102 protein-coding genes and 1 pseudogene (1 of these 103 running past the window's edge) are annotated in these 112607 nt (G+C 74.2%); 62 read left to right on the top strand and 41 right to left on the bottom strand.

What is annotated here, in order from left to right:
* Positions 1-238, bottom strand: the beginning of a protein-coding gene (locus ACZ6S5_RS11640) for an Rv0361 family membrane protein (RefSeq protein WP_465999933.1). It extends 467 nt beyond the left edge of the window; 238 of the gene's 705 nt are visible here — the first part of the coding sequence; its start codon is at positions 236-238; the stop codon falls past the left edge of the window.
* A gap of 378 nt (positions 239-616) precedes the next feature.
* On the opposite strand from ACZ6S5_RS11640, the gene ACZ6S5_RS11635 reads away from it, so the two are divergent.
* From ACZ6S5_RS11635 to ACZ6S5_RS11610, 6 genes are all read left to right on the top strand, one after another.
* Positions 617-772: a DUF4177 domain-containing protein gene (locus tag ACZ6S5_RS11635; protein ID WP_013736319.1), complete on the top strand. Its 156-nt coding sequence runs from the start codon at positions 617-619 to the stop codon at positions 770-772.
* A 5-nt stretch (positions 773-777) separates the two neighbouring features.
* Positions 778-1239 (top strand): RidA family protein, encoded by a 462-nt coding sequence (locus tag ACZ6S5_RS11630; protein ID WP_123240860.1) that lies wholly within the window; start codon positions 778-780, stop codon positions 1237-1239.
* Between the two features lie 119 nt (positions 1240-1358).
* Positions 1359-2153, top strand: a complete 795-nt coding sequence (locus ACZ6S5_RS11625) for an MBL fold metallo-hydrolase (RefSeq protein ID WP_465999932.1) — start codon at positions 1359-1361, stop codon at positions 2151-2153.
* Positions 2150-5731, top strand: a complete 3582-nt coding sequence (locus ACZ6S5_RS11620; RefSeq protein ID WP_465999931.1) for an adenylate/guanylate cyclase domain-containing protein — start codon at positions 2150-2152, stop codon at positions 5729-5731. Before ACZ6S5_RS11625 ends, ACZ6S5_RS11620 begins: the two co-directional genes overlap by 4 nt.
* 208 nt (positions 5732-5939) lie before the next feature.
* Entirely contained in the window at positions 5940-6410 is a 471-nt protein-coding gene (locus ACZ6S5_RS11615) for a hypothetical protein (protein WP_465999930.1), read from the top strand.
* 30 nt (positions 6411-6440) lie between these two features.
* Positions 6441-7961, top strand: coding sequence for a serine/threonine-protein kinase (locus ACZ6S5_RS11610; protein WP_465999929.1), 1521 nt, complete (start codon positions 6441-6443; stop codon positions 7959-7961).
* Here the strand turns inward: ACZ6S5_RS11610 and ACZ6S5_RS11605 are convergent.
* The 9 genes from ACZ6S5_RS11605 to ACZ6S5_RS11565 form a co-directional block, all read right to left on the bottom strand.
* Complete coding sequence (locus tag ACZ6S5_RS11605; protein ID WP_465999928.1) at positions 7948-8331, bottom strand: hypothetical protein; 384 nt, start codon at positions 8329-8331, stop codon at positions 7948-7950. The two genes, ACZ6S5_RS11610 and ACZ6S5_RS11605, sit on opposite strands and share 14 nt — an antisense overlap.
* 233 nt (positions 8332-8564) lie before the next feature.
* Positions 8565-9554 carry a hypothetical protein gene (locus ACZ6S5_RS11600; protein WP_465999927.1) on the bottom strand — a complete coding sequence of 330 codons (990 nt, stop codon included), beginning with the start codon at positions 9552-9554 and terminating at the stop codon, positions 8565-8567.
* A gap of 97 nt (positions 9555-9651) precedes the next feature.
* Positions 9652-10842: an acyl-CoA dehydrogenase family protein gene (locus ACZ6S5_RS11595; protein ID WP_465999926.1), complete on the bottom strand. Its 1191-nt coding sequence runs from the start codon at positions 10840-10842 to the stop codon at positions 9652-9654.
* Positions 10839-12836, bottom strand: coding sequence for an acetyl/propionyl/methylcrotonyl-CoA carboxylase subunit alpha (locus ACZ6S5_RS11590; RefSeq protein ID WP_465999925.1), 1998 nt, complete (start codon positions 12834-12836; stop codon positions 10839-10841). The genes ACZ6S5_RS11595 and ACZ6S5_RS11590 overlap by 4 nt, the downstream gene beginning before the upstream one ends.
* A gap of 11 nt (positions 12837-12847) precedes the next feature.
* Positions 12848-14449, bottom strand: a complete 1602-nt coding sequence (locus ACZ6S5_RS11585) for an acyl-CoA carboxylase subunit beta (protein WP_465999924.1) — start codon at positions 14447-14449, stop codon at positions 12848-12850.
* Positions 14446-15618, bottom strand: a complete 1173-nt coding sequence (locus tag ACZ6S5_RS11580) for an acyl-CoA dehydrogenase family protein (protein ID WP_465999923.1) — start codon at positions 15616-15618, stop codon at positions 14446-14448. Before ACZ6S5_RS11580 ends, ACZ6S5_RS11585 begins: the two co-directional genes overlap by 4 nt.
* Positions 15615-17309 (bottom strand): acyclic terpene utilization AtuA family protein, encoded by a 1695-nt coding sequence (locus ACZ6S5_RS11575; protein ID WP_465999922.1) that lies wholly within the window; start codon positions 17307-17309, stop codon positions 15615-15617. Before ACZ6S5_RS11575 ends, ACZ6S5_RS11580 begins: the two co-directional genes overlap by 4 nt.
* The gene (locus ACZ6S5_RS11570) at positions 17306-18100 is read right to left on the bottom strand and encodes a TIGR03084 family metal-binding protein (protein WP_465999921.1); all 795 of its coding nucleotides are present in this window, start codon (positions 18098-18100) and stop codon (positions 17306-17308) included. Before ACZ6S5_RS11570 ends, ACZ6S5_RS11575 begins: the two co-directional genes overlap by 4 nt.
* 15 nt (positions 18101-18115) lie before the next feature.
* Positions 18116-18760, bottom strand: coding sequence for a TetR/AcrR family transcriptional regulator (locus tag ACZ6S5_RS11565; RefSeq protein ID WP_465999920.1), 645 nt, complete (start codon positions 18758-18760; stop codon positions 18116-18118).
* 169 nt (positions 18761-18929) lie between these two features.
* On the opposite strand from ACZ6S5_RS11565, the gene ACZ6S5_RS11560 reads away from it, so the two are divergent.
* Positions 18930-20369 carry an APC family permease gene (locus ACZ6S5_RS11560; protein ID WP_465999919.1) on the top strand — a complete coding sequence of 480 codons (1440 nt, stop codon included), beginning with the start codon at positions 18930-18932 and terminating at the stop codon, positions 20367-20369.
* The gene (locus tag ACZ6S5_RS11555) at positions 20366-21382 is read left to right on the top strand and encodes an acetamidase/formamidase family protein (protein ID WP_465999918.1); all 1017 of its coding nucleotides are present in this window, start codon (positions 20366-20368) and stop codon (positions 21380-21382) included. The genes ACZ6S5_RS11560 and ACZ6S5_RS11555 overlap by 4 nt, the downstream gene beginning before the upstream one ends.
* Positions 21383-21443: 61 nt before the next feature.
* On the opposite strand, the gene ACZ6S5_RS11550 is transcribed toward ACZ6S5_RS11555, so the two are convergent.
* Positions 21444-22187 (bottom strand): metallophosphoesterase family protein, encoded by a 744-nt coding sequence (locus tag ACZ6S5_RS11550; RefSeq protein WP_465999917.1) that lies wholly within the window; start codon positions 22185-22187, stop codon positions 21444-21446.
* Between ACZ6S5_RS11550 and ACZ6S5_RS11545 the strand changes: the two genes are divergently transcribed.
* Complete coding sequence (locus tag ACZ6S5_RS11545) at positions 22072-22980, top strand: DUF3592 domain-containing protein (RefSeq protein WP_465999916.1); 909 nt, start codon at positions 22072-22074, stop codon at positions 22978-22980. The genes ACZ6S5_RS11550 and ACZ6S5_RS11545 overlap by 116 nt on opposite strands.
* A gap of 7 nt (positions 22981-22987) precedes the next feature.
* On the opposite strand, the gene ACZ6S5_RS11540 is transcribed toward ACZ6S5_RS11545, so the two are convergent.
* Positions 22988-23665 carry a Crp/Fnr family transcriptional regulator gene (locus tag ACZ6S5_RS11540; RefSeq protein ID WP_007073398.1) on the bottom strand — a complete coding sequence of 226 codons (678 nt, stop codon included), beginning with the start codon at positions 23663-23665 and terminating at the stop codon, positions 22988-22990.
* A 218-nt stretch (positions 23666-23883) separates the two neighbouring features.
* On the opposite strand from ACZ6S5_RS11540, the gene ACZ6S5_RS11535 reads away from it, so the two are divergent.
* The 6 genes from ACZ6S5_RS11535 (at position 23884) to ACZ6S5_RS11510 (ending at position 29200) form a co-directional block, all read left to right on the top strand.
* A complete protein-coding gene (locus ACZ6S5_RS11535) occupies positions 23884-24546 on the top strand; it encodes an adenosylcobinamide amidohydrolase (protein ID WP_465999915.1) in 663 nt (220 codons plus the stop codon).
* A gap of 81 nt (positions 24547-24627) precedes the next feature.
* Positions 24628-25797: a CapA family protein gene (locus ACZ6S5_RS11530; RefSeq protein ID WP_465999914.1), complete on the top strand. Its 1170-nt coding sequence runs from the start codon at positions 24628-24630 to the stop codon at positions 25795-25797.
* A 60-nt stretch (positions 25798-25857) separates the two neighbouring features.
* On the top strand, positions 25858-26637 hold the full coding sequence (gene nth / locus ACZ6S5_RS11525; RefSeq protein ID WP_465999913.1) for an endonuclease III: 780 nt from the start codon (positions 25858-25860) through the stop codon (positions 26635-26637).
* Positions 26634-27245: a TlpA family protein disulfide reductase gene (locus ACZ6S5_RS11520; RefSeq protein ID WP_465999912.1), complete on the top strand. Its 612-nt coding sequence runs from the start codon at positions 26634-26636 to the stop codon at positions 27243-27245. The genes nth and ACZ6S5_RS11520 overlap by 4 nt, the downstream gene beginning before the upstream one ends.
* Positions 27242-27934 carry an NUDIX hydrolase gene (locus tag ACZ6S5_RS11515; protein WP_465999911.1) on the top strand — a complete coding sequence of 231 codons (693 nt, stop codon included), beginning with the start codon at positions 27242-27244 and terminating at the stop codon, positions 27932-27934. The genes ACZ6S5_RS11520 and ACZ6S5_RS11515 overlap by 4 nt, the downstream gene beginning before the upstream one ends.
* Before the next feature lie 87 nt (positions 27935-28021).
* Positions 28022-29200 carry a MarP family serine protease gene (locus tag ACZ6S5_RS11510; RefSeq protein ID WP_465999910.1) on the top strand — a complete coding sequence of 393 codons (1179 nt, stop codon included), beginning with the start codon at positions 28022-28024 and terminating at the stop codon, positions 29198-29200.
* Between the two features lie 55 nt (positions 29201-29255).
* Here ACZ6S5_RS11510 and ACZ6S5_RS11505 read toward each other — a convergent pair whose 3' ends face one another.
* The 4 genes from ACZ6S5_RS11505 to eccCa all read right to left on the bottom strand — a co-directional run bounded on the left by ACZ6S5_RS11505 (position 29256) and on the right by eccCa (position 36229).
* Positions 29256-29978: a phosphatase PAP2 family protein gene (locus ACZ6S5_RS11505; RefSeq protein WP_465999909.1), complete on the bottom strand. Its 723-nt coding sequence runs from the start codon at positions 29976-29978 to the stop codon at positions 29256-29258.
* Positions 29979-30008: 30 nt separating this feature from the next.
* Positions 30009-30791, bottom strand: coding sequence for a phosphatase PAP2 family protein (locus tag ACZ6S5_RS11500; protein ID WP_465999908.1), 783 nt, complete (start codon positions 30789-30791; stop codon positions 30009-30011).
* Between the two features lie 44 nt (positions 30792-30835).
* A complete protein-coding gene (gene mycP / locus ACZ6S5_RS11495; protein WP_465999907.1) occupies positions 30836-32143 on the bottom strand; it encodes a type VII secretion-associated serine protease mycosin in 1308 nt (435 codons plus the stop codon).
* 87 nt (positions 32144-32230) lie between these two features.
* Positions 32231-36229 carry a type VII secretion protein EccCa gene (eccCa, locus tag ACZ6S5_RS11490; RefSeq protein ID WP_465999906.1) on the bottom strand — a complete coding sequence of 1333 codons (3999 nt, stop codon included), beginning with the start codon at positions 36227-36229 and terminating at the stop codon, positions 32231-32233.
* Positions 36230-36329: 100 nt separating this feature from the next.
* On the opposite strand from eccCa, the pseudogene eccD reads away from it, so the two are divergent.
* Positions 36330-37733: pseudogene (gene eccD / locus ACZ6S5_RS11485) on the top strand (type VII secretion integral membrane protein EccD).
* Between the two features lie 60 nt (positions 37734-37793).
* On the opposite strand, the gene ACZ6S5_RS11480 reads toward eccD, so the two are convergent.
* On the bottom strand, positions 37794-38300 hold the full coding sequence (locus tag ACZ6S5_RS11480; protein ID WP_465999905.1) for an inorganic diphosphatase: 507 nt from the start codon (positions 38298-38300) through the stop codon (positions 37794-37796).
* Between the two features lie 534 nt (positions 38301-38834).
* Here ACZ6S5_RS11480 and dacB point away from each other — a divergent pair.
* The 4 genes from dacB (at position 38835) to ACZ6S5_RS11460 (ending at position 44332) form a co-directional block, all read left to right on the top strand.
* Entirely contained in the window at positions 38835-40337 is a 1503-nt protein-coding gene (gene dacB / locus ACZ6S5_RS11475) for a D-alanyl-D-alanine carboxypeptidase/D-alanyl-D-alanine endopeptidase (RefSeq protein ID WP_465999987.1), read from the top strand.
* A gap of 59 nt (positions 40338-40396) precedes the next feature.
* Positions 40397-41464: a zinc-dependent metalloprotease gene (locus tag ACZ6S5_RS11470; protein WP_465999904.1), complete on the top strand. Its 1068-nt coding sequence runs from the start codon at positions 40397-40399 to the stop codon at positions 41462-41464.
* A 15-nt stretch (positions 41465-41479) separates the two neighbouring features.
* Positions 41480-42520, top strand: a complete 1041-nt coding sequence (gene tilS, locus ACZ6S5_RS11465; RefSeq protein WP_465999903.1) for a tRNA lysidine(34) synthetase TilS — start codon at positions 41480-41482, stop codon at positions 42518-42520.
* 183 nt (positions 42521-42703) lie between these two features.
* The gene (locus ACZ6S5_RS11460) at positions 42704-44332 is read left to right on the top strand and encodes a gamma-glutamyltransferase family protein (RefSeq protein ID WP_465999902.1); all 1629 of its coding nucleotides are present in this window, start codon (positions 42704-42706) and stop codon (positions 44330-44332) included.
* On the opposite strand, the gene ACZ6S5_RS11455 is transcribed toward ACZ6S5_RS11460, so the two are convergent.
* Complete coding sequence (locus ACZ6S5_RS11455; protein ID WP_465999901.1) at positions 44333-45292, bottom strand: GlxA family transcriptional regulator; 960 nt, start codon at positions 45290-45292, stop codon at positions 44333-44335. It abuts the gene before it with no gap.
* A gap of 150 nt (positions 45293-45442) precedes the next feature.
* On the opposite strand from ACZ6S5_RS11455, the gene ACZ6S5_RS11450 reads away from it, so the two are divergent.
* The 4 genes from ACZ6S5_RS11450 (at position 45443) to folE (ending at position 49342) form a co-directional block, all read left to right on the top strand.
* On the top strand, positions 45443-45580 hold the full coding sequence (locus ACZ6S5_RS11450; protein ID WP_465999900.1) for a hypothetical protein: 138 nt from the start codon (positions 45443-45445) through the stop codon (positions 45578-45580).
* A 99-nt stretch (positions 45581-45679) separates the two neighbouring features.
* The gene (gene hpt / locus ACZ6S5_RS11445) at positions 45680-46255 is read left to right on the top strand and encodes a hypoxanthine phosphoribosyltransferase (protein ID WP_465999899.1); all 576 of its coding nucleotides are present in this window, start codon (positions 45680-45682) and stop codon (positions 46253-46255) included.
* Positions 46256-46628: 373 nt separating this feature from the next.
* Positions 46629-48644 (top strand): ATP-dependent zinc metalloprotease FtsH, encoded by a 2016-nt coding sequence (ftsH, locus tag ACZ6S5_RS11440; protein ID WP_465999898.1) that lies wholly within the window; start codon positions 46629-46631, stop codon positions 48642-48644.
* Positions 48645-48679: 35 nt separating this feature from the next.
* Positions 48680-49342 (top strand): GTP cyclohydrolase I FolE, encoded by a 663-nt coding sequence (gene folE, locus ACZ6S5_RS11435; protein WP_465999986.1) that lies wholly within the window; start codon positions 48680-48682, stop codon positions 49340-49342.
* Between the two features lie 56 nt (positions 49343-49398).
* Here the strand turns inward: folE and ACZ6S5_RS11430 are convergent, their stop codons facing one another.
* From ACZ6S5_RS11430 to ACZ6S5_RS11420, 3 genes are all read right to left on the bottom strand, one after another.
* Positions 49399-50100: a hypothetical protein gene (locus ACZ6S5_RS11430; RefSeq protein WP_465999897.1), complete on the bottom strand. Its 702-nt coding sequence runs from the start codon at positions 50098-50100 to the stop codon at positions 49399-49401.
* The gene (locus tag ACZ6S5_RS11425; protein ID WP_465999896.1) at positions 50097-52616 is read right to left on the bottom strand and encodes an FtsK/SpoIIIE domain-containing protein; all 2520 of its coding nucleotides are present in this window, start codon (positions 52614-52616) and stop codon (positions 50097-50099) included. The genes ACZ6S5_RS11430 and ACZ6S5_RS11425 overlap by 4 nt, the downstream gene beginning before the upstream one ends.
* 94 nt (positions 52617-52710) lie before the next feature.
* Positions 52711-53100 carry a hypothetical protein gene (locus ACZ6S5_RS11420; RefSeq protein WP_465999895.1) on the bottom strand — a complete coding sequence of 130 codons (390 nt, stop codon included), beginning with the start codon at positions 53098-53100 and terminating at the stop codon, positions 52711-52713.
* Between ACZ6S5_RS11420 and ACZ6S5_RS11415 the strand changes: the two genes are divergently transcribed.
* Together ACZ6S5_RS11415 and ACZ6S5_RS11410 are read left to right on the top strand one after the other, a co-directional pair.
* The gene (locus ACZ6S5_RS11415) at positions 53081-53902 is read left to right on the top strand and encodes a hypothetical protein (protein WP_465999894.1); all 822 of its coding nucleotides are present in this window, start codon (positions 53081-53083) and stop codon (positions 53900-53902) included. The two genes, ACZ6S5_RS11420 and ACZ6S5_RS11415, sit on opposite strands and share 20 nt — an antisense overlap.
* A gap of 198 nt (positions 53903-54100) precedes the next feature.
* Entirely contained in the window at positions 54101-54658 is a 558-nt protein-coding gene (locus ACZ6S5_RS11410) for a hypothetical protein (protein WP_465999985.1), read from the top strand.
* Between the two features lie 7 nt (positions 54659-54665).
* Here the strand turns inward: ACZ6S5_RS11410 and ACZ6S5_RS11405 are convergent, their stop codons facing one another.
* The 7 genes from ACZ6S5_RS11405 to ACZ6S5_RS11375 are packed head-to-tail and all read right to left on the bottom strand — an operon-like array spanning position 54666 to position 63123.
* Positions 54666-55265 (bottom strand): hypothetical protein, encoded by a 600-nt coding sequence (locus ACZ6S5_RS11405; RefSeq protein ID WP_465999893.1) that lies wholly within the window; start codon positions 55263-55265, stop codon positions 54666-54668.
* A gap of 12 nt (positions 55266-55277) precedes the next feature.
* Positions 55278-56447: a M23 family metallopeptidase gene (locus ACZ6S5_RS11400; protein WP_465999892.1), complete on the bottom strand. Its 1170-nt coding sequence runs from the start codon at positions 56445-56447 to the stop codon at positions 55278-55280.
* Entirely contained in the window at positions 56444-56995 is a 552-nt protein-coding gene (locus tag ACZ6S5_RS11395; RefSeq protein WP_465999891.1) for a hypothetical protein, read from the bottom strand. Before ACZ6S5_RS11395 ends, ACZ6S5_RS11400 begins: the two co-directional genes overlap by 4 nt.
* Before the next feature lie 6 nt (positions 56996-57001).
* The gene (locus ACZ6S5_RS11390; protein WP_465999890.1) at positions 57002-58936 is read right to left on the bottom strand and encodes an MFS transporter; all 1935 of its coding nucleotides are present in this window, start codon (positions 58934-58936) and stop codon (positions 57002-57004) included.
* 1 nt (position 58937) lies between these two features.
* A complete protein-coding gene (locus ACZ6S5_RS11385; protein WP_465999889.1) occupies positions 58938-62384 on the bottom strand; it encodes an ATP-binding protein in 3447 nt (1148 codons plus the stop codon).
* A gap of 49 nt (positions 62385-62433) precedes the next feature.
* Positions 62434-62796 carry a hypothetical protein gene (locus ACZ6S5_RS11380; protein WP_091317037.1) on the bottom strand — a complete coding sequence of 121 codons (363 nt, stop codon included), beginning with the start codon at positions 62794-62796 and terminating at the stop codon, positions 62434-62436.
* 12 nt (positions 62797-62808) lie between these two features.
* A complete protein-coding gene (locus ACZ6S5_RS11375) occupies positions 62809-63123 on the bottom strand; it encodes a hypothetical protein (protein ID WP_465999888.1) in 315 nt (104 codons plus the stop codon).
* Positions 63124-63476: 353 nt separating this feature from the next.
* Between ACZ6S5_RS11375 and folP the strand changes: the two genes are divergently transcribed.
* From folP to ACZ6S5_RS11340, 7 genes are all read left to right on the top strand, one after another.
* Positions 63477-64400, top strand: a complete 924-nt coding sequence (gene folP, locus ACZ6S5_RS11370) for a dihydropteroate synthase (protein ID WP_465999887.1) — start codon at positions 63477-63479, stop codon at positions 64398-64400.
* Entirely contained in the window at positions 64397-64756 is a 360-nt protein-coding gene (folB, locus tag ACZ6S5_RS11365) for a dihydroneopterin aldolase (RefSeq protein WP_465999886.1), read from the top strand. Before folP ends, folB begins: the two co-directional genes overlap by 4 nt.
* Positions 64753-65280: a 2-amino-4-hydroxy-6-hydroxymethyldihydropteridine diphosphokinase gene (gene folK, locus ACZ6S5_RS11360; protein ID WP_465999885.1), complete on the top strand. Its 528-nt coding sequence runs from the start codon at positions 64753-64755 to the stop codon at positions 65278-65280. Before folB ends, folK begins: the two co-directional genes overlap by 4 nt.
* Positions 65281-65341: 61 nt before the next feature.
* Positions 65342-65830 (top strand): DUF3180 domain-containing protein, encoded by a 489-nt coding sequence (locus ACZ6S5_RS11355; RefSeq protein WP_465999984.1) that lies wholly within the window; start codon positions 65342-65344, stop codon positions 65828-65830.
* A gap of 118 nt (positions 65831-65948) precedes the next feature.
* Complete coding sequence (locus ACZ6S5_RS11350; protein WP_465999884.1) at positions 65949-67166, top strand: ABC transporter permease; 1218 nt, start codon at positions 65949-65951, stop codon at positions 67164-67166.
* Positions 67167-67224: 58 nt separating this feature from the next.
* Entirely contained in the window at positions 67225-67527 is a 303-nt protein-coding gene (locus tag ACZ6S5_RS11345) for a hypothetical protein (RefSeq protein ID WP_465999883.1), read from the top strand.
* Positions 67528-67611: 84 nt separating this feature from the next.
* On the top strand, positions 67612-68109 hold the full coding sequence (locus ACZ6S5_RS11340; protein WP_465999882.1) for a hypothetical protein: 498 nt from the start codon (positions 67612-67614) through the stop codon (positions 68107-68109).
* Between the two features lie 5 nt (positions 68110-68114).
* Here ACZ6S5_RS11340 and ACZ6S5_RS11335 read toward each other — a convergent pair whose 3' ends face one another.
* On the bottom strand, positions 68115-69107 hold the full coding sequence (locus tag ACZ6S5_RS11335) for an ABC transporter ATP-binding protein (protein WP_465999881.1): 993 nt from the start codon (positions 69105-69107) through the stop codon (positions 68115-68117).
* Positions 69108-69109: 2 nt separating this feature from the next.
* Here ACZ6S5_RS11335 and ACZ6S5_RS11330 point away from each other — a divergent pair, with 2 nt between their 5' ends.
* The 4 genes from ACZ6S5_RS11330 to ACZ6S5_RS11315 all read left to right on the top strand — a co-directional run bounded on the left by ACZ6S5_RS11330 (position 69110) and on the right by ACZ6S5_RS11315 (position 73789).
* On the top strand, positions 69110-69796 hold the full coding sequence (locus tag ACZ6S5_RS11330) for an ABC transporter permease (protein WP_465999880.1): 687 nt from the start codon (positions 69110-69112) through the stop codon (positions 69794-69796).
* A complete protein-coding gene (locus ACZ6S5_RS11325; protein WP_465999879.1) occupies positions 69793-70515 on the top strand; it encodes an ABC transporter permease in 723 nt (240 codons plus the stop codon). Before ACZ6S5_RS11330 ends, ACZ6S5_RS11325 begins: the two co-directional genes overlap by 4 nt.
* Positions 70516-70681: 166 nt before the next feature.
* Positions 70682-71686 (top strand): glycine betaine ABC transporter substrate-binding protein, encoded by a 1005-nt coding sequence (locus tag ACZ6S5_RS11320; protein ID WP_465999878.1) that lies wholly within the window; start codon positions 70682-70684, stop codon positions 71684-71686.
* 189 nt (positions 71687-71875) lie between these two features.
* Positions 71876-73789, top strand: a complete 1914-nt coding sequence (locus ACZ6S5_RS11315) for a hypothetical protein (protein WP_465999877.1) — start codon at positions 71876-71878, stop codon at positions 73787-73789.
* A 204-nt stretch (positions 73790-73993) separates the two neighbouring features.
* On the opposite strand, the gene ACZ6S5_RS11310 is transcribed toward ACZ6S5_RS11315, so the two are convergent.
* Together ACZ6S5_RS11310 and ACZ6S5_RS11305 are read right to left on the bottom strand one after the other, a co-directional pair.
* Entirely contained in the window at positions 73994-75163 is a 1170-nt protein-coding gene (locus ACZ6S5_RS11310; RefSeq protein ID WP_465999876.1) for an NADH-quinone oxidoreductase subunit D, read from the bottom strand.
* A complete protein-coding gene (locus ACZ6S5_RS11305; RefSeq protein WP_465999983.1) occupies positions 75160-76170 on the bottom strand; it encodes an SAM-dependent methyltransferase in 1011 nt (336 codons plus the stop codon). The genes ACZ6S5_RS11310 and ACZ6S5_RS11305 overlap by 4 nt, the downstream gene beginning before the upstream one ends.
* 207 nt (positions 76171-76377) lie before the next feature.
* Between ACZ6S5_RS11305 and ACZ6S5_RS11300 the strand changes: the two genes are divergently transcribed.
* From ACZ6S5_RS11300 to nadC, 6 genes are all read left to right on the top strand, one after another.
* Positions 76378-77325, top strand: coding sequence for a Rossmann-like and DUF2520 domain-containing protein (locus ACZ6S5_RS11300; protein WP_465999875.1), 948 nt, complete (start codon positions 76378-76380; stop codon positions 77323-77325).
* Positions 77325-78173 carry a pantoate--beta-alanine ligase gene (panC, locus tag ACZ6S5_RS11295; protein ID WP_465999874.1) on the top strand — a complete coding sequence of 283 codons (849 nt, stop codon included), beginning with the start codon at positions 77325-77327 and terminating at the stop codon, positions 78171-78173. Before ACZ6S5_RS11300 ends, panC begins: the two co-directional genes overlap by 1 nt.
* A gap of 33 nt (positions 78174-78206) precedes the next feature.
* Positions 78207-78635 carry an aspartate 1-decarboxylase gene (panD, locus tag ACZ6S5_RS11290; protein WP_465999873.1) on the top strand — a complete coding sequence of 143 codons (429 nt, stop codon included), beginning with the start codon at positions 78207-78209 and terminating at the stop codon, positions 78633-78635.
* 203 nt (positions 78636-78838) lie between these two features.
* On the top strand, positions 78839-79729 hold the full coding sequence (locus ACZ6S5_RS11285; RefSeq protein WP_465999872.1) for a septum formation family protein: 891 nt from the start codon (positions 78839-78841) through the stop codon (positions 79727-79729).
* A gap of 61 nt (positions 79730-79790) precedes the next feature.
* Complete coding sequence (locus ACZ6S5_RS11280) at positions 79791-81479, top strand: L-aspartate oxidase (protein ID WP_465999871.1); 1689 nt, start codon at positions 79791-79793, stop codon at positions 81477-81479.
* Complete coding sequence (gene nadC / locus ACZ6S5_RS11275) at positions 81476-82372, top strand: carboxylating nicotinate-nucleotide diphosphorylase (RefSeq protein ID WP_465999870.1); 897 nt, start codon at positions 81476-81478, stop codon at positions 82370-82372. The genes ACZ6S5_RS11280 and nadC overlap by 4 nt, the downstream gene beginning before the upstream one ends.
* A gap of 6 nt (positions 82373-82378) precedes the next feature.
* Here nadC and ACZ6S5_RS11270 read toward each other — a convergent pair whose 3' ends face one another.
* Positions 82379-83479, bottom strand: coding sequence for a hypothetical protein (locus tag ACZ6S5_RS11270; protein WP_465999869.1), 1101 nt, complete (start codon positions 83477-83479; stop codon positions 82379-82381).
* A gap of 118 nt (positions 83480-83597) precedes the next feature.
* On the opposite strand from ACZ6S5_RS11270, the gene ACZ6S5_RS11265 reads away from it, so the two are divergent.
* Entirely contained in the window at positions 83598-84356 is a 759-nt protein-coding gene (locus tag ACZ6S5_RS11265; protein ID WP_465999868.1) for a type III pantothenate kinase, read from the top strand.
* A gap of 17 nt (positions 84357-84373) precedes the next feature.
* On the opposite strand, the gene ACZ6S5_RS11260 is transcribed toward ACZ6S5_RS11265, so the two are convergent.
* A complete protein-coding gene (locus ACZ6S5_RS11260) occupies positions 84374-85114 on the bottom strand; it encodes a class I SAM-dependent methyltransferase (protein ID WP_465999867.1) in 741 nt (246 codons plus the stop codon).
* Positions 85115-85207: 93 nt separating this feature from the next.
* Here ACZ6S5_RS11260 and lysS point away from each other — a divergent pair, with 93 nt between their 5' ends.
* From lysS to ACZ6S5_RS11245, 3 genes are all read left to right on the top strand, one after another.
* On the top strand, positions 85208-86716 hold the full coding sequence (gene lysS / locus ACZ6S5_RS11255) for a lysine--tRNA ligase (RefSeq protein WP_465999866.1): 1509 nt from the start codon (positions 85208-85210) through the stop codon (positions 86714-86716).
* A 112-nt stretch (positions 86717-86828) separates the two neighbouring features.
* The gene (locus ACZ6S5_RS11250) at positions 86829-87179 is read left to right on the top strand and encodes a histone-like nucleoid-structuring protein Lsr2 (protein WP_091267630.1); all 351 of its coding nucleotides are present in this window, start codon (positions 86829-86831) and stop codon (positions 87177-87179) included.
* A gap of 515 nt (positions 87180-87694) precedes the next feature.
* Positions 87695-90232, top strand: a complete 2538-nt coding sequence (locus ACZ6S5_RS11245; RefSeq protein ID WP_355636192.1) for an ATP-dependent Clp protease ATP-binding subunit — start codon at positions 87695-87697, stop codon at positions 90230-90232.
* A gap of 323 nt (positions 90233-90555) precedes the next feature.
* Here ACZ6S5_RS11245 and ACZ6S5_RS11240 read toward each other — a convergent pair whose 3' ends face one another.
* The gene (locus tag ACZ6S5_RS11240; protein ID WP_465999865.1) at positions 90556-91461 is read right to left on the bottom strand and encodes an HhH-GPD family protein; all 906 of its coding nucleotides are present in this window, start codon (positions 91459-91461) and stop codon (positions 90556-90558) included.
* 95 nt (positions 91462-91556) lie between these two features.
* On the opposite strand from ACZ6S5_RS11240, the gene ACZ6S5_RS11235 reads away from it, so the two are divergent.
* The 3 genes from ACZ6S5_RS11235 to ACZ6S5_RS11225 all read left to right on the top strand — a co-directional run bounded on the left by ACZ6S5_RS11235 (position 91557) and on the right by ACZ6S5_RS11225 (position 93490).
* Entirely contained in the window at positions 91557-92069 is a 513-nt protein-coding gene (locus ACZ6S5_RS11235) for a glycine cleavage system transcriptional repressor (RefSeq protein WP_465999864.1), read from the top strand.
* On the top strand, positions 92066-92626 hold the full coding sequence (locus ACZ6S5_RS11230) for a peptide deformylase (protein ID WP_465999863.1): 561 nt from the start codon (positions 92066-92068) through the stop codon (positions 92624-92626). Before ACZ6S5_RS11235 ends, ACZ6S5_RS11230 begins: the two co-directional genes overlap by 4 nt.
* Positions 92627-92755: 129 nt before the next feature.
* Positions 92756-93490 carry a hypothetical protein gene (locus ACZ6S5_RS11225; RefSeq protein ID WP_465999862.1) on the top strand — a complete coding sequence of 245 codons (735 nt, stop codon included), beginning with the start codon at positions 92756-92758 and terminating at the stop codon, positions 93488-93490.
* Between the two features lie 15 nt (positions 93491-93505).
* Here ACZ6S5_RS11225 and disA read toward each other — a convergent pair whose 3' ends face one another.
* The 4 genes from disA to ACZ6S5_RS11205 form a co-directional block, all read right to left on the bottom strand.
* Positions 93506-94687 carry a DNA integrity scanning diadenylate cyclase DisA gene (gene disA, locus ACZ6S5_RS11220; protein ID WP_465999861.1) on the bottom strand — a complete coding sequence of 394 codons (1182 nt, stop codon included), beginning with the start codon at positions 94685-94687 and terminating at the stop codon, positions 93506-93508.
* A 141-nt stretch (positions 94688-94828) separates the two neighbouring features.
* Positions 94829-96283 carry a DNA repair protein RadA gene (radA, locus tag ACZ6S5_RS11215; protein ID WP_465999860.1) on the bottom strand — a complete coding sequence of 485 codons (1455 nt, stop codon included), beginning with the start codon at positions 96281-96283 and terminating at the stop codon, positions 94829-94831.
* A 106-nt stretch (positions 96284-96389) separates the two neighbouring features.
* Positions 96390-97151, bottom strand: coding sequence for a hypothetical protein (locus tag ACZ6S5_RS11210; RefSeq protein ID WP_465999859.1), 762 nt, complete (start codon positions 97149-97151; stop codon positions 96390-96392).
* 141 nt (positions 97152-97292) lie between these two features.
* The gene (locus ACZ6S5_RS11205; RefSeq protein WP_465999858.1) at positions 97293-98132 is read right to left on the bottom strand and encodes a UbiA family prenyltransferase; all 840 of its coding nucleotides are present in this window, start codon (positions 98130-98132) and stop codon (positions 97293-97295) included.
* 45 nt (positions 98133-98177) lie between these two features.
* On the opposite strand from ACZ6S5_RS11205, the gene ACZ6S5_RS11200 reads away from it, so the two are divergent.
* The 4 genes from ACZ6S5_RS11200 to ACZ6S5_RS11185 all read left to right on the top strand — a co-directional run bounded on the left by ACZ6S5_RS11200 (position 98178) and on the right by ACZ6S5_RS11185 (position 101906).
* On the top strand, positions 98178-98954 hold the full coding sequence (locus ACZ6S5_RS11200; RefSeq protein ID WP_465999857.1) for a methyltransferase domain-containing protein: 777 nt from the start codon (positions 98178-98180) through the stop codon (positions 98952-98954).
* Between the two features lie 42 nt (positions 98955-98996).
* Positions 98997-100163, top strand: a complete 1167-nt coding sequence (locus ACZ6S5_RS11195; protein WP_465999856.1) for an acyl-CoA dehydrogenase family protein — start codon at positions 98997-98999, stop codon at positions 100161-100163.
* 95 nt (positions 100164-100258) lie between these two features.
* Positions 100259-101308 (top strand): type III polyketide synthase, encoded by a 1050-nt coding sequence (locus tag ACZ6S5_RS11190; RefSeq protein WP_465999855.1) that lies wholly within the window; start codon positions 100259-100261, stop codon positions 101306-101308.
* Between the two features lie 40 nt (positions 101309-101348).
* Positions 101349-101906: a hypothetical protein gene (locus ACZ6S5_RS11185; RefSeq protein ID WP_465999854.1), complete on the top strand. Its 558-nt coding sequence runs from the start codon at positions 101349-101351 to the stop codon at positions 101904-101906.
* 8 nt (positions 101907-101914) lie between these two features.
* On the opposite strand, the gene ACZ6S5_RS11180 is transcribed toward ACZ6S5_RS11185, so the two are convergent.
* Positions 101915-102637: a hypothetical protein gene (locus ACZ6S5_RS11180; RefSeq protein WP_465999853.1), complete on the bottom strand. Its 723-nt coding sequence runs from the start codon at positions 102635-102637 to the stop codon at positions 101915-101917.
* A 328-nt stretch (positions 102638-102965) separates the two neighbouring features.
* Between ACZ6S5_RS11180 and ACZ6S5_RS11175 the strand changes: the two genes are divergently transcribed.
* From ACZ6S5_RS11175 to ispF, 3 genes are read left to right on the top strand one after another with little or no spacing between them, the layout of a single operon-like run.
* Positions 102966-103451, top strand: a complete 486-nt coding sequence (locus ACZ6S5_RS11175) for a CarD family transcriptional regulator (RefSeq protein WP_465999852.1) — start codon at positions 102966-102968, stop codon at positions 103449-103451.
* Positions 103452-103505: 54 nt separating this feature from the next.
* Positions 103506-104201, top strand: a complete 696-nt coding sequence (gene ispD, locus ACZ6S5_RS11170) for a 2-C-methyl-D-erythritol 4-phosphate cytidylyltransferase (RefSeq protein WP_465999851.1) — start codon at positions 103506-103508, stop codon at positions 104199-104201.
* Positions 104202-104217: 16 nt separating this feature from the next.
* On the top strand, positions 104218-104700 hold the full coding sequence (gene ispF / locus ACZ6S5_RS11165) for a 2-C-methyl-D-erythritol 2,4-cyclodiphosphate synthase (RefSeq protein WP_465999850.1): 483 nt from the start codon (positions 104218-104220) through the stop codon (positions 104698-104700).
* A 30-nt stretch (positions 104701-104730) separates the two neighbouring features.
* On the opposite strand, the gene ACZ6S5_RS11160 is transcribed toward ispF, so the two are convergent.
* Positions 104731-105258, bottom strand: coding sequence for a hypothetical protein (locus ACZ6S5_RS11160; RefSeq protein ID WP_465999849.1), 528 nt, complete (start codon positions 105256-105258; stop codon positions 104731-104733).
* A 187-nt stretch (positions 105259-105445) separates the two neighbouring features.
* Between ACZ6S5_RS11160 and ACZ6S5_RS11155 the strand changes: the two genes are divergently transcribed.
* The 3 genes from ACZ6S5_RS11155 (at position 105446) to ACZ6S5_RS11145 (ending at position 109130) form a co-directional block, all read left to right on the top strand.
* Entirely contained in the window at positions 105446-106801 is a 1356-nt protein-coding gene (locus tag ACZ6S5_RS11155; protein WP_465999848.1) for a BTAD domain-containing putative transcriptional regulator, read from the top strand.
* Positions 106802-106905: 104 nt separating this feature from the next.
* Positions 106906-107925, top strand: coding sequence for a tetratricopeptide repeat protein (locus ACZ6S5_RS11150; protein ID WP_465999847.1), 1020 nt, complete (start codon positions 106906-106908; stop codon positions 107923-107925).
* Between the two features lie 164 nt (positions 107926-108089).
* On the top strand, positions 108090-109130 hold the full coding sequence (locus ACZ6S5_RS11145; RefSeq protein ID WP_465999846.1) for an NAD(P)-dependent alcohol dehydrogenase: 1041 nt from the start codon (positions 108090-108092) through the stop codon (positions 109128-109130).
* Positions 109131-109176: 46 nt separating this feature from the next.
* Here the strand turns inward: ACZ6S5_RS11145 and ACZ6S5_RS11140 are convergent, their stop codons facing one another.
* Positions 109177-110343: a homogentisate 1,2-dioxygenase domain-containing protein gene (locus ACZ6S5_RS11140; protein ID WP_465999845.1), complete on the bottom strand. Its 1167-nt coding sequence runs from the start codon at positions 110341-110343 to the stop codon at positions 109177-109179.
* 94 nt (positions 110344-110437) lie between these two features.
* On the opposite strand from ACZ6S5_RS11140, the gene ACZ6S5_RS11135 reads away from it, so the two are divergent.
* Both ACZ6S5_RS11135 and fahA read left to right on the top strand, forming a co-directional pair.
* On the top strand, positions 110438-111295 hold the full coding sequence (locus ACZ6S5_RS11135; protein WP_465999844.1) for a hypothetical protein: 858 nt from the start codon (positions 110438-110440) through the stop codon (positions 111293-111295).
* The gene (gene fahA / locus ACZ6S5_RS11130; RefSeq protein WP_465999843.1) at positions 111292-112491 is read left to right on the top strand and encodes a fumarylacetoacetase; all 1200 of its coding nucleotides are present in this window, start codon (positions 111292-111294) and stop codon (positions 112489-112491) included. The genes ACZ6S5_RS11135 and fahA overlap by 4 nt, the downstream gene beginning before the upstream one ends.
* Positions 112492-112607 lie beyond the last annotated feature (116 nt).

Below are 112607 nucleotides of genomic sequence, written 5' to 3'. Positions count from 1 at the left end.
GCGGATGACCGGGTGTGGGCGGCGGATAGGCGGCCCCGGGAGGCGGCGGCGGATAGGCCCCGGGAGGCGGCGGGTACGCCCCGGGCGTCGGCGGCGGGTACGCCCCGGGAGGCGGCGGAGGGTACGTCCCGGGAGGCGGCGGCGGATACGCCCCGGGCGTCGGCGTGGCGCCGAAGGGCGGCTGCTCGGGCGACGGGCCACCGGGCGCGGCGGCGCCGCCGATGGGCGGTTGGGTCATGTCTTCCCCCGGGGTGCGGCGTCGCCGCCGCCCCAGGCGACGGACGCGTGATCGAGCGTGGCGGGCGAGCGGGGTCGCCCGTCCAGACCGGAAGGGTAGCGGTCGATGGGCGACTTGCCAGCCCCGCGTGCCCGGAGCCCGGCTCCATCCGGCGGGAACGTGAGAACGGTGTCGCGTTGCCGGCGGGGGATGTGTCGCATTTGTGACTGCGACCTGCTGCTGCCCGACCGCACCCGGTTCGCCCAGCGGTACGACCACGAGGGGGCCCTGCGGCGAACCGCCCGCGACCCCGGAGCAGCGTCCCGCGTCCCGGCAGTTCCGCCGGATCGTAGGCTGTGCCTGACCGAAGTTCATGCCAGGCAAGGGAGCCTCAACCCGATGCAGAAGTGGGAATACGCCACGGTCCCGCTGCTGGTCCACGCGACCAAGCAGATCCTCGACAACTGGGGCGAGGACGGCTGGGAGCTGGTCTCCGTGGTTCCCGGCCCGAACCCGGAGCAGCTCGTCGCCTACCTCAAGCGGCCGAAGGCGTGACCGGCATGAGCAACGGACCGCACGCGAAGCTCGCCGAGCTGGGCCTGACCCTGCCCGAGGTGGTGCCGCCGGTCGCCAGCTACGTGCCGGCCGTCCAGTCCGGGCAGCACGTCTACGTCTCCGGCCAGCTCCCCATGGCGGAGGGCAAGTTGCTCGCCACCGGCAAGGTCGGCAACGGCGTCTCCGCCGAGCAGGCGAAGGACCTGGCGCAGCGCTGCGCGCTGAACGCCCTCGCCGCGATCGACGCGCTGGTCGGGCTGGAGAACGTGGTCAAGGTGGTCAAGCTGACCGGCTTCGTGGCCAGCGCGCCGGGCTTCACCGGCCAGCCGGGCGTGATCAACGGTGCTTCCGACCTGTTCGGCGCCGTCTTCGGCGAGGCCGGCCGGCACGCCCGCAGCGCCGTCGGGGTGGCCGAGCTCCCCCTCGACGCCCCCGTCGAGGTCGAGGTCATCGTCGAGGTCGCCTGATCCGCCGCCACCCGCGATCTTGCGGTTGTGGTGCCGGCAGATGGCCCGCAAGGGGACATAACACCAGCCGAAACTGCAAGATCGCGGGGAGTGGCGGGCGGGGTCGTACGATCGCTGCCATGGGCGGGCATGTGACGGGAGCCGCAGGTGCCCTGGCGGACGAGCTGCCGGGCTGGGTGACGCTGCTGCGTGCGCCGAATCCGGGGCCGATGACGCTCGACGGCACCAACACCTGGGTGCTGCGCGCCCCCGGCGCGGACCACTCGGTCGTCGTCGACCCGGGCCCGGCCGACGAGGCGCACCTGGCCGCCGTCGCCGCGTACGGGCCGGTCGGGTTCGTGCTGATCACCCACGGGCACCCCGACCACACCGAGGGCGCGCCCCGGCTGAGCGAGCTGCTTGGCGGGGCGCCGGTGCTCGCCGCCGACCCGGCGCACACCATCGGCGGTGCGCCGCTGACGCCGGCCGCCGCGCTGGACGCCGGCCTGGAGATCCGCCTGCTGAGCACCCCCGGGCACACCGCCGACTCGGTCTGCTTCCTGGCCGGGCACGGCGACGAGCGGGTGGTGCTGACCGGCGACACCATCCTGGGCCGGGGCACCACCGTGGTCGCCCACCCGGACGGGCACCTCGGGGACTACCTGTCGAGCCTGGAACTGCTCTCCACGTACCGGGGGGTCCCGGCGCTGCCGGGGCACGGCCCGGCGCTGGCCGACTGCGGCGCGGCGGCCGAGTTCTACCTGGCCCACCGGCGGGCCCGCCTCGACCAGGTGCGGGCGGCGATGGCCGCGGGGGCGACCACCGCGCCCGAGGTGGTCGCCACCGTCTACGCCGACGTCGACCGGTCGCTCTGGTGGGCGGCCGAGTGGTCGGTCCGCGCCCAGCTCGAGTACCTCGGAGTGGAGCAGCCGTGACCTGCCCGGTCTGCGGCACGCTCGCCGTCCCCGGGGCGAAGTTCTGCCACAACTGCGGGGCGGCGCTGCCCGCCGCCGCCACCCTGCCCACCGCCGAGCGGCGGGTGGTCACCGTGCTCTTCGGCGACCTCTCCGACTTCACCTCCTGGTCGGAGGACCTCGACCCGGAGCGGGTCGGCGCGGTCACCGACCGGGTGCTGGCCGCCCTCGCCGGCGCGGTCAAGACCTTCGGCGGGCACGTCGACAAGCTGACCGGCGACGGGATCATGGCGGTCTTCGGGGCGCCGGTGGCGCACGAGGACGACGCCGAGCGGGCGGTCCGGGCGGCGCTGTCCATGCAGCGGGCCGTCCGCCGGGTGCTCGACGACGAGCGGGGCGGCGGTGCGCCGCTCGGCCTGCGGGTCGGGTTGAACACCGGCGACGTCATCGCCGGCATCCAGGCCGCGATCGAGTACACGGTCATCGGCGACACGGTCAACACCGCGGCCCGGCTCGCCGACGCCGCCGCCGTCGGTGCGGTCTACGCGGGGGCGCGGACCGCCGCCGCCACCCGGCACGTCGCCTCCTGGCGGGCGCTGCGGCCGCTGCGGCTCAAGGGCAAGCGCGAGCCGGTCGAGGCGTACGAGCTGCTGGGCCTCCTCGACGCCCCGGGCACCCGGTCCGGCCTCGGCGACGAGGCGCCCTTCGTGGGTCGGGAGACCGAGATCGGCCGGCTCGCCGGCCGGCTCGCCGAGGTGATCGACCGCAGCGAGCCCCGGGTGCTCCTGATGACCGCGGAGGCCGGGATTGGCAAGTCCCGGTTCGCGGCCGAGGTGGAACGCCTCGCCGCCGGCTACGACGTGGGCGCCGGCCGGTTCGCCGCACACACCGGCGCCCGGGTGCTCTCCGTACGCTGCGCCGCGTTCGGCGAGCGGCGCCGGCTCGCCCCCCTCGCCGACCTGGTCCGGGCGGCGGTCGGCCTGCCCAACGACCCGGCCACGGCGCTCACCCGGCCGGCGGTCGAGGAGCGGCTGCGCCGGCTCGGCCAGCGTCTCGGCCGGCTCTCCGCCGACCTTCCCCCGATCGCCGTCGACCAGCTCCTGGCCCTCCTCGGTTACGCGGAACTCCCCGCCGCCGGGGAGAGCGGCGAGTGGAACGCCGCCTCTCCGCCGCCGGACGCCGAGGCGGTGCCGAACGCGGTCGCCGACCTGCTCAGCGCGCTCGCCGTGGAGGCGCCGCTGGCCATCGTCGTGGACGACCTGCACGACGCCACCGCCGAGACCGTCAACGCGCTCGGGCTGACCCTCAACCGGCTCAGCGGACCGGTGCTGGTGCTGCTGCTCGGCCGTCCCGAGCTGGTGCGCACCGCGGGTGCGCTGACCCGGGTCGCGGACGCCGAGGTGCACGCGCTGCCTCCGCTGCGCGGCGCGGACGCCTCCCGGCTGCTCACCAGCTACCTGGGTGGCGGCAAGCTGTCGCAGGCCGACGCGGACCGGCTGCTCGCCACCGCGCAGGGCAACCCGTTCTACCTGGCGGAGCTGGTCACCCTGCTGATGGAGCGCGGCGCGCTGACCGCCGGCCCGGGGCGGGGCGCCAACGTCGGCTGGCGGCTCGCCCCCGGCTCGCTGGGTAGCCGGCTGCTCTCCCGCGACCTGGCCGCCGTACTCGCCGCGCGTATCGACGCGCTGCCGCCGGACGCCCGCTCGGTGCTGAGAGACGCGGCGGTGGTCGGCGACACCGTGCCCACTGGCACCCTCGAAGCACTCCGCGAGCAGCGCGTGGGCCTGGCCGGCCGGCCCTCGGCGGTGGCCGCGGTCGAGCTGGACCGGGCGGTGGAGGAGCTGCTGCAACGGCGCATGCTGCACCGCACCCGGACCGGCTTCGCCTTCGCCACCCCGCTGATGCGGGAGGCCGCGTACGCCGGGGTGAGCAAGGCCGAGCTGGCCGAGCGGCACGCGGCGCTGGCCCGCTGGGCCGCCCCGGAGAGCGCCGACGGCGCCGCCGTGCTGCCCGGCGGGTTCACCGAGGCCGCCCGGGACGACTTCGTCGCCGAGCACGTCGAGCGGGCCACCACGCTCGCCGACGCGGTGAAGCTCCGCCCGGACGCGCCGGCCCGTGCGGTCGCCCCGCTCGGCGTCGCCGCGCTCGGGCGGGCGGCTCGGCGGGCGCTGCGCTCCGGCGAGCCGGCCCTGGCCGTCGAGTACGCCGAACGCGCCGCCGAGCTGGCCCGGGACGGGCTGCCGCTGGCCGACCGGGTGGTGCACGCGCGGGCGCTGCTCCAGATCGGCCGGCCGACCGACGCGCTCGCCTTCGCCGAGAAGATCGCCGCCAACGCCGGGGACGCGGCGGCCACCCGGGCCAGCGCCCTGCTGCTGGCCGGGCAGGCCCACCAGACCCTCGGCGACGCCGACCGGGCGGAGCGCTGCTGGCAGGAGGCGTTGCAGGTGGCCACTGCGGCGGAGCTGCCGACGATGCGCGCCTCGGCGATGCGCCGGCTCGGCATGGCCGATTTCATCGCCGGCCGGCTGGGCCAGGCGAGCAGCCGGCTCGCCTCCTCCTACCAGGTGAGCCTCGCGGCGAGGGACCCGCGCGGGCAGGCCTGGTCGTTGCAGAACCTGGCCTGGGTGACCACCACCCGGGGTGACTTCGCCGGCACCGATGCGGTGCTCGGCCGGGCCGCCCGGCTCTTCGCCGAGCTGAAGGACCCGTACGGGCGGGCCTGGTTGCGCGGCACCACCGCGTTCGCCCGGCTGCTCGCCGGCCGGCTCGGGGAGGCGTGCCGGATGGCGCAGGTCTTCCTGCCGTTCGGCGAGCGGGTCGGCGAGGCGTGGGCGGTCGGCACGCTCCGCGCGGTCGAGGCGTACGCCACCGCCGAGCTGGGCGAGCTGGCCGAGGCGGACCGGGGGGCGCGCCGCGCGTACCGGGAGTTCGCCGAGGTCGGTGACGACTGGGGACAGGGCTTCGCGCTGGTCGTCCGCGGGGTGGTGGCGCGTGGGCTGGGCGAGCCGGAGCACGCCGCCGACCTGCTCACCGACGCCCTCGCGTACGCGGGCCGGACCTCGCATCCGCTGCTCACCGGGATGGCCGGCACGCTGCGCGGCTTCGTGGCGCTGGACATGGGCGACCACGAGACCGCCGAGCGGGACGCCCGCGCGGTGCTGACCACCGTGGAGCCGCACAACCCGCAGGCCCCCGCCCAGGTGGCGCCCCGGGTGCTGCTCGCCATGGCCCGGCTCGCCGCCGGCGACCCCGCCACCGCGGTGGGGCTGCTCGCCCCGGTGGCCACCACCGCCGCCAACACCCCGTCGCTGCTCTTCTCCCGCCGCCAGACCATGGCCCGGTACGCGACGGCGCTGCTCGCCCACGGGCAGCGCGAGCAGGCCCTGGACTGGGCGCAGCGGGCCATGCGCGCGCCGGCCGAGGACGTCCGGAGCCAGGTCATCGCGGCGATGGTGCTGGCCGAGACGCTGGACGCCTGCGGCCGCCGGGCCGAGGCGCTGGCCAGCGCCGAGGAGGCCGTCCGGTTGGCGTACGCCACCGAGCAGCGCAGCGAGCGGGCCGTCGCCGAAGCCCTCCGCACCCGCCTCGCCGCACCCTGACCCCCTTGATCCGCACTGATTCACGGGAAGAGTGGCTGTCCGCCGGCCGCAGCGCACTCTTTCCGTGAATCAGCGCGCACGCTGCGCGCATGGTGCGTGCGGCGGTGTGCAGGTTTGGCGATTCCGGGGATGTGCGCGTCGGGGGTGGCGGTTAGCGTGTGGGGTCGAGGAGACCGCCCACGGCGGCGGTCGCGGGTGGGGAGGACGGATGAGGCTGCCGCGCTCGGGCGCCGGCTGGACGATCGCGGTCTTCGGGGCCCTGGCGGTGGTGCTGGGCGCGCTCGGGCTGATCTGGCCGGAGGCACAGCTGCGCATGCTCGGTTTCGAGGTGCCGGCCGAACGGGCCGCCGGTGACTACACCGGCACGTTCCTCACCGCGTCCTCGATGGCCTCCTTCAACATGGGGGTCTACTACCTGCTCGCCGCCGCCACCGAGTGGCGGGTCTTCTACCGGTTCACGGTCTGGTTCCGGCTGGTGACGTTCACCGTCTTCAGCATCACCGTGCTCTCCGATGTGGCCCCCGACCGGTTCTTCGGCGTCGCCGCCTGGGAGGGGTTGGGCGCGGTCGCCACCGCCGTCGGCCTGTGGTGGGACGCCCGTCGCGCGGGTCCCGCCGGGGCGGCCGGGGAGCAGACCGTCGGGTCCGGAGCGGTGCCGGCGACCGACGCGGTGTCCTGAGCGACGCGGACCGTTGGGTATTTTCGAGCCGTGACCGAGACCCCGCCCGGTGCCCTCCGGCTGCCCATCGTGCCCGGTCTGACCGACCTGGAGGTCTTCGCCCGGGGCGGCTATGCCACCGTCTACCGGGCCACTCAGATCTCGGTGGGGCGCGAGGTCGCGGTCAAGGTGGAGAACCGCACCCTGGACAGCGAGCGGGACCAGGCCCGGTTCCTCCGCGAGGCGCGGGCGGCCGGAAAGATGTCCTCCCACCCGCACGTGGTGGACCTCTTCGACGTCGGGGTCACCGTCGACCAGCACCCCTACCTGATCATGGAGCTCTGCGACGGCTCGTACGCCGAGCGGATGCGTACCTCGCCGCTGGGTGCGGTGGAGGCCCGTGACCTGGGCGTGAAGATCGCCGACGCGCTGGCCCACTCGCACGCGGCCGGGGTGCTGCACCGGGACGTCAAGCCGGCCAACATCCTCTACTCGCACTTCAACCCGGCGGTGCTGGCCGACTTCGGGCTGGCGGTGCTGGCCGAGGTGCGGGACGCCTCGGTCACCCTGGAGGTGCTCACCCCGGCGTACGCGCCGCCGGAGATGTTCAGCCACAGCCCGCCCTCGCCGGCGGTCGACGTGTACGCGCTCTGCGCCACCCTCTACGCGGTGATGCACGGCCGGCCGCCGCGCTGGCAGTCCGAGCGCAACCCGAGCCTGGTCACCGTGCTGGAGATGTTCCACCAGCCGATCCCCGGCCTGCCCGGGGTGCCCGAGGAACTGCTCGACGTGCTCCGGCTCGGCATGGCCAACGACCCGGACGAGCGGCCGTCCGCCGTGGAGCTGCGCGGGATGCTCGCCGCCCTCCCGCTCGACGGCGCCGCCCCGGTCAGTGGCGCCCCGGTCTCCGGCGCGCCGGTCAGCGGCGGCCCGTCCACCGGCGGGCCGTACACGCTGGGCCGGACCGGGCAGCCGGGCCCGCGGCCGCCCGCGGAGGCGGAGCACCCGACCGTGCCGGTGCCCGGCCGGCGGTGGCGGCGGCGCTGGTTCCTCGGCGGCGCGGGAGTGGTCGCGCTGGCCGCCTCGGCCGGTGCGGGGGCGTGGCTGGCCGGCGGCGCGCCGCCGGTGGTGTCGCCGACACCGGTGGCCACTGGGGTGGCCGACCCGAGCGCGGCCAGGGTGCTGCCCGGCTGCGCGGCCGGCGGCGTACGCCTGCCGGAGGGCGCCCGGTGCGCGCCCGAGCTGGAGTGTTTCGGCCCGGTGCGGCTGCGCCGGGACCGGGCGGAGGCGGTCCGCGTGCCGTGCGACGGCCGGCACACCTGGGAGACCTACGCCGAGGGCGTCCTGCCGGCGGCCCTGACCGGGGCCGGCCACGACGCGGTGGTCGCCGACGCGACCATCCAGCAGGTCTGCAACGTCAGCACGTTTCGGCTGGCCAGCGGCATCCGGCAGACGGCCGGCTGGAACCTGGAGGTGCTGCCGCCCGAGGGCGACACGGCCGACCGCACCTACCGCTGCCTGGCCGGGCGGGGCGTGGACGCGCTCGCCGTGCCGACCCTCACCGGTCGCTGAGCCCCTCGGGCACCCGCCGGCTCTCCTGGACCTCCCGCGGGTCGAGCGCCTCCAGGGTGTCGGCGTCGACCTCGTGCCCGGCCGCCGCGGGATCCCGGAGCGCGTGCGGATCGAACGACTCGAGGGTGTCGGCGTCCACTTCGTACCCGCCGGGATCCGCCCAGCCCGCCGCCGGGGCGTCGTCGGCGACCGCCCGGGCGGCGCTCACCGCCACCCCGGCGATCACCCCGAGTAGCACGCAGAGCAGGGCCAGGGCCACCGCCAGGACGCCGGCCGGGCGCCACAGCAGCAGCGTGACCAGTGCCGCCACCGCCGCCAGCGCCGCGAGGACGGCCCGCACTCGCGCATCGGGCCGGGGGAACGAATTCACCAGTCCAGGATCGCCCAGGCCGTCCGCCTGTCAACCGACCGATCCGCGCGGCCCGCCCCGGCCGTACGGTCCGATGTCGCCCCCCGCCCGGGTTCGGCCGGCCGGCCGGGGCGAGCCGAAGCCGCTCCCGCCGGTCGTCGCGCCGCTGCCGGCGGCCGGCACGCCGACCGTCCGCTGGGAAACGCCGGGGTACGGCGGATGATCGGGCACCCGCCGTACCCCGGGTCCACCGGTCAGGCGAACGCGGTGGTGTAGTAACGCACCCGGTAGAAGCGGGCGCCGCTCTTGCTGTGGTTGCCGGAGCTGAAGTGGATGGTCCTGCTCCACTCGCCCTCACCGGCACCGGGGACCACCCAGGTCCGCACCCCGTTCGGGAGCCGGGTGTACGCCTTCACGTGGTCGGCGGTGCTCACCAGGCTGGAGGTGAACTGCCAGCTGTTGCCGGCGTACACCAGGTTGAGCGCGCGCACGTTGTAGGACGAGGTGAAGAAGTAGCCGCTGCCCTTGTGGTCGGGCAGGATGTCGTGGCCGGTCTTCGCCTTGCCCGCGCCGTCGCTGAAGGTGAGCTTGGTGCGGTACTTCAGCCGGGTGGCCGAGCCGTCGCCGGTCATCGAGTAGAGCCGGACCTCGCCGCTGCCGACCGCGATCACGAAGCCGTTCTGGTTGTAGATCACCCCGTGCGCGCCCGGGAAGCTGATGAACTGCGCGGCCCGGGTACCCGGCGTTCCGCCGTTGGTGCTGGGGGCGAAGAGGTGCAGCCCGCCGCCGGTGGACGAGCCGGTCGGCCCCTTCGAGGTGGCCACCACGATCGCCCCGCGGCCTTCGATCCGCTCGATCGAGTGCGGGTTGCCGTCGACGGTCGCCTGCCAGACGATCCCACCGGTGTGCGACGAGCTGATCCGGCTCTCGTCGATCATCGCGGCCCGGCCCAGGTAGTCACCCGCGCCGGACGAGGTGACCAGCATGACGTTGCCCCACTTCGCGGTGCCCCGCCGCTTGACGTCGGACAGGTTGGTCCAGGTGCCGGTCCGGCTCGGGGCCTGCCACAGCGTCGTGCCGCCACTCCAGGCCGCCGGGTTGAAGCGCAGGATCCGCCCGCTGGCCTGCTCGGTCGCCATCACGTAGTACGTCGCCGCCTCGGCCGGCGACGGTCCGAGCAGGCCGGCCGCCGGCGCCGCGACCGCCGCCCCGGCGATTCCCTTGAGAAGCGCTCTTCTGTCCATCGCACCCTCCTGTGTGGTCAGTCGGGTCCGATCCTGACAGCGCGACGGCGACGACACACGGTGTCGATTCGGCCACCCTTTCCGCCCCCGCAGGGGGTCAGTACGACTTGTCCTGGCCGAGGACGTGCTGGGCGACGAAGTTGAGGATCATCTCGCGGCTGACCGGGGCGATCCGGCCGGCCCGGACCGCGCCGAGCAGGGTGGCCACCCCGTACTCGGTGGTCATGCCGGCCCCGCCGAGTGCCTGCACGGCGGTGTCCACGGCGAGCGCGGCGGCCTCGCCGGCCGCGTACTTGGCCATGTTGCCGGCGACGCCGGCCTCCAGGTCGCGGCCGGCGTCGTACAGGGTGGCCGCCTTGTGGATCATCAGCCGGGCCAGTTCCACCTGCACCGCGGCGTGTGCGAGCGGGTGGGCGACGCCCTGGTGGGAGCCGATGCTCCGGCGGCCCCACACCGTCCGGGTGGCGGTGTACCCGCTGGCCCGCTCGATGGCGTACCGGCCGGTGCCGGCGCCCATCGCGGCGACGGTGATCCGTTCCGGGTTCAGCCCGGCGAAGAGCGCCGGCAGCCCGGCGTCCAGCGACTCGCCGACCAGCGCGTCGGCCGGCAGCCGGACGTCGTCCAGGTAGAGCAGGAACTGGTTCTCCGGGGAGAGGATCTCCATGTCCAGCTTGGACCGCTCCAACCCGGGCGCGTCGGTCGGCACGATGAACAGCGCCGGCTTCAGCTTCTGCGGAGACGCGTCCGCTGAGCCGGCCGGGCCGTCTCCGACGGCGACGCGCGCCACCACCAGCACGTGCTGCGCCTCGTCGACCCCCGAGATGTAGCACTTGCGGCCGGAGAGCAGCCAGTCGTCGCCGTCCCGGCGGGCCACCGTGCCGAGCCGGTGGAAGTTCGAGCCGGCCTCCGGCTCGGTGATCGCGAAGACGATCTTCTGGGAGCCGTCGGCCAGGCCGGGCAGGTGCCGCTTGCGTTGTTCCTCGGTGCCGTGCTTGGTGATCACGGTGGCGGCGATGGCGGGGGAGACCACGAGCAGCAGCAGCGGGCAGCCGGCGGCGGCCAGCTCCTCGCAGACGAGGGCCAGTTCGGTGATGCCACCGCCCCCGCCGCCGTACTCGGCCGGGATGTTGACCCCGAGGTAGCCGAGCCGGCCGGCCTCGTGCCACAGCTCGGTGGTGTGCTCGCCGGCCTTGGCCTTCCGCACGAAGTAGTCGTGGCCGTATTTGCGGCCCAGCGTCCGGACGGCGTCGCGGAGCTGGTCCTGCTCGGGGGTGAGGTCGAAGTTCATCGCGGGTCCTCCTCAGCATTGACCACGGCCAGCACGGCCCCGGTGTCGACCTGGCCGCCCGCCGGGACGGGCAGCTCGGCGACCACGCCGTCGGCCGGGGCGAGCACGGGATGTTCGAGCTTCATCGCTTCCAGGGTCAGCAACAGGTCACCGGCGGCGACCCGCTGGCCGACCTCGACGTGCACCCGGGTCACCGCGCCCGGCAGCGGCGCCAGCAGCGACCCGGCCGCCAGCTCCGCGGTGGGCAGCGGGAAACGCGGCAGCTCGGTGAGGCTGGCCGCCCCGTCCGGGCCGTCCACGAAGACCGCCGACCCCACCCGGTGTACGCGGAAATCCTGCCGGACGCCGTCGACGTCGAGGGCCACCCGGTCCGGCGCGGCCTCGACCAGCGTCACGGCCGGCGGCTTACCGGCGGCAGGAGCGTCGGGGTCCCCCGCCGCCGAGGTCGACCAGTCGGCGAGCGCGCCGGTGCGGTCCAGCCGATACCGCACCTCGATCTCGCCGTCGGGCCCGGTGAAACGGGTGACCTGCGGGAACGCCGGCACGTTCCGCCAGCCCGAGGGCAGCCCGGCCAGCACGGGGGCGGACGCCCGGTGCCCGGCGGCGCCCGCCAGCGCGGCGGCCAGGGCTGTCAGCGGGAGCCGGTCGGCGGGGAGCAGCGGGTCGAAGACCTCCGGGTGCCGCTCCAGGAAACCGGTGTCGATCTCCACCGCGCCGAACTCCCGGCTGCGCAGCACCCGGACCAGCAGGTCCCGGTTGGTGGCCACGCCGTGCAGCTCGGCCCGGGCCAGCGCGCCCGCCAGGGCCCGGGCCGCCTCCGTCCGGGTGGGCGCCCAGGCGACCAGCTTGGCCAGCATCGAGTCGTAGTGCACGCGCACCGTCGTGCCGTCGGTGACCCCGGAGTCGAGCCGCAGCCCGCGCAGCGGGGTGAACGCGCCGGCCACCCCGGGGATCGCGAACCGGTGCAGGACCCCGGTCGCCGGGCGGAAGCCCTGGGCCGGCTCCTCCGCGCAGAGGCGTACCTCGATCGCGTGGCCCTCGGCCGGCGGGGTGGCCGCCAGCGGCAGGGGCGCACCCTCGGCGACCAGCAGTTGCAGCCGGACCAGGTCCAGCCCGGTGACCGCCTCGGTGACCGGATGCTCGACCTGGAGGCGGGTGTTCATCTCCAGGAAGAAGAAGTCCCCGTCCGGCCCGAGCAGGAACTCGACGGTCCCGGCGCCGACGTAGTCGACGGCCCGGCCGGCGGCCACCGCCGCCGTGTGCAGCCGTTCCCGCAGCTCCGGAGCGAGAATCGCCGGGGCCTCCTCGACGATCTTCTGGTGCCGCCGCTGGATGGAGCAGTCCCGCTCGCCGAGGGCCACCACGGTGCCGTGGGTGTCCCCGAAGATCTGCACCTCGACGTGCCGGCCGCGCTCGACGTACCGCTCGATGAAGACCGTGCCGTCGCCGAACGCCGCGGCCGCCTCGCGGCGCGCGGAGGCGACGGCCTCGGCGAGCCCGGCCCGGTCACGGACCACCCGCATGCCGCGCCCGCCGCCGCCCGCGGCGGCCTTGACCAGCACCGGGAAGCCGGTGACCTGGTCGTCGTCGGTCCACGTCGGCAGCATCGGCACGCCGACGTCGGCGAGCAGCGCCTTGGCCGCCATCTTGTCGCCCATCGCGGCGATCGCCTTGGCCGGCGGCCCCACCCAGGTCAGCCCCGCGTCGGTCATCGCCGCGGCGAACTCGGCGTTCTCGGCGAGGAATCCGTAGCCCGGGTGCACGGCGTCCGCGCCCGCCCGGCGGGCCGCGTCCAGGATCAGGTCGATCCGTAGGTACGTCTCGGCCGGCGTGTTCCCGGGCAGCCGGACGGCCTGGTCGGCCTCGGCGACGAAGGGCGCGTCGGTGTCCGCGTCGGAGTGCACGGCGACGGTCTGCACACCGAGCGCGCGGCAGGTGGCGAAGAGCCGGCGGGCGATCTCCCCCCGGTTGGCGACCAGCAGTCGGTTGATCATGAGCGGTCCCCTCACATCCGGAAGACGCCGAAGCCGTCGGCGCCCCTGACCGGTCCGTTGTGGATCGCCGACAGGCAGAGCCCGAGGACGGTACGGGTGTCCCGGGGGTCGATCACCCCGTCGTCGTAGAGCCGGCCGGAGAGGAAGAGTGCCCCCGACTGGGACTCGATCTGCTGCTCGACCATCATCCGCATCGCGGCGTCCGAGTCCTCGTCGTAGTCGCGTCCCCGGGCGGCGGCGGCCTGCCGGGCCACGATCGACAGCACCCCGGCCAACTGCGCCGGCCCCATCACCGCCGACTTGGCGTTCGGCCAGGTGAACAGGAACCTCGGCTCGTACGCCCGGCCGCACATGCCGTAGTTGCCGGCGCCGTAGGAGGCACCCAGGTTGACCGTGAGGTGCGGAACCTTCGAGTTCGACACCGCGTTGATCATCAGGGCGCCGTGCTTGATGATGCCGCGCTGCTCGTACTCGGTGCCGACCATGTAGCCGGTGGTGTTCTGCAGGAAGACCAGCGGGGTGTCGGCCGCGTTGGCGAGTTGGATGAACTGCGCCGCCTTCTGCGCCTCCTCGCTGAACAGCACGCCCCGGGCGTTGGCCAGCACGCCCACCGGATAGCCGTGCAACTCGCCCCAGCCGGTCACCAGCGCCGTGCCGTAGGCCGGCTTGAACTCGTCGAACTCGCTGCCGTCCAGCACCCGGGCGAGCACCTCGCGCGGATCGAACGGCACCTTGAGGTCGGCGCTGGCGATGCCGAGCAGCTCCTCCGGGTCGTACCGGGGCGGTCGTGGGACCGGGTTGCGCGGCGGTGGTCCCTGCTTGCGCCAGTTGAGCCGGCGTACGCACTGCCGGGCCAGCCGGATGCCGTCCCGCTCGTCCTCGGCCAGGAAGTCGGCCAGGCCGGACCGCGTGGCGTGCATGGCCGCCCCGCCCAGCGACTCGTCGTCGGTGACCTCGCCGGTGGCCATCTTCACCAGCGGCGGCCCGGCCAGGTACACCTGCGACCGGTCCCGGATCATGATGGTGAAGTCGGACATCCCCGGGACGTACGCCCCGCCGGCGGTGGCGTTGCCGAAGACCACGCTGACCGTGGGGATCTTGGCCGCGGAGAGCCGGGTCAGGTCGCGGAACACCCGACCGCCCGGGATGAAGATCTCCGCCTGGGTGGGCAGGTCCGCGCCGGCCGACTCGACCAGGTTGACCATCGGCAGCCGGTTGGCCAGGGCGATCTCGCCGGCCCGCCGGGTCTTCGCCAGGCCCCACGGGTTCACCGCGCCGCCGCGTACCGTCGGATCATTGGCCACGATCAGGCACTCCACGCCCTCGACCACGCCGATGCCGGTAACCGTGCTGGCCCCGACCGGGAAGTCGGTGCCGTAGGCGGCCACCGGCGACAGCTCCAGAAACGGGCTGTCCGGGTCGAGCAGCAGCTCGATGCGCTCCCGGGGGAGCAGCTTGCCGCGCTGGTGGTGCCGGGTCACGTACTTCTCACCGCCACCGGCCCGGGCCTGGTCGAGCGCGGCCTCCAGCTCGGCGAGGCGGTCCAGCAGCGCCTCGCGGTTGGCCCGGTGGGCCGGCGAGGCAGGGTCGAGCGCGCTGTCCAGAGTGGTCACAGGCCCATGCCCTTCGCGATGATCTCGTTCATGATCTCGGTGGTGCCGCCGCCGATGCCGAGGATCCGGGCGTCCCGGTAGTGCCGCTCCACCTCGGCGTCGCGCAGATAGCCGAAGCCGCCGTGCAGTTGCAGCGCCTGGTCGACCACCCAGTCGCAGGCCGCGACGGCCACGTTCTTCGCCATCGCCACCTCGGTCACCACCGGCTGTCCCGCCGCCACCCGCTCCGCCACGTCGTGCACGTACGCCCGGGCGGCCTCGGCCCGCGTGTGCATCTCGGCCAGCCGGTGCCGGACCAGCTGCCGGCTGGCCAGCGGCCGGCCGAACGTGGATCGGTCCCGGCACCACTGCCCGGCCAGATCCACGCAGCGCTGCGCGGTCGCGTACGCGCTCGTGGCCAGGGAGAGCCGCTCGGTGGCGAACTGCTGCATGATCGCCAGGAAGCCGGTGTCCTCTGGGCCGACCCGGTTCGCCACCGGCACCCGCACGTCCACGAAGGACAGCTCGGCGGTGTCCGAGCAGTGCCAGCCCAGTTTCTCCAGCCGCCGGCCCACGGTGAACCCGGGCGTGCCCTTCTCGATCACCAGCAGGCTGAGCGCGCCGGAGCCCGGCAGGACGGTGGCGACGGCGGTGGTCACGAAGTCGGCCCGGAGCCCGCTGGTGATGTACGTCTTCGACCCGTTCACCACGTAGTGGTCGCCGTCGCGCCGGGCGAAGGTGCGGATGCCCGCCACGTCGGAGCCGCCATCCGGCTCGGTGATCGCCAGCGCGCCGATCATCGTCCCGGCCAGGGTCGGCCGGACGTACCGGTCGATGAGATGCTGCGGACCGGCGTCGCTCGAGCCTGCCTTGTCGCCGCCGCAGGCGGCGATGATGTGCGGGAGCGCGATGCCGTGCGTGAACAGCGCCGCCACCAGCCCGGACGAGCCACCCGAACGGATGATCTCCTCGGTGACCACGATCGAGTCGAGCAGGTCGCCGCCGCTGCCGCCGACCTTCTCGGGGAAGCCGATGCCGAGCAGCCCGATCTTCGCGGCGGTCTCGTGCAGCGACCGGGGCACCTCGCCGGCCCGCTCCCAGTCGGCCAGGTACGGCAGCACCTCCTTGGTCACGAAGGTCCGGGTCAGCTCGCGGAGCTGCCGCCGCTCGGGGGTGTCCACGATGGTCATGACGGCACTCCGGAGGTGAGATCGGCGGGCAGGTCGGCCAGCCGCGCGCGGAGCAGCTCGCCGAGCGCCTTGGCCTGCGGGTCGAACCGGGTGGAGGCGGCCACGCCCGGCCCCAGCAGCCCCCGGACGACGAAGTTGACCGCGCGCAGGTTCGGCAGCTCGTACCGCTCGACGGTCAGCGGGGCGATCTCCGGCAGCAGTTCGGCCAGCCGCTCGGCGGTGAGCCAGCCGCGCAGCCAGGACCAGGTCGCGTCGGTCCGGGCCCAGACGCCCAGGTTGGCGTCCCCGCCCTTGTCCCCGGACCGGGCGCCGACCACCTCCCCGAGGGCCGCCCGCCGGGTCGGACCCGGCCGCCCGGTGACCGGCGCGGCGTCGGGCGTCGTCCCTGCCGGGTGCGACGGCGTGGCCGTCGTCCGGGCCGGCGGGGCGATCGGCACCCGCGCCCCGTCGGGCAGCACGGCCACGTGCGCGACCGCGTCCTGCGGCACGGTGTCGGCGGTGAACACCCCGAAGGGCGTCGCGTCGCCGGGCAGGGTGGTCAGCGTGCAGCCCGGGTAGGAGGCCAGCGCCAGCTCCACCGCCGCCGCCGAGAAGGCCCGCCCGGCCCGCGCCTTGTCGCCGTCCCGCAGGTGTACGTGCAGCAGCGCGCTCGCCGCCTCGGTGTCGGCGGCGTCCGGGTGGTCGGTCCGGGCCAGGATGAACTCCAGCCCCTCCTTGCCGACCGCCTCCTCGAGCTGGCCCCGGACCAGGGCCGCCTTGGCCGGGATGTCCAGCCCGCAGAGCACGAACGTCATCGAGTTGCGGAAGCCGCCCAGGTTGTTGACGCCCACCTTGAGCGTGTCCGGTGGCGGCGTGCCCCGGACCCCGGAGACCCGGACCCGGTCCGGCCCGTCCTGGGTCAGCTCCACCGTGCCCAGCCGGGTCACCACGTCCGGCCCCAGGTACGCCGGCCCGTCCACCTCGTACAGCAGTTGGGCGGTGACCGTCTCTACGGTGACCGCGCCGCCGGTGCCGGGGTGCTTGGTGAGCACCGACGAACCGTCCGGGTGGATCTCGGCGATCGGGAAGCCCGGGCGGTGACCGCCGTCCGGCAGCTCGGTGAAGAAGCTGAAGTTGCCCCCGGTCACCTGGGCGCCGCACTCGATCAGGTGCCCGGCGACGGTCGCCCCGGCCAGCGCGTCCAGGTCGTCCCGGCCCCAGCCGAACCGGGCGATGGCCGGGCCGACCGCCAGCGAGGCGTCGGTGACCCGGCCGGTTACCACCACGTCCGCCCCCGCGTCGAGGCAGGCCGCGATCCCGAACGCCCCCAGGTACGCGTTCGCGGTCAGCGCGTCCGGCCGGGCGAGGGCATCGCCCTCGACGTACCCGACCCGCACGGTGAGGCCGAGCCGGTCGGCGAGCGCGCCGATCGCGGTGGCCAGTCCGGCCGGGTTGAGGCCGCCGGCGTTGGTGACCAGCGTGACCCCGCGGTCCAGCGCGGTGCCGAGGCAGCCCTCCAGTTGCCGGAGGAAGGTCTTCGCGTATCCCAGGGACGGGTCGCGCAGCCGGTCCCGGCCGAGGATCAGCATGGTCAGCTCGGCCAGGTAGTCGCCGGTCAGCACGTCCAGGTCGCCGCCGTCGAGCATCTCCCGCCAGGCGGTGAGCCGGTCGCCGTAGAAGCCGGAGGCGTTGCCGACCCGGAGCGCGGTCACGCGGTCACCCCGCTGCCGGCCGCTTCCCGCTTGGTCCCGGGCGGCCCGGCGAACGCCTGCGCCACGTCCAGCCACTCGTCGGCGACCGGCCCGGTGGCCACCAGAGCCAGGTCGGCGCGGTGCCGGCGCTGGGTCACCAGCAGGCAGAAGTCGAGCGCCGGGCCGGTGACCCGGTCGGCGGCGTCCGCCGGGCCGAAGGTCCAGGCGTCCCCGTCGGGCCCGGCCAGCTCGACCCGGACCGGTGCGGTCGGCGCCGCGCGGCCGTGCGCGGCGAAGCCGTGGCCGAGGGTACGGAAGCCCAGGTGCGCCACGTGCCGCAGCCGGCTGGTCGGGGTACGCCGGACGCCGAGCGCGTCGGCCACGTCCTCGCCGTGCGCCCAGGTCTCCATGAGCCGGGCGGTGGCCATCGAGGCGGGCGACATCCGGGTGCCGTACCAGGGCAGCTTCTCCCCGTCTGGCGCGGCGGCAAGGGCCGCGGTGAGCGCCGCGCGGCCGGCCCGCCAGCGGGTCAGCAGGGCGGCGGGCGGGGCGAGGAACGCCTCGGCGCCGTCGTCGACCAGCCGGGACGGGTCCGGCGCGGACAGGACGGAGGCGTAGAAGGCGTCGGCGTCGGTCGCGGCCAGGTGGGCCACGTGATCGGTCCAGGCCAGGTGGGCGATCTGGTGGGCGACCGTCCAGCCCGGGGCCGGTGTCGGCCGGGCCCACCCCTCCGGCGGCAGCGGCGCGACGAGGGCGTCGAGCTGCTCGGACTCGGCGGTCAGGTCGGCGAGCAGGGCGGTCAGGTCGACCATGGTGCCTCCGGAGGGTCAGTGCGGCCGCGGGCTCCCGGGCGTCGGCGGGCCGCCGTCGGGCGTGAGCAGGGTGGCGAGCTGGCGTTTCCAGGTGTGCAGCAGGGCGGTGCGTCGGGTGGAGTCGTCGCTGAGCAGGTTGGCCACCCCGAGGCCGCGGAGCAGGTCGAGGGTGGCCTGCACCGCCTCGCGTACGCCGGGGCGGCGCTCGTCCACGCCGAGCAGCTCGACGGTCAGCCGGTGCATCTCCCGGCCGACCCGGACCTCCAGGGGCAGCAGGGCGTCGCGCAGCTCGGCGTCGGTGCGGGCGGCCACCCACAGCTCCAGGGCCGCGACGAAGAGCGGCCCGGTGAAGGCGGCGCCGAGGAGGTCGACCACCCGGTCCAGCCGGCGGGGGCCGGCCGGCAGGGCGGCGGCCTCGGTGCGCAGCTCCACCGCCCGGCGCTCGGTGAGGTGGGTGACGGCGGCGGTGACCAGCGCGGCCTTGGTCGGGTAGTGGTGCAGCTGGGCGCCCCGGGAGACGCCGGCCCGGGCCGCCACCACCGTGGTGGTGGTGCCGGACCAGCCGTGCTCGACCAGGCACTCGACGGTCGCCTCCAGCAGCCGGGCCTGGGTGGCGCGGCTGCGTTCCTGTTGCGGGACGCGGGTCGGTGCGGTGGGCACGGGGACAGCGTGCCGCCGCCGAAACAAACAGTCAAGCCTGACTTTTTCTGCGCCGTGACTACGCGGCCATTGCGGCGCTTTGTCGATGTTCCCAATTCAGGTAGATGGATCTAGCTGTCCGTCCCGAGCGGGACTAACGTGCGGCCTCACCAGATCAAGGAGGCCCGCCGTGACTCAACCTCCCGACCCATCCGAGACAGCCACCCAGGTCGAACGGTTCGGCTACCGCCAGGAGCTGAGCCGGTCCCTCAGCTTCACCGACCTGCTCATCTACGGACTGATCTTCATGGTGCCGATCGCCCCCTTCGGCATCTTCGGCAGCGTGTACTCCGGCTCCGGCGGGATGGTCGCGCTGGCCTACATCATCGGCATGGTGGCGATGATGTTCACCGCCCTGTCGTACGCGCAGATGGTCCGCGCGTTCCCCATGGCCGGCTCCGTCTACAGCTACACCGGCCGGGGCATCGCCCCGCCCGTCGGCTTCCTCGCCGGCTGGGTGATCCTGCTCGACTACGTCCTCGTGCCCGGCCTGCTCTACCTCGTGGCCAGCGTGGCCATGCACTCCCTCGTGCCAGAGGTGCCGGTGTGGGCGTGGCTGGTGGCCTTCGTCGTGCTCAACACCGTCGTCAACTACTTCGGCATCCGGATGACCGCCCGGGTCAACCGGGTGATGCTCGTCGCCGAGCTGGCCATCCTCGCGATCTTCCTGGTCGTCGGCGTGGTCGCGCTGGCGCAGGGCAAGGGTGCGGGGTTCTCGCTGCGGCCACTGTTCGACGCCGACACCTTCTCCTGGCCGCTGGTCTTCGGCGCGGTGTCGATCGCCGTGCTCTCCTTCCTCGGCTTCGACGGGATCTCCATGCTGGCCGAGGAGAGCCGTGAGGAGGCCCGCCAGATCGGCCGGGCGATGGTCGGAGCGCTGCTGCTGGCCGGTGCGCTGTTCGTCGTGCAGACGTGGGTCGCGGCCCTGCTGGTGCCGGACGCGGCCGACCTGCTCGCCAACGGCGACCCCGAAGGAACCGCCTTTTACGACGCGGCCCGGGCGGCCGGCGGAGGCTGGCTGGCCGCGCTGACCGCCCTGGCCACCGCGATCGCCTGGGGCTTCGCCAACTCCCTGGTCGCCCAGGCCGCCACCTCCCGGCTGCTGTACGCGATGGCCCGCGACCGGCAGATGCCCCGCTTCCTCGCCCAGATCAACCCGAAGCACAAGGTGCCGGCCAACGCCACCCTGCTGGTCGCCGTCATCTCCCTGGCGCTCGGCCTCTACATGGCCAGCCGGGACGACGGCATCTCACTCCTGTCCACACTGGTCAACTTCGGCGCCATGACGGCGTTCCTGGCGCTGCACGTCTCCGTCGTGACCCACTACGTCGTGCGCAACGGCAGCCGGGACTGGTTGCGGCACCTGGTGGTGCCGGTGATCGGGTTCCTGATCCTGCTCTACGTCGTGATCAACGCCAAGGTCGCCGCCCAGGTGCTCGGTTTCGTCTGGTTGGGTGTCGGGCTGCTCGTCCTGCTGGCCTTCTACCTGACGGGTCGGCGTCCCGAGCTCGCCGGGCTCGTCGAAGTCGCCCACGAGAGCACCGACGAGCCGGTGAAGGAGCCGCAGTGACGCCCGACGTGGTGAAGTACCGGCCGGAGCCGGACGAGCTCTCCTACACCTTCGGCGGGCGTGAGGCGGTGCTCCGGGTGCGCCCGGGCACGATCCTCGAGCTGTACACCGAGGACTGCTTCGGCGGGCGGGTCCGGAGCGTCGACGACCTGCCCTCGCAGGTCTGCCAGTTTCCGTACCTCAACCCGGTGACCGGGCCGATCCACGTCGAGGGGGCCGAACCCGGGGACACCCTCGCCGTGCACTTCATCGCCATCGAACCGGCCCGGGACTGGGCCGTGTCCACCACCTTCCCGCACTTCGGCGCGCTCACCAGCACCCACACCACGGCGACCCTGCAACCCCCGCTCGACGAGGTGGTCTGGCGGTACGACGTCGACGTCGCCGCCGGCACGGCGACGTACCGGGCCCGCCGGGGCGACTACACCGTGGCGCTGCCGCTGGATCCGATGCACGGCACCGCCGGGGTGGCGCCGGGTGCCTTCGAGGCGCGGATGACGATCACCCCGGACGCGCACGGCGGCAACATGGACACCCCGGAGCTGCGGGCCGGAGTCACCGCGTACTTCGGCGTGAACGTGTCGGGCGCGCTGTTCGCCCTCGGCGACGGGCACTGCCGGCAGGGCCATGGCGAGGTCTGCGGCACCGGCCTCGAGGCGGCCATGAACACCACGGTCGTGGTGGACGTCATCAAGGGGGTCGGCACCCCGTGGCCGCGGCTGGAGTCGGACGACGCGCTGATGTCCACCGGCTCGGCCCGCCCGCTGGAGGACGCCTACCGGATCAGCCAGCACGACCTGGTCACCTGGACCGCCGGGCTGGTCGGGCTGGACCAGCTCGACGCGTACCAACTGGTCAGCCAGGCCGGTGAGGCGCCGGTCGGCAACGTGTGCGACACGAACTACACGATGGTGGCGAAGGTGGACAAGCGCTACCTGGGCGGGGTCGGCGGGTACGACGGGGTGCACGCCCGGTTGCGCGAGACGGCCCAGCACCACCTGGCCCACCGCTGACCGGAGCGGGACCGGCCGGGCAGCTCCCCGGCCGGTCCCGCGCAGCTCGACGGGCTGCCGGTCAGCGGCCGTCGCGCGGGCCGAAGACGCTGAGCGCATCCACGTCGGAATGGCGCGAGCGAAGGTACTCGTCGGCCCAGGCGGCGGCGTCCGGGAAGCCGGACTCGGCGGCCACCCGGGCGCAGGCGGCGTCCACGTCGTACCGGGTCCGGCGCAGCTGCACGCCCGGGCCGAGCAGCGCCCACCAGGCCCCGGCCCCGCCGTACGGCATGCCGACGCTGCCCGGGTTGACCACCAGGCGGCGGTCGACCAGCCGGGTGAACGGCATGTGGGTGTGCCCGCAGACGACGGTGCCCACCTCGGCCGGCAGGCCGGCGAAGACCTCCGCCCAGCGGTCGAGCCGCGAGTCGACCAGCACGACCTCCTCGTCGTCCCGCGGCGTCGCGTGGCAGCAGAGCACCTCGCCGAGGCCGGCGACGGGCAGCGTGACGGTCGGCGGCAGGGCGGCCAACCGAGCGACCTGATCCTCCCGGAGCTGGGCGGCGGCCCAGTTCGAGACGTCGTACGAGGCCGGGCGGCCGGCGTGGGCCGCCACCAGCTCCCGTTCGCCGTTGCCGCCGACCCAGCGCGCGCGGTCACCGAGCGCGGCGAGCCGGTCCAGCACCTCGACCGGCTGTGGGCCGTCCGCGATGTCACCGGTGAGCACGATCAGGTCGGCGGCGGCCACGTCCGGCTCGGCCAGGACGGCCTCCAGTGCCGGCAGTACGCCGTGGATGTCGGAGAGGACGGCGACACGTTCGAACATCGCCCTACCCTGGCCCCCGGCCCGCGTCGGAGTCCAGGAATTCTGCGCCGGGCAGACGCGGCCGGCTTGCCGCCGCTGCCTACCGTGGGCGTCGGCCGGGACATGCCGCTGCCCGGGCGCTGTGCGGGAGGTGGGGGTGGGCGGTCGGCGGAGCCGACGCGGGAAGGCGCGCCGTCTGCGGGGCGTCGTCCGGACGCCGCCGACCGCACCGGCCGAGCGCGAGCCGCGGCGCCGCTGGCGCCCCGGCTACTGGCTCCGGCATCCCGCCTTCTCGGCGGCCGTGTCCGTCTGCGGTCTGGTCGTTCTGCTCAACTGCGGGATCGGTGCCCTGGTCGACCGGTCGCACCTGCGGGAGCGCGGCGTCACGACCACGGCCGTTGTGGAATGGGTTTCGGTGTCCAAACGCCGGTCGTGGATGGGGGTGCGGCTGACCACGGTCGAAGGAAGAACGGTGAGCGGCACGACGATCGAGGTGCCCGACCCCCGGCCGGCCCCCGGTGACGTGCTCACTGTGCGGTACGACCCGGCGCGGCCGGAGGACGTGTACCTGCCTGGCGGCGGACCCTCGCCGGCCGGTGCCGCCTTCTTCATCACGCTCGGCGTGGTTCCCGTGGTGTACGGGTGGTACCTCTGGCGGACCTGGTCGCACTGGCGGGACCAGGCGGAGGACTGGCGGCGTCACCGGCCGGTCCCACCCCTGGGCGAACGGCGGTATCCCTGGCCGACGCGGGAGGGGCCACGAACCGGACCGGCCCGGACCGCGCGAGGGCGGGCCGGGCCGGGCAGTGCGTGAGGAGGTGTCAGACCCGCGCGCGGCGGGCCAGGCGCTCCGGGTCGAGGATGATGATGCTCTTGCCGTCCAGCCGCAGCCAGCCGCGCGAGGCGAAGTCGGCGAGCGCCTTGTTGACGGTCTCCCGGGAGGCGCCGACGAGCTGGGCGATCTCCTCCTGCGTCAGGTCGTGGGTCACCCGCAGCACGCCGCCGTCGCGGGTGCCGAACCGGCCGGCCATCTGGAGCAGGTTCTTGGCGACCCGGCCCGGCACGTCGGTGAAGATCAGGTCGGCCAGCGAGTCGTTGGTCCGGCGCAGGCGGCGGGCGAGCACCCGCAGCAGCTGCTCGGCGATCTCGGGACGGTTGTTCAGCCAGGGCCGCAGCGCCTGCTTGCGCAGCCGGACCAGCCGGGTGTCGGTCACCGCGGTGGCCGTCGCCGTACGCGGGCCGGGGTCGAAGAGCGACAGCTCGCCGACCATGTCCGACGGGCCCATCACGGCGATCAGGTTCTGCCGGCCGTCCGCCGCGCGGCGACCCACCTTGATCTTGCCGGACAGGAGGATGTAGAGACTGTCGCCGGGCTCGCCCTCGTTGAACACGACCTCGCCCTTGCGGACCTCGATCGTCTCCATCTCCTTGGCGAGCGCCTCGGCAGCCTCCGGGTCGACACCCTGGAAGATCCCGCTGCGGGCCAGTACCTCGTCCATCGCGCACCTCCGCTTGCGCGTGCCGTCCGTCGGCCGGGTCCGCCGTCCGCTGATCCCTCGCGCGCCGCCAGTCTAGGCGCACATGAGCTGGAATCAGAGGTGCACCCCTGGAATCTTGATCGTTGGGCGTAACCCTCTCGACCCGATCAAGGACTAAGATCCCGCCCCCGGTCCGGGTGGCCGCCGTCCCTTCCCACCCTGATCGTAGGGTCGGCGGCGTGCTGAACGAGCCGTTCCTGACCACCCGCCCGGAATCCGGGTGGGACATCCCGCTGCTGGTGTGGCGGGCCGAGGAGCCGCTGCTGGCGGTCGGCTCCGCCCCGTTGGGCGGCGGGATCGGCGTACGCCGGTGGGTGGTCAACGCGACCGTGCCCATGTCGTACGACCGGGACGACCCGGCCGGCCACCTGGCCGAGCTGGCCGACGGCCTGGGTCTGGACGGACCCGGCGTGGGCCTGCTGACCGGGGTCGACGTGGCCGAGGTGGTGGCCCGCGCGGACGGCGGCGTCCGGGTCTGGGCGACCGTCGGGCTGGGCACCCCGGTCTGGGCCGCCGCCCCCGCACCCGCCACCCCGGCCCAGCGCGTCGGCACGGTCAACATCGTCGGGTACGTCCCGGTCCGGCTCAGTGCGGCCGCCCTGGTCAACGCGGTGGCCACGGTCACCGAGGCGAAGGCGCAGGCGATCTGGGAGCTGGGGCTGCCCGCCACCGGCACCCCGACGGACGCGGTCACCCTCCTCTGCCCGGCCGACGGCGACCCGGCCCCGTACGGCGGGCCCCGGTCGACCTGGGGCGCACCGCTGGCCCGGGCGGTGCACGCGGCCGTCCTGGCCGGCGGCGCGGGCACGGTCGTGCCGTGGTCCGACCGGCGGGCGGGCTGAGCCCGCCACCCACGACCCGAACCAGTTTTCCGACCGATCGGACGTCGTCTGGGGCGTTCCCGGGCGGTAGCGTCGCGAACGATGTATTCTCCCGCCCTTTCCGTATCCCGCCGCTGGCGGCGGCCGGCGGCCGTCCTCGGCGCACTGCTCGCGGCACTGCTCGTCGCCGGCTGCGGCCCGCAGGCCGACGACGCGCCGGTCTGGCAGCCGGGCGTGGCGGCGAGCGGCGGCCCGGTCGAGGCCGAACAGCCGGCCGAGCCGGTGGACGAGGTGGAGAAGGCGATCTCGCTGGCCGCCACCGGGGACGTGATCATGGGCAACGCCCCGTCCCGGCTGCCGGCCGACGACGGCGCGGGCTTCTTCGACGACGTCAAGGCCGCGCTCAAGGCCGACCTGGTGATGGGCAACCTGGAGGAGCCGCTCACCGAGGACACCGGCACGGGCAAGTGCGGGCCGAGCCCGAAGAACTGCTACCAGTTCCGGGCCCCGCCGGAGTACGCGGCGCACCTCAAGGACGCCGGCTTCGAGCTGCTCAACCAGGCCAACAACCACGGCTACGACTACGGCCCGAAGGGCTACGAGAACACCCAGCGGGCGCTGGAGGAGCACGGGCTCAAGCACACCGGCGCGCCGGACCAGATCACCGTGGTCGAGGTCGAGGGCGTCAAGGTGGCGGTGGCCGGCTTCTCGTCGTACGTCTGGTCCAACAGCCTGGTCGACATCGAGTCGGCGAAGCGGGTGGTGGCGAAGGCGGCCACCATGGGCGACGTGGTCGTGGTGCAGGTGCACATGGGCGCCGAGGGCGCCGACAAGAGCCGGGTCAAGCCGGGCACCGAGCTGTTCTTCGGCGAGAACCGGGGCGACCCGATCAGGTTCTCCCACGCGATGGTGGACGCTGGCGCCGACCTGGTCGTCGGGCACGGCCCGCACGTGCTGCGCGGCATGGAGTTCTACAAGGGCCGGCTGATCGCGTACAGCCTGGGCAACTTCGCCGGCGGGGGGAAGTCGCTGAACAGCTCCGGCCGGCTCGGCTGGGGCGGGGTGCTCAAGGTCTCGCTCAAGGCGGACGGCAGCTTCGTCGGCGGCACCTTTACCTCCACCGCGATGAACGCGGTCGGCCGGCCGTCGATCGACCGGCAGCACCGCGGCCTCGGCCTGGTCAGCGACGTGAGCCGGAGCGACTTCGCGAAGTCCGGGGCCCGGTTCGACGAGGCCGGCAGGATCAGCCCGCCGGCCGGCACCGGCGCCTGACCCGGCCCGCCCGCGCATGGGCCCGCCGGGAGGTCGGCCGGGCGACGTAGGCTGGCCGGCGTGACCACGCGTACCCCCGAGACCGACCTCGGTCGCACCCGCCGGGCCCGGCGGATCGGCCGGGTGCTGACCGAGACGCACCCCGACGCGCACTGTGAACTCGACCACTCCAACGCGCTGGAGCTGGCGGTCGCCACCATCCTGTCGGCGCAGTGCACCGACAAGAAGGTCAACGAGGTCACCCCGAAGCTCTTCGCCCGCTACCGCACCGCCGCCGACTATGCCGGGGCGGACCGCGCCGAGCTGGAGGAGCTGATCCGGCCCACCGGGTTCTACCGCAACAAGACCAGCTCCCTGATCAACCTGGGCCGCGAGCTGTGCGAGCGGTACGGCGGCGAGGTCCCCGGGAAGCTGGCCGACCTGGTCACCCTCCCCGGCATCGGCCGCAAGACCGCCAACGTGATCCTCGGCAACGCCTTCGGTGTCCCCGGCATCACCGTCGACACCCACTTCCAGCGGCTGGTGCAGCGCTGGAAGCTGACCGACGAGACCGACCCGGTCAAGATCGAGCACGTCATCGGCGCGCTGTACCCGAAGCGCGACTGGACCATGCTGTCGCACCGGATCATCTTCCACGGGCGGCGGGTCTGCCACGCCCGCAAGCCAGCCTGCGGCGCCTGCACGCTGGTCACGCTCTGCCCGTCGTACGGCACCGGGCCGACCGACCCGGTGGCGGCGGCCAAGCTGCTCAAGGGCCCGCGCGCCCGGGACCTGGCGGCCGCCGTCGGCATCGACCCCGACCTGGTCCCCCGGCAGGCGGCAGCGGCGGACGTGCCGTGAACCGTCGGCTCGCGTACCTGCTCGTCCCGGCGCTGCTGACGCTGGCCGGCTGCACCGGCACCGACGGGGAGCCGGCCGGCCCGGCCCCGGCCACCCGCGCCGAACGGCCCTCGCCGTTCGCCGACTGTGGCCCGCTGACCGCCGCACCGGCCTCGGCCGCCGCCACGCCGGCCGGCGAGCCGGGCGACCCGCTGCCCGAACTGACCCTCTCCTGCTTCACCGGCGGGGCGCCGGTGGCGTTGCGCGACGTCAAGGGCCCGGCGGTGATCAACGTGTGGGCGTCCTGGTGCCCACCCTGCCGCAAGGAACTGCCCGCCTTCCAGCGGCTCAGCGAGCGGGCCGCCGGGCGGTTCCAGGTGATCGGGGTGAACAGCCGGGACAGTCGCGGCGGCGCGCAGTCCATCGGCGAGGACTTCGGCGTCCGCTTCCCGATGCTGGTCGACCAGGGCGACGCCTTCGAGCGGGGGCTCGGGCGCAACGCCTTCCCGCTGACCGTCCTCGTCGGGGCGGACGGCCGGATCCGACACACCGACTCCACCGGCGAGCTGGACGACGCCCGCCTGGCCGAACTGGTCCGCCAGCACCTCGGGGTGGAGGTCGCGGCATGACGAGGCAGCCGCCGAACTGGCTGGACCCGCTGCTCGGCCGGCTCGGCACGGCCCGGGCCGAGGACTTCACCCGGCTCACCACCCCGGAGAGCGGGGGCCGGGAGAGCGCGGTGCTGGTGCTGCTCGGCGAGGAGCCGGCGGCCGGTCCGGACGTGCTGGTCCTCCAGCGCGCCGCCACCCTGCGCAACCACGCCGGGCAGCCGGCCTTTCCCGGCGGCGCGGCCGACCCGGAGGACGCCGACGCCAGCGCCACCGCGCTGCGCGAGGCGAACGAGGAGGTCGGGCTCGACCCGGGCAGCGTCACCGTGCTGGCCGAGCTGCCGAAGCTGTGGATCCCGGTGAGCGACTTCGTGGTCACCCCGGTGCTCGCCTGGTGGCACGCGCCGCACCCGGTGCATCCGCGCGAACCGGCCGAGGTGGCGCACGTGGCCCGGCTGCCCGTCGCCGAGCTGGTCGACCCGGAGAACCGGATGCGGGTCCGCCACCCGAGCGGCTGGATCGGCCCCGCCTTCGCGGTCCGCGGCATGCTCGTCTGGGGCTTCACCGCCGGGGTGCTGAACACGCTGCTGGAGATGGGCGGCTGGGCCCGTCCGTGGCCGCGATCCCGGGTCGTGGAGCTGCCGCCCACCGCCGCCACCCCGGCGCCCTCGGCCGGCACCGACGCGGTCGACGAGACCCCGGTCCGCTGAGCCGGGACAGGTCACCGGCGCGTACCTGAGCGTCACCTTCAGCCAGCGCTCAGGGTCTTCCGGGCGCAGTACCCGTACCCTGGACGCGTGTCCGCCGTGGATCTCGTACTGCTCCTGCTCATGCTCGTGTTCGCGATCAGCGGATACCGTCAGGGCTTCGTCATCGGGGCGCTGTCGTTCTCCGGGTTCTTCCTGGGGGCGCTTGTCGGGCTGCAGGTCGGTCCGCTGGTCGCCCGGCAGTTCGCCGACAGCGGCACCCGGGTACTGATCTCGCTCGTCGCGGTCTTCGGCCTCGCCGTGCTCGGCCAGGCGCTGGCCGGCTGGCTGGGCTCGCACCTGCGCCAGACGATCACCAACGAGCTGGCCAAACGACTCGACGACATCGGCGGCGCGCTCGTCTCGGTCTTCGCGGTGATGCTGGTGGCCTGGCTGGTCGCGGTGCCGCTGGGCTCCTCGTCGCTGCCCTGGCTGGCCTCCTCGGTCCGCAACAGCGCCCTGCTGACCGTGGTCGACCGGGTCCTGCCGGACAAGGCGCAGGAACTCTCCACGGCGCTGCGGGACACCGTCGACACCAACGGCTTTCCGGACGTCTTCGGCGATCTCGCCCCGACCCGCGCCCGCCAAGTCTCCCCGCCCGACCCGGCGCTGGCCGGCTCCCAGGTGGTGCGGACCAGCCAGCGGGCGGTGGTGAAGGTGCTGGGCTCCGCGCCGAGCTGCGCCCGCCGCATCGAGGGCTCCGGCTTCGTGTACGCGGACGACCGGGTGATGACCAACGCGCATGTGGTGGCCGGCACCCGCTCGGTGGCGGTCGAGCTGCGCGGCGAGCGGTACGACGGCGAGGTGGTCGTCTACGACCCGGAGCGGGACCTGGCCGTGCTGCACGTGCCGGGGCTGCCCGGCCCGTCCCTGCGCTTCGCCGCCGGCCAGGCCGGCAGCGGGGCGGACGCCATCGTGCTGGGCTTCCCCCTCGACGGCCCGTACGACGCCCGCCCGGCCCGGATCCGGGACGTCGACCGGATCACCGGCCCGGACATCTACTCCGCCGGGGACGTGACCCGGGAGATCTACACGATCCGGGCGCTGGTCCGCAGCGGCAACTCGGGCGGCCCGCTGGTCTCCTCCAACGGGCTGGTGCTCGGGGTGATCTTCGCGGCGGCGGCGGACGACCCGAACACCGGCTTCGCGGTGACCGCCGCCGAGGCCCGGCCGGTCGCGCTGGCCGGCGCGGAGCGTACCCGGGCGGTCGGCACCGGCGACTGCACCTGAGCCCGGCGACGGCGGCCGACCGGGACGGCGGTCGTCCCGGCCGGCCGGGGCGGCGTCAGCCGGCGGACGCGCCCGCCGGGGCCACGTCGTCGCCGGAGCGGTCGACCGGCAGCTTGCCCCGACCCCAGGTGAGGGTCCGGTCGAGCACCGCACGGGCCATGATCGCGACGCACGTGCCGCCGTTCAGGAAGGACGCCACCACGTCGCTGGGGTGGTGCATGCCCCGGTACATCCGGGTGATCGCCACCCCGACCGGCACCAGGACCAGCAGGCTCCACCACGCGATTTTGGCGGGTCTGCTCTTCGCCCGCAGCGCCAGCAGCACGGCGATGCCGATGTAGAGCGCGGTCGCTGCGGAGGTGTGCCCGGAGGGGAAGCTGGAGGTCGGCGGCGAGGTGTCCATGTGCTCGACCGCCGGGCGGTGCCGGTCGATCACCATGGTGGTGAAGAGGAAGACCAGCGCCTGCGCGCTCACCGCCGCGCAGAGGAAGAGCGGCTCCCGCCAGCGGTGCAGCACCAGCCGCAGCACCAGGGCGACCAGCACGGTCACCACCACGATCATCTGGGTGCTGGCCAGCGTGCTGAACACCAGAGACACATCGTTCCACCCCGGCGTCCGGTCGGCGGCGAGTTCCCGGTTCACCGTGTCCTCGACGGTGAACGGCCAGGACTTCGCGAGCACCCGGGTGACCAGGAGGCCCAGCGCCACCATGACGGAGAAGAGCAGGGCCACCGGCAGCAGGATCCGCTTGGCGACCTTCACCACGACATCGGACATGGGCCGCCCTTTACCCCGACCGGTGCCGAACTACGCGTGCGGCCCGTCCGGGCCCGGCTCGGCCAACTCCGGCTCCACCCCTTCTCGGGTGGTCCGGACCGGCCGGCCGATCCGGGTCCGCCAGGTGGTGAACGCGGCGGCCGTGGCGGCGACCACCGCCGCGCCGAGCAGCCAGCCACCGACCACGTCGCTGGTCCAGTGCACGCCCAGCACGATCCGGCTGAGCCCGGTCACCACGGCGAGCAGCACCGCCGTGCTCCACAACCCCCAGCGCAGCCCCCGCCGATCCCGGGCGTACGGCAGGAAGACCAGCAGCAGCACGCCGGCGGCCAGGGCGGCGTTCAGCGCGTGCCCGGACGGGAAGGAGTATCCGGCCGCCCGGGCCACCGGGTCGAGCAGGTCCGGGCGGTGCCGCCCGACCAGCAGCTTGAGCAGCCCGCCGAGCAGCCCGCCCACGGTCATCGTGGTGACCACCCAGAGCGCCAGCCGCGGCGCCCGGCGGAGGAACAGCCAGCCCACCACCACGGCGGCGGCCACCCGCAGCGGGCCGGGGGCGAAGACATCGGTCCACAGGCTCATCACCCGCACCCAGGCCGGGTGCTCCAGCGCGTACCCGTGGAGCGTGTCGGTGATCGCGGCGTCGAGCCGGAACAGCGGCGGCCACGCGCCCAGCACCAGGAGCGCCAGCAGGGCGAACGGCACCAGCACCAGAAACGCCGCGACGGTGGCCAGGGTCAGGCGCAGCCCCAGCGAACGGTCCGGATTCAGCCGCGCGGCACGCCAGGACCGCCGCTCGGTGTCCACGCTGTTCATACGTCGTCCACTACCCAGCGGAAGGGCCGATCAGACCGGCCGGGTCAACGCCGGGCCTGGCGGAACCGGCGGACCACCAACGCCGCGCCGGTGACCAGGGCGACGAAGAGGGCCAGCCCGGTCCAGAGCCGCTCCGGCGCCGAGTCGGTGTACTGGCCGGCCGCCCGGGCCGACCACTTCGTCTGCTGCCGGGGCGCGGCGTAGAACGGGTCGCCGCCCTGCCCGGCGGCGGCCCAGGCGGCCCGGTCGGCACCGGGGGCCGGGCCGAAGCCGACCACGCCGGGGGAGGCGTTGTCGTCGAGCGGGTTGGCCCCCACCGACGGCACGTCGGTGGTCAGCGCGGCCACCGGGTCCACCAACCCGTAGCCGAACCGGTCGTCCCGGCCGGTCGGGCCGAGGTCCTTGGCGGTGCTGATCAGCCGGTTGACGACGTCACCGGCGGACATCCGCGGGTACCGGGACCGGATCAGCGCGGCCGTCGCCGCGACCAGTGGCGAGGCGAAGCTCGTCCCCTGCACCCGCCAGTACCCGTCGGGGCGGGCGCCGTAGAGCGCGGTCGCCGGGGCGGTGAGCACCGTCTCGTGGCCGGTGATCGAGCCGGACCAGAGGTCCTTGCCGTTGCGTTCCAGGCCGGCGACGGCGATCACGCCGGGCTCGCGGGCCGGGTACCAGACCTTGGGGCTGGTCGAGGTGGCCAGGTTGCCGGTGCAGGCGACCACCACCACGTCCCGGGCGAAGGCGTAGTCGAGGGCGGCGGCCAGGGCGGGGCTGTCCCCGCTGCCGCCGAGGGACAGGTTGATCACGCGGGCCCCGTTGTCGACCGCCCAGCGCACCCCCTTGGCGACGATCAGCGCGTCGTCGTACCGGTTCTCGTCGTCGAGCACCCGGACCGGGAGGATCTTGGCGTCCGGCGCGAGACCGACCACCCCTCGGTCGTCGTCGTTCCGCCCGGCGATCAGGCCGGCGACCGTGGTGCCGTGCCCCACCGGGTCCGGGCCGTCGGAGCCGTCGGGGGCGACCAGGTCGATGCCGGGGAGCACCTGGCCGGCCAGGTCCGGATGGGAACCGTCCACACCGGAGTCGACCACCGCGACCACCACGCCGCGCCCGGTCGAGGTCCGCCAGGCGGTCCTCGCGTTCAGCTGGTCGAGCTGCCACTGCTCCTCGCGGACCTGGTCGACCCGGGCCGGGGACTCGACCGGCGTCACCCAGGCCGGCTCCCGTACGGCGACGGCGTGCGCGGGCGGCACCCACGGACCGGCCACGGTGGCCACGGTGGCCGCCACCCCGAGCAGTGCCCGCCCGACCACGCGCCGTACCGCGCTCGGAGCCCCCTGCCGATCCCTGGTCACATTCCCCAGCCATTCATCGCGACAAGACCATGCTGCTCGGAGATTACCGGGTCTCTCCCGCGTCCCGGTGCAACTCGGTGACACCACTCACCCCGGCGGCAGGTGGGCCAGCTGCACCAACCTGACCCCCTCGCGCCGGGTGACCAACCGGCCCCGGCCCGGCGGCAACGGTCCCGCCCGCACCTGACCCACGAGCGCGCCCTCCTCCGGTGCGCCCGACATCACCAGGCCGGGCGTGGAGAGCTCCCGCAACCGCTGGATGATCGGCTCGAACGAGGTCCGACCCGATCCGGCGGCGCGGCGGGCCAGCACCAGGTGCAGCCCGACGTCCCGGGCGTGCGGCAGGTGCTCCTCCAACGCGCGCAGCGGGTTGGTCGGCCCACCGGCCACCAGGTCGTAGTCGTCCACCAGCACGAACAGTTCCGGCCCGGTCCACCACGACCGGCTGCGCAGCTCGGCCGGGGTGACCTCCGGACCGGGCAGCCGCCCCTGCAGGTAGCTCGCCGCCGACTCGAGCAGGTCGGCGGTGTGCGGCGCGGCCGTGCCGTACCCGATCAGGTGCGGCGTCTCGATCGTTCCCATCAGGCTGCGCCGGTAGTCCACCAGCATCACCCGGGCCTGCTCGGGGGTGAACCGGTTGACGATCGAGGTGGCCAGCGCCCGCAGGAACGACGACTTGCCGCACTCGGCGTCGCCGAAGACCACGAAGTTGGGCTCGACCGCGAAGTCCAGCACCAGCGGGCGCAGGTCCGCCTCGGCCACCCCGATCGCGAAGGCCAGCCCGCTGGTCGCGCTCCGGTCCAGCTCGGCGTATGGCAGCACGGGCGGAAGCAGCCGTACCGGGGGCGCGACCGGCCCGGTCCAGGCCCCGGCGACCGCCTTGACCAGGTCGGTCGTCTCGCCGCCCAGGTTGGCGACGGCGGGGGTGGCGGCGAGGAAGTGCAGCCCGGCGGCGGTGATGCCGCGTCCGGGCCGCCCCTCCAGCACGGTCGTCGCGAACTGCCGCTTGCTCACCACCGTGTCCGACGGGTCGCCGAGGCGCAGCTCCACGCGGGAGCCGAAGAGGTCGCGGATCGCCGGGCGGAAGTCCGACCAGCGCAGCGAACTGGCCACCACGTGCACCCCGTACGCGAGCCCCCGGGTGGCCAGCTCGGTGACCAGGGGTTCCAGGTCGTCGTAGTCGCTGCGCAGGATGTTCCAGCCGTCGACCACCAGGAACACGTCGCCGAACGGGTCGGTGCCCGGCGGCCCGCCGGCCGGCGCGGCGGCCCGTCGGCGCCGCCAGGCGGCCACCGACTCCACCCCCGCCTCGGCGAACCGCCGCTCCCGCTGGGCGAGCAGCCCGGCGATCTCCCCGACGGTCCGGCGGACGGCGGTGTCGTCGGTGCGCCCGGCCACCCCACCGACGTGCGGCAGATCGCGCAGCGCGCCGAGCGTCCCGCCGCCGAAGTCGAGGCAGTAGACCTGTGCCTCGGCCGGGGTGTGGGTGAGCGCCAGCGCGCAGACCAGCGTGCGCAGCAGGCTGGACCGCCCGCTGCGGGTGGTCCCCACCACCGCCACGTGCCCGGCCGCCCCGTCCAGCGCCAGCCAGAACAGGTCCCGGCGCTGCTCCAGCGGCTTGTCCACCACGGCCACCGGCACCTGGAGGGCGCCGTGCAGCTCCGGGTTCGCCACGGTCAGGCCGCGGACCGGGTCGACGCCCACCGGGCCGAGCAGCTCGTCGAGGGTGGGGGACGAGTCCAGCGGCGGCAACCAGACCTGGTGCGCCGGCGGCCCCTGCCCGGCCAGCCGCGACACGAGCAGATCGAGCAGGCTCTCGGCGACGTCCTCCGCGGCGGGGAGCGCGGCCGGGGTGGGTGGGTCCGGCATCGGCACCAGATGGGTGGAGAAGGTGAGCAGCCGGGGGACGCCGCCGCCGGCCGTGCCCGCCGTCCCGCCGTGGGGGCGGCGGACCGGGCCGGAGACGTACGCGGCCTTGAACCGGACCAGCGGGTCGGTGCCCGAGCGCAGGAAGCCGTGCCCAGGGGTGCGGGGCAGCTCGTGCGCGTCCGGCACCCCGAGCACCGTCCGGGACTCCAGCGCCGAGAAGGTGCGCAACCCGATCCGGTACGACAGGTGGGTGTCGAGCCCGCGCAGCCGTCCCTCCTCCAAGCGCTGCGACGCCAGCAGCAGGTGGACCCCGAGTGACCGGCCCACCCGGCCGATCTGGACGAACAGGTCGATGAAGTCCGGCTTGGCCGACAGCAGCTCGGCGAACTCGTCGCAGACGAGCAGCAGCGACGGCAGCGGCGCGAGCGGGGTGCCGGCGGCCCGGGCCCGCTCGTAGTCGCGCAGGCTGGCGAAGTTGCCGGCCCGGCGGAGCAACTCCTGGCGGCGGGTCAGCTCGCCGTTGATCGCGTCGACCATCCGGTCGACCAGGGGCAGCGCGTCGGCCAGGTTGGTGATCACCGCGGCGGTGTGCGGCAACCGCTCGAACGACGCGAAGGTGGCCCCGCCCTTGAAGTCGACCAGCACGAAGTTGAGCTGCTCCGAGCTGTGCGTGGCGGCCAGCCCCAGCACCAGGGTGCGGAGCAGCTCCGACTTGCCGGAACCGGTGGCCCCGATGAGCAGGCCGTGCGGGCCCATGCCGTCCTGCGCCGACTCCTTGAGGTCCAGCTCGATCGCGCCGCCGTCGGCGCCCACCCCGATCGGCACCCGCAGCCGGTCCCGGGCGGCCCGGGGCGCCCAGCCCTGCTCGGCGGTGAAGTTCTCCGGGTCGCCGATGCCGAGCAGTTCGGGCAGGCCCGGCTCGGCACCCGGCGGGGCGTCCGGCCCGCGTACCGTGCCGGCGAGCCGGAGCGGGGCGAGCCGGCGGGCGACGGCCTCGGCGTCGGCGGGTTCCAGCGTGTCGGCGATGCCGACCTCGGCGTGCCCCTCGGCGGAGTGCGAGCGCAGGCGGCCGTCGGCCAGTTCGAGCACGAGGGTGTACCGGTCGAGCAGGCGGGGCGGCGGGGTGTCCAGGTCGAGGACGGTGACCGCGTCGATGCCGCCGTCCCCGGCCAGGTCGGTCGCCCCGGTCAGGTCGCCGCCGTCGAGCAGCACCAGCACGTGCGGCCCGTCCGTGGCCGGGCCGGCCGGGCTGAACCGGGACCGGCTGGCCAGCACGTCGTCGAGGAGCCGTTCCAGCTCGGCGGCCGAGTTGGTGACCAGCCGGACCGGCCCGAGCGCGTCGGTGCGGCGCGGGTGGTGGGCGTGCGGCAGCCACTTCACCCACTCCCAGCCGGCCCGCCGCTCCGGCCCGGCGCAGACCGCGATCAGCAGCTCGTCGGGGGCGTGGAAGACGGCGAGCTGGGTGAGCACGGCCCGGGCCAGCCCCTGCGCGTCCGGCGACCCGGCGACGGCTCCAGGTCGCTGCGCGGCGTCAGACGCGCCGAGCTGGAGTTGTCGAGAGCCCCGGACGAAGACCCGGGCGAAGCTGCGCAGCGAGAGCGCCACCGGCAGGTCCGGCACCACCGAGTACGCGTCGAGGAAGCGTCGCAGCGCTCCCGCGGTCATCGGCTCCAGCTCCTCCAGTGGCCGGGTAACCGGCGGGATCAGCGGGGTGGCCAGGGTCTGCGGACCGACCCCGACCCGGACCACGGCGAAGTCGGGGTCACCCGGCCGGCGTTCCCAGACCCGGTGGCTGTCCACCGTCGACCAGAGCCGGCCGGGGTCGGGGTGCCGGTAGTAGAGCCCCGCCCGCTGCGCCCCGACGGTCTCCCGGACCCGGCGGCGCAGCGCGGCCAGGTGGCGCAGGTACTCCCGGCGGGCGGCCATCATCTCGGACCTGCGCGGGGTGCCGGCCGCGCTGCCCCAGGAGGTCACCAGCATCGCCACCGAGGAGAGGCCGAACATCCCGCCCACCACGTACGAGTAGGCCCCGCCGCCCCGGCCGAACATCATCGCCATCGCCACCGTGCCGCCCAGCATGGGCAGGACCATCAGCGCCTGCTGCCAGCGCCCTCCGGTGAGCACGGGGATCTCCGGCGGCGCCTCGACGGGCAGCTCGCCGGCCGGAATTTCCGGCGCCGGGCGGCGTGGCGGCCGCTTGATGACGACAGTGGACACGGAGCCTCCCCATGGCTCTCGGTAACCCGAGCCTGGCTCATGGTAGGTAAAGTCCTGTCATCCGTCAGTCACCCGTCCCGTTCAATATGGAGAGACCTCGATGACAATCGGGCTGGCGCGGGTCACCATCAGCGCCCCCCAGCGGCGGGTGGACGTGGCCCTGCCGGAACAGGTTCCCCTGGCCGAGCTGCTGCCCGAGGTGCTCCGGCACGCCGGGGAGGGGTTGGCCGACGACGGGGAACGGCACGGCGGCTGGGTGCTGCGCCGCACCGACGGGGCGGTGCTGGCCACCGCGCAGGCGCTGCTCCCCTAGGGGGTACGCGACGGCGAGGTGCTGCACCTCGTACCGGCCCGGGCCGAGTGGCCCGAGCTGGAGTACGACGACGTGGTCGAGACGATCGCCGACGGGGCCCGCCGCCGGGGCGCCGCCTGGTCACCGGCGGCCACCCGGACGGCCACCCTGGTCGGGGCGGGCGTGCCGCTGGCCGTGGGGCTCGTCGCCGTACTGGCCGCCGGTCCCGGGCCGCGCACCGGCTGGCCCGTCGCGGCCGCGGTGGCGCTGCTGCTCGTGCTCGCCGGCACCGCCGCCTCCCGGGCGTACGGCGACGGCCGGGCCGGCACCACCCTCGGCGGGTACGCCCTGCCCTGGGCCGCCGCGGCCGGCGCGCTGGCGGTCGGCACCGGCGACCCGGTCGGCCCGCTCGCCCCGCTGCGCTGGGTCGGCGCACCCGAGTTGCTGGCCGGCTCGGTGGCGTTGCTGCTGGTCTCGGTGCTCGGCCTGCTCGGCGTGGCCAGCCGCGGCCGGATCTTCGTGGCCGGCGGGGCCACCGGCCTGGCGGGCGCGTCCGCCGCTCTCGGCGGTCTCCTCCTCGACCCGGCCGGCACCGCGGCGGTGCTGCTGTGCGTGCTGGTCTTCGCGCTCGGCGGGCTGCCGCTGCTGTCCATCCGGCTCGGCAAGCTGCCGCTGCCGCCGATCACCCTGCCCGCCACCACCCCCACCGGCGGCCCCAGCGGCGTACGCGACCTGCCCGACAGGGGACGGGTGCACGCGGCGGTGGCCCGGACCGAGGAGGTGCTGAGCGGGCTGCTGCTCGGGCATGCCGTGCTGGCGGTGGCCGCCACGGCGGTGCTGGCCACCACGGGCGGGCCCGCCGGACGGCTGCTGGCAGCGGTCGGCTGCGCCGTGCTGCTGCTGCGCTCCCGGCTCTTCGTGGCGGTCCGCCACCGGGTGCCCCCGGTGGTCGCCGGCCTGACCGGGTACGCCCTGCTCGGCACGATCCTCGCCGGGCCCGCCGGTCCGACCGGCCGGCTCCTGCTGGCCGGCGGCGGGCTGCTGCTGGCACTGACCGCCGTGGCGGCCGGCGCCACCTACGCCCGGCGACCGCTCTCCCCGTACCTCGGCCGGCTGGCCGACCTGACCGACACCGCGCTGGTGGTCTCCGTGGTCCCGGTGGCCTGCGCGGTGCTGGACCTCTACGACCGGGCCCGGGGCCTGCTCGGCTGAGCATGCGCGCGGGCCCGGGTCGCTCGGCTGAGCGGCCCGGGCCCGTCGACGCAGGTCAGGTCAGTGCAGCGTCTCGCCGCGCTCCGCGGCCTCCTTGGCACGCTGGTACGAGGCCCGGATCTCGGCCTCGGCCTCGGTGCGGCCCACCCAGGTCGCGCCCTCCACCGACTTGCCCGGCTCCAGGTCCTTGTACACCTCGAAGAAGTGCTGGATCTCCAGCCGGTCGAACTCGCCCAGGTGGTGGATGTCCCGGAGGTGCTCCTGGCGCGGGTCCTCGTAGGGGACGCAGAGGACCTTGTCGTCGCCGCCCTTCTCGTCCGTCATCCGGAACATGCCGATGGTGCGGCAGCGGATCAGGCAGCCGGGGAAGGTGGGCTCGGGGACCAGCACCAGCGCGTCCAGCGGGTCGCCGTCCTCGCCCAGGGTGCCCTCGATGAAGCCGTAGTCCGCCGGGTACTGCGTGGAGGTGAAGAGGGTGCGGTCCAGCCGGATCCGGCCGGTCGCGTGGTCCACCTCGTACTTGTTGCGGTGACCCTTCGGGATCTCAACCGTGACGTCGAAATCCATCTTCCACGCTCCCTCGTTTGCCCACGCTGGCTAACGGAAACCAGTGGCGCCGCCCTCCCGCGCAGGTGAATGACCCCCGCCGGCTCCGGCCGCCGCATAGTGTTCGGACCGAAGTAGTGTCACCCAAGGCGCTTTTGAGCTGGGGAGGAGGGGGTCGTGGGGAGGGAAGATTCACACTACCGCCCCGAGGGGGTTGACGGGCGGAAGTCCGGAGGTTCCGCCTCCGGCCGGGTCCGGGTCCCCGGGACGAACCCCGGTGGCGGCTCCGCCCCGGCCGCCGGCTCCGCTCCGGTCGGCCGCGCCGACCCCGCGGCGTACGGCCCCGGGCCGGCGGGTCGGGCCGGTCCCTCCGCGTACGGTGGTGCCCCGGTCGGCCGTGCCGATCCTTCCGCGTACGGTGGCGGCCCGGTCGGCCGCGCCCAGCCCACCGCCTACGGCGCCGATCCGGTGGGGCGGGCCGACCCGCGGCGGTATCCCGCCGGTCCGGTCGCCCCGGTGAGCTGGCCGGGGCACGATGCGCCCGGTGGGATCCCGGTGAGCCCGCCCGTCCCGCCGGCCGGCGCCGCGCCGCCCCCGCCACCCGCCCCACCCCGCCGGAGCCGGTCCCGGCTGCTGGCGGTGCTGGCCGCCGTGCTGGTGATCGTGGTGGCCGCCGCCGGGTTGGCCGTGCTCCGCCCCGGACCGCTGGCCGGCTGGCTCGGCGGGGAGAGCGCCGCGCCGACCGCCGGCGCCCGGACCGCCGAGCCCGCCCCGGCGGACGTGCTCGCCGGCGCCGACGCCAACGCCCCGACGCCGACCCCCGAAGGGGTCCGTGCCGCGCTCGAACCCCTGGTCGGGGCGGCCGCGCTCGGCGAGCGGGTGAACGTCTCGGTGGAGGACGTGGCCACCGGCAAGGCGCTCTACGGCCGGGGGCAGGACAGCCCGACCGTCCCCGCCTCGGTGACCAAGCTGGCCACCGGGGTCGCCGTGCTGGCCGCCCGGGGCCCGGCGTACCGGATCCCCACCCGGGCGGTGGCCGGCCCGAACCCCGGCGAGGTGGTGCTGGTCGGCGGCGGTGACCCGACCCTCGCGGTCGACAAGAACGGCTTCTACCCGGGCGCGGCCCGGCTGGACGACCTCGCCGCCCAGGTGCGCACGGCGCTCGGCGGCCAGGCGCCGACCAAGGTCATCGTCGACTCGTCCCTGTTCAGCGGCCAGGTGTACGGCCCGGGCTGGGACGACGACATCCCCACCGGCGGCTTCGGCGCGGCGATCACGGCGCTGATGACCGACGGCGCCCGCCGAGATCCGGAGGCGGCCCGTAAGTCGTTCGACGACACCCACGGCATGGCCGAGCGGGTCCCCCAGCCGGACCTGACCGCCGGCCGGCAGTTCGCCAAGCTGCTCGGCCTCTCCGGCGACGCCGCCGAGGTGAAGCGGGGCAGCGCTCCCGCGGCCTCCGGTGGAGCCGCGCCCGCGGCCGGCACCGAGCTGGGCAAGGTCGAGTCGCTGCCGATGGTCCGGCTGGTCGACATCATGATCAGCGACAGCGACAACGTGATCGCCGAGTCGATGGCCCGGCAGGTGGCGCTCGCCAAGGGCAAGCCGGCCTCCTTCGAGGGTGGCGCGGCCGCCACCGACCAGGTGCTCGGCGAGCTCGGCCTGCCGGCCGACGAGATCAGCCTGGCCGACGGCAGCGGGCTCTCCCGGACCAACCGGATCAGCCCGTCCCTGCTCACCGATCTGATCACACTCGCCGGCAACGGCAGTCACCCCGAGCTGGCGGCGATCTTCGGCGGCCTGCCGGTCGGTGGCTGGTCCGGCACCCTGGGTGACCGGTACCAGGAGTCGGCCACCAGGGTCGGGGCCGGCGTGGTCCGGGCCAAGACCGGGACGCTGACCGGGGTGAACGCCATCGCCGGCCTGGTCACCACGGCCGACGGCCGGCTGCTCACCTTCGCCGTGCTGACCGACCGGGCGCCGGCGGGCACCCTCGACGCGACCCGGGAGGCCCTCGACCGGATCAGCTCCGCGCTGGCCGGCTGCGGCTGCCGCTGAGACGCTGCGACCACCGTCGATCGCCGGTTGGGGTGTCGCTGCGCGGGTACGGTGGGTTCATGGCGCAGTTCGTGGACTGGGATCTGGCCGCCGCCACCGCGGGGGCATTGGGCAAGTCGGGCCCCCGCGTGTCGTACGCCGAGGCCACCGACGTGGTCAGCGAGCTGCGACGGCTGACCGAGGAGGCGGCCGGGCACGTCGCCGACTACACCGGCCTGCGGTCCCAGGTCGCCCATCCACCGGTACGCGTGGTGGACCGGCGGGACTGGGCGGCGGCGAACATCGCCGGGCTGCGCGAGGTGATCAGCCCGCTGGTGAGCCGCCTCTCCGGCGACAAGCGCCCCGGGCCGCTGACCGAGGCGGTCGGGTCCCGGCTCACCGGGGTGCAGGCCGGCACCGTCCTGGCGTACCTCTCCGGCCGGGTGCTCGGCCAGTACGAGGTCTTTGCCGGCGATCCGGGCCAGCTGCTGCTGGTCGCGCCGAACATCGTCGAGGTGGAACGGAAGCTGGGCGCCGACCCCCGGGACTTCCGGCTCTGGGTCTGCCTGCACGAGGTGACCCACCGGACCCAGTTCACCGCCGTGCCGTGGATGCGCGCGTACTTCCTCAGCGAGGTGCAGGCGTTCGTGGACGCCGCGCAGGCCGGCGAGCACCTGCTCGAACGGCTGCGCCGGGGCGTGGCCACCCTCTCCGACGCGGTGCGGGACCCGGAGAGCCGGGCCAGCGTGCTGGACATCGTGCAGACCCCGGCCCAGCGGGCCGTGCTCGACCGGCTCACCGCGCTGATGACGCTGCTGGAGGGGCACGCCGAGTTCGTCATGGACGGCGTGGGTCCGCAGGTGATCCCGAGCGTCGAGTCGATCCGGGCATCGTTCAACCGGCGCCGGGAGTCCGGCAACCCGCTGGAGAAGGCGATCCGCCGGCTGCTCGGCATCGAGGTCAAGATGCGGCAGTACGCCGAGGGCCGCAAGTTCGTGCACGGCGTGGTCGACCGGGTCGGCATGGCCGGTTTCAACAGGATCTTCTCCTCCCCGCTGACCCTGCCCCGGCTCGAGGAGCTGGGCGACCCGGACGCCTGGGTGGCCCGGGTGCACGGGCCGACCGGCGCCACCCCGGCCGCCGGCTGAGCCGCCCGCCCCGCCGTGGCCGCGCTCGCTCCGCCGGTTGCCGCCGTCCGGGTCGCCGTACGCCGGGCGTTGACCGGCCTGCCCGGGGCCGGTCCGGTGCTGGTGGCCTGCTCCGGTGGCGCCGACTCGCTGGCGCTGGCCGCAGCCACGGCCTTCGTGGCGCCCCGGCTCGGCCGGCGCGTCGGCCTGGTGACCGTGGACCACGGCCTCCAACCCGGCTCCGCCGAGCGAGCCGAGGCGGTCGCCGCCTGGGCTCGCGAGCTGGGGCTGGACCCGGTCGAGGCGGTGCCGGTACGGGTCGCCGGGCGGCCCGGTGGCCCGGAGGCGGCCGCCCGCGAAGCCCGGTACGAGGCCCTGCTCGCCGCCGCCCGCCGGCACGACGCCGCCGCGGTCCTGCTCGGCCACACCCGGGACGACCAGGCCGAGACGGTACTGCTCGCGCTGGCCCGGGGCGCCGGTCCACGCGGATTGGCCGGCATGCCGGAGCGGCGTGAGTGGGCCGGGGTGTCGCTGCTGCGCCCGCTGCTCGACGTCGCCCGGGAGGACACCCGCAAGGCGTGCGCCGCGCTCGGCCTCACCCCGTGGGACGACCCGCACAACACCGACCCCGCGTACGCCCGGTCCCGGGTGCGGGCCGAGCTGCTCCCGGCGCTGGTGGACGCGCTGGGCCCCGGCGTGGTGGACAACCTGGCCCGGACCGCCCGGCTGCTCGCCGCCGACACCGCCGCCCTCGACGCCCTGGCCACCGCCGCGCTCGCCGCGCCGGCCGCCCGGTCCGCTTCGGCGGCGGACCTGGCGGGCGCGGGGTTGGTGGTCCGGCCGGTGCGGGCGGCCGAGGGTGGTCTCTCCGTGTCCGCGCTGGCCGCCCTCCCGGCGGCGGTACGCACCCGGGTGCTGCACGCCTGGGCGCGGGAGCTGGGCGCCCCGCCGGCCGCTCTGTCGCACCGGCACGTCGCCGCCCTGGACGCCCTGGTCACCGACTGGCACGGCCAGGGCCCCGTCCAGCTCCCCGGCGGAATCCCGGTCGCCCGCCACGAGGGCCGCATGACCCCCTGACCGGGCCGGGTCCACTGCCCAGCCGCCTGATCGACTCGTGGTGCGGCGAGTCGGGGTATCCAGCCCGCCGGATACGCCGGATCGCGGCACCCCGGGCGTCGGCCGTCGGCCCGGGACGCGGTGAGTCGCACCCTGCGCCGTGAGGGGTCGCCGGGAGCCGGCGGAGGCGGTAGACAGGGGCGCATGGCGTACCCCCGACAGCCCCTGCTGGCCCCCAACGGCGCCGTCGCGACCAGCCAGCCGCTCGCGGCGGCCGCGGGCCTGGCCGTGCTGCGCCGCGGCGGCAACGCCGTCGACGCCGCGCTGGCCACCGCGATCACCCTGACCGTGGTGCAGTCGCCCTCCAACGACATCGGCGGTGACCTCTTCGCGATCGTCTGGGACGGCGAGCGGCTGCACGGGTTGAACGCTTCCGGGCGCTCCCCGGCGGCACTGACCCGCGAGATCGTGCTGGCGGCCACGGACCGGCGGGGCGCGGAGCCGGTCGAGGCGCTCGGCGGGGCGCAGGCGGCCGGACCGGCGATGCCGGCCCGGGGCTGGCTTCCGGTCACCGTGCCGGGCGCTCCGGCCGGTTGGCGGGACCTGCACGAGCGGTTCGGCTCGCTGCCCTTCGCCGAGCTGTTCACCGACGCGATCGGGTACGCCGAGCGGGGCTTCCCGGTCGCCCCCGGCACCGCCGCCACCTGGGCGTACGGCGTCGCCGGGCACGCGGGTCTGGCGGGGGCGGAGTTCGCCGAGTTCGACCGGGTGTTCACCGTGGACGGCCGGGCTCCCGGGCCGGGCGAGCGGTGGCGCAACCCGGACGCGGCCGGGACGCTGCGCCGGATCGCCGAGAGCCGGGCGGAGGACTTCTACCGGGGCCGGATCGCTGCCGCGATCGACGCCCACGCCGCCCGGACCGGTGGTTTCCTGACCGGTGACGACCTCGCCCGGCACCGCTCGACCTGGGTCGACCCCGGCAGCGTCCGGTACCGCGGGCACGAGGTGTGGGAGCTGCCGCCGAACGGGCAGGGGATCGCGGCGCTGCTGGCGCTGCAGATCCTCGACGGGGTGGACCTGGCCGCGCTGTCGCCCGAGGAGCGGCTGCACTGGCAGATCGAGGCGACGAAGCTCGGCTTCGCCGACGCGCACGCGTACGTCGCCGACCCGGAGCGTTCGCCGGTGCCGACGGAAGCCCTGCTCGACCCGGGTTACGCGGCGCGCCGCCGGGTGCTGGTCACCGACGAGGCGAGCGAGCCGGTGGCCGGTGAGCCGGAACGCGGCGGCACCGTCTATCTCTGTACCGCCGATTCCGGCGGCATGATGGTCAGCCTGATCCAGTCGACCTACCTGGCCTTCGGGTCGCACGTGGTGCTGCCCGGCCACGGCTTCGCGTTGCAGAATCGGGGTCTCGGCTTCCGGCTCGACCCGGAGCACCCGAACGTGGTGGGGCCGGCGAAGCGGCCGTACCACACGATCATCCCGGGTTTCCTGACCCGGGACGGCGCCCCGGTCGGCCCGTTCGGGGTGATGGGCGGGCACATGCAGCCGCAGGGGCACGTGCAGCTCGTCTCGGCGACCCTGGACGCCGGGCGCGATCCGCAGGCCGCGCTGGACACCCCGCGCTGGTACTGGCACGCCGGGCGGATCGTGCTGGTCGAGCCCGAGCTGGACCCGCGCCTGGTCGCCGGTCTCCGGGCCCGCGGGCACGAGGTCGTCGTCGCCGACCAGCCGGCCGCCTTCGGGTACGGGCAGGCGATCTGGCGCCACCCCTCCGGCGGGTACGTCGCCGGGTCGGAGTCCCGGGTCGACGGGGCGATGCTGGGCTGGTGATCAGGCCTCGACGCGTTCCCGGAAGGTGGTCCGGTAGGCGTGCGGGGTGGTGCCCACCCGCCGGGTGAAGTGGTGCCGCAGCGCGGCGGCGTCGCCGAAGCCGGCCTGGTCGGCGACGCTCTCCACGCTCAGCCGGGTCTCCTCCAGCAGCCGCCGGGCCAGCAGCACCCGCTGGTTGGTCAGCCAGTCGTGTGGGGTGGTGCCGGTCTCGGCGCGGAACCGGCGGGCGAAGGTCCGCGGGGCCATCCCGGCCCGGGCGGCCAACTCGTCCACGGTGAGCGTCCGGTCCAGGTGGCCCATCAACCACTCCAGCACCGGCTCCAGGGTGGGCGCCTCCGGCGCCCTGGGGATCGGCGCCTCGACGTACTGGGACTGGCCGCCGTCGCGGTGCGGCGGCACGACCATCCGCCGGGCCAGCCGGGTGGCGACGGCCGAGCCGTGCTCCTGGCGGACCAGGTGCAGGCAGGCGTCGATCCCGGCGGCGGTGCCGGCGCTGGTCAGCAGGCGGCCGTCCTGCACGTAGAGCGAGTTGCACCGCACCCGGGCGGCCGGGAACCGCTGTTGCAGCTCGTCGACGTGCCGCCAGTGGGTGGTGCAGTCCCGCCCGTCGAGCAGCCCCGCCTCGCCGAGCACGAACGCGCCGGCGCAGACGCTGAGCAGCCAGGCGCCCCGGTCGGCGGCCCGGCGCAGCGCGTCCAGGACGGGTGCTGGCACGGCCGCTCCGTCGGCGTGCGCGGGCACGGCGACCAGGTCCGCGTCGGCCAGGGGGGTCAGGTCGGCGTGCGGGGTGAGCAGGAAGCCGGAGCGGCTGCGGACCGGCCGGCCGTCCGCGGTGCAGACGTCGAACCGGTAGCCGGGGAAGCCGTCGGCGGTGCGGTCGGTGCCGAAGACCTCGGCGAGCACGCCGAGTTCGAACGCGGCGACGTCATCGAGGGCCACGACGGCCACGGATCGGAGCATGTGACGAGGGTAACCCCGGAGGTGGCAGGAAATCGATGCCCACTGGCTTTCCTGCCACTGTCCGGGCGGCGCGGCGGGCCGCAGACTGGGTTCAGTCCGGTGCGCACCGGCGGCGAAACAGACATCAACCACGCGAAAGCGAGCGCCGCCATGATCGTCTTGCTGCTTGTTCTCTTCCTGCTGCTCCTGGGTGCCGCGAGCGGCCTCGGGATCACCGCCGACAGCCGGGACTCGGCCGACTGGAAGCCGACCGACGACGGGCACCGTTGGCGCTCCCGCACCTGCTGAGGTGATTTGCTCCTTGCGCACCGAAAATCCCCGGCGGGACCGCGCCAAAAGGGGCGGCCCCGCCGACGGAGGCCAGCGGGCGTACGGCAGGCTAGGAGCATGGCTGACGGCTCCTGGTACGACGCCGACATCGACCACGTGATCATTTCCGAGGCGCAGATCCGCGACAAGACCGCGGAACTGGCCAAGCAGGTCTCGGCGGACTACGCGCACGTCGAGGACGGACTCCTGCTCGTCTGCGTGCTCAAGGGCGCGGTCATGTTCATGGCCGACTTCGCCCGGGCGCTGGGCCGTCAGGGGCCGCCCGCCGAACTCGAGTTCATGGCCGTCTCCTCGTACGGCCAGGGCACCACCTCCTCGGGCGTGGTCCGCATCCTGAAGGACCTGGACCGGGACATCGCCGGCCGGCACGTGGTGGTCGTGGAGGACATCGTCGACTCCGGCCTCACCCTCTCCTGGCTGCTGCGCTACCTGGAGTCGCGCTCCGCGGCCAGCGTCGAGGTGGTCGCCCTGTTCCGCAAGCCGGACGCGGTGAAGGTGCAGGTGCCGGTGAAGTACGTCGGCTTCGACATCCCGACCGAGTTCGTCGTCGGCTACGGCCTCGACTTCGGCGAGCGCTACCGCGAGCTGCCCTACGTCGGCGTCCTCAAGCCCGAGGTCTACGCCCGCGCCTGATCGGCCGGTGCATCCGTCAAGCGGACGTTCAGCGGACTCTCAGCCTTTCGGACTACGGTAGAGGCCGGTGACGTGGAGGCACCCTCCACGCCCGACCCCTCGTCCGCGTGACCGGGCGGTCGGGAGGTCGGGTGGGGAGCTCCCGGCACGCCGGCTCAAACCTCGGTTCGCCGTACGCGTAAGTGCCGGGCTCGCAAGCTCGCATCTGGCACGAACGGTGTACCGTCGAATGACCGCGGCGCGGCAGTTGGCGCGTCTCGGGGTCGGGGCCGGCCCGCACGGCGGCTGCGGCCGCCGCCCGAGGCGGCGACACCATTCAGACGGTCAGGACGTCGATCAGGAGGATGCGGGCGTCTCGGCGCCCGACGACAGCATGGAACGTACGCGTTTCTTCCGCCGACCGGTGGTCTGGATCATCCTGGTCATCCTCGGCGCCGTTGTGCTCAGTCAACTGTTCACCGCTGGTCCCAGTTACCACCGGGTGGACACTTCCGTTGCGCTCGAACAGCTCAGCAAGGGTGGCATCGAGAAGGTCGTCTTCCAGGACAAGGAGCAGACGCTCCAGCTCGACCTGAAGGACAAGGCCAAGTTCGACGACACCACCACCGACAAGATCGAGGCGCAGTTCCCCTACGAGGTCGGCGGCCAGGTCTGGAACCAGGTTCAGGAGGCCAAGGGGGCCAGCCGGATCAGCGGTCCGGTCGACACCAAGGTGTCGTCGGACAGCATCTGGGTGAGCCTGCTGGTCAACCTCCTCCCGATCGCGCTGCTCGTGCTCCTGCTGCTGTTCTTCATGTCGCAGATGCAGGGCGGCGGCTCCCGGGTGCTCAACTTCGGCAAGTCCAAGGCCAAGATGATCACCAAGGACACGCCGAAGACCACCTTCGCCGACGTGGCCGGGGCGGACGAAGCCGTCGAGGAACTGCACGAGATCAAGGACTTCCTGCAGAACCCGGCGAAGTACCAGGCCCTGGGCGCCAAGATCCCGAAGGGCGTGCTGCTCTTCGGCCCGCCCGGTACCGGTAAGACCCTGCTCGCCCGCGCCGTCGCCGGCGAGGCCGGGGTGCCCTTCTACTCCATCTCCGGCTCGGACTTCGTCGAGATGTTCGTCGGTGTCGGCGCCAGCCGGGTCCGCGACCTCTTCGAGCAGGCCAAGTCGAACGCGCCGGCGATCGTCTTCGTCGACGAGATCGACGCCGTCGGCCGGCACCGTGGCGCCGGCATGGGCGGCGGCCACGACGAGCGGGAGCAGACCCTCAACCAGCTCCTGGTCGAGATGGACGGCTTCGACACCAAGGGCGGCGTCATCCTGATCGCCGCCACCAACCGGCCGGACATCCTCGACCCGGCGCTGCTGCGCCCGGGCCGGTTCGACCGGCAGATCCCGGTCGACGCCCCCGACATGGAGGGTCGCAAGGCCATCCTGCGGGTGCACGCCAAGGGCAAGCCGTTCACGCCCGACGTCGACCTCGACTCGGTCGCCCGGCGTACCCCGGGCTTCAGCGGCGCCGACCTGGCCAACGTGATCAACGAGTCCGCGCTGCTCACCGCCCGCAAGGACCAGCGGGCGATCACCAACGACTCCCTGGAGGAGTCGATCGACCGGGTGATCGCCGGTCCGCAGCGCCGGACCCGGGTGATGAGCGACCAGGAGAAGAAGATCACCGCGTACCACGAGGGTGGGCACGCGCTGGTCGCCTGGGCGCTGCCGCACGCCGCGCCGGTGCACAAGGTGACGATCCTGTCCCGGGGCCGGTCGCTGGGCCACACCCTGGTCCTGCCGACCGAGGACAAGTACACCCAGACCCGGGCCGAGATGATCGACACCCTGGCGTACGCGCTGGGTGGCCGGGCCGCCGAGGAGCTCGTCTTCCACGAGCCCACCACCGGCGCCGGCAACGACATCGAGAAGGCCACCCAGCTGGCCCGGGCGATGATCACCCAGTACGGCATGAGCTCCAAGCTCGGTGCGATCAAGTACGGCACCAGCGGCGACGAGCCGTTCCTCGGCCGCAACATGGGCCACGAGCGGGACTACTCCGACACGGTGGCCGCCGAGATCGACGCCGAGATGCGGGCGCTGATCGAGCTGGCCCACGACGAGGCCTGGGAGATCCTGGTGGAATACCGGGACGTCCTGGACAACATCGTGCTCGAGCTGATGGAGAAGGAGACCCTCTCCACCGCCGACATGGCCCGGATCTGCGCCCGGGTGGCGAAGCGCCCGCCGATGGCCCCGTACCACGGCTTCGGCAAGCGCCAGCCGTCCACCGAGCCGCCCGTGCTCACCCCCGCCGAGAAGGAGGCGCTGAAGGCGCAGGCCGAGGCCGACGGCGCCGCGGTCGGCGGCAGTGCCCCGTCGGCGAACAACTCGGACGGTAACCACTGAGCAGCGACCCGACGGCCAGCTCCCGGGACCGGGAGCTGGCCGTCTCCGCGACCGAGCCCGACGAGGACGGCCTCGACTTCGTCGCCGCGCGCCTGATCAGCGGCAAGCTGACCGGGCGCCCGGTGGAGGAGACGGTCGACCTGGCCCGGATCGAGAAGGCGGTCCGGGAGATCCTCATCGCCGTCGGAGAGGACCCGGACCGGGACGGCCTCCAGCAGACCCCGGCCCGGGTCGCCCGCGCGTACGCCGAGCTCTTCGCCGGCCTGCGGGTGGACCCGGCGCAGGTGCTCAGCACCACCTTCGAGGCCAACCACGAAGAGCTGGTGCTGGTCCGGGACATCGACGTGACCAGCCTCTGCGAGCACCACCTGCTGCCGTTCCGGGGCAGCGCGCACATCGGCTACATCCCCGGGCCGGACGGCCGGATCACCGGGCTGTCCAAGCTGGCCCGGCTGGTCGAGGTCTTCGCCCGCCGGCCGCAGGTGCAGGAGCGGCTCACCTCGCAGATCGCCGACCTGCTGATGAGCAGGCTGGCCCCGCGCGGCGTCGTGGTGGTGCTCGAGTGCGAGCACATGTGTATGGCGATGCGCGGCATCCAGAAATCCGGCGCGAAGACGATCACCTCCGCGGTCCGGGGCACCTTCCAGCGCGACGCCAAGTCGCGCGCCGAGGCGATGTCCCTGATCATCCCGCGTTGACCCGTACCGCCAGACGGCCCCCGCTCCCCGAGCGGGGGCCGTCGGCGTGTCGGCGGTCAGCCGGGGAACATCGCGAGAACCAGCCCGGCGGTGGCCAGCACCGCCGGGACCAGGCAGACCAGCGCGCCGAAGCGGGGCGTGCGGTCCACCCGGTCCGCCGGGCGGGGCCGGAACAGCCGGCCCACCGCCAGCCAGCCGACCATGAACGCGACCGCCGGCATCGGCAGCCCCACCACCAGCGCCGCGATGCTGACCGGGCCGGCGCCGGTGCCGGCGAAGAGCAGCAGCTGGACCAGCGGGACCAGCAGCGCCAGCGGCCCGTACACCAGCAGGTTGCGGGGGCGTGCCGGCCAGCGGGCCAGCCGGGGCAGGCCCCGGGCGGCGAGCGTGACGTCCGCCGACTCCGCCCAGCCCCGGGCGCTGCGCAGGGCGGCCAGCACGGCCGCCGGCCCGCCCGCCATCGGCCGGGCCGACTCGGTCACCTCGGGCGGCGTCGGCACCAGCGAGATCGCCGGTACGCCCAACTCCCGCAGCCGGGACTGCTGCGGGGCGAGCCGCTCCCGCACGGCGGTCAGCTCCTCGCGGGCCGCCGCCACCGACCGGGCCTGCTCGGTCGCGGCGGTCGCTGCGGCCCGGCGTACCCCGTCGAGCTGCCGGGCTGCGGCGACGTAGTCGGCCCAGGCCGTCTCGACCGGGTCGGCCCCGCTCGTGGGCCGGCCCGCCCGGGGCGCTGGTACGGCCGTGCCCGTCTCGTTCACGCCGCCGCCTCCCCGAACGGAACCAGGACCCGGCCCTGCTCGCCCGGGCCGTCCCAGAGCACCGCCCGCCCGGGCCGCGGCCGCCACGACACGGGCCGGTCGAAGAGCTGCTCCAACCGGCCGCCCGGCACGTCCGTCACCACCACGGCGGTCAGCTTGTCCACCTCGCCCTCGGGACCGACCAGCCCGGCCAGCGGCGCGACCGACCGCCACCAGCCGAGCAGGTGCCGCCCGGCCGGCGGACCCTCCAGCAGCAGCGTCCGCAGCAGCTCGGGCGGCAGTTCGGTGCCGTCCGGCACGTCCAGCCCGAACACCACCAGGTAGCCCGGGTCGTCTCCGGCCAGGGCGGCGCGCAGCCCGGCGACGTCCACCGTCGCCACCTCGTGCCGCTCGGCCAGTTCGGTGGCGAGCGCCGCCGCCGGCCCGGCCGAGCCGTTGGCCAGCGGCGCCAGCACGAACCGGGTGGGGCCGTGCTGCACCGCGGTGCTCCGGGCCGCCGTGACCAGCAGTCGCTCCGCCTCCTCGTTCCGGCCCAGCACGGCCAGGTTCCGGCCGGCCGCCGGCCCGAGCGGCACGGCCACCGTGGAGCGGTGCACGTCCACCGCCCGGCCGAGCAGGGCGGCCGGCGTGTTCGCCCGGCCGGCCAGCGCGGCCCGGTGGAGCGGGTCGTTGGCGAGCAGCGGTTGCGCGTACCCGGCGAAGACCACCGGCGGGGTGGCTCCCTCCGGACGGGCCGACCAGAGCCGGTGTCGCAGGTCGGCGAGGACCTCCGGCTCGTCGTGCGGATCCGGGAACCGGATCATCCGCTCGTGGCCGCGGGTCGCCCCGCGCGGGCCGCCGAGCCCGCCGGCCGTGTTCACCACCGCGCTGCCCACCGGCAGCCCGGCCGCCGCGTCGTTCGCCGGCTCCAGCACCGCCGCGCCGCCGGGCAGCGCCACCCGGACCGGGAATTGGCCGAGCAGCGGATCGCGCGGTCCGCCGATGCCGAGGTCACCCTCGCCGGCCAGGACCAGATGGATCCCGTACGCCCGGGCGGCCCGGGCCAGCCCGTCCAGCCGGGCCAGCAGGTCGGTGGTGAGCCGGTCCCGCTCGGGCAGCAGCAGCGGGAAGTTGTCGATCACGCAGACGATCCGGGGCAGCGCCTGGTGTTGGCGCAGCTCCGCGTACCGCTGGCCGCCGGCCCGCCGGCCCGCCTCCTCGCGGCGGCGCAGCTCCGCCTCCAGCTCGCCGAGCAGGTCCGCCACGTACTCGCGGTCGGCGGTCATCCCGGCGGTCCGGACCTGAGGCACCCAGGAGCGGTCCCGCTCGGTCTGGAGGAACTCCACGAAGGACTCGCCCTCGGCCAGGTCGGCGAGGTGGACGACCAGCTCGTCGGGGCCGTACTGGGCGGCCAGCCCGAACAGCACGTTGGTGAGGAACGCCGAGCGGCCCGCCCCGGACCGGCCACTGACCAGCCAGTGCGGGGTCAGCTCGGTGAAGCCGAGGCTGACCGGCCGGCCGGCGGCGTCGCCGACCATGGTGGCGAGCCCGTCGGCGGAGCCCTCCGGCCAGAGGTCGCCGGCCGGCAGCAGGTCGGTCAGGGTGAGCCGGGAGCCGTCCTCGATCTGTCGGGCCAACCGGCGGCAGACTCCGGTGACCAACTCCGCCGGCGGGTCCTCCTCGACGAAGACCGGGGAGTTCAACCCGCCCGGCGGCTCCGCCCCGGGGCTGCCGAGCGCGGCGCCGGGCGGATCGCCGACCAGCGCGTACGCGGTGCGCACCGCGACGGTGGTGGCCTGCGGCAGCGACGCGTCGCCCGGCCAGCCCGCCACCACCAGGTGCAGCCCGGCCCGGTGCCCCCGGGCCGCCAGGTCCTCGATCCGGTCCAGGTCGGACGGGGCGGTGCCGTCCGGCAGTGCGGCCACCACCACGAGCAGCGTGCGATCGTGCCCGCGCGGCCGGGCCGAGCCCGCGGCCACCCACTGCTCGGCCTCGGCGAGGACCGCCCGCAGCCCGGCCAGGTCGGTCGCGGGCGGTGGCAGCAGGCCCGCGTCGGCCAGCGGTGCGAAGCCCGCGAAGATGCCCGAACCGGTGCCGTCGACCACCCGGGCCAGCAGGGCCCCGGCCGGGGTGGCGGCGAGGAGGCGCAGCAGGAGGGCCCGGAGCAGGCCAGCCACCCGGGGGTCGCCGGCATCGGTGTCGACGGCCAGGTGTCCACTGCCGAGCAACGGCACCAGCGCTGGGAACCGGGCGTCGTCCAGCGGCGCGGCGGTGCCCACCCGGACCAGGGGCGGCGGGCCGTCGCCGGGCGGGCTCGCCACGGCCAGGCTGTCCAGCGCGGCGCCCGCCCAGCCGGGCGCGGCGAGGGCCGCCGCCGTCCGCAGCCGCTCGGCCAGCTCGTACTGCCGGTGGTGGTCGGCGGGGGCGGGCCGGATCTCGTCGAGGATGCCGGCGGCGGCCGTCGCGACCGCCTCCGCCCGCCGGTGCAGGACGGCGGCCCGGCCGGCTCGCGCCTTCGGACTCGCCATCGCGTCCACCTCTCTTTCCGAGGCCGACATTCCCTCCCCGAGCTGTGACGGTATCCCAGCCGGGGCCCGACCTCGGGGATGTCCGTCGGCGCTGCGCCGGTCTTTACCCCCGGCGGTGAGCCGGCTCACCCGGCAGCCAGCCCAGCCGGGCCGCCTGGTAGCCGAGCTGCATCCGGGTCTGCACCCGGGCCAGGTCCATCAGCCGGCGGACCCGGCGTTGCACGGTCCGCAGCGACGTCCGCAGGTGACCGGCCACCGCCTGGTCGGTCAACCCGGTGAGCAGCAGGGTCAGGATCTGCACGTCCAGGTCGTCCACGCCGGTCCCGGAAAAGCCCTCCGCCGAGACGGTGACCTCGGTGGCCGCCGTCCACACCAGCTCGAAGAGCGCGATGAGGGCGGCGTCCAGCAGGCCGCTCTGGCGCACCAGCAGCGCCCCGGTGGTGGCCACGTCCGACGAGCTGATCAGCGGGACGATGGCGATCTCCCGGTCCACGATGAACAGCTTCAACGGCAGCCTCTCCGCGATCCGGATCTCCTCACCGGCGGCGCGGGCGGCCGCCCGGCTGGGAGCAGCGGCACGACCGGGTGACGTACCGGCCCGGGGAGCACGTCGCGCGGAGCTGGTTCGGCCCGGTCACCCGGCCGCGGCTCGGCCCCGGCTACTGGTACCCGTACCGCACGGGGACTTCCTCGCGGTCAACGTCCTGACGTCCAGTGGCGACGCCGGCATCACCGACGCGGTGGGCGACGGGGTCAGCATCGTGCGGTCCCGGCTCTACCAGAACGGCATGCAGGTCGGCCGGGAGTCCACCTACCAGGCCGTCCAGACGAGCGTGCCCGCCACCGACGGCGCGGCCGAGTATCGCTTCGAGCAGGACAACACCCGGCCCGCAGACCCGTGGGTGACCTCCACCCGCACCCGGACCGCCTGGACCTTCCGCTCCGCGCGGCCGGCCGTCGGGGAGCGGGCGCTGCTGCCGCTGCTCCAGCTCGGCTACCGGATCGACACCGACCTGACCGGGGCGGTGCGGGCCGGCAGCCAGCAGAAGATCGGCCTGGTCGCCTCGCACGTCGCCGGGGTCGTGGGCGCCGGCACGCCGACCGCCGCCACGCTCAGCGCCTCCTACGACGACGGCGTGACCTGGCAGCCGGTGAGCCTCGCCGCGGCCGGTGACGGGGGTTGGGCTGCCACCCTCCGGTCCACCACCGGGTTCGTCTCGCTGAAGGCGACCGCCCGGGACGACGCCGGCAACACCGTGGAGCAGGAGACCATCCGGGTGTACCGGTTGACCTGACCGCGGGCACGGCACGACCGCCCGGCACGGACCCGACCAGGGCCGTGCCGGGCGGCGTCAACCCCGGCGGTTCGCCACGGCCCTCATTCGGACGGAGGGCCGCCTGGCGGCGCGGAGGCCGAATCATGGCCGCAGATCCGCCAGATCCGAGGCATTGGGTACGCGGCGCGTAGCCGATAGCCTCAGGAGGTGGAATCAGTGCAGCCCCCCGCCGGTTCCCAGGTCTCCCGCGTACCGGTGCAGCGGACCCCGCCCGAGCAGTTGGCGCCCCCCGCGCCGGCTCCGGCGCCCGAGCGTCCGCGCCGGCGGCTGCGGACGGTTCTCGCGATCGTCGCCGGGGTGCTGGCGCTGCTCTGCGGCACCGGGGCGGTGGTCGGGTTCGTGCTGTACGACCGCGCAACCGCCCCCGACCGCAGTGCCCCCGACGTCGTGGTGGCCAATTACATCCAGGCCCTACTGGTTGACCGCAACGACACGAAGGCGCAGGAGTTCACCTGCGAGGGCACGACGAACCTCGACAGCCTGCGGGCACTTCGCGATGATCTCGTGGCGCGCGAGAAGAGATTCGACACGACCATCTCGGTGAGCTGGGGCCCGCTGAGCGCTCAACAGTCGGGAGATGTCGCCGTGGTCAAGGTCGATCTCATCATTTCGGCCTTGGTCGACGGGATCTCACAGAGCGATCGGCAGGGCTGGCGGTTCGAGACGAGACGGGGTGACGGTTGGGGGGTCTGTACGGCTCAACGCGCTGGGTAAGGCCGTCTCACTCGATCCAGAGCAGGTGGACCGGGACCTCCAGCGTGCTCGGCGCTTGTCCACGCCAGGCCCAGCGGTACCACTCCAGTTCCGGGGCCACCCGGACGCAGATGTCCCCGTCCGCGCCGGAGTAGGTCTCGGTCACCGCGCGGAGGTCGCGCCGCTCGGTCGTCCCGGTCACGTGCACGACGCGCCGGCCGGTGACCGAGTCCGCCTCGAAGACCGGGGTGGGCGCGCGACGCGCCGGCGCGTCGAGGGAGACCAGCCGGATGCCCGACTCGGGTGACCGGCTCGACGACCGGCGCTCGCCGACGGTCTCCACCCAGACCCGCTCCACCGGCACCAGCGGTGCGAAGACCTCGACCTGCTCCGACTCGGCCCGGTACCACTCGAGCTCCGGGATGACCGGCACGTACGTGCGGCTGCCCTGCACCACCCGCTCGTCGGCGCGCAGGTCACCGCGCCAGCCGAGGCCGGGCAGGCCGACCAGCACCCGCCGGCCGCGCAGCTCGACCCGGCCGGTGGCGGGGACGACCTCGATCGGTCGCGGCGGGAGCGGCGCCCAGTCGGGCTGATCCGCGAAGGGGTCGGGCAGCGGGTTGCTCATGGGCCGGCGGCCTCACTGGGCGCCGGAGAGCGGTGCGCCGCGGTCGCGCATGAACTGCACCGGGTTGATCGCGCCCCGGCTGGACCGGTCGCTGTCCACGTGCACCTCGAAGTGCAGGTGTGGTCCGGAGGAGTTCCCACTGGTGCCGGAGAGGCCGATCACCTGGCCGGCGTCGACCATCTGCCCCGGGACCACCTGCGGCCGCTCGATCATGTGGCAGTAGCGGGTGATGTACCCGCCGGCGTGCAGGATGTCCACGAACCAGCCGCAGCCGCCCTTGCCCGGCCAGCCGTCGCGGTCGCAGTCCCGCCGGCCGGAGTGGTCGGGGTCGCAGCGGGCCACCAGCACCCGCCCCGCCGAGGCGGCGTGGATCGGAGTGCGCTTGCCCGCGGCGAGATCGACGCCGTTGTGGGCGGGGCGTTCGGTGGTGCGGAAGCCGGAGACGATCCCGCCGGGCAGCGGGGCAGTCCAGCCGGAGGCGGCGATCCGGGTGCCCCGGGCGGCGTCGCAGACCGCCCGGCCGGCGATCTGCACGGTGCGGGCGGCGCCGCCGGCGAGCGCGTCGACGATCCGCCCGGCCAACTCCTCGTGCTTCGCGTACGCGTCGGGGAAGGCGCTGACCTGGACCCGCTGCGCCACCACGGTCAGCGGCCGTTGCTCCCAGTTCGGCACCCGGACCATCTTGTCGTAGAACTTCCCGGCCGCGTACGAGGGCGTCATCCGCTGCTCGACGCTGCCCCAGCCGGGCCGCTGCTGGAAGAGGCCCAGCGAGTCGTGGTCCGAGCCGACCCCCTCGTGCGGCAGCCCGAGCGAGGCCGGCTCCGTGCTGTTGGCGAGGTTGCGCAGCGCGGACTCCTGCATGGCGGTGGCCAGCGCGATGACCCAGCCGCGGGCGGGCACCTTCATGTCCTGGCCGACCTTGATGATCACGGCGGCGTTGCGCAACTGCCCCTCGCCGTACTCCGCGAAGCGCGGCATGTCCCCGGTGATGTTCACCCGCCGCCCGAGGTTGCAGCCGCCGCCGAGGGCCGCCCCGTCCTTCTCCTGGTTGCCCAGCTCGGTGAGGAAGAAGGCACCCGCGCCACCGACGCAGCAGAGCAGGGCGAGCACCGCGGTGAGCGCGGTGGCCAGGACGCCGAGCCGCAGCTTCCGACGCGGCGTGCTGTCCGGCGGCGCGCTCACTGCCGCTCCCAGTCGATCGCGTCCACCAGCCACCGGCCGTCGGGGGCCACCAGGTCGAGCCGGAGCTGACCGTTGTCGAGGGGGATCAGCGCCTGCACGAAGGACTCCGTCCGGGCTCGCAGCGTCACCTGGCCGGTCACCCGCTGGGCCGGGACGCGTTCGGGGTCCGCGCCGTCCAGCTTCTCGGCGAGCGCCGGGGTGGAGAACGGCTTCAGCCGGGCCAGCCACTCCTCTCCGCTGCTGCCCGGGCCGCTCAGCCAGGCGGTGGTGAACCGGCCGGCCGTCTGCTCCGGGGTCGGCTCGCCGGAACGCGTTCTCGGCGAGGGCACCGACGTCGGGCTGGACAGCACCCCGTCGTCACCGGCCTCCGGGTCGACCGTGCTGATCGGTTCCCGCGGTCGGTTGCTGAGGCCGGCGGTCGGGTCGATCGGCCCGGAGACCAGCCGGGCCGCGCCGATCACCCCGAAGACCACGACGGCGATCACGAGCGCGACCCCGAGCCGGGACCGCAGGATCCGGGTGACCAGGAACTCCAGCGCGCGACGCATCGGGCCTCACCGCGCCTCGGACCGCACGCGGGGAGCCGGTCGGGCCGGCGTGCGGTCGGCAGAGTCCGGCCGGTAGACCGCGAAGGAGGGGGCCGCCTCGGGCACGTCCGGCTCGGTCCAGGTGGGCTCCCGGCGGGGCCGGGGCGCGGTGGCGCGACGGTCGCCCGACCGCTCGGGCGTCGGGGCGTCGTCGGCCCGTTCCCGCCCGTCCGGTCGCCGGCGCTCGGTGACCGTGGCGGCGTGCGACGGGTCCTCGTGCCGGGCCTCGGGTCGCAGGCTGCTCTGGTCGAGCGGCACACCCCGCCGCTGGCCGATCGCCGGCTCGGCGGTGCCGCCGGGCTCGACGACGTCCAGCCGGGCGGCCACCCGCATGTCCCGGAAGAACCGGCGGTGCCAGGACCCGGCCGAACTGATCGCCTCGCTGCTGTCCTTGCCGCCGAGCTGGGTGATTCGCCGGTACGGCCGGAGCAGCAGCCAGCCCACCACGCCGCAGAGCCAGACCAGGACCACCTGGAGCCAGCCGGGCAGGCTGGGGGTGTTCATGATGAGATCGACCGCGAACAGGTAGATGGCCGCGCCGGTGCCGAAGATGGCGATGTTGAAGACGGCCGCCACCACGGCGTTCGCCAGCCGGCGCAGGCCGGCGCTCGCCGGTCTCATCAGGCCGACGGTGCCGAGGATCGGTGCGGCGATCACCGCCCACCGGAAGATCAGGAAGCCGAGCAGCACCAGCAGCGACGCGGTCAGGTCGAACATGGCGAAGAGCAGCGAGGCGAGCACCGCGATGAAACCCGCCCCGATCCGATCCATGTCGCGGGTGCCCTGGAGGTACTCGTACGCCTCCGGGTCCTCGGTCTTGATCTGCTCGGCGACCCGGGCCCACTGCTGCTGCTTGGACTTGATGACGACGTCGCGAGTCTTTGGGTTGGACCGGATCGACTCCGCTTCATCCCAAGTAAGCGACTTGGCGTCGTAGAGCGCCGGACCGTACTTCTTGGCGGTCTCGCTGTCGGCCGAGCCGAGCACACCCCGCAGCCAGTTCCGGTAGAGCATGGTCTCGGTGGCGGTGTCGCTGGCCCGCACCGCCGGGGGGCGCTTGTCCACGCACGCATCCGGGTTCGGCAGCGCGCATCTGTCCGGCGGGATGGTTTTCGACGCCGGGCCGACGGCGTCATGGACCACGCTGAGCGAGGTGATCAGGGTGTTGTCGGCGACGTTGGCCGACTTCACCGGCCAGGCGGCGAGGGCGGTCACCGCCACCATCACCAGCACCGCCCACCCGGCCGTGGTCATGGCGTTGCTCATGTCCGACTGGCGCGACCGCCAGAGCAGGTAGAGACCGACGACGCAGAGCGTGATGATGCCGAAGACGCTGAACACCTTCTGGTAGACGGCCTTCGTCGCCTGCTCCACCAGCGGGTCCGCCCAGCTCCACATCGACCGGGGATCCCAGGCCCGCTCGCGCAGGGCGTTCGACGCCCCGATCACCGCGTTGGCGAACATGAACTCGCCGTTGGCCACCATGGTGGTGAAGCGGTAGTCGGGGTGGAGCACGGACGAGGCGCAGCCGCCGTCGACGTCGTACGTGGTGTAGCTGTATCCGGCGTACCCGTAGTCGCTGTAGAGGCCCTTGGGACCGGGGAGCTTGGCGGAGTCCGGACGGGAGGCGAACCAGCCGGCGAGGCCGGAGTCCGGCGCGCCGGGGACCGGCGCGTTGCGGCACTCGACCTGGTCCTGGCTGACCTCCTTGAGCTTGGCGACGCAGGCGCGGAAGTCGGCCTGCCACTCCGTGGTGCTGCACAGCTCGGCGGCCCGGGCCTGGGCGACCGGGGTGGCGGCGTACGCGGGTGTCGCCCCGACCAGTGGCCAGCCGATGGTGGCCCCGGCGAGTACGCCGAGCGCGAGGAGGAGCGCCGCGATCCGTGCCCGGGCCCGCGCCATGTCACGCCTCCAGATCAGCCAGGGTCGGCAGCTGCCCGGCCGCGCGGGCGACCGCGGCGGGGGTGGTGTCCAGGTGTTCCAGCAGCCCGTCGACGTACGACACGTCGACCCGGACCTTCTGCACGCGCCCGTCGACGTCGCGCATCACGAACTCGCGGAAGCCGAGCCGGGCGGCCGAGCCGCTGTCGGCCTGGGACAGCGAGGCCAGGGTTGCCTCGTACCCGTCGTTGACCGGCACCCGGAGCAGCCGCAGCGCCTCGGAGGCGATCTCGGAGTCCTCGGCGATCCGGCCGACGAAGACGGTGGAGACCAGGTTCTGCACGTCGAGGCCGAGGATGTCCTTCGGGTTCTGCGAGGCGACGAGGGCGGCCAGGTTCCACTTGCGGGAGTCGCGGGCGAGCCGGACCAGGAACGACCGGCCGGAGCGCCAGCCCTCCATGAAGTGCGCCTCGTCCAGGCCGACCAGCTTCCGCGAGGACATCGAGCCGCCGTAGCAGCGCCGGACGGCGAGTCGGTGCGCGGTGTGCAGCATCGGCAGGGCCAGGGCCTCTTCCGCCGACCAGTACTCGCGCTCGATCTTGAGGTCGGGGAGCCGGAGCCCGGCCATGGTGATCACGGTGAGCGCCGCGTCGGCGCCGAGCAGCCCCTCCGGCGGCCGGCCGAAGAAGAGCATGGCGAGCGGCATCTCGGCGGTGTCCAGCAGCAGGTTGGCCAGCTCCCGGCCGGCGTCGTCGTCCAGCCCCTGCAGGGTCGTCACCACGTCGTCCAGGGTGGACGTCTCCTCCGCCGGCACCTGGCGTACGGCGTGCCGGAACAGGGTGGCGGTCGACGCCTCCCGGGCAACCTGCGGCGGCACCAGCATCATGCAGATGTCCTGCACCAGCATGCGCCGTTCGGCGCGGGCGTTGGAGACCGCGATCTCGAACTCCCGGTCGCCGGCCGCGCCGGTGCTGAACTCGCTGCGCAGCGGCGTCGGGATCAGCGCGTACGGGGCCAGGGTGCCCTGCTCGGAACCGGTCAGGTTGAGCACGCGCGAGTACGGAGCCAGCTCGGGCATCGCGCAGAGCCGGGCCAGCGGGCCGGACGGGTCGAGCAGGGTCACCTGCACGCCGCGCCGGGCGGCGAGGTAGCCGAGCGCGCCGAGCAGGGTGGACTTGCCACCGCCCGGCTCGGCGACGAAGACGGCGAGGCCGGAGCGCTCGCGTACCTCCATCGGGAAGTGCAGGTCGAGGAAGACCGGCCGGCGGCAGGTGCCGGCGGTCCGGCCGATCAGGTCGCCGCGCCGGTCGCCGACCGTGGAGGCGGCCTGCGGCAGCGCTGCGGCGAGCAGGTTGACCGGCATCCGCCGGACGTAGCCGGTGTTGGCGATCGGCTCGCCGGGGATGAACTCGCGGGCCAACCAGTCCTGGTTCTTCGGGTGCTGGAGCGAGATCCGCAGCTCGCGGGAGTAGAGCTGGATGAGGCGGCGGGCCCGCTCCAGGCACTCCTCGCGGGTCCGGCCGCCCACCGCGATCCGGTGCCAGCCGTGCGCCCGTGCCGAGTCGACCGGCAGGCCGGTGGTCATCTCGTCGCCGATCACCAGGGCACGCTTGGCGAGCCGCTCCAGCTCGGGCGGGGCGTCGATGCCGTGCTCGGCGTAGTCGAGCTGCTGGGACCGGATCATCCGGAGCCGGTGCTCGAGGTTCCGGAAGGAGTCGCCCGGGCCGAGGATGTCCACCCGGGTGGAGAGCTCCATCGGCCACGGCAGCCGCTCGTGGAAGTGCAGCCAGGGCTCGTGCCGCTCGGGGATCTCCAGCGGCTCCATCCGGCCGACGGCGAGCACGGCCACGTGCCGTTCCTCGCCGGTCATCCGGTTGACCAGCTTCACCGTCGACCCGTACGGGGTGCGGTAGCGCTCCACCTGTTCGGTGAGGGCGAGCAGATCGCCACGTTCCCACCGGCCGTTGGTGATCGGGGAGAGGGCGCCCGGCGGCGCCATGCAGAGCGCGACCGAGCGGTAGAGCAGCCACTCCAGCTCCTGGGCGGTGACCCGGCGGCCGCGCATGCCGAACGCGCCGAGCACCTCGTCGAACTGTTCGACGGTGCGGCCCAGCTTGCGGCGCTCGCCGTCGGCGGTGCCCCGGCCGAAGGCGCGCAGCAGCCGCTCGGTGAGCGAGTCGCCGAGGGAGCGGCGGGCGAAGGTAACCCCGAGGTAGGTCTGCCCCTCGGCGTGGTTGACGGCCATCAGGTGCCGCTGGGCGGCCACCAGGTGGTCGGCCCAGCCCGGCGTGCCGGGCACGTCGGGCAGCGGCGCGACGGTGTGCGCGTCGACGGTGCGGGCCCACTCGTCGGCCGGGAACGGCCGGGTGGTCCGGCGCAGGTGCAGCCGGAAGCCGGCCAGGCCGGCGTACTGCTCGGAGATCGCGGAGAGCAGCGCCTCCCGTTCGGCGTCGGGGCGGAACGCCCAGCGCACCTCGGGCAGCCAGTACCAGGCGGTGACGGTGTTGGGGGTGAAGGTCAGGTGACCGGCGATCTCGGTGATGGCCAGCTCGACGGACGGGTCGCGGTCACCGAACTTGATCTTCGGGGGGCGGACCGGCTTGGCCGGCCGCCCGCTCCGCTCCGGGGACCGCTGCCGGGGCGGGGCCACGTCGCGGCTCGGCGCGGTGGCCACCTCGCGCCCCGCGGCCCGGGCCGCCTCCGCCGCGCGCCGGTTGCCGCGGCGGCCGGGCCGCTCGGCGGGCGGCTCGGGGTCGGCCTGCTCCGGCTCGGTGGTGGACCGGAGCACGGGCAGCCGGTCGCCGGGCTGGTGCGGCACCTGCGGTCGAGCGGCGGGCCCCGCGTCGAGGGCCGGCGGCTGGGCCGGCGGCCCGACGGGCCGGGCCTGCGGGCGCTGGGCGTCCGCCGGTGCGGCGGCGCGGGACGGCGCCGCGTCGAGCTCGGGGACCGCCCGGGCCCGGGACACCTGCCGTACGCCGGCCGTGCCGTCCCGGAACCGGGGCGCCGGCGGCGCGCCCTCCGGGGCTCCGCCGGACCGGTGTTCGGTCGGGGCCGGCTCGGCCGGAGTGGCGTGCTGGTGCGGGATCGGCAGGGCGTCCCGGCCCACGCCGCGGCGCGGGGGCGCCACCACCGGGGTCGGCTCGGCCGGGGCCGGCGGGCCGGAACGGGCCGCGGGCTGGCGTCGCGCGCTGGGCTGTGCCCCGCCGAACAGGTCGAGGAAGGGCGAGTCGATGTCGGCGCTGTCGCCGGTCGGCGGGACCCGCTGCTCGGGCCCGGGCGGGCGGGGCGCCGCCGGCCGGGGCGGCTGGAAGACGCCGACGCGACCGTGCCCGGGGCTGGTGGCGAGGGCCGGGTCGAGCACGACCTCGTCCAGCTCCTCGTCCTGCGGGTAGTCGAACGATCGCGCTCGGTTACCGTACGGCCCGGCCGGGCGCCCGGCCGGGGAACCCGGCGTGGAAGAGCGACTCATGCGACCGCCTCACCCGCGTCGTTCGGCTGCGCCGTCGGCGTACGCCCGGTCATGCCAGTTCCTCCCGGATCCTGATCCGGCTCGCCACCAGGCGCGGGTCGCGCAGCTCGGCGGCCGGCTCCCGGGTGCGTCGCCAGTCCGTCAGCGCGGTCCGGATGACCATGCGCGCCGGCCGGTCCGGGTCGACGTACCGGAAGATGAACGAGGTGGTCACGATGGCGAGCGAGATCTCCCAGGCGGGGAAGAGCTCCACCTGCAGCGTGAACAGCCAGTGGATGAACATGTAGAGGGGTACGAGCAGCATGAACAGGCCGTACTGGGCGTACGGCAGGTGGACGGGAAGGGTGTACCCGGGCGGCCCGAGATAGACGAGACGAGCCCGGTAGATGTCGTCGTCGGTGCGCAGCCGCATGGTTGCCCGCGCCTATTCGAAGATCAGGTTGATCAGATAGTCGCCGACGAAGAAGAGGGTGGCCGCGCCGGCGATGAAGGCCAGGCCGATGATGGCGATGGCCGAGCTGGTCAGCACCTTCGAGATCTCACCCCGGCTGGCCCGCCCGATGAAGATGACGCCGAGCACGGCGAGCAGGATCGGGGCGATCTTGCTGGCGAAGAAGCTGACGACACCGCTGGTGTCGATGCCCTTGGGGGCCGGCTCGGCGAGTGGAGTCGACGCCAGGGTGTGGAGCGCGTGGTCGACGGCGGACGACGCCGTCGCCAGGAGCTCGATGGCGATCACTGAAACCTCCCCATGTCGCGGCCGGCGGCGCCGCGGTGGTGCAGTAGAAGCCTGGCGGGATGGTGCTTTCTGGGTGCGGCGTTCGCAACCCTCTGTTCGTCACCCACCACGGAGAGTGGCGAGCTTTGGAGGGATTTTTCCCGCTTCGGCCCTCCCTCCAGGCTTCGCCATCTCGATGCTGGGCAATTCCAAAGCGTACGGGCCGGCCCTGTTTGCGACAACCCGCGAAGAGTCGACCCGAACCGACCCGGACGACCGATCGTACACCTGTTCCAATGCCCATGTCAGGACCGTTGTCGACGGCGACCGGCCGGGTCGCCGGAAGCCCTGCTGGCGAACGGTAGTGTCGGGTCGTGACCGATCTGGTACGGGCGCGGTTCCCGGTGGTGATGGGCGTCCTCAACGTCACGCCCGACTCCTTCTCCGACGGCGGCAGATACGCGGATCTCGACGCTGCCGTCGGACACGGAGTGCGACTGCGGGCGGACGGCGCGGACCTGGTCGACGTGGGCGGCGAGTCCACCCGTCCCGGCGCGGACCGGGTCGACGCCGAGACCGAGACCGCCCGGGTGCTCCCGGTGATCCGCGAGCTGCACGCCGCCGGCATCCCCGCCAGCATCGACACCAGCCGGGCCCGGGTGGCCGAGGCCGCCCTCGCCGCCGGCGCCGACGTGGTCAACGACGTCTCCGGCGGGCTCGCCGACCCGGACATGGCGCGGGTGGTCCGGGACGCGGGCTGTCCCTGGGTGCTCATGCACTGGCGCGGCCACTCCCGGCAGATGCGGGACCTGGCCAGCTACACCGACGTGGTGGCGGACGTCCGGGCCGAGCTCGGCCAGCGGGTGGACGAGGCCCTCGCCGCGGGGGTCGCCGCCGAGAAGATCATCATCGACCCCGGTCTCGGGTTCGCGAAGACCGCCGCGCACAACTGGGAACTCAGCGCCCGCCTGCCCGAGCTGCTCGACCTCGGCTTCCCGCTGCTCTTCGGCGCCAGCCGCAAGTCCTACCTGGGCCGGCTGCTCGCCGACGCCGACGGCAACCCCCGGCCCACCTCCGGCCGGGAGGCGGCCACCGTCGCCACCAGCCTGCTCGCCGTGGCGGCCGGCGCCTGGGGGGTACGCGTGCACGACGTCCGGGGCACCGTCGACGCGCTCGCCGTCTGGCGGGCCACCGGCAGCCCGCGCCTGGTGCCGGGCGAGGCGACGGCCGGCCGTGCCGAACGGGTGGCCGCCGGACCCGCCGGCCGGGCCGGTGCCGCGAGCGAAGGGGAGCGATGACCGACCGGATCGAGCTGACCGGCCTGCGCGCGCACGGCCGGCACGGCGTCTACGACTTCGAGCGCGCCCAGGGGCAGGAGTTCGTGGTCGACGCGGTGCTGGAACTCGACCTCGCCCCGGCCGCCCGCTCCGACGAGGTGACCGACACCGTGCACTACGGCGAACTGGCCGAGAAGCTGGTCGCGGTGCTCACCGGTGAGCCGGTCAACCTGATCGAGACGCTCGCCGACCGGCTGCTCGCCGTCTGCCTGGCCGAACCGCTGGTCGATGCCGCCACGGTCACCGTGCACAAGCCCGAGGCCCCGATCCCGCACACCTTCCGGGACGTGGCCGTGACCATGCGGCGTACCCGGTGAGCCGGGCCGTGCTGTCGTTCGGCAGTAACCTCGGCGACCGGCTCGCCCACCTCCGGGCGGCGGTCGCCGCCTTCGGTGACACCGTGCTGGTGGTCTCCGGCGTCTACGAGACTCCACCGTGGGGGGACGTCGACCAGCCCGCGTACCTGAACGCCGCGATGCTGGTCGCGGACCCGGCGGCCGGCCCGCGCGACTGGCTGGCGCGGGCCCGGGCCGCCGAGGCGGCGGCCGGCCGGACCCGCGACCCGCAGCGGCGGTACGGGCCCCGCACCCTCGACGTCGACGTCATCGCGGTCTGGGACGACACCGGCGCGCCGGTGCTCAGCGACGACGCGGAGCTGACTCTTCCGCACCCACGCGCCCACCTGCGCGCCTTCGTGCTGCGCCCGTGGATCGACATCGAGCCGCATGGCCGGCTGCCCGGGCACGGCTGGCTGACCGACCTGCTCAAGGCCGAGCCACTGGCCGGGGACGCCCTGGAACTCAGCCCCCGGCCGGATCTGGCGTTAGAGTCGGAATCATGACCCAGTGGAGCCGGACGGCATGAGCCAGGCCCAGTTTCCCCGCGACCCCCACCGGTTCCGGATGGGTCCGACCCGGATCTCCACGCTGGTGGTGGCCGGCCTGGCCGCCGCTGCCGTGGCCTGGCTGCTGATCAGCAGCTTCTACTACGAGGTGGCGCCCCGGTTGCCGTGGCTGCCCGTGGTCACGCTGGCCGGTCTCGCCGTGCTCGAGGGGTACGCGGCGGTCAACACCCGCGGCCGGATCGAGCGCCGCCCGGGCCGGGACCCGGTGAACCCGTTGCTGGTCGCCCGGTTCGTAGTGCTGGCCAAGGCGTCCGCGCTGGCCGGGGCCATCTTCGCCGGCTTCTACGCCGGCCTGACCGGCTGGCTCTTCGTCGAGCGGACCCACGCCGCAGTCGGCGACCGGCCGGCCGGCGGCGCCGGGCTGCTCGCCTCGCTGGCGCTGGTCGCCGCGGCCCTCTGGCTGGAGCGGTCCTGCCGGGTCCCGGAGCAGGAGGACGACGAGGACCGGGAGCCCGGCGACCGGGAGACCCCGCGCGGCCGCCTCTGATCAGGGGTTCCCACACCCCGCGCCCGCAGGTACCGTCCCTGGCGACCGGAGAGCAACGGCCGCCGCCGGTCCGCCCGTGCGTCGGACCTGGACGGCCGCCGACGTGGGAGGCGCGGCCATGGGGTACGACGAGACGGGCCGGGGTGCGCCGGTGGAGGCGTCATCCGGGGTGCCGGCCGCCGTCCTGGAGAACGTCTTCGACGACCCGTCGCACGGCGAGCCCGGTCGGGACCGGATCGCGGTCCATGTGTTCTGGGAGGTGCTGCTGCTGATCGGCCTGGCCGTGGCCGGTTGGCTGCTCTGGCGCGAGAACCCGGACGCGCTGCGCGGTGCCGGGCTCAAGTCGCTCCTGGTCGACGTGGCCGGGCTCGGGATGCTCGTCCTCGCCGCCGGGCTGAGCCTGCGCGCCGCCGCGGTGAACCTGGCGATCGGCCCGGTCGCGGTGGCCGCCGCCCTGCACTTCGCCGAGCAGGGCGACCAGGGCGTCCGGGAGGCGCTGCTGCCGGCGCTGGTGGTGGCGGCGCTCGGCGGGCTGGCCCTCGGCCTGGCGGTGGTGGTGCTGCACGTGCCCGGCTGGGCGGCGAGCCTGGCCGGCGCGGCCGGCGTGATCGTGTACATCGAGCGGCGTACCACGCCCGTGGTCGTGCAGGGCGGGTACGACCCGCGGCGCACCGCCATCTACCTGTTCCTCGGCTTCGCCGCGGTGGCCGTACTCGGCGGGCTCCTCGGTGCCATCAAGCCGGTCCGGCGGCTGGTCGGCCGGTACCGGCCGGTCGCCGACCCGGCCCGCCGCCGGGGTGCCGTCGCCGGCATGGTGACCGCGCTGGCCCTGCTCGCCTCGACCGTCCTGGCCGTGCTGGGCGGCGTGCTGATCGCCGCCAACGGGTCCGCCCCCGTGGTCCCGGGTACCGGACTGGACTGGACCGCGCTCGCGGTCGGCACCGTGCTGCTCGCCGGCACCAGCGCCTACGGCCGGCGGGGCGGGATCTTCGGCACGCTGCTCGCGGTCGGCCTGGTCGAGGTCTTCCTGGCCTGGGCGACGGCCCGGGGCTGGACGATCAGCCGGTGGGCTGTCGGTGGGGTGGCGCTCGGGGGCGGGCTGCTGGTCACCCGCCTGGTCGAGGCGCTGGGCCGGCCGCGTCAGGCCACCGGGGCCCAGGTCGGGCCGCCCGGCGACGGCACGATCAGCGCCGGCTGGGCACTGACCCCGTCGCCCGAGCCGGCCGACGCCTGGCCCTCGGTGCTGCCGGTGCGGACCACCGAGACCACCGTGGACGCCTGGGAGGCGCCGCGCTGGGAGAACGACCCGCGCCGGTGGGACACCGACGACCGGTGACACCCGGCGCGTCGCGTCCGGCGGGCCGGAGCTGATCTCGCCGGTTAGGCTCGTCGGCATGACCGAAACTCCTGCCCCCGGCGGCCGTACCTTCGACGAGCTCGACAAGCTCTCCACCGAGGAGCTGCGCGAGCAGGCGGTCCACCTGGCCTGGGAACGTCGCGACCTCGGGTTCTTCTGGTCGGTGCTGCGGCACCTGCCGAACGCGGACGAGGCGGCGGCGCTGGACGGCGCCCTCAATTCGGTGGGGCCGACCATCGACGAGTGGAACGCCCTGTGGCGGGAGCTGACCGGGCACGGCTACGAGGAGACCGCCCCGGTGCTGCGGGCCGCCTTCATCGACTACCTGCTGAAGCACTGACCGCCGATGGCCGCCCGCCGGCCCGCGGCGGTCGCGCGTACGCGCAGGTTTGCCCGGCGAGGTGGGCCGGGAACTGACCGCCCCATGGCCCTCACCAACCGCCCGCGCACCGTCAGCGGGTACGGCACCGCCGCCGGCACCGGCACCCTGGCCGCGCTCCTGCTCGTCGGGGTCTGCGGCAGCCCGCTCTACGTGGGCTGGGTGCAGGACACCGACCCGGACGGGGCCGGCGGCTGGTTCCTGCGCCTGCTCGCCTGGCCGGCCTGGCGGCTGCACGCGGACGACCCGTCCCAGGGGGTGCTCGCCACCGATCTGCGGGCCATCCTGCTGCTGATCCTGGCCGCCGCGCTGCTCTATCTGCTGCCGGCCGCCCAGGCGGCCCGGGTGCAGGCCTCGGCCAGCCAGTTCTTCTCCGGCTGGGCGGCGTACGCCCTGGCCGGCGGCTTCGCCGCCCTGCTGTCCGCGCTGCTCGGGCCGGGCGGCTCGCTGCTCGCCGCGTTCCAGGCCACCGGCACCGGGGTCACCTACGGCTTCTTCGCCGGCTGGATCGTCGGCCTGGCCAGCCTGGGCGCCCGGGCCTGACCGGCTCAGTCGACGACGCCCAGCCCCAGCACCCGGGCCCGGCTGAGCACCCCGACCGGACGCCCCTCTTCGGTGACCACGGCGTGCTCGGCGGCCGAGGTGAGCAGCGTCCCCAGCGCGTCGTACGCCGAGCCGCCCAACGGGACCGTCGGCAGGTCGGCCGCCCCGCCGGCGGGGAGCGGGTCGAGCACGTCCCGGGTCACCGGGGTGACCGCGAGCCGGCGGATGCCCCGGTCGGCGCCGACGAACTCGCGGACGAACGGCGAGGCGGGCGACCCGAGCAGGGCGGCCGGGGTGTCGTACTGCTCCAGCCGGCCGCCCTCGGAGAGCACCGCGATCCGGTCGCCCAGCCGGACCGCCTCGTCCAGGTCGTGGGTGACCAGCACGATGGTCTTGCGGACCTCGGCCTGCAGGCGCAGGAACTCCTCCTGGAGCCGGGTCCGGACGATCGGGTCGACGGCCGAGAACGGCTCGTCCATCAGCAGCACCACCGGGTCGGCGGCGAGCGCCCGGGCCACCCCGACCCGCTGCCGCTGGCCGCCGGAGAGTTCGTGCGGGTAGCGGCGGCCGAACTGGGCCGGGTCGAGGCCGACCAGTTCGAGCAGCTCGTTCACGCGTTCCCGGGTCCGCTCCCGGGGCCAGCCGAGCAACCCGGGCACGGTCGCCACGTTGGTGGCGACCGTCTGGTGCGGGAAGAGACCGACGTTCTGGATGACGTACCCGATCCGGCGGCGCAGCGCGACCCGGTCGACCTCGGTGACGTCGTCGTCGCCGAGCAGGATCCGGCCGTGGGTCGGCTCGATCAGCCGGTTGATCATGCGCAGCACCGTGGACTTGCCGCAGCCGGACGGACCGATCAGCACCACCAGCTCACCGGCCTTGACCTCCAGGCTCAGCTCGCGTACCGCCTCCGTCCCGTCCGGGTAGCGCTTGCCGATGCGCTCGAGGGTGATCGAGGCGGCGCCGTGTCCGGCGGTGGATCCCGGGGTAACGTCCACGTGTGTCCCTCCACCTGAGCTACCGGGCCGCGCCCGGTAACCCGTGGTTCTCCTGGCAGTACGTGCGGGACAACTCTGACACGATCCTGGCCGCGTTGCGCGACCACACCTGGCTGACCGCCCGGGCCGTGCTGATCGCCGCCCTGGTGGCGCTGCCGCTCGCGGTGGCCGCGTACTGGTTCCGGTCGTTGGCCGGGCCGGTGCTCGCGGTGACCGGGGTGCTCTACACGATCCCGTCGCTGGCGCTCTTCGCCTTCCTGGGGCCGTACCTGGGCATCGGGGCGGTGACCGTGCTCAGCGTGGTGGTGCTGTACGCGCTGCTGGTGATCGTCCGCAACGCGCTGGCCGGGCTCAACCAGGTGCCACCCGAGGTCCGCGAGGCGGCCGAGGGGATGGGGTACGGCCGCTGGGCCCGCCTGTTCCGGATCGAGCTGCCGCTGGCCCTGCCCGGCATCCTCACCGGTCTCCGGCTCGCCACGGTCTCCACGGTCGCCCTGGTCACCGTCGGCGTGGTGGTCGGGCGGGGCGGCCTCGGCCAGCTCATCTTCGCCGGCTTCCAGAACAACTTCTACAAGGCGGAGATCATGACCGGCACGGTGCTCTGCGTGCTGCTGGCACTGGTGCTGGACCTGGTGCTGGCCGGGGTGGGCCGGCTGCTCACCCCCTGGCTCCGCCGGCGGCCCTCATGAACCACATCGGGGAGGCCGTGGTCTGGCTGAACGACCCGCTGAACTGGACCAACCCGGGCGGCGTCCTGGACCGGCTCGGCGAGCACCTGACCATCTCCGCGCTGGCCGTGCTGCTCGGCTGTCTGGTGGCCTGGCCGGTCGGGCTCTGGCTCGGGCACAGCGGCCGGGGCGGGGGTGCCGTGCTGCTGGTGTCCAACGTCACCCTGGCGATCCCGACGCTGGCGCTGCTGACCATCCTGCCGCTGACCTTCCTCGGTTTCGGCCGGCCGGCGGTGGTGGTCGCGCTCGCGGTGTTCGCGGTGCCGCCGCTGCTCGCCAACGCGTACACCGGGGTGCGGCAGGCCGACCCGGAGGCCCGGGACGCGGCGCGCGGCATGGGGCTCTCCGGCGGGCAGCTGCTGCGCCGGGTGGAGCTGCCGCTCGCGGTGCCGTACCTGGCGGCCGGTTTCCGCACCGCCGCGGTGCAGGTGGTCGCCACCGCGGCGCTCGCCTCGTTCGTCAACGGCGGCGGGCTGGGGCAGATCATCCGGGCCGGCTTCGGGCTGGACATCGCCGCCGGAGGTGGGCAGATCATCGCCGGCGGGGTGCTGGTGGCCGGGCTCGCGCTGCTGGTCGAGGGAGTGTTGGCGCTGGTGGAGCGGGTGGTCACGCCGCGTCCGCTGCGCCGCGTACGGCGGGTGGCGAACCGACGTGCGGCGGACGCCACGGCGGGCGGCTGACCGTCCGGTCGGCGCCGGGGTGACGATCCGGTGACGAAAGTCGCTCGGAGTTTGTCGGTCCGGCCTGGAGGATATTGGCTGGACTCGCGGGCGGCCGACCGGATCGCCCGTCGGACACGCGGCCGGCCCGATGTGGGTCGCGCCGGGACACGGAAGGCGGGCACTGATGCTTGCACGTTCACGGCTGGCCGTCGGCGCGCTCGGCGCTGTCGCCGCGGCGGGGCTCCTCACCGGGTGCGGTGACGCGGGCTCGTCCGGCACCGACGCCCCGCAGCAGGGCGCCTCGAGCGCCGGCTGCGCCCCGGTCGCCGGTGACAAGCTGGTCGTCCTGACCGACGACAAGAAGCTCCAGAACACCGACAACGTCCTTCCGGCGATCAACGCCAAGGCGGCCACGCCGCAGCTCGTCGCCGCGCTGGACAAGGTCTCCGCGAAGCTGGACACCCCCAAGCTGATCGAGCTGAACCGCTCGGTCGACGTCGACCGGAAGACCCCGCAGGTCGCGGCGAAGGAGTTCGCCGACGCCAACGGCGTGACCGAGGGCACTCCGAAGGACCAGAGCGGCCAGATCACCGTGGGCGCGGGCAACTTCAGCGAGAGCCAGATCATCGCCGAGCTCTACAAGATCTCGCTCACCGCCGCCGGCTACCAGGTCAAGGTGCAGACCGTCGGCAACCGCGAGCTCTACGAGCCGGCCCTGGAGAAGGGCCAGATCCAGGTCGTCCCGGAGTACGCGGCCACCATGGCCGAGTTCCTCAACACCAAGGCCAACGGCAAGGACGCCCAGCCGGTCTCCTCGCCGGAGCTGGAGAAGACGGTCCAGGCGCTCAAGACCGAGGGCGACAAGGCCGGCATCACCTTCGGCCAGCCGTCCCAGGCGCAGGACCAGAACGCCTTCGCGGTCACCAAGGCGTTCGCCGACAAGTACCAGGTCGCCACGCTCTCCGACCTGGCCGGCAAGTGCTCCGGGCAGGCCACCGTGCTGGCCGGCCCGCCGGAGTGCCCGCAGCGGCCGAAGTGCCAGGCCGGTCTCGTCCAGGTCTACGACTTCAAGGCCGGCTCGTTCAGCTCGCTGGACGCGGGTGGCCCGCAGACCAAGAACGCGCTGAAGACCGGCGCGGCCAGCGTCGGCCTGGTCTTCTCCTCGGACGCGGCGCTCGCCGGCAGCTGACCCAGGCGAGTGGTCCGGCTCGGCGCGGCCGACGCCGGACCCGGAACAGTCGACGGCCGCCGGCCGGTCCGCACCGGACCGCCGGCGGCCGCACCGCACGGCCCGTCATCGGAGACACTGGTCAGCGCCGTTTACATCGATGCCCCCGACCCGTTCCCTCGCGGGGGATCTCTCGGTAGTCTGCCCGCCATGCCCGCCCCGGTCGCCCCCGCCGAGAAGCGCACCCCGCTACTGACCGTCCTGTTCTGGATCGGCGTGGCGCTCGCGCCGCTGGCCGCCCTGATCCTCCTCGTCGCCGACGGTAACGGTCCGCTGCGCTTCGGTGCCGTGCTGGCGATCCTCGCCGTGGTGCTGATCGGCCTGAGCATCGCGCTGCGTCCGGACGGCGGTGGCGGGACAGCCGCGGCCGAGGCGTTGCGGGACGAGATCGAGCAGCTGCGCCGGGAGTTGCGCGGCGAGATCGTGGCCGCCGCGCAGCGCGGCAACCAGGCGCTCGACCAGTCGCAGCGGGCCCAGGAGTCGGTCACCGCGCTGCGTCGCCGGCTGGACGCTGCGGCGGCCGGAATCGCCGCCGCCGCGGGTCTCACCACCGGGGCCGCAGAGGAGCCGGCCGGTGCCCGCGCCCGGGTGCCGTCACAGGAGTCGTACGGCGACCGCCACGACCAGCCCGACCAGGGCGGGACAGGCTGGGGGCGGCCGGCCGTCGACCGGCGTGCTGAGGAAGAGTCCGGCCAGGGTTGGGGGCGGACGCCCGCCGACCGGCGCGGTGAGGACGAGTCCGGCCGCCGCCCGCAGTCCGGCACCCGCTACGGCACCGAGCGCCCGGCCCAGCCGAGCGGCGCCGAACGGCCGCAGGCCGGTGTCTACGGTGCCCCGCGGGCCCCGGAGCCCGACGCCCGGCCGGAGCCCGGCCCCCGTCAGGTCGGCGTGGTACACCACACCGAGACCGTGCACGTCACCACCCGGCACACCATCGTGGACGGCGGGGCCGACCCGACGGCGGCCGGCCGTTACGGCGGATATGCCGGCCGGTGGTCCCCCGAGGAGCGCGGTTTCGGCGGCGGTGAGCCGGAGGACCGGCCCCGATCCGGCTACCGGGACACCGACGACGACCGCGGCTGGGCCGGAGTGGACCGTGGCAGCCCGGTCGAGGACGCCCGGGACGACCGCTCGCGGTCCGGCCGGAGCGCCGACCGGGACGACCGCCCGTGGGCCCGCCAGGGTGCGGGGCGGGACGACCGCTCGTGGGCCGGGCAGGGTGACGATCGGGACGACCGGCCGTGGGCCGGGCAGGGCGCGTCGCGCGAGGAGTGGGCGCGGCCCGGACAGGGTGGGTCCCGGGAGGACGGGGACCGGTCCGCGGACCGTCCCGGCGGTCCGGCCCGGGCGGATTCGTGGGCGGGGGCCCGGAACGAGAGCGACGACCGTGGCTGGTCGGCCGGGCCGGGTGAGCAGCACTCCTGGTCGTCGGGTGGGCCGGCCGACGGGCGTTCCTGGGCGGGCCGGGCCGGCTCGGGCGACGACCGCTCCTGGTCGGACGGCCGGGACGAGCCCGCTCGCGCCGGGCAGGCTGAGGGCTGGGCATCGGCGTACGCCCGAGCCTGGGCGCCGGCGGAGCCGTCCGGGCCGGCCGCCGACTCCGACGACTCGGACGGGGACTACTGGTCCGAGCTGCGCTCCGGCAACCGGTGGGCCTCGGTACGGGACGACGAGCACGCCCGGGAGATCAGAGTCGGCGAGCGGCGGGCGGCGGTGCACGCCGACGGCGGTGGCACCGAGTACCGGGTGGAGGACCGCTGGGCGGCGGTCCGTGAGCCACGCCGTGACCAGGGCGGCGTCTACGGCGGAGCCGTCGAGGAGCCGCGCCGCGACCAGGGCGGCGGCTACGGTGCGAGCTGGGCGGAGGAGAGCCGCCCGGCGCTGCCGGCCGGCGGGGTGCCGGTACCGGACGAGTGGCGGCCGCCGACGCAGCGCAGTGGCCAGGCCGAGTGGCGTCAGGTCGACCCCGAGCCGGTCCGGTACGGCGACGAGCGGTACGGCTACCCGCCGCGCGACGACGCGCCCCGGGCCGGCGGCACCCGCTCCGACGACCGCTGGCGCTGACCGGGGGACCCGGTCCGGCCGCAGGCCCGCCCGCGCCCCGCTCGACTCGTCCCGCGCCCCGCTCGACGCGGGATGCGGCACTCCGGTGCCACCCGCCCGCCGATCACCCCGGAATGCCGCAGCCCGCCCCACCGGCTTGGACCGCCCGCCCCACCCGCCCAGGCCGGCCGTCCCGGCGCGGGCCGCGCGACGGGGCCGGGCGGGTCATTTGTCGATGTCGCCGACCACGAAGAACATCGAGCCGAGGATGGCGATCAGGTCCGGCACCAGGCAGCCGGGGAGCAGGGTGGCCAGCGCCTGCACGTTCGCGTACGACGCGGTCCGCAGCTTGAGCCGCCACGGGGTCTTCTCGCCCCGGGACACCAGGTAGTAGCCGTTGATCCCGAGCGGGTTCTCGGTCCAGGCGTAGGTGTGCCCCTCGGGCGCCTTGACCACCTTGGGCAGTCGGGTGTTCACCGGCCCGGTGAGCCGATCGACCCGGTCCAGGCACTGCTCGGCGAGGTCGAGCGAGGCGTACACCTGGTCGAGCAGCACCTCGAAGCGCGCGTGGCAGTCCCCGGCGGTCCGGGTCACCACCGGCACGTCGAGCTGGTCGTACGCCAGGTAGGGCTCGTCCCGCCGAAGGTCCAGGTCCAGACCGGAGGCCCGGGCGACCGGCCCGGAGGCGCCGAACGCGGCGGCGTCGGCCGCCGACAGCACCCCGACCCCGACGGTGCGGGCCAGGAAGATCTCGTTGCGCCGGATCAGGTGGTCCAGGTCCGGCATCCGGCGGCGGACCTCGCCGATGGCCGCCCGGGCCCGCCCGGTCCAGCCGGCCGGCACCTCCTCCTTGAGCCCGCCGACCCGGTTGAACATGTAGTGGATCCGGCCGCCGGAGACCTCCTCCATCACCGCCTGGATGGTCTCCCGCTCCCGGAACGCGTAGAAGACCGGCGTGATCGCGCCGATCTCCAGCGGGTACGAGCCGAGGAACATCAGGTGGTTGAGCACCCGGTTCAGCTCGGCGAGCGCCATCCGCAGCCAGACCGCGCGCTCGGGCACCTCCATGCCCATCAGCCGTTCCACGGCGAGCACCACGCCCAGCTCATTCGAGAACGCGGAGAGCCAGTCGTGCCGGTTGGCCAGCACGATGATCTGGCGGTAGTCGCGTACCTCGAAGAGCTTTTCCGCGCCCCGGTGCATGTAGCCGATGATCGGCTCGGCGGAGACCACCCGCTCGCCGTCGAGCACCAGCTTCAGCCGCAGCACGCCGTGCGTGGACGGGTGCTGCGGGCCGATGTTCAGCACCATGTCGGTGCCGAGCTGCTCGCCGCCGGCGCCGGTGCCGACGGTCAGTTCGCGGAGGTCGCCGGCGTCCGTGGTCATGTCCGTCATCGTGCCATGACGGCGTCGAGGGCGACGCCGACCGGTTGGAGCAGCCACCAGTGCCCGCCGAGCCCGGCCGGGTCGGTCAGCTCGGCCACCGCCGACGCGGCGGCGAGCGCCCGCACGTACCCGGCGGGGTCCCGCGAGGCCAGGCTCAGCGGCGGTCGCCCGCCGTCGGCCCCGAGCGCCCGCAGCGCCTCCCGCTGCGACATCAGGGTGTACGTACACCGGGCGATCCGCTCACCCGCGGAGGCGGCCGAGTCCATGGCGACGTGCGCGGTCACGTCGCACGACCCGTCCGGCACCGGCGGCACCTGCCGCCCACCCCGGTACCCGGTCAACGTCCCGCCCACCGGCCGCCCGTCCCGCAGATGCCCGTAGTCCACGGCGACCGCCAGCCCCCGCTCAAGGTGCCCCACTGCCGCCGCCCAGGCCTCATCCCGCGTCCGCCCGATCTCCACGCGGCGACCCATTCCGTTGGCCGCGGTGGGCCACCAGTGGGTGAGCCAGGAGGCGTCCTCGGGGGTCAGCCGGTCGCCCACGGACTCCTCGCCGGTGCTCGGGTCGGCCAGCAGGTAGTGCCAGCCGGCCGAGGTGGGCACGGCGAGGTCGAGGGGGACGTTGTCGAGCCACTCGGTGGCCACCAGCAGGCCGGTGATCTTCCCGGGGATCTCGCTTGTCCAGTGGATCTCCGCTGGCAGGTCGCCCGGGCGGGGTGCCCGTTCGACGGCGGTGAGGTGTACGCGCTGGGCCAGCGGGATCGGAGCGGTGGCCGTGGTGGGCAGGGTTTCCCCGGAAACCCCCACGAGCAGCGACCGCAGCAGCTCGCCGTGCCCGGCACCGACGTCCACCACATCGAGCGAAGAAGGATGGCCGAGTGCCGCATCAAGATCATGCAGCAGGCGCAGCAGACAGGCGACGAACACCGGGGAGGCGTGCACGCTGGTGCGGAAGTGGGCAGCCGGCCCGGCCCCCGAGACGAAGAAGCCGTCGGGACCGTAGAGCGCCCGGTCCATCGCCACCCGCCAGGGCAGCCGCTCGGTGGAGGTCACCCGCCGACGGTACGGGCCCCTGAACGCCCCGCCGGGCCGACACCCGTGGTGACCGTTGAAACCACTTCGCGGCAGCCGGTGAAGGTTTTCACACATGCTTGTTCTGGTTCCGTGACCCCGGCGCATACTTGCGATCGACCGGTACCCCCTTCGAGGACTGGATCGACTGCCATGAGCGCACCGCTGCGCCCGCGTCCGGCCGCCCCGCCCGGGCCCGCCGGCGCCCCGCTCGTCTTCCCGCGCACCCTCACCGTCGGCGTGATCGGCGCCGGCCGGGTCGGTGCCGTGCTCGGCGCGGCCCTCGCCGTGGCCGGCCACCGGGTGGTCGCCGTCGCCGGCCGCTCCGGGGCCGCCAAGGCCCGGCTGGCGCTGCTGCTGCCGCAGACCCCGGTCCGCTCGGCGACCGCCGTCGCCCGCGCCGCCACCGACCTGCTGATCGTGGCGGTCCCCGACGACGCCCTCGCCGGCGTGGTCGCCAAGCTCGCCGTGGCCGGCGCGCTGCGCCCCGGCCAGGTCGTGGCGCACACCTCCGGCGCCCACGGGCTGAGCGTCCTCGCCCCGGCCGCGTCCGTCGGCGCCCGACCGCTCGCGCTGCACCCGGCGATGACCTTCACCGGTACGCCGGACGACCTCACCCGCCTCGTCGGCATCTCGTACGGGGTGACCGCCCCGGCCGAGCTGCGCCCGTTCGCCGCCCGGCTGGTCACCGACCTGGGCGGCGTGCCCGAGTGGGTGGCCGAGGGCGACCGGCCGCTTTACCACGCGGCCCTGGCGCACGGCGCGAACCACCTGGTGACCCTGGTCAACGAGGCCGCCGACCGGCTGCGCGACGCCGGGGTGGACCGGCCGGAGAAGGTGCTCGCCCCGCTGCTGCGGGCCGCCCTGGAGAACGCTTTGCGGCTCGGCGACGACGCGCTCACCGGCCCGGTCTCCCGGGGCGACGCGGGCACCGTACGCCGGCACCTGGAGCGACTGGCGGCGACCGCCCCGGAATCCGTAACCCCCTACCTGGCGTTGGCCAGACGGACGGCGGACCGGGCGATCGCCGCCGGCCGGCTGCGGCCGGCGGACGCGGAGTCGCTGCTGGACGTGCTGAGCGGGATGGAGGTGGCGGCCTGATGACCGAGCTGGTGCACACGCGCAAGGAGCTGGCGGCGGCGCGGGACGGCCTGACCGGCCGGGTCGGCGTGGTGATGACCATGGGGGCGCTGCACTCCGGGCACGAGACGCTGCTGCGGGCCGCCCGGGAGCAGGCCGACCACGTGCTCGTCACGATCTTCGTGAATCCGCTCCAGTTCGGCCCGAACGAGGACTTCGACCGGTACCCCCGCACCCTCGACGCCGACCTGGAGATCTGCCGGCGGGCCGGCGCGGACGTGGTCTTCGCCCCGGCGGTGGCCGACATGTACCCGGACGGCCAGCCCAGCGTCCGGGTCAACCCGGGCCCGCTCGGCGAGGACCTGGAGGGGCTGAGCCGCCCCGGCTTCTTCCACGGGGTGCTCACCGTGGTCCTGAAGCTGCTCCAGCTCACCCGCCCCGACCTGGCCTTCTTCGGTGAGAAGGACTACCAGCAGCTGGCCCTGGTCCGGCGGATGGCCCGCGACCTGGACGTGCCGGTGGAGATCGTCGGCGTGCCGACCGTGCGCGAGCCGGACGGCCTCGCCCTCTCCTCGCGCAACCGCTACCTCTCCGCCGAGGAGCGCCGGGCGGCGCTGAGCCTGTCCGCCGCGCTCCGGGCCGGCGACGAGGCCGCCGCGCAGGGTGCGGACGCGGGCGCGGTGCTGGCCGCCGCCCATCGCGGCTTCGACTCCGGTACGCCCGGGGCCCGCCTCGACTACCTGGTGCTCACCGACGCCGACCTGGAGCCGGGGCCGGTCGCCGGGCCGGCCCGGCTGCTGATCGCGGCGTGGGTCGGCACCACCCGCCTGATCGACAACGCGGCGATCCAGCTCACCCCGCGTTCCTGACCACCCATCACGATCCCGCTGAGAGGCACCCCGATGTTCCGGACCATGCTCAAGTCGAAGATCCACCGGGCCACGGTGACCCAGGCCGACCTGCACTACGTCGGTTCGGTGACCGTGGACGAGGACCTGCTCGACGCGGCCGACCTGCTCCCCGGCGAGCAGGTGGCGATCGTGGACATCACCAACGGGGCCCGGCTGGAGACGTACGTGATCCCGGGGCGGCGGGGCAGCGGTGTGATCGGCATCAACGGTGCCGCCGCCCACCTGGTGCACCCCGGTGACCTGGTCATCCTCATCTCCTACGGGCAGATGGACGACGCCGAGGCCCGCGCCTATCGGCCCAAGGTGGTGCACGTCGACGCGGACAACAAGGTGGTGGACCTCTCGACCGACCCCACCACCGCCGCCCCCGGCACCGCCGGCGCCCCCATCCCCAACCCCCTCGCCGCCGCCGTGAACTGACCCCCACTCCCCGGCGATCTTGCACTTCGGGTTGCCCTTTCGGGCGGTAACGACCGGTATGCGAACACCAAAAGTGCAAGATCGCGCGGAGGGGCCGGGGGGCGGGGGCCGGGGGGGGGTGGCGGTGTGTCACCGGAAGGTCATTTGTGGCTACCCTGAGGGGGGCGTCGGGTATCGACGGTCGTGGGTTGGGGGAGGCCGCGATGCGGCGTGCGATGGCGGGTCTGGCCGCCGCGCTGGTGGCGGGGGTCGTGCTGGCCGGCTGCGCCGCCACCCACGGGCTCGACGCGGACCTCACCGACGACTGGCGGGCGTTGCCGCCGGCCGTTGTGTTCACCCCGGCGGCCGCGACCTGCCAGGTCGCCGACTTCACCCCCACGGTCGGGCTGGCCGGCTACGAGCCGGTCGGCTGCGACCTGGCGCACCGGGTGGAGACGGTGCACGTCGGTGCCTTCACCGTCGACCGGGCGGCACCGCCGACCCTCGGCTCCGCCGAGCTGCGCGCCGCGTTCGCCGACTGCGACACGCGGGCCAGCGGGTACGTGGGCGACAACTGGCGGGCCGGCCGGCTCCGGCTGGCCGTGGCGCTGCCCACCGGTCCCGGCTGGGCGGCCGGCGCCCGCTGGTACCGGTGCGACCTGACCGAGTTGACGACGGTCGAGGCGGCGGCCCGGGTGGTGATCCGGACGGGCAGCCTGCGGAACGCACTCAAGGGGCCGTCGCCGCTGCGGCTGGGCTGCCAGCGCACCGGCGGGGACGCCCGGGCGCGCACCCTCGCACCGGTGGACTGCCGCACCGCGCACGACGCCGAGTTCGTCGGGGTGTGGGCGGCGCCGGACAAGCCGTACCCGACGAAGGACGCCGAGTGGGCCCCGTTCTACATCGGCTGCAACACGGCCCTGGCGAAGTACGTCGGCGTGCCCGACGACCCGATCCTGCGCTTCCGCAGCGGCGTGGTGGTACGCCCACCCGGCGCCGGCCGGTGGACCGCCGGTGACCGGGGCGTCCGCTGCTACCTGTGGCTCGCCGACCGGACGGTGACCGCCTCGCTCAAGGGCGCCGGGCCGGCCGGCCTGCCGGTCCGGACGAGGTAGCCGAAACCACTCGTCCCGCCCCCGCCGCCCGGGATGAGAGGCCTTCGGGTTGACTGTGCCCATGGACCTTCCGACCGTCGAACTGCCGGCCCTGCCCCGGCTGCTCGCCGCGCCCGCCCCCGGCTGGGTGGAGACCACCGACGTGATCGTGGTTGGCTCCGGGGTCGCCGGGCTCACCGCCGCGCTGCACCTGCGCGAGGCGGGGCTGCACGTCACGGTGGTCACCAAGGTCGACATGGACGAGGGCTCCACCCGCTGGGCGCAGGGCGGCATCGCCGCCGTGCTCGACCCGGCCGACACCCCGGCCGCGCACGCGTACGACACCGAGGTGGCCGGCGTCGGCCTCTGCGACCCGGCGGCGGTCCGGGTGCTGGTGGAGGAGGGCCCGACCCGGCTGCGCGAGCTGATGCGGATCGGCGCGGAGTTCGACCGCAACCCGGACGGCTCGCTGATGCTCACCCGGGAGGGCGGCCACCGGGCCGACCGGATCGTGCACGCCGGCGGCGACGCCACCGGGGCCGAGGTGCAGCGGGCGCTGCACGCCGCGGTCCACCGCGACCCGTGGATCCGGCTGGTCGAGCACGCCCTGGTCCTGGACCTGCTGCGCGCCCCCGGCGACGGCCCCGACGGGCTCGGCCCGGCCTGCGGCATCACCCTGCACGTGCTCGGCGAGGGCAGCGAGGACGGCGTCGGGGCGATCCTGGCCCGGGCGGTGGTGCTGGCCACCGGCGGCATGGGTCAGGTCTTCGCGGCCACCACCAATCCGGCGGTCTCCACCGGCGACGGGGTGGCGCTGGCCATGCGGGCCGGCGCGGCGGTCACCGATGTGGAGTTCGTCCAGTTCCACCCGACCGCGCTGATCGTGCCGGCGGGCGGCCCCGGCGCCGGCCTGGCCCAGCAGCCGCTGGTCTCCGAGGCGTTGCGCGGCGAGGGCGCCCACCTGGTCGACGGCGACGGCAAGCGGTTCATGGTCGGTCAGCACGAGCTGGCCGAGCTGGCCCCCCGGGACGTGGTCGCCAAGGGCATCCACCGGGTGCTGCTGGCCACCGGCGCGGACCACGTCTGGCTGGACGCCCGCCACCTCGGCGGGGATTTCCTGGCCGGAAGGTTCCCGACCATCGTGGCCTCCTGCCTGGCCATCGGCGTGGACCCGGCCACCGACCTGATCCCGGTCGCCCCGGCCGCCCACTACGCTTCCGGCGGCGTCCGTACCGACCTGCGCGGCCGCACCTCCATCCCCGGCCTGTACGCCTGCGGCGAGGTGGCCTGCACAGGCGTGCACGGCGCGAACCGGCTGGCCAGCAACTCGCTGCTGGAGGGGCTGGTCTTCTCCCGCCGGATCGCCGAGGACATCGCCGCCGGGCTGCCCGAGCAGGCCCGGCCGGCGGAGACCGGCGCGTGGGTGGGCGGCCAGGGCTGGCTGGTGCCGGCCGGGGGCACGGCGGCCCTGCAACGGGCGATGACCCGCGGCGCGGGCGTGCTCCGCTCGGCGCAGACCCTGACCGCCACCGCGGGCACGCTGGCCGAGCTGGGGCAGGGCCGGGGCGTCCCGCGGACCGCCGACTGGGAGGCAACCAACCTGATCACCGTGGCGTCGACCCTGGTCGCCGCCGCGTACGCCCGCCGGGAGACCCGGGGTTGCCACTGGCGGGAGGACTTCCCCATCGCCGACGACCGGTGGCTGGGTCACCTCGTCGGCGGCATCGGGGCGGAGTACCGGTTGACCGAACGCTGGGAGGCGTCAGCATGAGGGAGTCGACGGAGCGGGCGCTGCGGGACGGTGGCCTGGACCCGGATCGGGTACGACGGGTGATCGTCGACGCGTTCGCCGAGGACCTCGGTCCCGACTTCCTCGACGTCACCAGCGTCGCCACCATCCCCGAGGCGCAGAACGACACCGGGGACCTGGTCGCCCGGGAGGCCGGCGTGGTGGCCGGGCTGCCGGTGGCGGCGGCCGTGTTCGAGCTGGTGGGCGAGGTGACCGGCGCCGGCCGTACGGTCGAGGTGTCGCTGGTGGCCCACGACGGGCAGCGGGTGGCGCGCGGCGACGTGCTGGCCACGGTGACCGGCCCGACCCGGCTGCTGCTCACCGCCGAGCGCACCGCGCTCAACCTGCTCTGCCGGATGTCCGGGGTGGCCACCCACACCCGGGCCTGGGCCGACGCCCTGGCCGGCACGAAGGCGACCGTGCTCGACACCCGCAAGACCACTCCCGGCCTGCGGGCCCTGGAGAAGTACGCGGTGCGGGCCGGCGGCGGCACCAACAAGCGGATGGGCCTGCACGACGTCGCCATGATCAAGGACAACCACAAGGTCGCCGCCGGCGGGATCGCGGCCGCCTACCACCGGGTCCGGGAGGCGTTCCCGGATGTGCCGGTGCAGGTCGAGGTGGACACCCTGGCCGAGGCGGTGGAGGCGGTGGAGGCCGGCGCCGACTTCCTGCTGCTGGACAACATGACCCCGGCGCAACTGCGCGAGGTGGTCGCCGCGGTGGGTGACCGGGCCGAACTGGAGGCGACCGGCGGGCTGACCCTGCCGGTGGCGGCCGAGTACGGCGCGACCGGTGTCGACTTCCTCTCGGTGGGCGCGCTGACCCATTCGTCGCCGATCCTGGACATCGCCCTGGACCTGCGGGAGGAGTAAGGGGGGTCAGGTCAGCCGCTTGGTCAGCGTGGCGGCCGGAGCCAGGTTGAAGATGACCTGGTTCTCGGTGTCGTCCCGGGCGTCCAGGCCGTACTTGGCGCGGAAGAGCTGGAGCGCGCGGTGATAGACCTCGGGTTCCAGCTCGTCCGCCTCGCCGAGGGCGAACGCCTGGCCGCCCGCCTCCGGGCGGTCCAGCACCACGGTCAACCCGGCCAGCCCGTGCCGCGCCACGTTGCGGACCAGGTCGGTGCCGGCGATGTACCAGGTGCCGTCGACGCGGACGTAGCGGGCCTCGCAGGACTCCAGCTCGACGTCCCCGCGTCGCAGGCAGACATCGACGGCGAGGCAGCCGTCGAGGTCGCCGATCGGCGCGGTCTCCCACAGCTCGGTGAACCGGTCCTCGACGAACTCGCCGAGTGGCGTGGAGACGAACGCCTCCAGTTGCTGGGCGTCGAAGGTCTTGCCGGTGACCGGGAAGAACGAGATGAAGGCCTTGTGGTCCCAGCGGTACATCTGCACGGAGGGAGCGGTGACGTAGGTCCGTACCTGGAGCCGGGACCGGGCGGCCGGCGCGAGCTGCTGCTGGAGCCGACCGAAGTGGTAGAGGTTGCTCATGATCGCGATGGCGGTGTCGGCCCGGCGCAGTTCCTCGGCGCGCAACCGGACCGCGGGTGAATCCGGGTCGAGCAGCAGCACCTTGACCGTCGCGCCGTTGCCGAGCGCGGACCGCAGCGCGGCCAGGAAGCGCGGCGTGTAGGGGCCCTCCAGCATGCTGGTGAAGGTCTCCAGGATCACCACGAACTCCCGGGACTGCGCGACCCGCTGGATCAGGGCGTCCCGGTCGAGGCGGGGGTGCTCGATGATGGTCGCCGTCTGGAGTTCGCGGAAGAGCGGGTTGAGCACCAGGTAGGTCAGCAGCGTCATGATCAGCGCGGCGCCGATGTTGAGGTAGAGGTCGCCGAGGAAGGTCTGCCCGTCGCGTCGCTCGGACCGCCAGGCCTGGACGATCATCCACAGCGCGCCGCCGGCCAGCGCCGCCAGCACGAGCACGTGCCGCCGGCGCCGGTGCAGGGCGTTGCGGCCACGTATCCACCACATCCTCGACATGTCCGCTCCCCGTCGGGCCGTGCCGTGGATAGAAAAATGTTCATACCGTGATGGGTCAAGGATACGGTTCGTCCGGCGCTCCGCGCCCGCCCCGCGGTGGGTTGTCTAGGCTGCGGTCGTGCTGCTCTGCATCGACATCGGAAACACCAACACCGTGCTGGCGACCTTCGACGGCGACAAGCTGGTGCACTCCTGGCGAATCAAGACCGACGCCCGGTCCACGGCGGACGAGCTGGGTCTGATGTTCCGGGGGCTGCTGGCCGGTGACGCCGTGGAGATCACCGGGGTGGCCGCCTGCTCGACGGTGCCGGCCGCGCTGCGCTCACTGCGCACCATGCTGTCCCGCTACTACGCGGACCTGCCCAGCGTGATCGTCGAGCCCGGGGTACGCACCGGGGTGCAGCTCGCCATCGACAACCCGAAGGAGGTGGGCGCGGACCGGGTGGTGAACACCCTGGCCGCGTACACCCTCTACGGCGGGCCGTCGATCGTGGTCGACTTCGGCACCACCACCAACTTCGACGTGATCAGCGGTCGGGGCGAGTTCCTCGGCGGCGCGTTCGCGCCGGGCATCGAGATCTCCTTCGACGCGCTCGCCGCCCGCGCGGCCCAGCTGCGGAAGGTGGAGGCGACGAAGCCGCGGTCGGTGATCGGCAAGAACACCGTGGAGTGCCTCCAGGCCGGCCTCTACTTCGGCTTCGCCGGCCAGGTGGACCGGATCGTCGAGCGGATGACCGAGGAGTTGGGCGAGGTGAAGGCGGTGATCGCCACCGGCGGGCTGGCCTCGCTGGTGCTCCACGAGTGCCGGACGATCACCCATCACGAGCCGATGATCACGTTGATCGGCCTGCGGATGGTCTACGAGCGCAACACGTGATCTTTGTGGGAGGTGCTTCAGCGCCGCCGGGATTTGAGGACCAGGGTGCGGTAGGGCAGGTCCACGGTTTCCCGGCCGGTCAGGTCCGGATGGGTGTGGAAGAGGTCCCGGAGCCCCTGGTCGATCCGTTCCTGCTCGCTTGGCCCCGCGGTGAGCCAGTAGGAGCGGGTGTGCAGCATGGCGACCACCTCGGCGGGGGTGAGTGTGGTCGTGTGGGCGAATTCGCCCAGCTCCACCGGCGCGAAGGCGGGACCGAAGTCGCCGTACTTGTCGACCACGTTGCCGGCGTTGTCGCCGAGGTGGGCGATCCGGGTCAGCTCCGCCACCCAGGCCACCCGCTCGTCGCGGGTGTTCCAGATCGGGGCGAAGGTGCCGCCCGGCCGGAGCACCCGGGCGATCTCCGCGTGCGCCGGCTCCTTGTCGAACCAGTGGTAGGCCTGCCCGACCAGCACCGCGTCCGCCGACCCGTCCGGCAGCGGCACCGACTCGGCGCTGCCGGCCAGCGCCGTCGCGCCCGGGGTGGCGACCGCCAGTTGCGCCCGCATCCCCGGATCCGGTTCCACGGGTACGACCTCATGCCCGAGCCCGAGCACGCCGCGGCTGAGGATGCCGGTGCCCGCGCCCAGGTCCACCACCCGGGCCGGGGCGGTCAGCCCGTCCAGCGCCCAGCGCAGCGCCTCCTCGGGATAGCGGGGGCGGAATCGGTCGTACTCGGCGGCGGCCGCGCCGAAGGAGAGCGCGTGAGTGGGGTCCGTCATGGGCGGCAGGTTATCCCGTAACGGCCGGCAGGGGCCTTGAGTACGCTCATGGGCTGACCCGCCGATATTTTCACCAAGCCTGAGGAAGCTGCCGTGACCGAGCAGAACGCCCTGCCAGTGGATCCCGCCGACGACCTTCCGGAGCAGATGAAGGTCCGCCGGGAGAAGCGGGACCGGATGCTCGCCGAGGGCGTCGAGCCGTACCCGATCGGTTTCCCCCGGACCACCACCCTGGCGGCGATCCGCGAGCGGTACGCCGACCTGCCCACCGACACCGCCACCGGCGACCGGGTCTCGGTCACCGGTCGGGTGATCTTCGTCCGCAACACCGGCAAGCTCTGCTTCGCCACCCTGCGGGACGGGGACGGCACCGAGCTGCAGGCGATGCTCTCGCTCGACCGGGTCGGCGCGGAGCGGCTGGACGACTGGAAGCGCCTGGTCGACCTCGGCGACCACGTGGGGGTCACCGGTGAGGTGATCACCAGCCGGCGCGGCGAGCTGTCGGTGCTGGCCGAGGAGTGGGCGGTCACCGCCAAGGCGCTCCGCCCACTGCCCGTGGCGCACAAGCCGCTGAGCGAGGAGGCCCGGGTCCGCCAGCGGTACGTGGACCTGGTGGTCCGCCCGCAGGCACGGCAGATGGTGCGTACCCGGGCGACCGCGGTGCGCAGCCTGCGCGACACCCTGCACAACCAGGACTTCCTCGAGGTCGAGACCCCGATGCTCCAGTTGCTGCACGGCGGCGCGGCGGCCCGCCCATTCGTGACCCACAGCAATGCGCTGAACACCGATCTGTATCTGCGAATCGCGCCGGAACTGTTTCTGAAGCGGGCCGTGGTCGGTGGCGTGGACCGGGTCTTCGAGATCAACCGCAACTTCCGTAATGAGGGCATCGACTCTTCGCACTCGCCCGAGTTCGCGATGCTCGAGGCCTACCAGGCGTACGGCGACTACAACACCATGGCCGAGCTGACCCGAAATCTGGTGCAGCAGGCGGCGATCGCGGTCGCCGGCTCGACCGTCGTCACCCACGCTGACGGCCGCGAGTTCGATCTCGGCGGCGAGTGGCGCTCGGTCACGCTCTTCGGTGTCCTTTCCGAGGCGCTGGGCGAGGAGGTCACCGTCCGCACCGAAAAGTCCCGCCTGGTCGAGTACGCGGACAAGGTCGGGCTTTCCGTCGACCCGAAGTGGGGCCCGGGCAAGCTGGCCGAGGAACTCTTCGAGGAGTTGGTCGTCCCGTCGCTCCAGGCGCCCACCTTCGTGCGCGACTACCCGGAGGAGACCAGCCCGCTGACCCGGGCGCACCGCAGCGAGCCGGGGTTGGCCGAGAAGTGGGACCTCTACGTCCTCGGCTTCGAGCTGGGCACCGCGTACTCCGAGCTGGTCGACCCGGTGGTGCAGCGGGAGCGGCTGGTGGCCCAGGCGCAGCTCGCCGCCCGCGGCGACGACGAGGCCATGCGACTGGACGAGGACTTTCTCCGGGCGATGGAGTACGGAATGCCGCCGGCCGGCGGTATGGGAATGGGAATCGACCGTCTTCTGATGGCGCTGACGGGCCTCGGAATTCGGGAAACGATCCTGTTCCCGTTGGTCCGGCCGGAGTAGTGCCACACCGTCTCCGGGTCGTTACCGCCACCTATTGACGCGGCAAGCATCGGTCGGGTTATTGTGCTCCTGTATTGCAGGAGCACAACCCTGCTCGAAAGGAATGTGGGACGTGGCCAAGCAGATCATTCACAAGCTGGTCGATGACCTGGACGGCGGGGACGCTGACGAGACCGTCAAGTTCGCGCTCGACGGTGTGCAGTACGAGATCGACCTCTCGGCTTCCAACGCTGAAAAATTGCGCGACGTATTCGCTCAGTACATCGCGCACGGGACCAAGGTCGGTCGCGGCGGGGTGGTCGTGGGCGGCCGGGCCGCGCGTGGTCGGGGCGGCGCGACCGCCGACCGCGAGCAGAACAAGGCCATCCGGGCCTGGGCCAAGAAGGCCGGGAAGGACATCTCCGACCGGGGCCGGATCCCGCAGGAGATCGTCGACGAGTACCACGCGAAGGCGGGCCACTGACCGACCTCGCAGGGGCGACACCGACGCCGGACCGGAGTGTGACTCCGGGCCGGCGTCGCCGTTTCCGCCCTGCCGCGTCGTCTGTCCGGTCCGCGCTGACCTGCCGGGTGCCGCACCCGAGGGGGTCCCGGACGGCCCTTCGGGGCCGGGAAGAAACCGGGGCCGGGGGTAGTTGTCCACAGGCAGTGGAAATTCCATCCACAGGGTGTGGATGACCGGCGGTCGGCGTCGAAGCCGCCCGGGTCCGGGGTCGCCCGGGAGGTCACGACCGGCCTTTTCCACCGACGGTCGAATTTCGCTCTGCGCGTACAGGCAGGGGTACCGGAACACCTCCTGAGCGCGGACGGTTGTCAGAAACGACGCGTGAACGGCCATTCGCGAGGACACACGACCTCAGCGGAGTCGGTCCGCGGCGATAGAGTAAGGAGGCACGGACGTCCGTCCCGGACGTCCGCGCACCGGCCCCGCCAAGATCTTGACCATCAAGGCGCACGGCACGTGAGGAGCACGAGGGCATGTTCGAGCGGTTCACCGACCGAGCGCGACGGGTTGTCGTCCTGGCCCAGGAAGAGGCCCGGATGCTCAACCACAACTACATCGGTACGGAGCACATCCTGCTGGGCCTGATCCACGAGGGTGAGGGTGTCGCGGCAAAGGCCCTGGAGAGCCTCGGCATCTCCCTCGAGGGCGTCCGTCAGCAGGTCGAGGAGATCATCGGCCAGGGCCAGCAGGCGCCGAGCGGGCACATCCCGTTCACGCCGCGGGCCAAGAAGGTGCTGGAGCTGTCGCTGCGCGAGGCGCTGCAGCTCGGCCACAACTACATCGGCACGGAGCACATCCTGCTCGGTCTGATCCGTGAGGGTGAGGGCGTCGCCGCCCAGGTGCTGGTCAAGCTTGGTGCGGACCTCAACCGGGTTCGCCAGCAGGTGATCCAGCTGCTCTCCGGCTACCAGGGCAAGGAGCCGGCCGCGGCGGGCGCCGCGCCGGGTGAGGCCGCGCCGTCGACCAGCCTGGTGCTGGACCAGTTCGGCCGCAACCTGACCCAGGCCGCCCGCGAGGGCAAGCTCGACCCGGTCATCGGGCGCGAGAAGGAAATCGAGCGGGTCATGCAGGTGCTCTCCCGCCGTACCAAGAACAACCCCGTCCTGATCGGTGAGCCCGGCGTCGGTAAGACCGCCGTGGTGGAGGGCCTGTCCCAGAAGATCATCAAGGGCGAGGTGCCCGAGACGCTGAAGGACAAGCAGCTCTACACGCTCGACCTCGGTGCGCTGGTCGCCGGTTCCCGCTACCGCGGTGACTTCGAGGAGCGCCTCAAGAAGGTGCTCAAGGAGATCCGCACCCGGGGCGACATCATCCTGTTCATCGACGAGATCCACACCCTGGTGGGTGCGGGTGCCGCCGAGGGCGCGATCGACGCCGCCAGCATCCTCAAGCCGATGCTGGCCCGTGGTGAGCTGCAGACCATCGGCGCCACCACCCTCGACGAGTACCGCAAGCACCTGGAGAAGGACGCCGCTCTCGAGCGCCGCTTCCAGCCGATCCAGGTGGGTGAGCCGTCGCTGGCCCACACCATCGAGATCCTCAAGGGCCTGCGGGACCGTTACGAGGCGCACCACCGGGTGAGCATCACCGACGCCGCGCTGGTGGCGGCGGCGACGCTCGCCGACCGGTACATCTCCGACCGCTTCCTGCCGGACAAGGCGATCGACCTGATCGACGAGGCCGGTGCCCGGATGCGCATCCGCCGGATGACCGCGCCGCCAGACCTGCGTGACTTCGACGAGCGGATCGCCCAGGTCCGCCGCGACAAGGAGTCCGCGATCGACGCGCAGGACTTCGAGCGGGCCGCTCAGCTCCGCGACAAGGAGAAGCAGCTCCTCGGCCAGAAGGCCCAGCGTGAGAAGGAGTGGAAGGCCGGTGACCTGGACGTCGTCAGCGAGGTCGACGACGAGCAGATCGCCGAGGTGCTCGGCAACTGGACCGGCATCCCGGTCTACAAGCTGACCGAGGAGGAGACGTCGCGCCTGCTGCGCATGGAGGACGAGCTGCACAAGCGCGTCATCGGCCAGGAGGACGCGGTCAAGGCGGTCTCGAAGGCGATCCGGCGTACCCGGGCCGGCCTGAAGGACCCGAAGCGCCCGTCCGGCTCGTTCATCTTCGCCGGCCCGTCCGGTGTGGGTAAGACCGAGCTCTCCAAGGCGCTCGCCGAGTTCCTGTTCGGCAGCGAGGACGCCCTCATCCAGCTGGACATGTCCGAGTTCCACGACCGGTACACGGTGTCCCGGCTGGTGGGTGCCCCTCCCGGCTACGTCGGCTACGACGAGGGCGGGCAGCTGACCGAGAAGGTGCGTCGTCGGCCGTTCTCGGTGGTCCTCTTCGACGAGATCGAGAAGGCCCACCCGGACGTGTTCAACACGCTCCTCCAGATCCTGGAGGACGGGCGGCTCACCGACGGCCAGGGTCGGATCGTGGACTTCAAGAACACGGTCATCATCCTGACCACCAACCTCGGTACGCGGGACGTCGCCAAGGCGGTGTCGCTGGGCTTCCAGGCCTCTGAGGACTCCGAGTCCAACTACGACCGGATGAAGCAGAAGGTCAACGACGAGCTCAAGCAGCACTTCCGGCCCGAGTTCCTGAACCGGATCGACGACACCATCGTCTTCCACCAGCTGCGCGAGAACGAGATCCTGTCGATCGTCGACATCATGATCGCCCGGATCGAGACCCAGCTGCGGAACAAGGACATGGGTCTGGAGCTGACCGACAACGCCAAGAAGTACCTGGCGAAGAAGGGCTTCGACCCGGTGCTGGGCGCGCGGCCGCTGCGTCGCACGATCCAGCGCGACATCGAGGACAACCTGTCCGAGCGGATCCTCTTCAACGAGCTGACCCCGGGTCAGATCGTGGTGGTGGACTGCGAGGGCGACCCGAGCAACATCGACAAGTCCAAGCTCGTCTTCCGGGGCGCCGACCGGCCGGTGGCCGTGCCGGACGCGGTCCCGGCCGACCTCGGCGGCACCGCCGCCACGGGCGCGGACGACGCGGCGTAAGCGTCGGGCAGATCTGACACAGGGCGGCGGCCCCGATCGGCGAAAGCCGGTCGGGGCCGCCGCCTTTTGCGTGCCCACCCCACCCCGGCCGACCCCCCCGGGCTCTCACGGCGTGCGGCAGGTCGCCCCTTCGCGGCCGCCGGAGACCCCAACCTGCCGCAACCCGAGTCGATCACCCCGTCCGCGACCCGGGCCGGCCTTGAACCACTCCAGGTCGGCGAGGTGGCGGGGTAGCGGGCGGCGGGACGCCGCAACATCGGCGAGGTGGTGCGGGTGGGGGCTGCGGGATGCCGCAAGGTCGCCGGTGCCGTGGGCCGGCTGGGTCAGGGGTGGGGGAGGGGGACGGGAGGGCCGTCGCCGACCAGGCGGAAGGACTCCTCGCCGGCCGGCTCGACCAGGCCGTCGGTGACCAGCCCGGCCAGCGCCCGGGCCCGCTGCACGTCGTCGGGCCAGACCTGGTCCAGCCGCTGGTGCGGCACCGGACCGGTGGCCTCCCTCAGCACCGCGAGCAGCAGGCCGCGTACCTGCCGGTCGGTGCCGGCGTACCGCTGAGGGCGGCGGGTCGGACCGGCCGGCGCCTCCTGGCCGGAGGCCCGCCAGGCGCAGACCGACTCGACCGGGCACACCGCGCAGCGCGGCGCGCGGGCAGTGCAGACCACCGCCCCGAGTTCCATGAGGGCGGCACTGGCCAGGGCCGCGGCGGCGGGCTCCGCCGGCAGCAGTTCCTCGGTGGCGACCAGGTCGGCGGGGCGGGTGGCCGGCCCGGCGTCCGGCTCGCCGGCGACGGCCCGGCAGACCACCCGACGGACGTTGGTGTCCACCACCGGGTGCCGCTGCCCGTACGCGAAGGCGGCCACCGCCCGGGCCGTGTACGTGCCGACCCCCGGCAGCGCCAGCAACTGGTCCAGCCGGTCGGGCACCGTACCGCCGTGCCGCTCCACGATCGCCACCGCACAGTCGCGCAGCCGGACCGCCCGGCGGGGGTAGCCGAGCCGTCCCCACATCCGGATCGCCTCGGCCGGGGTGTCCTCGGCGAGCGCGGCCGGGGTGGGCCAGCGGGCCAGCCACGCCTCCCAGGCGGGTAGCACCCGGACCACCGGCGTCTGCTGGAGCATGACCTCGCTGACCAGGATCGCCCAGGCACCGACGCCCGGCTCGCGCCACGGCAGGTCGCGGGCGTTCCGCTCGTACCAGCGGCTGACCAGGGTGGCGAACGTGGGCTCAGTCATCGCGCCGCCGATGATGTCACGGGCGGCTTTCCCGGAGGATGGGCGGGCCGGCGGGGCCCTGCGGACGACCAGCGGCGACGGGGCAGAATGTCCGGATGAACGAGCTCGCGATCACCGTCATCGGCCGGGACCGGCCGGGCATCGTGGCCGATGTCGCCGAGGCCCTCGCGCGGCTCGGCGCGAACCTCACCGACTCCACGATGACCCGGTTGCGGGGACACTTCGCGATGACCCTGATCTGTGTCGGCCCGGCCGCCGTGGACGTCGAGGCCGCGCTGGCCCCGCTCGCCGCCGACGGCCAGCTGCTGGCCACCGTACGAGCGGTCACCCCCGACGGGCAGACCGAGTCGGCCGGCGAGCCGTACGTCATGGCGGTGCACGGCGCGGACCGGATGGGCATCGTGGCCGCGATGACCCGGGTACTGGCCGACGCCGGCGGCAACGTCACCGATCTGAGCACCCGGCTGACCGGCTCGCTCTACGTGGTGGTCGCCGAGGTGGAACTGCCGCCGGGCAGCTCCGACGAGGTCGCCGGGCGGCTCGCCCGTACCGCTGCCGAGCTTGGCGTGGGCGTCAGCCTCCGGCCGGCGGACACGGATCTGCTGTGACGGCCGGCTACGCGGGCCTGGGTGGCTGGACCCCGGAGGCGCTGGGCCCGGCGGGTGAGGTGCGGGCCGTGGTGTCCGCCCCCGACCCGGTGCTCAGCCGGCCGGGGCCGGAGGTGGATCCGAAATCCGACGAGGTGGTACGCCTCGCCGCCGACCTGGTCGCCACCATGCGCGTCTCGCCCGGCTGCGTCGGCCTCGCTGCCCCGCAGGTCGGGGTGAGTGCCCAGGTCTTCGCCGTGGACGTGACCGGCCATCCGAAGGCGATGACCGTGCACGGCGTCTTCGTGCTCTGCAACGCCAGGGTGGTCGAGGCGACCCGCTGGAAGGCCGGGCGGGAGGGCTGCATGTCGGTGCCCGACCTGACCGGCGACGTGAAGCGGGCCAGTCGCCTGGTGGTGGAGGGCATGCTCCCCGGCACCGGGGAGCCGGTCCGGCTGGTCACCGACGGGTTCGAGGCGCGGGCGCTCCAGCACGAGATCGACCACTGCGAAGGCCTGCTCTTCCTCGACCGGGTCGCCGGGGCGCACGCCGTCTATCAGCGCAAGGTCTATCTCTGACCGGCCGTGATCCGTCGGCCGCGCGCGGTGACGGAGCCGTCCACAGTGGAAGGCTCGGGGGGTGTCCGGGGCGCGTACCGGCGCGTCGCGCCCCCGACCGCAGTGATACGCGGCTACGGTGAACGCATCATGCGTCTGACGGTCGGCCCTCTGCCTCCCGCCGTGTACTGGCGGCGACGCGTCGTCGTACTCGGAGCCGGGCTGCTCTTCCTGATTGTCGTGCTCTACTCGTGCAGCGGCGGGGACCGGAATGCCCGGGTGACCGGCACGGGAGCGTCGCCGTCCGCCACGGCGGCCCCGGCCCCGACCGGGTCCGTGCTGACCCCGCGGTCCGGCGGCCCGTCCGCCACGCCGGGCGACTCCGGCGGGAACTCAGGCGGCTCGGACGGCGGCCAGAGCGCTCCGGCGGGGGGCGGCACCGGGACCAACGACAACGGCGGCGCGCCGGCCGCGCCGGTGGCCGACGACGGCACCTGCGCCGACTCGGAGATCAAGGTGACCGCGGTGGCGCTGCCGTCCACCGCGCAGCAGGGCACGGTGGTCACTCTCCGCCTCAAGATCCAGAACGTGTCGAACCGTACCTGCAGCCGGGACGTCGGGGCCGACCTCCAGGAGCTCTTCGTGAAGTCCGGGGCGGAGAAGATCTGGTCCTCGGACACCTGCGGCACCGGCAAGGGCTCGGACGTGCAGTCGTTCACGCCGGACTTCGAGCGCTCCTACGAGCTGGGCTGGAACGGCCGGGACACCAGCCGCTGCGCCAACGGCCTGGCCGCCGGCCCGTACGCCCCGACCGGCACGTACCAGGTCTTCGCCCGGGTCGGCACCAAGCTCAGCGAGCCGGTGAAGCTCACCATCGTCGGCTGACCGCCGGCGACGGGGTCAGACGTAGCGCTCCAGGATGGACGCCTCGGCGAGCCGGGACAGGCCCTCGCGGACGCCCCGGGCGCGGGCGTCGCCCACCCCCTCGACCGCCTGGAGGTCCTCCACGGTCGCGCCGAGCAGCCGCTGGAGGCTGCCGAAGTGCACCACCAGCCGGTCCACCACGGCCGTGGGCAGCCGGGGCACCTTGGCCAGCAGGCGGAAGCCGCGCGGGCTGACCGCCGCGTCGAGGGCGTCGGAGGCGGACGGGTAGCCGATCGCCTTGGCCACCGCGACCAGGTCGATCAGCTCGGTGGCGCTGAGCAGGTCCAGCTCGACCAGCGCCTCGTCGAGAGTGCGCGACTTGCGGCCGACCGGGAGGTAGTCCCGGATGACCAGGGTCCGGTCGGCGTCCACGCCGGCCATCAGCTCGTCGAGCTGGAGGGCGAGCAGCCGGCCGTCGGTGCCCAACTCCACCACGTACCCGGCGATCTCGTCCGCGATCCGGCGGACCATCTCCAGCCGCTGCACCACGGAGACCGCGTCGCGGACGGTGACCAGGTCCTCGATCTCCAGCGCGGAGAGGGTGCCGGAGACCTCGTCCAGCCGGAGCTTGTAGCGCTCCAGGGTGGCCAGGGCCTGGTTGGCCCGGGACAGGATCGCCGCCGAGTCGTCCAGCACGTGCCGCTGTCCGTTGACGTAGAGGCTGATGATCCGCATCGACTGGCTCACCGAGATGACCGGGTAGCCGGTCTGCCGGGCCACCCGCTCGGCGGTGCGGTGCCGGGTGCCGGACTCCTCGGTGGGGATCGACGGGTCGGGCATCAGGTGCACGCCCGCCTGGACGATCCGGGTGCCGTCGCTGGACAGCACCACCGCGCCGTCCATCTTGCACAGCTCGCGAACCCGGGTGGCGGAGAACTCCACGTCCATCGGGAAGCCGCCGGTGCAGATCGAGTCGACCACCTTGTCGTAGCCGAGGACGATCAGCGCGCCGGTACGGCCCCGCAGGATGCGCTCGAGACCGTCGCGCAGTGCGGTGCCCGGCGCCATCAGGGCGAGGTTGGCCCGCAGCGGGTCGCCGCTGGCCCCGCCGACGCTTCCGGAGACGCTCACGCTGATCGGACGGGCGGGGGAGCCCACGCCGGCGCGGGCGTGCGGCGTCGCCGCGGCGGGCTTGGTGGCATCGCGGTCGATCGGCACGGGCACAGTCTACGGACTGCCGTGCGGTGGGTGCTCTCGTGGTTACTGTGATGTGTCACGATGTCCAGCTCCCCGGTCGTCGACCCCCCCGCCCGGCTGTCCGAAATCGCCCAGCCGGTCCGCCCGAGCGGTCACCGTGCGTCACTCCACTGACGCGCGAGCGGCGGCCTGGAGGGCGGCGCGGACGTCGGTGACCTCGATCACCCGCATGTTCTCCGGGGTCACACCGCTGCTGCCGGGGCCGCAGCCCGGCGGCACCAGGGCCAGCCGGAAGCCGAGGCGGGCCGCCTCGGCCAACCGTCGGGGGACCGCGCCGACCCGGCGCACCTCACCGGTGAGGCCGACCTCGCCGATGGCCACCAGGTGCGGGTTGAGGGCCAGGTTGAGGCCGCCGGAGGCGACCGCCAGCGCGACGGCCAGGTCGGCGGCCGGCTCGACCACCCGGATGCCGCCCACCGTGGCGGCGAAGACCTCGCGGTCGTGGAGGGTCAGCCGCTCGGTGCGCCGCTGGAGCACCGCCAGCACCATGGCCAGCCGCGCCCCGTCCAGCCCGGAGACCGTACGCCGCGGCGAACCGGCCACCGTGGCGCCGATCAGCGCCTGCACTTCGGTCACCAGGGCCCGCCGCCCCTCCATGGCCACCGTCACGCAGGTGCCGGGCACCGGCTCGGAGTAGCGGGTGAGGAAGAGCCCGGACGGGTCGGCGAGGCTGCTGATGCCCCCCTCGTGCATCTCGAAGCAGCCCACCTCGTCGGCCGCGCCGAACCGGTTCTTCACGCCCCGGACCATCCGCAGCGAGGAGTGCTTGTCGCCCTCGAAGTGCAGCACCACGTCGACCAGGTGCTCGAGCACCCGGGGACCGGCGACCTGGCCATCCTTGGTCACGTGCCCGACCAGCACGGTGGCGATGCCGCGCTCCTTGGCGACCGCGACCAGCGCCGCGGTGACCGCCCGGACCTGGGTCACCCCGCCCGGCACGCCCTCGGTGCCGGTGGTGGAGATGGTCTGCACCGAGTCGAGCACCAGCAGCCCCGGCTTGACCGCGTCGAGGTGGCCGAGCACGGCCGACAGGTCGCTCTCGGCGGCCAGGTAGAGCTGCTCGTGCAGGGCGCCCATCCGCTCGGCGCGCAGCCGCACCTGGCTGACCGACTCCTCGCCGCTGACCACCAGGGAGGCGCTGCCGGCGCCCGCCGCCCACTGCTGGGCCACGTCGAGCAGCAGGGTGGACTTGCCGACCCCCGGCTCGCCGGCGAGCAGCACCACCGCGCCGGGGACCAGGCCGCCGCCGAGCACCCGGTCGAGCTCGCTGACCCCGGTGGGCCGGGCCCGGGCCGGGGCCGCGCTGATGGTGGCGATCGGGCGGGCCGGCTCGGCGGGCATCCGCGAGCTGACCACCCGGCCGGAGACCATCGGGCCGGTCAGCGTGCACTCGACCACCGAGCCCCACTCGCCGCACTCCGGGCAGCGCCCGACCCACTTGGGCGGCTGGTGGCCGCAGGCGTCGCACTCGTACGCCGGGCGCGGCTCGCGGGTCGCGCCCCGGCTCCGGCCGGTGGCGGCGGAAGCGCGGGCGGAGGTCGATCGGGAGGTGCTCACCCCAGGACGCTAACCGGGCAGTACGACGAAAGCCCACCCGGAAACGGCGACACCGCCGGCGTGGCGCTGGCCACACCGGCGGTGTCCGCGGAAACGGGGTCGGCGATCAGCTGTGGCCGCCACCCTCGACGCCGGCCTGCTCGCCCGCCTCCTCGCGGGGGTGGACCACCTGCGACGGGGCCGGGGCCGGGGTCAGCGGGACGCCGACCGGGGCGCTGGTCTTGATGACCTTGCCGTTGCCGAAGTCGAAGGTCAGGTTGACCCCCTGGCCGGAGCGCAGCTTGTCGTTCAGGCCGACGAGCTGGAGGAACTGCCCGCCGTTGCCGTTCAGCACGACGTAGCCGTTGGCCGGGATCTCGATCCGGGCCGGCTGGCCGGCCGGGGCCGACTCGCTCGGCGAGGCCGACGGGCTGGCCGAGGGCGACTCGGAGGTGCCCAGGGACTGGCTCGGCGAGGCGCTCGGGTCGCTGGCGGTCGGCGACGCGGAGGCCGGCTCGGTGGGCGAGCCGGACGGGGCGGCCGACGGGCCGCCGCTCCGGGCCGCGCCGGAGAGCAGGATCTCCCGGGCGCTGTCGGTGGTGACGGTCACCGTGACCGGGGACTCGCTGTCGTTGTAGAGCACGACGTTGAGCGGGGCGTTGGCACCGGCCTGGTAGCCCTCGCCGCCCGGGTACTGCACGTACAGGCCGCGCACCTTGTAGAAATTGTCGGGGGTCTGGACGTTGACGCCCTGCACCGACGGGATCTTGGCGGCGGTCTCGGCCACCTGGCCTGCGCCACACCCGGACAGCAGCAGGCTCGCCGCCGCTGCCGTGCCGGCCAGCAGCAGGGCGGCCCCCCGCCGGGAACCCCTGATCGAGCGCGTCACGTCGGTCCTCCTCGTCACGATCCCCACCCGGCCGTACGCCGGGCCTGGGGTGGCCATACCCGCGCAGACCGCGCTCCAGGGTAGTTGGGGCTGATCGAGGGCCGCACGCCGACCCGGTAATGCCACCTTCCCGGTGACCCGTCACACCACCCGACCGCTCGCCACCAGCAGCACCACGTCGATCAGCGCCACCACCATGACCGCCCGGAAGGCGGCCACCGGCCGGCCGCCGGCGCGGCCGGCGGCGCGGCTCGCGTACCCACCGACGGCCGGCACCAGGACGGCGGCGGCGACCGCCGACAGGCCCGCCCAGGACGGCGGTCCGGGCGGCCCGACGACGAGCGTGACGGTGGCCGCGAGCAGCAGCCCGGCGGCGGCCGCCCGGCTGCCCGCCGGCCCGAGCCGGTGCGGCAGTCCGCGCACCCCGGTCCGGGCGTCGTCCGCCAGGTCGGGCAGGACGTTGGCGAAGTGCGCCCCGGCGCCGAGGCAGGCGGCGGCGGCCACCAACCAGGCCGGCGGGCCGGGCGCGCCCGGCAGGGCCAGCACCACGAAGGCCGGAAGCGCGCCGAAGGAGACCGCGTACGGCAGCACCGAGACCGGTGTCGACTTCAGCGGCCAGTTGTAGAGCAGCGCCGAGAGCAGCCCCAGGGTGGCGCAGAGCGCCGCTGCGCCACCCGTGGTCAGCGCGAGCAGCGGGGTGGCGAGGGCCGCGACGACGACCGCGCGGCCGAGGGTGCGTCGGCCGACCGCGCCGGTGGCCACCGGTTTGTCGGTACGCCCCACCGCGGCGTCCCGGTCGGCGTCGAGCAGGTCGTTGCTCCAGCCGACCGCGAGCTGGCTGGCCAGCACGGTGCCGACCACGGCGGCGATCCCGGCCGGCCGGTGCCCGACCCCGGCCGCCAGCAGCCCGGCCACCACGGTGACCGCGGCGGCCGGTTCCGGATGGCTCGCCCTGACCAGCCCTAACACCGACGACGACATAAGGGAAGTCTGGTCGTTACCCGGGAGTCGTGCCACGCTCGGTGCATGTGTGCTGCGGCCCCGGTGTCCACTCCGTCCCGGGTGCTGTCGCCCAACGATCCCCGGCAGTACGACGACCTGGTCGACGAGTGGTGGCGACCGGACGGTGCCTTCGCGATGCTGCACTGGCTGGCCCGGGCCCGGGCCGCGCTGGTGCCGCCGGCGTCCAGGAGGGACGCCCTGCTGGTCGACCTCGGGTGCGGTGCCGGGCTGCTCGCTCCGCACCTGGTCGGCAAGGGCTACCGGCACGTCGGGGTGGACCTGACCCGCTCCGCCCTCGACCAGGCCGTCACGCACGGCGTGACGGTGCTCCACGCCGATGCCGTCGCGGTTCCGCTCGCGGACGGCTGCGCGGACGTCGTCTCCGCCGGTGAGCTGCTGGAACACGTACCGGACTGGCGGCGGGCGGTGGCCGAGGCGTGCCGACTGCTGCGGCCCGGGGGACTGCTGGTGCTGGACACCCTGAACGACACCCTGCTGGCCCGGCTGATCGCGGTGGAGTTCGGCGAGCGGTTGCCCACCGTGCCTCGGGGGATCCACGACCCACGGTTGTTCGTGGACGCCCGCGCGCTGGTCGTGGAGTGTGCCCGGCACGGCGTCGAGCTGCGGCTGCGCGGCATCCGACCGGCGGTCGGCGGCACGCTGGCCTGGCTGCTGCGTCGGCTGTGGAGCGGCGCCGGCCCGGCCGGCCGGCCGATCGGGACGGCGGGCCGGGAGCCGCGGATCGTGCCGACCTGGTCCACCGCCGTGCTCTACCAGGGGCACGGGGTCCGGAGCGGGTAGCCGGGGCCGCCCGGGGTATTGGGACGCCGAGAAGGGGGTTCGATGACTGTGCACGCGCTGGAGGCGGCGCGCCGGTTGGCGCCGCGACTGGCCGCCCGCGCGGCGGACCACGACCGGGACGGCTCCTTCCCGGTCGACGACTTCGCCGACCTGCGGGACGCCGGGCTCTTCGGCCTGATGGTGCCCCGCGAGCTGGATGGGGCGGGGGCCACCTTCGCCGAGTACGCCGCCGTCGCCACCGAACTGGCCCGGGGCAACGGCGCCACCGCCCTGGTGTTCAACATGCACGCCTCGGTCACCGGGGCGCTCGGCGCGGTGACCGAGGAGCTGGCCGAGGCGCTCGGCGTACCGGACGAGGCGCTGGCCGCCCGGGACCGGCTGCTCCGCGCGGCGGCCGACGGCGCCTGGTACGCGGTGGCGATGAGCGAGCGCGGCGTCGGCGCCCGGCTGTCCCGGCTCAGCACGGTCTACGAGCCGGTCGACGGCGGCTGGCACCTCAAGGGCGCGAAGACCTTCTGCTCGGGCGCCGGCCACCCGGACGGCTACCTGGTGGCGGCCCGCAGCGCCACCGACCCGTCGATGGTCTCCCAGTTCCTCGTCCCGGCCGGGGAGGGGATCACCGTCGAGCCGACCTGGGACTCGCTCGGCATGCGCGCCACCTCCTCGCACGACCTGTACCTGGACGTCACTGTCCCCGCCGACCGGCTGCTCGGCGGGGTGGAGGGCTTGGCCCTGGTGGTTGCCCAGCTCATGCCGCACTGGCTGGTGGCCAGCTACGCCGCCGTCTACGTCGGGGTGGCCCGGGCGGCGATCGACGCCGCCGCCGAGCACCTGAACGCCCGCGACCTCGCCGGGCTGCCGGCCGTCCGGGCCCGGCTGGGCCGGGCGGACGCGGCGGCCGCGGCGGCCGAGCTGGTGGTGGCCGAGGCGGCCCGCCGGGTCGACGAGGCCCCCGGCGACGCGGAGACCAACCGCTGGGTGTGGCGGGCCAAGCTGCTCGCCGGCACCACGGCGGCCGAGGTGGCGGCGTCCATGCTGGAGGCGGCCGGGACCTCGGCCACCCGCCGGGGGCATCCGCTGGAACGGCTCTACCGGGACGCCCGGTGCGGCTCGCTGCACCCGGCCACCTCGGACGTCTGTGCCGACTGGCTGGGCGTCGCGGTGCTCGGCGGCGACCCGGACCGAGACACGGCAACTCCTCGTTGGTGAAGCGTGCAGAGTGAGCGGGTTTCGCGAGCGCCGCAGCCGCGGAGGAAGGGCGCTCGTCGGGGAGCGTGGGGAACGGGACCGGGAGAGTGGGGGACATGGGCGTGCCGGTGATCGCGGGCCTGGGCGCGGCGCAGCCGCCGGCCGCCGCGCAGGACGAACTCTGGACGGGCTTCTTCGCGAAGCACTTCTCCGGGACCACCCGGGCGCTGGCCGAGCGCATCTTCGCCAACTCCGGGGTGTCCCGTCGGCAGGCGGCGGTGAACCCGCTGCTGGAGGACGTCTCGGAGTGGCCGACGGAGCGCCGGATGCGGCGCTACCAGGTCGAGGCGTTGCCGCTGGGCAAGGAGGCGGTGAGCCGGGCGCTCACCGCCGCCGGGCTGGACGCCGGTGACGTCGGCCTCTTCCTCGTCTGTTCCTGCACGGGGTACGCCACTCCGGGGCTGGACATCCTGCTCGCCCGGGACCTGGGCATGGCCCCGGACACCCAGCGCATGTTCGTCGGCCACATGGGCTGCTACGCGGCCCTGCCCGGGCTGGCTGCGGCGAGCGACTTCGTCACCGCCCGGGGCCGCCCGGCGCTGCTGCTCTGCGCCGAGCTGACCAGCCTGCACATCCAGCCGGCCGGGGCCCGGGTGGACACCCAGCAGATCGTCTCGCACGCGCTCTTCTCGGACGCGGCGGTCGCCGCCGTGGTCGTGCCCGGGGGCCGGGGGTACGCGCTGCGCGAGGTCACCTCGGTCACCGACACCTCGACCGCGGACCACATGACCTGGGACGTCACGGACACCGGCTTCCGGATGGGGTTGTCGCCGAAGGTGCCGCAGGTGCTCTCGCGCCACGTCCGGAGCCTGGTCGACGACCTGCTGGCCCGGCACGGGCGGACGATCGCCGAGGTGGACGGCTGGGCGGTGCACCCGGGCGGCCCGCGCATCCTCAACGTGGTGGAACGCGAGCTGGCCCTGCCGCCGGAGGCACTGGCCGCCTCCCGGGCCACCCTGGACGAACACGGCAACTGCTCGTCCCCGACGGTGCTGCTGATCCTCGACCGGCTTTGCCGGGCCGCGCGCCCGCCGGAGCGGATCGTGCTGCTCGCCTTCGGGCCCGGCCTCACCCTGTACGCGGCGCTGCTGGAGCGCGCCGGCTGACGGGGCGGTGGCGGTGGTCGGCCGCCGCTACCCTCACCGCATGGCTGCCGACGACCGGGTACGCACCGCGCTGCTGACCGGGACGACGGTGGCGGCGCTGGCCGCCGGCGCGTGGTGGTGGCAGGAGTCGGCGCCGGCGCTCGGGCCGACCGGTCCGTCGCCCAGCCCGTCGATGGGTGCCTTCCTGGAGCCGGGGGTGCGGCTGGTCGACCCGGTCACCGGCCAGGTGCTGACCAGTTCGGACCCGGGGGACCGGGTGGTCGTGCACGTGGGACCGACCGCCCCGCCCGGTTCGAGCGATGGCGCGTTGGAGCTGTGGCACGAGCGGTCGCGCCTGGTGCCCGGGAAGCCGCCGCTCGCCCGGCAGAGCAGCACGTCCGACTTCGGGCAGTACATGTTGAGCATCCGGTGCACGGGCTCCGGGGCGGTCGTCGTCGAGTTCTCCGGGGCGCGGTACGACCCGCCGCCGAGCAACGTGCGCTGTGGCGAGGGTGCGGAATCCAACGTGGTGGAGTCCTCGGGCGGCCCGTTGCTGGTGCGGTTCAGCGTCGTGGCGGGCGAGGTCGACCTGGACGCGCGGCTGTTCCAGCTGTCCTGACCTGCGGATCAGGTGGCCAGGCGTGCCAGGTCGTCCCGGTACGCCTCGACCGGACCCAGTTCGGGCACCACCCGGACCAGGGTGCCCTCCCGGTCCACCAGCAGCGCGGCGGCCGTACCGGGGTGCGCGGCGAGGTGCAGATAGGAGCGCAGGCCGCCGGCTGGATCGGCGAGGGCGCGGACCCCCGGGACGGGCGAGGCGTCGGGCCGCCGGGTTTCGGTGACGGTGACCACGGTGACGCCGGTCGGCGCGGCGGCCGCCGCCTCGGTCACCCGCTCCCGGCAGGCGCAGGCGTCGACGAGGACGATCATCGCGGGCAGCAGGCTGCGCAGGGACACCGGGGAGTTTCCGGCGTCGACCAGATCCAGCGCGGGCAGCGGCCCGACCACGGCCGGGGTGGCCGTGGGGTACGGAAGGACCGTGGGGTTGCCGCCGGAGCGGGTCGACCGGGGCCAGGTGACCGCGGCCAGCCCGGTGAGTGTGATCAGGACCGAGATCAGCAGGGCCAGCACCGGCAGCCCGAGCGGGAGGCGGCCGTCCGCTCGGGGGGTGAGTCCGAGGTGGCGGCGCCATCCCGTACGCCGGCGCTGGTGGCGCAGCTCACGGCGGATCTGGCGGGCCTCGTCGGCGAGCGCGGACGCGTCGTCGGGGACGACCACCCGACCCCACTCGGGGGGCAGGCCGGGCAGCCCGTCCGATGGCCCGTGGCCTTCAGCGTCAGGCATGCTCATCGGACCCCCAGGAACCGTCTCGGTGAGCGGACGTCACGTCCACCTCAAGCGTCCCGCACCGGTCCGCGTACCGCCACACCTGGGCGCACCTCGTGTTCCGGAGCTACCATGGAAGGAGCGCATCGCCCTAGATATCGACGCTCCTGCCACTCGTACCGGGATGTCATCCCGTGGTCACGGAGCGTGTCGAAACCATCGGTTTGACCGCCTGTCAAGCTGAAGAAATACCTCTCACAGGGCCCCTGAGCTGCGCCAACGGTCAGGACAGCGGTGGGACATCGGTGCCTGAGCGTGTTACCCTAGACACAGCGAAAGGGGTTTCGAACCTATGGTTTTCAGTGTCGGCGAGACCGTTGTTTACCCCCACCACGGGGCCGCACTCATCGAGGCAATCGAGACTCGGGTCATCAAGGGTGAGGAAAAGCAGTACCTCGTCCTGAGGGTCGCGCAGGGTGACCTGACGGTCCGGGTGCCCGCTGAGAACGCCGAGATCGTGGGTGTGCGCGAGGTGGTCGGCGAAGAGGGCCTGGGCAAGGTCTTCGACGTGCTCCGTGCTCCGCACACCGAGGAGCCGACCAACTGGTCGCGGCGTTACAAGGCGAATCTGGAGAAGCTGGCCTCCGGCAACCCGCTGAAGGTGGCCGAGGTCGTCCGCGACCTGTGGCGCCGGGAGCGGGAGCGGGGTCTTTCCGCGGGTGAGAAGCGCATGCTCGCCAAGGCCCGCGACATTCTCGTCGGCGAGGTCGCGCTGGCCGAGAAGAGCACCAAGGACGAGGCGGAGTCGCTGCTCGACAAGGTCCTGACCGAGGCCTGATTCCCACAGCATCGTCGTACCCACCCCGTAGCAAAGAAATCCGAGGACCGCGACGTGACCGCGCAGCTCAATCCGCGCGGTGACGTCGCGGTCCTTGTTCCTGCGGCCGGTGCCGGGGTACGCCTCGGCCCGGGCGCGCCGAAGGCGCTCCGGCCGCTGGCCGGCGAGCCGCTGCTGGTGCACGCGGTACGCCGGATCGCGGCGGCGCCCTCGGTACGGGTGATCGTGGTGGCCGCTCCGGTGGCCGACGTCGGGGCGGTCCGGGAGCTGCTCGCGCCGGTGGCGTCGGTCACCGTGGTGCCCGGCGGCGCGGAGCGGCAGGCCTCGGTGGCGGCCGCGCTGGCCGCCGTGCCACCCGGGCCGGAGATCGTCCTGGTGCACGACGCCGCCCGCGCGCTCACCCCGCCCGAGCTGATCGAATCGGTCGCCGGGGCGGTCCGTGCCGGCCACCACGCGGTGATCCCGGCCCTCCCTGTGGTCGACACGATCAAGGAGGTCGACGCCGGCGAGCGGGTCCTCGGCACGGTGGATCGCGCCGCCCTGCGGGCGGTGCAGACCCCGCAGGGCTTCCGCCGGTCGGTGCTGGCCGCCGCGCACGAGGCGGCCGGCGACCCGTTGACCGACGACGCCGGCCTGGTCGAGAAGCAGGGTGTGCCGGTGTTCTGCGTGCCCGGGTCGGAGCTGGCCCTCAAGATCACCCGACCGTTCGACCTGGCCCTCGCCGAGCATCTGCTGGCGGCCGGGGCCTGACGCGTACCCTCGGCTCATGATCGTTCCTCGGGTGGCCATCGGCACCGACGTGCACGCCTTCGCAGCCGGGCGGCCCTGCTGGGTGGCCGGCCTGCACTGGCCGGACCAGGACGGCCTGGCCGGGCACTCGGACGCCGACGTGGTCGCGCACGCCGCCTGCAACGCATTGCTCTCCGCGGCCGGCCTCGGCGACCTGGGCGCGAACTTCGGCGTGGACCAGCCGGAGTGGGCGGGCGCCTCCGGAGTCGCGCTGCTCACCGAGAGTGCCCGGCGGGTCCGGGCGGCCGGCTTCCGGATCGGCAACGTGTCGGTCCAGGTGATCGGCAACCGCCCCAAGATCGGCCCGCGCCGGGCGGAGGCGCAGCAGGTGCTCTCCGCGGCCGTGGGCGCCCCGGTCACGGTCTCCGCCGCCACCACCGACGGCCTCGGCTTCCCCGGCCGCGGTGAGGGGCTGGCCGGCATCGCGGTGGCCCTGGTGTACGAGGCCCCGGCCGACTGAGCCGGCCGGGACCCCGGTGGACGGCCGCCGTCAGGCCAGCTCCGCGCAGAGGTCGTGCACGGCGCCGTGCCGCATCGTGAGGGTCTTGATGCCGGTCGGGCTGAACTCGAGGACGTACTCGCCGTCGATGATGTACAGCCCCTTCGGCAGGTTGCCGCCGTTCTCCCGGAAACCGATCAGCACCGGGCCGGTCACGTACCAGGTCATCGAGCCGTCGGTGCCGTACTCGATCCGGGCGCTGCCGCTCGCGTCGGTGATCGTGCTGGCCCCGGTCTCCAGGTTGGTCAGCCGTCCGATGAGCGCGCCCTGGTAGAGCTCCCGCTCCGGGGAGCCGTCCGGGTACGTCGACACCGTCAGCTTCCGGACCTCGTCCACGATCGACTCCGACCGTACGGCGAAGTCGCAGCGTGCCCCGGCGGGCAGCTCGAACTCCTCCTGCGGCGCCGGCTCCCAGGCCCCGGGGGCGATGTCGCCGGTCGCCGCGGACGCCGGAACCGGTCCGGCCGCGACGAGTGCCGCCGCGGCCAGCGCCGCACCGGCGGTTCTCAGGAAACGCATGATCACTCCATCCGTGCTTCCGTGGTGGGACCGGCCCAGCGTCACCGGGCCCGCTCACCATCCGCTCACCGCGGGACCCGGCCGGACCGGCCCGTCCCGGGTCGGTGACGGGCGGCCGGCGGCCGGCGGACACCACCGGCTCACCGGACCGACAACCTCGGACGGGGCCCAGGCGGTTTCAGGTGACATGGACTTCCGCCTGCTCGGACCGTTCGAGGCCCGCCACGACGATCGGCCCGTCGAGGTCGGCAGTCGGCGTCAGGAGCGCTGTCTCCTCGGTGTGCTGCTGCTCGAACCCGGCCGGCTGGTCGGCACCGACCGCCTGATCGACCTGCTGTGGCACGGCTCGCCACCGGCCTCGGCCCGCGGTGCGGTGCACACGTACATCGGGCGGCTGCGGGCGTCGCTGACGCCGTACGGGGTGCGGATCAGCACCCGCGGCGAGGGTTACCAGGTCGAGGCCGACGAGCACCACGTCGACGTGGGGGACTTCGCCGGCCTGGTCCGGCGGGCGGGCGAGGTGGGCGATCCCGCCGAGCGGGTCCGCCTGCTCGACCGGGCGCTGGACCTCTGGCGGGGTCCGCTGCTCGCCGACGCCGCCGACGACGAGCTGCGGGAACGGCTGGCGGGCCCGATCGAGGAACTGCGGCTGGTCGGCGTCGAGCTGCGGGCGGAGGCGCGGCTCGCGCTGGGCCAGCACCGCCGGGCGATCAGCGAACTGGCGCCGCTGGTGGCCCGCCACCCGACCCGGGAGCAGCTCGTCGCCAGCCTGATGACCGCGCTGCACCGGGGGGACCGGCGGGCCGACGCCCTGCGGCTCTACCGGACCACCCGGGACCTCCTCGTGGCCGACCTCGGGGTCGAGCCGGGGTCGCGACTGCGCGAGGTGCACCGCCGGATCCTCGACGGTGACGACCGGCTCGACCGTCCCGGCCGGCCGATGTTCGAGGTACGGGTACGCGAGGAGTGCCTGCCGTGGAGCGTCGGCGGGCATCCGGCGCTCGACTTCTGCAACACCTTGGCGGGCTGGGGCCACGAACCCGCGCCACCCCGGGGCGAATGGCTGCGCGGCTACCGGACCCTGGCCGTGTGGAGCGGCCACGTCGGACTCACCGACGAGGTCTCGGTGAGCCGCCTGCTCCACCTCGCCCGGCGCGACCCCGCCGGGGCCGACGGCGTGCTCGCCGAAGCCCGTGCGCTGCGCGCCGCGCTGTACGCCTGCCTGGCCGACCCGGAGAACCGGCCGGCCTTCGACACGGTCGCCCGGTACGCGGAGGCCGCCGCCGGGACGATGGTGTTCCGTCGCGAGGTCGACGGCCGGGGCCGCTGGTGGCCGGATCTCAGCGCCGGGCTCCGGCTGCCCCTGCACGCCGCCGCGTGGAGCGCCGCGCAACTGCTCGCCGACCCGCGCCGGCTCACCGTCCGGGCCTGTCCCGACGAGCGGTGCGGCTGGCTCTTCCTCGACGAGACCGGCCTGCGCCGCTGGTGCAGCCTCGGCACCTGCGGCGGCCGGACCGCCGGGCTGCCCTGCCGCAGCGCCTGACGGCGGCTCCCGGCCGGCCGGCGGTCCGCCGGGAACCGGCGCGGCGGGCCGGGCGGGGCGGCGCTGGTCGGCGGGGTGGGGCACGGGCGGCTACGCTCGCCGGGATGTCGAGTGACGCCGCCTCCGACCAGTCCGCCGCCGACGGCTACCTCCAGCGCGCCCAGCTCCTCGCCGAGTTGGGCCGGTACGACGAGGCCGCCGGCGAGCTCGGCTCGCTGATCGCGACCGACCCGGGCCACGCCGAGGCGTTGACCATGCTGGCCCGGATGCACCTCGCCGTGGACCGGTCCGCCGAGGCGCTCGACGCCGCCGCGGCGGCGGTGGCGGCCGCACCGACCGCCGTACCGCCGCTGGTGGCGCGCGGGTTCGCCCTGGTGGACCTGGGCCGGTGGAAGGCCGCCGCGAGCACGGCGGACGAGATCCTGGCGCTCGGGCCGACCGACGCGTACGCCCAGCGCAGCGCCGCCGCGATCCTGTCCGGCTCGCGCAACGGGCAGCAGGCGCTCAACGCCGCGTGGCGCGGGGTCGAGCTGGCGCCGGAGGAGCCGCAGGCGCACCTGGTGCTCGGCCTGGTCTCCGCCCGGCTGGAGCTCTACGACCTGGCCGAGCGGGCGTACCGGGAGGCGTTGCGGCTGAACCCGCAACTGGCCGAGGCGCGGCACGACATGGGCGTGATCCGGCTGGAGCAGCGGCGCTACGCGGAGGCCCTGGAACACCTGACCGAGGCAGCCGCGATGGACCCGGCGCGCGGCGACGCGGGTCGGACCATCGCCGACGGGGTCCGGCGGCTGGTCATCTACGGCGCCGGCTGGTCCCTGGTCGCCGCGGTGCTGGTCGCCTTCCTGGCCCCGGCCGCGCCGGGCCTGTCCCGGGTCGTCGCCGTGGTGACGGCACTGGGCGCGGCGCTGCTGGTCTGGCGGTACGCGGCCCGGATGCCCGGCCTGCTCGGGACGATCCTCCCCGGGCTGCTCCGCGCCGACCGTGGCCTGGCCCTGGCGGTGTACGCGGTGGCGGCCGCCCCGGTGCTGTTGCTGCTCTACGCGCTCGTCGGCGGGCCGTGGCCGCTGGTGGCCTCGATCACGGTGGCGATGGTCGCCGAATTCGCGGTGCTCGCCCGGCGCTGACGTTATTCCCGGTCGCGGGGGTGACGCTCCATACGTGTGGGTGGGGGCGGCTGCGGGGTACCGATGGTGGGAGCGAAGGCTTTCCCTGTGCCGGTGCGGTCGCCCGTGGTTGGCGGCCGGAGCATCGGCATTTCCCACGCAATGTCTGCAGGAAGCGGAGAATCGTGCTCACCGTCAACGCCTACGCGGCGACGTCCGCGACCGAACCACTCGCCCCGACCACCATCGAGCGACGCGACCTCGGGCCGCACGACGTGCTCATCGACATCAAGTTTTCCGGCATCTGCCACTCCGACATCCACACCGCGCGCAGCGAGTGGGGCCCCACCACATACCCGATCGTGGTCGGCCACGAGATCGCCGGCGTGGTCAAGGAGGTCGGCGCCGAGGTGACCAGGTTCGCCGTCGGCGACCGGGTGGGCGTCGGCTGCATGGTCGACTCCTGCCGGGAGTGCGACAACTGCCGCAAGGGCCTGGAGCAGTACTGCCTGAAGGGCAACATCCAGACGTACGGCGGGATCGGCCGGGACGGGCAGCCCACCCAGGGTGGCTACGCGCAGGCCGTGGTGGTGACCGAGGACTTCGTCCTGCGCATCCCGGACGGCATCGAGCTGAACGTCGCCGCCCCGTTGCTCTGCGCCGGCATCACCACCTACTCGCCGCTGCGGCACTGGGGCGCCGGCCCGGGCAGCCGGGTGGCGGTCATCGGCCTGGGTGGACTCGGTCACATGGCGGTCAAGCTGGCCCACGCCATGGGCGCCGAGGTCACCGTGCTGTCCCAGTCGCTGAAGAAGCAGGAGGACGGGCTGCGGCTCGGTGCCGACCACTACCACGCCACCTCCGACGAGGAGACCTTCACCAAGCTGGCCGGCTCGTTCGACCTCATCATCAACACGGTCAGCGCGAAGATCGACCTCGACGCGTACCTGCGGCTGCTGGCCGTGGACGGGACGCTGGTCAACGTGGGCGCGCCGGAGGACCCGCTGTCCGTGCACGCGTTCTCGCTGATCCCGGCCCGCCGGTCGTTCGCCGGCTCGATGATCGGCGGCATCGCCGAGACGCAGGAGATGCTCGACTTCTGCGCCGAGCACGGGCTGGGCGCCGAGATCGAGGTCATCCCGGCCGAGAAGATCAACGAGGCGTACGAGCGGGTGCTCGCCTCCGACGTGCGCTACCGCTTCGTCATCGACGCCTCGACGTTCTGACCGGAGCTGGAGAGGCCGCGTCCACCTGGGGCGCGGCCCCTTCGCGTCAGACCCGGCGGGCCCAGGTCCAGGCGTACGCGTCGTCCTCGCAGGAGTTCGCCGCGTCGCACAGGTCCAGCGGGCGGAAGGTGTCCACCATGACCGCCAGCTCGTCGAAGAAGTCCACCCCGATCGAGCGCTCGGCCGCCCCCGGCTGCGGGCCGTGGGTGAAACCGGACGGGTGCAGCGAGATCGAGCCCTGCTCGATGCCGGAGCCGCGCCGGGCCTCGTAGTTGCCGCCGGTGTAGAAGAGCATCTCGTCGGAGTCGACGTTGTGGTGGTTGTACGGCACCGGGATGGCGTCCGGGTGGTAGTCCACCTTGCGCGGCACGAACGAGCAGACCACGAAGTTCGGGCCCTGGAAGGTCTGGTGCACCGGCGGCGGCTGGTGGATCCGGCCGGTGATCGGCTCGAAGTCGTGGATGGAGAACGCCCACGGGTACAGGTGCCCGTCCCAGCCGACCACGTCGAACGGGTGGTTCGCGTAGACGTACCGGGTCCAACCGCGCCGGTGCCGGACCAGCACCTCCACGTCGGTCTCGTCGACCAGCAGCGGCGTGTCCGGTCCCCGGACGTCCCGCTCGCAGTACGGCGAGTGCTCCAGGAACTGCCCGCGCACCGAGAGGTAGCGCTTGGGCGGGCCGACGTGTCCGGCCGCCTCGATGGCGAGCAGCCGGGCCGGCTCGTCGCCGGTCGGGACCAGGCGGTGGATGGTCGAGGTCGGGATGATGACGTAGTCGCCGGCCACCGCTTCCAGCACGCCGAACGGCGACTCGACGCGCAGCGAGCCGGACTCCAGGTAGAGGCAGTGGTCGCCGGTGGCGTCCCGGAACAGCGGGGACGGCCGGTCGGCCAGCACGTACGCGATCCGGACGTCGTCGTTGGCCAGCAGGTACTGCCGGCCCAGCACCGGGTCCGCCCCGGTCCCGTCGAGCTTGTGGGTACGCAGGTGGCGCGGCTTCAGCGGCAGGTTCGGCACCCGGGTGAAGGCGGGCGGGGTGAACTCCTCGGCGGCCACGATCGCGGTCGGCGCGTGCCGGTGGTAGAGCAGCGACGAGTCGGAGGAGAAGCCCTCCTGACCGACCAGTTCCTCCGCGTACAGGCTGCCGTCCGGCTGGCGGAACTGGGTGTGGCGCTTGCGGGGCACCTCACCGATCCTGCGGTAGTACGGCATTTCGCCTCCCGATATGTCCCGTTCTCCGGCCGGTGGTGTCCGGTAATCGGACGCTGTTGTCCGTTCCTCGTAGCGTCCCGTAGATTCTTGTCTCGTGTCAACGCAGGTGACCCGTCTCTTCGCCGGTCTGGTCGACGACGCCGCCGTCTTCCCGCCCGGCAGCGCGTCGCTGCCGGACGCGGTGACCGCCCACCACCGGCATCGCGCCGCCTGGTACGCCGACCTGGTCGGCCCGCTGCTGCTGCCCGCCTCGACGCTGCCCGACCTGCCCGGGCTGCTCGAAGCGGAGACGACCCTGGCCATCGGGGTGATCGGTGACGTGCCGGTCGGCCGGCTGGAGGCGACCCTCGCCGAGGCGGACCCCCGGCTCACCGTGCGGCAGGTCGAGGCGCCGGTCGCCAAGCGCGGCGAGGACCCGCAGCCCGGCCTCGCCGACCTGGTCAAGCTCACCGAGCGGCTGGCCGGCGCCACCGTCTACGCCGAGATCCCGCTGACCTTCGGGCTGATGGCCGCGCTGGACACCGTCGCCGAGGCGCGGGCCGGCGGGCTGCCGGTCGCCGCCAAGTTCCGCACCGGCGGGCTGGCCGCGGAGCTGTTTCCGACCCCGGTCGAGCTGGCCGCGGTGATCTGCGCCTGCCGGGACCGGGGGCTGCCGTTCAAGCTGACCGCCGGGCTGCACCACGCGATCCGGCACCGCGACCCGGAGACCGGCTTCACCCACCACGGCTTCGTGAACGTGCTCGCCGCGACCCTGGCCGCCGTCGAGGACGCCGAGGTGGACGGCATCGCCGAGCTGCTCGCCGCCACCGACCCGGTACGCCTGGTCGAGCGGGTCCGCGCGCACCGCGACGCGGACCGCCCGCTCTGGGTCGGGTACGGCTCGTGCAGCATCGAGGAACCACTGACCGATCTGATCCGGCTGGGGCTGGTGAACGGGGGCTTCGAGGAATGAGCTGGGTGACGGGTGCGGACGGTTCGCCGTGGGGCGTGACCAACCTGCCGTACGGGGTGTTCCGGCACGGCGACCACGCGCCGCGCGTCGGGGCACGCATCGGTGACTTCGTGCTGGACCTGGCCGGCGCGGAGGAGGCCGGCCTGGTGCTGGCCGCCGGGGCGCTGGGCCGCCCCACCCTGAACGCGTTCATGGCGCTCGGTCGTCCGCAGTGGACCGCCGTCCGGCAGCGGATCACCGAGCTGCTCACCGACGCGGCGCACCGGCCGGCGGTGGAGCCGCTGCTGGTGCCGCTGCGCGAGGTGGAGCTGCTGCTGCCGTTCGAGGTGGCCGACTACGTCGACTTCTACTCGTCCGAACACCACGCGTCGAACGTCGGGCAGATCTTCCGCCCCGGCCAGGCGCCGTTGTTGCCCAACTGGAAGCACGTGCCGATCGGCTACCACGGCCGGGCCGGCACGGTGGTGGTCTCCGGCACCCCCGTGATCCGCCCGACCGGGCAGCGGGCCACCGCGCAGGGCCCCACCACCGGCGCGTCCGTCCGGCTGGACATCGAGGCCGAGGTCGGGTTCGTGGTCGGGGTGCCGAGCCGGCTCGGCGACCGGGTGTCGGTGGACGACTTCGCCGACCACGTCTTCGGCGTGGTGCTGGTCAACGACTGGTCCGCCCGGGACATCCAGGCCTGGGAGTACCAGCCGCTCGGCCCGTTCCTGGGCAAGTCCTTCGCCACCTCCGTCTCGGCCTGGGTCACCCCGCTGGATGCCCTCGCCGACGCGTTCGTGCCCGCTCGGGACCAGGACCCGCCGGTGCAGGACTACCTCCGCGACACCCCGCACCTGGGGCTGGATCTCGCGCTGACGGTGGAGTGGAACGGCGAGCGGGTGGCCGAGCCGCCCTTCGCCACGATGTACTGGACCCCGGCCCAGCAGCTCGCCCACCTCACCGTCAACGGCGCGTCGCTGCGTACCGGCGACCTCTACGCCTCCGGCACGGTCTCCGGGCCGGAGCGCGGCCAGGTCGGGTCGTTCCTGGAGCTGACCTGGGGCGGGGCCGAGCCGGTCAAGTTCGCCGACGGCGGCACCCGGACCTTCCTGGAGGACGGCGACACGGTCACCGTCACCGCCACGGCGCCCGGCCCGGACGGCACCACGATCGCCCTCGGCGAGGTCACCGGGACGGTCCTGCCGGCCCGCTGAGGTCGCCCGTCCGCCTCCCCGGGGGGGGGGGGGGGGGGGGGGGGGGGGGGGGGGGGGGCGGGGGGTGGGTGGGGGTGGTCTGGGTCGGGCCTTTTGGTTGGGGGAGGGGGGGGAGG

Source organism: Micromonospora sp. NPDC051924 (assembly GCF_055586005.1).
This window is presented reverse-complemented; position numbering and strand designations above follow the sequence as displayed.

Coding starts and splice junctions, on each gene's coding strand:
- ACZ6S5_RS11240 (WP_465999865.1), bottom strand. CDS start 91,461: ATGACTGAGCCCACGTTCGCCACCCTGGTCAGCCGCTGGTACGAGCGG.
- ACZ6S5_RS11305 (WP_465999983.1), bottom strand. CDS start 76,170: ATGGACCGGGCGCTCTACGGTCCCGACGGCTTCTTCGTCTCGGGGGCC.
- ACZ6S5_RS11155 (WP_465999848.1), top strand. CDS start 105,446: ATGGACTTCCGCCTGCTCGGACCGTTCGAGGCCCGCCACGACGATCGG.
- ACZ6S5_RS11405 (WP_465999893.1), bottom strand. CDS start 55,265: ATGAGCAACCCGCTGCCCGACCCCTTCGCGGATCAGCCCGACTGGGCG.
- ACZ6S5_RS11395 (WP_465999891.1), bottom strand. CDS start 56,995: ATGCGTCGCGCGCTGGAGTTCCTGGTCACCCGGATCCTGCGGTCCCGG.
- ACZ6S5_RS11150 (WP_465999847.1), top strand. CDS start 106,906: ATGTCGAGTGACGCCGCCTCCGACCAGTCCGCCGCCGACGGCTACCTC.
- ACZ6S5_RS11235 (WP_465999864.1), top strand. CDS start 91,557: ATGAACGAGCTCGCGATCACCGTCATCGGCCGGGACCGGCCGGGCATC.
- ACZ6S5_RS11530 (WP_465999914.1), top strand. CDS start 24,628: ATGTATTCTCCCGCCCTTTCCGTATCCCGCCGCTGGCGGCGGCCGGCG.
- ACZ6S5_RS11630 (WP_123240860.1), top strand. CDS start 778: ATGAGCAACGGACCGCACGCGAAGCTCGCCGAGCTGGGCCTGACCCTG.
- ACZ6S5_RS11590 (WP_465999925.1), bottom strand. CDS start 12,836: ATGATCAACCGACTGCTGGTCGCCAACCGGGGGGAGATCGCCCGCCGG.
- ACZ6S5_RS11580 (WP_465999923.1), bottom strand. CDS start 15,618: ATGACCATCGTGGACACCCCCGAGCGGCGGCAGCTCCGCGAGCTGACC.
- panD (WP_465999873.1), top strand. CDS start 78,207: ATGTTCCGGACCATGCTCAAGTCGAAGATCCACCGGGCCACGGTGACC.
- ACZ6S5_RS11480 (WP_465999905.1), bottom strand. CDS start 38,300: ATGGATTTCGACGTCACGGTTGAGATCCCGAAGGGTCACCGCAACAAG.
- ACZ6S5_RS11325 (WP_465999879.1), top strand. CDS start 69,793: ATGAACCACATCGGGGAGGCCGTGGTCTGGCTGAACGACCCGCTGAAC.
- ACZ6S5_RS11345 (WP_465999883.1), top strand. CDS start 67,225: ATGACCGAAACTCCTGCCCCCGGCGGCCGTACCTTCGACGAGCTCGAC.
- ACZ6S5_RS11415 (WP_465999894.1), top strand. CDS start 53,081: ATGGCGATCTCCCGGTCCACGATGAACAGCTTCAACGGCAGCCTCTCC.
- ACZ6S5_RS11455 (WP_465999901.1), bottom strand. CDS start 45,292: ATGCTCCGATCCGTGGCCGTCGTGGCCCTCGATGACGTCGCCGCGTTC.
- ACZ6S5_RS11460 (WP_465999902.1), top strand. CDS start 42,704: ATGGCGTACCCCCGACAGCCCCTGCTGGCCCCCAACGGCGCCGTCGCG.
- ACZ6S5_RS11570 (WP_465999921.1), bottom strand. CDS start 18,100: ATGGTCGACCTGACCGCCCTGCTCGCCGACCTGACCGCCGAGTCCGAG.
- ACZ6S5_RS11600 (WP_465999927.1), bottom strand. CDS start 9,554: ATGGACAGAAGAGCGCTTCTCAAGGGAATCGCCGGGGCGGCGGTCGCG.
- ACZ6S5_RS11180 (WP_465999853.1), bottom strand. CDS start 102,637: ATGAGCATGCCTGACGCTGAAGGCCACGGGCCATCGGACGGGCTGCCC.
- ACZ6S5_RS11175 (WP_465999852.1), top strand. CDS start 102,966: ATGGTTTTCAGTGTCGGCGAGACCGTTGTTTACCCCCACCACGGGGCC.
- ACZ6S5_RS11270 (WP_465999869.1), bottom strand. CDS start 83,479: ATGTCGAGGATGTGGTGGATACGTGGCCGCAACGCCCTGCACCGGCGC.
- ACZ6S5_RS11260 (WP_465999867.1), bottom strand. CDS start 85,114: ATGACGGACCCCACTCACGCGCTCTCCTTCGGCGCGGCCGCCGCCGAG.
- ACZ6S5_RS11550 (WP_465999917.1), bottom strand. CDS start 22,187: ATGTTCGAACGTGTCGCCGTCCTCTCCGACATCCACGGCGTACTGCCG.
- nadC (WP_465999870.1), top strand. CDS start 81,476: ATGAGGGAGTCGACGGAGCGGGCGCTGCGGGACGGTGGCCTGGACCCG.
- ACZ6S5_RS11380 (WP_091317037.1), bottom strand. CDS start 62,796: ATGCGGCTGCGCACCGACGACGACATCTACCGGGCTCGTCTCGTCTAT.
- ACZ6S5_RS11225 (WP_465999862.1), top strand. CDS start 92,756: ATGCGTCTGACGGTCGGCCCTCTGCCTCCCGCCGTGTACTGGCGGCGA.
- ACZ6S5_RS11595 (WP_465999926.1), bottom strand. CDS start 10,842: ATGAACTTCGACCTCACCCCCGAGCAGGACCAGCTCCGCGACGCCGTC.
- ACZ6S5_RS11635 (WP_013736319.1), top strand. CDS start 617: ATGCAGAAGTGGGAATACGCCACGGTCCCGCTGCTGGTCCACGCGACC.
- ACZ6S5_RS11450 (WP_465999900.1), top strand. CDS start 45,443: ATGATCGTCTTGCTGCTTGTTCTCTTCCTGCTGCTCCTGGGTGCCGCG.
- ACZ6S5_RS11190 (WP_465999855.1), top strand. CDS start 100,259: ATGGGCGTGCCGGTGATCGCGGGCCTGGGCGCGGCGCAGCCGCCGGCC.
- ACZ6S5_RS11545 (WP_465999916.1), top strand. CDS start 22,072: ATGTCACCGGTGAGCACGATCAGGTCGGCGGCGGCCACGTCCGGCTCG.
- ACZ6S5_RS11515 (WP_465999911.1), top strand. CDS start 27,242: ATGACGAGGCAGCCGCCGAACTGGCTGGACCCGCTGCTCGGCCGGCTC.
- ACZ6S5_RS11390 (WP_465999890.1), bottom strand. CDS start 58,936: ATGGCGCGGGCCCGGGCACGGATCGCGGCGCTCCTCCTCGCGCTCGGC.
- ACZ6S5_RS11285 (WP_465999872.1), top strand. CDS start 78,839: ATGCGGCGTGCGATGGCGGGTCTGGCCGCCGCGCTGGTGGCGGGGGTC.
- ACZ6S5_RS11300 (WP_465999875.1), top strand. CDS start 76,378: ATGAGCGCACCGCTGCGCCCGCGTCCGGCCGCCCCGCCCGGGCCCGCC.
- ACZ6S5_RS11310 (WP_465999876.1), bottom strand. CDS start 75,163: ATGACGGACATGACCACGGACGCCGGCGACCTCCGCGAACTGACCGTC.
- ACZ6S5_RS11160 (WP_465999849.1), bottom strand. CDS start 105,258: ATGCGTTTCCTGAGAACCGCCGGTGCGGCGCTGGCCGCGGCGGCACTC.
- ACZ6S5_RS11355 (WP_465999984.1), top strand. CDS start 65,342: ATGGGTCCGACCCGGATCTCCACGCTGGTGGTGGCCGGCCTGGCCGCC.
- ACZ6S5_RS11320 (WP_465999878.1), top strand. CDS start 70,682: ATGCTTGCACGTTCACGGCTGGCCGTCGGCGCGCTCGGCGCTGTCGCC.
- ACZ6S5_RS11540 (WP_007073398.1), bottom strand. CDS start 23,665: ATGGACGAGGTACTGGCCCGCAGCGGGATCTTCCAGGGTGTCGACCCG.
- ACZ6S5_RS11140 (WP_465999845.1), bottom strand. CDS start 110,343: ATGCCGTACTACCGCAGGATCGGTGAGGTGCCCCGCAAGCGCCACACC.
- ACZ6S5_RS11505 (WP_465999909.1), bottom strand. CDS start 29,978: ATGTCCGATGTCGTGGTGAAGGTCGCCAAGCGGATCCTGCTGCCGGTG.
- ACZ6S5_RS11350 (WP_465999884.1), top strand. CDS start 65,949: ATGGGGTACGACGAGACGGGCCGGGGTGCGCCGGTGGAGGCGTCATCC.
- ACZ6S5_RS11615 (WP_465999930.1), top strand. CDS start 5,940: ATGAGGCTGCCGCGCTCGGGCGCCGGCTGGACGATCGCGGTCTTCGGG.
- hpt (WP_465999899.1), top strand. CDS start 45,680: ATGGCTGACGGCTCCTGGTACGACGCCGACATCGACCACGTGATCATT.
- ACZ6S5_RS11205 (WP_465999858.1), bottom strand. CDS start 98,132: ATGTCGTCGTCGGTGTTAGGGCTGGTCAGGGCGAGCCATCCGGAACCG.
- ACZ6S5_RS11245 (WP_355636192.1), top strand. CDS start 87,695: ATGTTCGAGCGGTTCACCGACCGAGCGCGACGGGTTGTCGTCCTGGCC.
- panC (WP_465999874.1), top strand. CDS start 77,325: ATGACCGAGCTGGTGCACACGCGCAAGGAGCTGGCGGCGGCGCGGGAC.
- fahA (WP_465999843.1), top strand. CDS start 111,292: ATGAGCTGGGTGACGGGTGCGGACGGTTCGCCGTGGGGCGTGACCAAC.
- ACZ6S5_RS11340 (WP_465999882.1), top strand. CDS start 67,612: ATGGCCCTCACCAACCGCCCGCGCACCGTCAGCGGGTACGGCACCGCC.
- ACZ6S5_RS11280 (WP_465999871.1), top strand. CDS start 79,791: ATGGACCTTCCGACCGTCGAACTGCCGGCCCTGCCCCGGCTGCTCGCC.
- ACZ6S5_RS11625 (WP_465999932.1), top strand. CDS start 1,359: ATGGGCGGGCATGTGACGGGAGCCGCAGGTGCCCTGGCGGACGAGCTG.
- ACZ6S5_RS11385 (WP_465999889.1), bottom strand. CDS start 62,384: ATGAGTCGCTCTTCCACGCCGGGTTCCCCGGCCGGGCGCCCGGCCGGG.
- ispF (WP_465999850.1), top strand. CDS start 104,218: ATGATCGTTCCTCGGGTGGCCATCGGCACCGACGTGCACGCCTTCGCA.
- ACZ6S5_RS11200 (WP_465999857.1), top strand. CDS start 98,178: ATGTGTGCTGCGGCCCCGGTGTCCACTCCGTCCCGGGTGCTGTCGCCC.
- ACZ6S5_RS11195 (WP_465999856.1), top strand. CDS start 98,997: ATGACTGTGCACGCGCTGGAGGCGGCGCGCCGGTTGGCGCCGCGACTG.
- ftsH (WP_465999898.1), top strand. CDS start 46,629: ATGGAACGTACGCGTTTCTTCCGCCGACCGGTGGTCTGGATCATCCTG.
- ACZ6S5_RS11315 (WP_465999877.1), top strand. CDS start 71,876: ATGCCCGCCCCGGTCGCCCCCGCCGAGAAGCGCACCCCGCTACTGACC.
- ACZ6S5_RS11185 (WP_465999854.1), top strand. CDS start 101,349: ATGGCTGCCGACGACCGGGTACGCACCGCGCTGCTGACCGGGACGACG.
- ACZ6S5_RS11500 (WP_465999908.1), bottom strand. CDS start 30,791: ATGAACAGCGTGGACACCGAGCGGCGGTCCTGGCGTGCCGCGCGGCTG.
- ACZ6S5_RS11470 (WP_465999904.1), top strand. CDS start 40,397: ATGGCGCAGTTCGTGGACTGGGATCTGGCCGCCGCCACCGCGGGGGCA.
- folB (WP_465999886.1), top strand. CDS start 64,397: ATGACCGACCGGATCGAGCTGACCGGCCTGCGCGCGCACGGCCGGCAC.